Source organism: Nocardioides xinjiangensis (assembly GCF_017916455.1).
In the GTDB taxonomy this organism is placed as follows: Bacteria; Actinomycetota; Actinomycetes; order Propionibacteriales; family Nocardioidaceae; genus Nocardioides; species Nocardioides xinjiangensis.
The window spans coordinates 227,038-342,380 of the sequence record NZ_JAFMSY010000002.1; the positions used below are offsets into that span (position 1 = coordinate 227,038).

A 115,343-nucleotide genomic window follows, 5' to 3' on the forward strand; every position below is an offset into this window, starting at 1 on the left:
GCGTCGACCGCCCGCAGGCACGTGGACGAGGAGCGCCGCCGCGACGTCGCGCCCATGCAGCACCGGCAGGTCGTCGAGTCGTTCGTCGCAGCCTGCCTCACCGGCGACGTGGCGACGCTCGTCGCGCGGCTCGACCCGGACGCGGTCGCGACCAGCGACGGCGGCGGCCAGGTGAGCGCCGCGCTCCGGCCGGTCGTCGGCGCCGAGCGGGTGGCACGGTTCCTCCTGGGGGCGTTCCGGAAGTCCTCCGACCTCGAGGCGACGCTCGAGGACGCCGCCGGCGAGACGCGGCTGGTGCTGCGGCGCGACGGCGTCGTCGCCGCCGTGGCCACCTTCCGGGTCACCGGAGGCCGGGTCGCGAACGTCTGGCTGACCCTCACTCCGCGCAAGCTGGGCTCCTGGCTGGAGCCGGCCGGGGACTGACCTCACATTCGCACCCGCTGTCCGGTCGTGTGGTCATGAGCGAACCGACAGTCCCAGGACCAGCACTGAAGATCGCCGTCGCCGGTGGCACCGGCACGGTCGGACGCCACGTCGTCGAGGACGCCCGCCGGCGGGGCCACGAGGTCGTCGTGCTGTCGCGCACGAGCGGCGTCGACCTCGTCGCCGGCACCGGACTCGACGAGGCGCTGCGCGGCGTCGGCGTGGTGGTCGACGTCAGCTCGCAGGCCTCGCGGAGGAGCGAGGAGTCGCGGAGGTTCTTCGGCTCGGTCACCCGCAACCTGCTCGCAGCCGAGGAGCGCGCCGGCGCCGGCCACCACGTCGCGCTCTCGATCGTGGGCATCGACCGAGCGCCGCACGGCTACTACGCCGGCAAGGTGCTGCAGGAGGAGCTCGTCCGGAGGTCCCGCGTGCCCTGGACCATCCTGCGGGCCACGCAGTTCCACGAGTTCGCGGGCCAGGTCCACGGCGCAATCAGCGTCGGCCCCCTCGTGCTCGTGCCCCGCATGGTGTCCGAGCCCGTCGCCGCCGCGGAGGTGGCGGCCCGCCTCGTGGACCTCGCCGAGGGCGCTCCCGCTGGGCGGGTGGCGGACCTGGGCGGGCCGCGTCGCGAGCGGATGGTCGACATGGTGCGCGCCTGGGCCCGCGCGACGGGTCGCCCGGGCCGCGTCGTCGGCGTCCCGCTGCCCGGTGCCCTCGGCCGGGCGATGCGCGACGGGACGCTGGTGACCGGTCCCGGCGCCGACCACGGGTCGACGACCTTCGCCGCGTGGTTGCAGCAGGTCCGGTGAGCGCTACTGCAGGTCGCCCGACCGCCCGGTGTCGGCCTGGATCCGCGCGATGCGCTCGTCGACCCGATCGATCCGGCAGGCGTCGAGCGTGCCGTGGCGCACCCCGAGCCGGATGATCCAGTAGAGGTTCAACGCTCCGACGGCCCACTGCGGCAGCACGAACACCACGAACTCGACGAACCCCATGCGCGGAGACTTGCGGCGATCCTGCTGCTCGGGGTCACGACGCCGCGCGGACTGCCGCGCGATCACGCGTCCAGTGCCTCGACGTCGACCTCGTAGGCGCCCTGGACGATGAACTCCTTGCGCGGTGCGACGTCGGAGCCCATGAGGAGGTCGAACACCTTGCTCGCCTCGTCGACGTCGTCGATCGTCAGCTTGCGCAGCGTGCGGTGGCGCGGGTCCATGGTGGTCTCGGCCAGCTGGTCGGCGTCCATCTCGCCGAGGCCCTTGTAGCGCTGCACCGGGTCCTTCCAGCGCAGGTTCCTCTTCTTCAGCTCCGCCAGCTTCCGCTGCAGCTCGTCGTCGGAGTAGGTGTAGATGTACTTGTCCACCCCCTTCCGCGGGTTGGACAGCTCGATGCGGTGCAGCGGCGGCACCGCGGAGTAGAGGCGGCCGTCGCGCACGAGCTCGGGCATGTACTTGAAGAACAGCGTCGCCAGCAGGCACCGGATGTGGGCGCCGTCGGAGTCGGCGTCGGCCATCAGGATGATCCGGCCGTAGCGCGCCTGCTCGAGGTCGAACGTGCGCCCGGACCCGGCGCCGACCACCTGGATGATCGAGGCGCACTCGGCGTTCTTCAGCATGTCGCCGACGGTCGCCTTCTGCACGTTGAGGATCTTGCCGCGGATCGGCAGCAGCGCCTGGAACTCGCTGCTGCGGGCGGCCTTCGCGGTGCCCATCGCGGAATCGCCCTCGACGATGAACAGCTCCGTGCGCTCGGTGTCGGTGCTGCGGCAGTCGAACAGCTTCGCCGGCAGCGCCGACGACTCCAGCGCGTTCTTACGGCGCTGGTTCTCCTTGTGCTGCCGGGCCGCGAGCCGCGTCTTGGACGCCCCCGCCACCTTCTCCATCAGCAGCTTGGCCTGCGCCTTCTCGGCGCGCTTCGTCGAGGTGAGGAAGGCCTTGAGCTCGTTCGCGACCACCTTGCGCACCACGCTGCGCGCGGCGGGCGTGCCGAGGATCTCCTTGGTCTGTCCCTCGAACTGCGGCTCCGCGAGCCGCACGGTGACCACGGCGGTGAGGCCCTCGAGCACGTCGTCCTTGATGACGTCGGCGTCGGCGGCCTTGAGCACCTTGGCGGCGCGCATGGCGTCGTTGAAGGTCTTGGTCAGCGCGGCTTCGAACCCGCTGACGTGGGTGCCCCCCTTCGGGGTGGCGATGACGTTGACGAAGGAGCGGACCTCGGTGTCGTACGCGGTGTCCCACCGCACCGCGACGTCGACGCTCAGCTCGCGCTCGACCTCCTGCGGCGTCATGTGCCCCCGGTCGTCGAGCAGCGGCACGGTCTCGGTGAAGGTGTCGCTGCCCTGGAGCCGGAGGATGTCGGTGACGGGCTCGCCGTGGGAGAGGAACTCGACGAACTCGGCGATGCCGCCGTCGTGGCGGAACTTCTCCTCGACCATCTCGCCCGAGCGCCGGTCGCGGATGACCAGCTCGAGGCCCGGGACGATGTACGACGTCTGGCGGGCGCGGCCGAGCAGGCCCTCCATCTCGAACCGCGCGTCCTTGGTGAAGATCTGCCGGTCCGGCCAGAAGCGGATGCGGGTGCCCGACCTGCCCTTGGCGACGCGCTTGCCCTTGCGGGTCAGCCCGGACCGCGGCGTGAACGCGGCCGAGGGCCCGTCGCCGTCGAAGACGCCCGGCACGCCGCGCTGGAACGACAGGCCCTGCTGGGTGGGCGCGCGGTCGACGTCGATGTCCATCCGGGAGGACAGCGCGTTGACGACCGAGAGGCCGACGCCGTGCAGGCCGCCGGTGGCGACGTAGGAGCCGCCGCCGAACTTGCCGCCGGCGTGCAGCTTGGTCGCCACGACCTCGACGCCCGGGAGCCCGGTCTTGGGCTCCTTGTCGGTGGGGATGCCGCGCCCGTCGTCGTAGACCTCGACGGACCCGTCGTCGTGGAGCGTCACCTCGACCAGGTGCGCGACGCCGGCCAGGGCCTCGTCCACGCCGTTGTCGATGATCTCCCACAGGCAGTGCATGAGGCCGCGGGTGTCGGTCGAGCCGATGTACATGCCCGGCCGCTTGCGCACCGCGTCGAGGCCCTCGAGGACGAGCAGGTGTGCGGCGTTGTAGGTGTTGTCTGACGGGGCTGCCACGAGGGACAAACCTACCTGCGACACGCCGGGTCCCGACGCAGGCACGCCTGCCCCGCGGCGTGCATGCTCCGGTCTAGCGTGGGGCACCTGACAGGCAGGCACCGCTCCACGACGACACGTCCACGGTTGAGGACAACGCCGGCGGGGAGCGATGTGACGTGATTGACTGCAGGACCTCTCGAACCAGGTGGCCGGCGGGAATCTTTGTCCCACGGGCTACGTTGGGCCAGACACCGATGAACAGAAATGAGGCTGACGTGACCACTGCCACCGCACCCACCCAAGCCGTCCTCACGGCGGGTGACCGCTGCGACCGCTGCGGCGCCCAGGCCTACCTCCGTGTGGAGCTCCAGACCGGCGGCGAGCTGCTGTTCTGCGCCCACCACGCCCGCGAGCACGGCGAGAAGCTGCGCGAGATCGCGGCGACGGTCCACGACGAGACCCACAAGCTGGGCGCCCCGGCCACGCCGGCGGCGGACCGCGAGGCCTGAGCAGCACCCTTCCCCCGACCCCTACTTCCAGCACGGCCCCGGACACGCTCTCCGGGGCCGTGCTGCGTCTGCACCCCGTCTGGGAGGCTGTGCGGCGTGACTGCCACCGAGGTCCTCGTCGCGCTCGCGATCGCCGTCGGCATAGCGGGCATCATCGTCCCCGTGCTGCCGGGGACCGTGCTGGTCCTCGGCGCGATCCTGGTGTGGGCGGTGCAGGTCGGCACCCCGGCGGCGTGGACCGTCCTGGCCGTGGCGAGCGTGCTGCTCGCTGGGGGCACGGTGGTGAAGTACCTCGTCCCCGGCCGCCGCCTCAAGGCGTCGGGCGTCCCCACCCGCACGTTGGTGGTCGGGGCCCTGCTGGCGTTCGTCGGCTTCTTCGCGGTCCCCGTGGTGGGCATGTTCGTCGGGTTCGTCCTCGGTGTGTACGCCGCCGAGCGGGCCCGCATCGGCGGGGCGGGCGCCTGGCCCTCGACGGTGGCCGCGCTCAAGGCCGTCGGCGTCTCGATCCTCATCGAGCTGGTCGCCGCGTTCCTGGCCACGGTGACCTGGGTCGTGGGGGTCGCGGTCACGTAGGCGCCCGCGAGCGCCCGGTTCAGGCCCCGAGGCCGGAGGCGATCGGCAGACTCCAGCGGTGCCGCCTCGGCGCCCAGTCGAGCACCGGGTGCGAGCCGTCGGCCTGGTCGACCATCTTGACCGACACCCGCACGGACGGCACCCGGTCGAAGCAGCGGCGGCTGATGACCGCGCGGAAGACCTCCTGGCCCCACTTGGGCCGCGCCGAGTAGTCGCAGCCGACCCGGTCGTCGCTGCCGCGCCACCCGTCCGCCTCGGTCAGGACGTAGTCGGTGCCGTCGCCGAGGCCGCTGCTGAGGACGTACTCGGGGCCCCTGTCGCCGCGGTCGGTGTCGAAGAAGACCGACACCCCGGCCGCGCTCGAGCGCATCAATTCGGCGAAGCGCACCTTGACGAGCACGTTCTCCTTGCCGTGGTTGGCCTCCACGGCGTGGATGTCGGTCAGCGACGCGCGCGCGTCCGCCGGGTCGTCGATGCTGTAGAACTCGGCGTGCGCCGGAGCGGCGGCCAGCACGCACAGCGCGATCAGCGAGGCGAGCGCGGGGACGGTCAGGAGCGGGTTCCGAGTCATGACCCGAGTCTGTCACCGCGGACCCCGGTCGCGTCCACCTTCTTCCGGGGGACGGACACGACCGGGTGGCACCATGGCGCCATGTCCCTCGGAGGTCGGTGGCGGTGACACCCGTCGTACGCCGGACTCCCGCGGTGGCCGTGCTGCTCCTGCCCCTGCTCGCCGCGGCGTGCACCGCCCCCGCCGACCCGCCGGTGCCCGCGGCGCCACCGGCGCAGGAGTCCTCGACCGCGTCCCCGAACGACTCGTCGTCCGTGGAGCCGGCCCGGCCCGGGCCGCGGCCGCGGCCGCGGCCGGTGTCCATCGCGGTCGCCGGCGACGTCCACTTCGAGGGGCAGCTGGCTGCCCGTCTGCGCGACCCTGCGACGGCGCTCGCACCGGCGGCGCCCGCGCTGGCCGCCGCCGACGTGGCGATCGTCAACCTCGAGACCTCGGTCGGCACGGGCGGCCGGCCCCAGCCGGGCAAGCGGTTCGTGTTCTCCGCCGGGCCCGAGGCGTTCACCGCCCTGGCCGAGGCCGGCGTCGACGTGGCCGGCATGGCCAACAACCACGCGCTGGACCACGGGCGCGCCCGCCTGCCGTCCACCCTGCGCGCCGCGCGCCGGGCGGCCGCGGCTGATCCCGCCCTGGCCGTGGTCGGCATCGGCGCCGACGTGCAGGAGGCGTTCCGGCCGGCGCTCACCGACGTCGACGGCACGATCGTCGCCACGCTCGCTGCGTCGGTCGCCGACCAGGACCCGACCGCCGACCCGACCGGCGCCTGGGCGGCTGGGCCCGACCGCGGCGGGATCGCCGACGCGCTGGACCCGTGGCGGCTGCTGCGGGCGGTGCGTCGGGCTGACGCGGCGGCCGACGTGGTGGTGGTCAACGCCCACTGGGGCATCCAGGGGCAGCGGTGCCCGACCGGTGACCAGCGCGATCTCGCCGGGCGGCTCGTGGCCGCCGGCGCGGACGTCGTCGTCGGCAGCCACGCCCACGAGCTGCAGGGCGACGGCAGGCTCGGCCCGGGCTACGTGGCCTACGGGCTGGGGAACTTCGCGTGGTACTCCCCCGGTCCCACCGGCGTCCTGACCCTCCTGGTGCGCCCGCCGCGCGAGCGCGACGGCCGGGCGAGGGTCACCGGGTCCCACTGGTGGCCGGCAGTGATCGGCGCCGACGGGCTCGCCCATCGGGTGACGGGCGACGCCGCGGCAGCTGCCCGGGCCGAGCGCGCGGCGCTGCGCGCCTGCGCCGGCCTGCGCTGACGACCCGGCAGGATCAGCGCGGCGCCAGCCAGGCGAGCACGATCCGGCCGGTCCGCTCGAGCTGCGCGGGCGACACCACCGCCGGCACGTCGCCCGGCGAGTGGTAGCCCGCGTACGGCGTCGACCCCAGGCGCGCCCCCGGCAGCCCCGCGCGGACGAAGGACCAGTGGTCGCTGCTGCGCTGGCCGCCCTCGGCCGCCACCGGGACGGCGGCGCGCCGGGCGGCGGCGAGCAGGGCCTGCTGGACGGGGTCGGTGTCGTCCGCGGACCCCACCGGCACGCGGCCGCCGACGCCGACCCGGTCGAGGGAGACCATGCCGCGGACCGCGGCGCGCTGCTGCAGGCCGAGGAGGGCGACGTAGCGCCGGGAGCCGTAGTGGTGGTCCTCCGGGGCGCCGCGCGGCTCCTCGGCGCCGAAGGCCACGAAGACCACCGGGAGCCGGGTCCGGCGCTCGGCCGCGGCTGTCGCGACCGCCAGCAGGGTGCCGACCCCGGATGCGTTGTCCTCCGCGCCGGGCGCCTGCGGAACGGTGTCGAGGTGCGCCCCGACCACGAGGTGGGCCTCGGCGGGGTCGAAGCCCGGAGGCGTCGCCACGACGTTGACCGAGCGCCCCGCCGGCACCGGCACCCCCCACGACTCCCCCGCCGGCACGTCGACCCGCTGGCGTGCGACGTCGTAGCCGAGCCCTGCCAGCTCGTCGCCGACCCACGCGGCCGCGCGGGCGTACGCCCTGCCGGTGGCCTCGCGCGGCCCGATCCGGCCAGCGAGGTGTCGCACCGCCCGGACCGCGACGCCCGGGTCCAGGTCGTCGGGCCCGACGGGACGCTCCGCGCCGGGTGCGGAGCCGGTGGGCGACTCCGGTCCCGGGGACGGCGAGGACGGGGTGGACGACTGGTCGGGCGACGGGCTTGGCTCCGCCGCGCTCGACGTCGGGTCGGCCGGGGACCGGTCCGGGCCCGGCGCGTCGGCGTCGCGCGTGCCGCTGCAGCCCGCCAGCACGAGCAGCGCCGCACCGGCCAGCGCGGCACGACGAGGAGCGGGCATGCCGTCACCGTAGCCGTCGCGGGTCGCCGACGCGCGAGGTGAGATCGTCGACGCCGGGTGGGGCGCAGGCGCGCGACGCCGGCCCGCGCCCGGCTCAGCCGGTGCCTCAGCCGATGCCGAGCACGCTGGCCATGGTGGTCACCCCGGCCACGATGATCACGATGCCGATGACGTCGAAGACGATGCCCGAGCGCATCATCCGCGTGATCGGGACCAGTCCGGTGCCGTAGACGATCGCGTTGGGCGGCGTCGAGACCGGCAGCATGAAGCCGTAGGACGCGCCGAAGACCGCGGCGAGCGCGGGGATCGCCGGGTTGACGTCGGCCGCGAGCGCGAGCTGGATGGCGATCGGTGCCACCACCCCGACGCTGGCCGTGTTGCTCGTCGTCTCGCTGATGACCACCGCGATGACCGTGGCCAGGATGGTGATCGAGACGAGCGAGCTGACGCCCAGCAGGTCGCTCAGCCCGCTGCCCATGGTCGCGGCGAGCCCGGTCGAGCCGAGCAGGCCGCCGAGGGCGATGCCCGAGCCGAACAGCACGATCGTGCCCCAGTCGATGCGGGCGGCGTCGTTCCAGGTGATCGTGAACTGACGCCGCGGCCAGTCGATGGGCAGCAGGAACAGCAGGGCGGCGCCCAGGATCGCCACCGCCCCTTCCTGCAGGTGCGCCGCGACGGTGTCGTAGAACTCGCCCTCGCCCCCGGTGACCAGCGCGACAGCGCCGGGGAAGATCCACAGCGTCACCGTGACCGCGAAGGCGATGAGCGTGTTGCGACCGCCCGGGCCCATGGGGCCGAGCTCGCTGCGCTGCTCCCGGATGAACTCCTCGGCGCCCTCGATGCGCTTCGTCTCCGGCCTGTTGAGCCGCAGCAGCACCAGGCACAGCGCCACGAACATGAGCGCGACGACCGGGAAGGCCAGCAGCATCCACGTGAAGAACGGGATCTCCTCGCCGGTCTCCTGCGTGATGAGCTCACGACCGATGAGGTTGGGCGGGCTGCCGACCGGCGTGAGCAGCCCGCCCACGCTGGCGCCGTACGCGACCATCAGCAGCAGCGCGGTGGAGAAGCGCAGCCGGCGGACGTCGTCGGGGTCGGCGTCCTCGTCGGACTGGGCCGACACCCGGCCGGCCAGGAAGCCGATGATGCCCATGGCGATCGGCATGAGCATCGCGGCACTGGCGGTGTTGGACACGAAGGCGCTGATCGAGGCGCTGATCAGGCCGAACGCCACGACCACGCGCACGGTCGACGAGGCCACGCCGGGGATGCTGAGCACGCGGTAGGCGAAGCGCCGGTCGAGGCCGTGCTTGCGCATCGCCTCGGCCAGGACGAACCCGCCGATGAAGACGAAGATCGTCGAGTTCCCGAAGAGCGCGAAGACCTCCTCGGCCGGTGCCACGCCGAGCGCGACGCACAGCGCCATGGCCAGCATCGCGGTGATCGGGATCGGGATCGCCTCGGTCATCCACCAGACGATGACCAGGCTGAGGATGCCGGCCAGCTTCTGGGCCGGCTCGTCGAGCCCCGAGCACAGCAGGTAGACCACGACCGCGGCCACCGGCCCGGCGACCAGGCCGGAGGTGCGGCGCAGGCGCTCGAAGCGCTGCTCCGCCGGGCTCAGGGTCTCCTCGACCTCGTCGAAGGTGCGGTACGTGGCGGGGCGGGCCTGCTCGGACACCGTGCGTCTCCTCCGGTCGGCGAGGTGCCGACCCTAGCGAGACCGCTGTCGCCCCGGCCAGCCCCTCGAGCGATCCGGCAGGTGACGCGACAGCGGCGTGACCCCCGGAGGGACCACGCCGCTGTCGTCGGTCGGACGCTCAGTCCAGGTAGTCGCGCAGCACCTGCGAGCGGCTCGGGTGGCGCAGCTTGGACATCGTCTTGGACTCGATCTGGCGGATCCGCTCGCGGGTCACGCCGTAGACCTTGCCGATCTCGTCGAGGGTCTTGGGCTGGCCGTCGGTGAGGCCGAACCGCATCGACACCACGCCGGCCTCTCGCTCAGACAGGGTGTCGAGCACCGCGTGGAGCTGCTCCTGCAGCAGCGTGAACGACACGGCGTCCGCCGGGACGATCGCCTCGGAGTCCTCGATCAGGTCACCGAACTCGGAGTCGCCGTCCTCGCCGAGCGGGGTGTGCAGCGAGATCGGCTCGCGGCCGTACTTCTGGACCTCGATGACCTTCTCGGGGGTCATGTCGAGCTCCTTGGCGAGCTCCTCGGGCGTGGGCTCGCGGCCCAGGTCCTGCAGCATCTGGCGCTGCACGCGGGCCAGCTTGTTGATGACCTCGACCATGTGCACCGGGATGCGGATGGTGCGCGCCTGGTCGGCCATCGCACGCGTGATGGCCTGACGGATCCACCAGGTCGCGTAGGTCGAGAACTTGTAGCCCTTGGTGTAGTCGAACTTCTCGACCGCGCGGATCAGGCCGAGGTTGCCCTCCTGGATCAGGTCGAGGAACAGCATGCCGCGACCGGTGTAGCGCTTGGCCAGCGAGACGACGAGTCGCAGGTTCGCCTCGAGGAGGTGGTTCTTGGCCCGGCGGCCGTCCTCGGCGATCCACTCGTACTCCTCGAGCATCTTCGGGCTGAGCCGTCCGCCCTTGCCGAGCTTCTCCTCGGAGAAGAGCCCCGCCTCGATCCGCTTGGCGAGCTCGACCTCCATCTCGGCGTTGAGGAGCGGCACCTTGCCGATCTGCTTCAGGTAGTCCTTGACCGGGTCGGCCGTGGCGCCGGCCACCATGACCTGCTGCTCCGGCTCGTCGGTCTCGTCGGCTGCGGAGACCGTGAAGGCCTGCTTCTCGTCCTCCTTGATGGTGGGGTCGGCGGCGACGTCCTTCTCGAACTGGTCGTCGGGGATGTCCGGCAGGATCTTCTTGCCGTCCGGGCCGATCACCGGGGCCTCGACGTCGCCGAGGTCCACCACCGGCGCGTCCTCGGCCGGGCCGGCCGGCGCGTCCGCGGTCGGCGCGGCCGCGGTCTTCTTCGCGGCGGCCTTCTTCGCCGGCGCCTTCTTGGCCGGCGCCTCGGCACCGCCCGCCGCCTTCTTCGCCGGGGCCTTCTTCGCAGCCGACGACGTGGCGGCGCGCTTGCTCGTCGCCGCGACCGCACGCATGGTCGCGGCGTCGACCTGCACCGTGATGCCGAGGCCGCTGAGGTGCACCAGCAGGGCCTTCAGGTGCTTGGGCTCCACTCCGGCCTCGTCACTGGCCCGACGTACGTCCTCGGGGGACACGGTGCCGGCCGGGGTGGCCCCGGCGACCAAGGCGGCGATGGAGGGGTGCGACAGCACCTCCGCGGGGAGCAACTTGCGTGCGTGTGAGGACACGAACACCTCTCGTCAAACAGCTTCGGGGCGCGGCGAGGCCCGGTGACGTCAAGAGCCGCGCCGACATTCTGCCACGCCGATCCCCATGCCCCGACACCTGGCCCCGGAGCGGGTGCTCCCTGGGCGGTCGCGTCGACCCGGATCGCGGAGGCGTCAGCCGTCCGTCCGGGCCGCGGCCTTCTTCGCCTTCTTGAAGTCGCGCACCTTCTGCAGCGAGTCGGGGTCGACGACGTCGGCCACGGAGCGGTGGCCCTCGAGGGCGTAGTCGCCGACCACGGCCTCCCAGCCCTCGGGGCGTACGTCGAGCTGCTTGGCCAGCAGCGCCACGAAGATCTGCGCCTTCTGCTTGCCGAACCCCGGCAGCGCCATCACCCGCTTCAGCAGGTCCTTGCCGTCGGCGGCCTCGGTCCACAACCGCGCGGCGTCCCCGCCGTAGGTGTCCTCCACGATGCGGGCGAGCTCCTGCAGGCGCGCGGCCATCGACCCCGGGAACCGGTGGATCGCCGGTGGCGTCGAGGCCATCGCCGCGAACTCCGCGGGATCGGCCGCCGCGATGGCGTCGGGAGCGAACGTGCCGAAGCGGTCGAGCACCTTCGCCGGGCCCCGGAAGGCGTGCTCCATCGGGTACTGCTGGTCGAGCATCATCCCCACGAGCAGCGCGAAGGGTGAGTCGTCGAGGACCTTGTCAGCGGCGGGGTCGCCCGTGATGTGGAAGCCCATGGGCACATCCTGCCCGACCACGGCGGCACCGGGGCGCGCGTGCGGGCGGTGCGGCCCGACTGCTGGGCCCGACTACAGGAGCCGACTGCCGAGCCCGCCTCGTGGGGCCCGCCGGCCCGTGACCGGCTACTGGGCCTTGACCGCCAGGACCGGGCAGGGCGCGTCGAGCAGGACGCGCTGGGCGTTGCTGCCGAGGATCAGCTTGCCGACGGGCGAGCGGCGGCGCAGCCCGATGACGAGGAGCTCGGCGCCGTTGGCCTCGGCGATGCTGATGAGGTCCTCGGCCGGCTCGAACCCGCGCACCAGCTGGCGGATCTCGTGCTCGACACCGGCCTCGTCGAGCCGCGCCTGGATGCCCGCGATGTCGTCCTCGGCGGCACGTGCGGCCGGCCCGTCGAACTCCTGGCCTCCCCGGTGCGAGTTCACCACCACGAGCCTGCTGCCGCGCAGCTTCGCCTCGTTGATGCCGGCGGCGAGGGCGGCTTCGCCCTCTGGCTTGGGGACGTATCCGACGACGACGGTGCCCATGGTGTCTCCTCTCGGGGGGCCGCGGGCGCTTCGCCGCTGGCCTGCTGGCACCGTAACGGAAAGCGACCGCCTTGGGCAGCCTGTGGAGACACGCGCGGGACCCCATGGGGTGAGGCACTCTGGGGCGGTGGCCGTCCCGCCCCCGCCGCTGCCCACGCTGCAGGCGCCCGTCGACCGGCACACCCACGTGGTGCTGCGCGCGGCCGTCGTGGAGCTGGTGGCCGCCGAGCGGCGGCGCCGGTTCCCCACCGCCGTGCACGCGGGTGCGCCCGGCCGCTGCCTGCGCCACGTCGACGACCCGCCTTCGGGCGCAGGGCTGCGGGCCGACTTGGCTCTCGCCCTGCTGCGCGGCGCCGCCACGCTCACGCCTCGTCCGCTGCTGTGGCTGACCCGTCCCGGGGAGCTGAGCCCGCACGACGTGGACCTGCGCTGGGTGGGGCCGGCGGCGTGGGCCGGCCGGGCGCTCGGACTCGACGTGGGACTCGTCGTCGTCACGCGGCGGGGCTGGTTCGACCCGGTCAGCGACGTGCGCCGGGAGTGGCGGCGGCTGCGACCACCCCCGACCACCCGGTGAGGGCGAGGCGGCCCGTCGGGGTCAGTCCCAGGCGTGCACCGGCTCGTTGCTGTGCATCCGCTCGCGGTAGTCGAGCAGGGTGGCGCGCAGCGCGGCGTAGCGGTCGGCTCCCCCGCGCTCGTGCACCCTGCGCACGAACCACGCGGCGCCGCTCGTCTCCTGCAGGCAGCGCTGCTCGATGATGCCGAGGTAGCGCGCGCTCTCCTCGGAGGGCACGCCCCACGCGTCGAGCCCCGCCTGTGCCATCGGCAGCAGCCGCCGCAGGACCAGCTCGGTGGCGCGCACCTGGCCCAGCCCCGGCCAGTAGACCTGGGCGTCGACGCCCATCTGTGCGGCCACGTGGAAGTTCTCCTCCGCGGCCGAGAACGACATCTGCGACCACAGCGGCCGCTCGCTCTCGGCGAGGTAGCGGACCAGACCGAACCACAGTGCGGCGTTGGCGATGGTGTCGGCGACCGTCGGGCCGGCGGCCAGCAGCCGGTTCTCCACGCGCAGGTGCGGCATGCCGTCGGCGATGTCGTAGACCGGACGGTTCCACCGGTAGATCGTGCCGTTGTGCAGCTTGAGCTCGTGGAGGGCGGGCGTGCCGCCGGACTCGAGCACCTCGAGCGGATCCTCCTCCTCCGTCACCGGGAGCAGGGCCGGGAAGTATCGGACGTTCTCCTCGAACAGGTCGAACACCGAGGTGATCCACCGCTCGCCGAACCACACCCGCGGCCGCACGCCCTGCGCCTTCAGCTCCTCGCTGCGGGTGTCGGTGGCCTGCTCGAACAGCGGGATCCGGGTCTCGCGCCACAGCTCCTTGCCCAGCAGGTAGGGCGAGTTGGCCGAGACGGCCAGCTGGACTCCGGCGATCGCCTGGGCGGCGTTCCAGTAGGCGGCGAACTGGTCGGGCGAGGTCTGCACGTGGAACTGCGTGCTGGTGCAGGCCGCCTCGGGGACGATCGAGTCCGCGGTCGTCGTGAGCCGCTCACGCCCCGTGATGCTGATGGTGATGTCCTCGCCTCGGGCGGCGAGGATCTGCTCGGAGAGCAGCTTGTAGCGGGGGTTGGCGCTCAGCGACTCGAGGGTCATGTGCCCCTCGGCGAGGGTCGGCAGGATGCCGATCATCACCTGGTGGGCGCCGACCGCGGCGGCCTTCTCCTCCGCGTCGTTGAGCGAGCGGCGCAGGCTCTCCTCGAAGGTGGTCAGGCCGCCCTCGCGGAGCCTGGCCGGAGCGACGTTGATCTCGATGTTGAACTGGCCGAGCTCGGTCTGGAAGTCGGGGTCGGCGATGGCCTCGAGGACCTCGGCGTTCTTCAGGGCCGGGTCGCCCGCCTCGTCGATGAGGTTGAGCTCCATCTCGAGCCCGGTCATCGGGTCGTCGGTGTCGAACCGGGAGTCGCGGAGCATCCGGGCGAAGACGTCGAGGTTGCGCCGCACCTTCTCCCGGTGCCGCGTCCGGTCGGCCCGGTTGAACTCCTGCTGCTCGACCTCTTCTCCCATGCCCGCACCCTAGTCACGGCGCGGCGCCGCGAAAACCGTCCGGAGGGCTGGTCGCGCCCCTCACGCGGCCGGGTCGCCGCTGGCGAGCTGCGGCCGCAGCTCCTCCCACGTGTCGGGCGACGTCGCGGACTCGAGCAGCCGTGCCACGAGCTCGGCGAGCGAGTGGCGCGGCTCGGCCTCGTGGCAGCGGTCCACCGCGCACCAGGCCAGCGCGCCGTCGCCGACGAGCCAGGCGGCGAACGCCAGGACCGACGCCGGGCCCGCGACGTGCGAGGCGGGGAGCCGGCGCACGGCGTCGGACCAGAGGTCGACCGCCCGTCGCGCCTGCCCGCGGTCGAGCCACACCCACGCCTCGTCGCGCCGGGCGCCGGAGGGGACGGTGGCGGCGACCGCGGCCAGCTCGGCGGCGGAGAACGTGGTGCCGAGGTCGACGTGGCGCCGCACCAGCGAGGTCAGCGCGCCGGGCGGCAGCGCCGACGCCCGGTCGAGGTCGCGCTGCGTGCGGCGCACCGCCTCCGGATCGGGTGCGATCGTGGCGCGAAGCGCGTCGCGACTGGCGTGGGTGACCCGGCCGTCGTAGATCCCCTGCGCGGTGAAGGGGTGCTCGGCCAGGGTGAACGGCACACCCCGGTAGGCGGCGAGCGGAGCGCCCGGGAGCACGGCGTACCAGTGGTCGTCGTGGACCCGCAGCACCTCGCGCACGGCGATGCCGGCGCCGCCGAGCTCCGCGTGGACCGCCCAGGCCGCCTCCTCGGCGACCGTGGTGTCGTCGTCGTAGACCACGACCACGACGTCGCGGACGCCGTTGTGCCGCGCGGCACGCACCAGCGCCTCGACCGCGTCGTCGACGTCGTCGGGGTCGTCGGGCAGGTCGACGCGGGCGTGCATGCCGCCGGGCGAGCCGACGCTGAGCATGACGAGGGAGCGCGACGGGACGAAGCCCAGGGCCAGCGGCACGAAGGCCGCGATGTCGTCGGGGGTGCGCGCACGCAGCCTCGTGGTGGCCGGGCCGGCGGGACGCGGGGCGCGGGCGGGATCGGGGACGGAGGAGTGCTCGGTGGGTTCCATGCCGCCGACGGTCCCCGCGACCACCCACGCGCGACGCCCCGGCCGCGGCGGGGCTGTGGAGAACCCCCGTCGCTGGTCGTCTGTGGACGGTTGGTGGCGAGCCGCTGCGGCCGGTCGGCGGAGGCGGTGAGCGAGAATGGCCCCGTGACGCTGCACGCCGCCGCCGGAGTTTCCGGCTGATGCGCAGCACCGCCTCGATCCTGCACCTCGACCTGGACGCCTTCTTCGCCGCCGTCGAGCAGCGCGACAAGCCGTCGCTGCGCGGCAAGCCGGTCATCGTCGGCGGCACGGGCGGGCGCGGCGTGGTGTCCACGGCGTCGTACGAGGCACGCCGGTACGGCGTCGGGTCGGCGATGTCGACCCGCGAGGCACGGGCGCGGTGCCCGCACGCGGCGTTCCTGAGCGGCCGGTTCCACGCCTACCGCGACACCAGCAAGCGGGTCATGGAGGTGCTGCGCGACCTGTCCCCCCTCGTCGAGCCGCTGTCGCTCGACGAGGCCTTCGTCGACCTCGCCGCCGCCGGGCTGCCCGACCTCGAGGTGGCGACGGTCACCGCGGTGGGCGAGCGGCTGCGTGAGCGCGTGCACGAGGTGACGGGCGGCCTGACCGCGACGGTCGGCATCGCGTCGTCGAAGTTCCTCGCCAAGGTGGCCAGCGAGCTCGACAAGCCCGACGGGATGACGGTCGTCGCGCCCGGCACCGAGCTCGAGCTGCTCCGGCCCATGACCGTCCACGTCATCCCCGGCGTCGGCCCGGCGACCGCCGAGCGCCTGCGCCGCGCCGGCATCCACACCATCGCCGACCTCGAGCGCACCAGCGAGGAGGAGCTCGTGCGGCTGCTGGGGCAGGCGCACGGCCAGGGGCTGTGGCAGCTGGCGCGCGCACAGGACGCCCGACCCGTCGTGGCCGAGCGGGAGGCCAAGTCGATCAGCGTGGAGGGGACCTACGACTCCGACCTCACGGACCGCCGGCTGATGGAGGGCCTGCTCACCCGGCAGGCGCGGGAGGTCGGCACCCGCATGCGCAAGAACGGCATCTCGGGACGCACGGTGACGATCAAGGTGCGGCTGCACGACTTCACGACGCTGAGCCGGTCCAGCACGCTCTCCAGCCCGACCGACGACGGCGGCACGATCGGGCGGGTCGCGCGGTCGCTGCTGGCCGACCTCGACACGACGGGCGGCGTCCGCCTGCTCGGCGTCGGCGTCTCGGGGCTGGCCGACTGGGTGCAGGAGGACCTCTTCGGCGAGGCCGAGGAGGACGAGGAGCACGAGGTCGTGCTGCCGGAGCCGCCGCGGCGCACCTGGCCCCCGGGCGCCGACGTGGTCCACGACGAGATGGGCCCGGGGTGGGTGTGGGGCTCGGGTGCCGGCGTGGTGACCGTGCGCTTCGAGACCGCGGAGACCCCGCCCGGCCCGGTGCGCAGCTTCCGGACCGACGACCCCGCGCTGCACCGCTTCGAGCCGCCCGCGGACGACTGACCGCCGCGCCGACGGGCCGGATCAGCGCGTCCGCAGGGTGACCCGGTTCCCCGGCCGCAGCTGCGCGCACAGGTCGAGGTCGTCGTCCTCGACGAGTGCGACGACGGGATAGCCGCCCGTGGTGGGGTGGTCGGCGAGGAACACCACCGGCTGGCCCGACGGCGGCAGCTGCACGGCGCCCAGCACGATCCCCTCGCTGGGCAGCTCGCCGCCCCGGCGCTCCACCCGCGGGCCGCTGAGGCGCAGGCCCACCCGGTCGCTGTCGGGGGCGACGACGTACGCCGCCCCGTCGAGGGCGGCCCACGCGCCGCGGCCGAGCCAGTCCGCACGGGGGCCGGGCACCAGGCGGAGCACAGGCGCGCGGGGCCGCACGACCGGCGCTGGCGGCGGCTCGGGCAGCGCACCGGGCGCACCCAGGGCCAGCAGGTCGCCCGCGGACAGCCGCGGCGGACCGACCCCCGCGAGCGTGTCCGTGGAGCGGGAGCCCAGCACGGGGTCCACGTCGAGGCCGCCCGCGAAGGCGACGTAGGACCGGACCCCCGTGATGGCCCGACCGACGGTGAGCAGCGCTCCGGCGGGCACCGTGACGGGCATGCCGTGCGCGACGTGGCGGCGGTCGACCACCACGTCGCACGCCGCGCCGGTCACGGCGACGGTCACCGCCCGGCGTGGCCGCAGCACGATCCCGCCCAGAGTCGTCTCGACGACGGCGTCGTCCGGGGCCCCGCCGACGAGCCGGCGGGCCAGCGCGGCGGCACCGCGGTCCAGGGCGCCGGCGCGGGGCACCCCGAGGTGGGCCCACCCGTGGCGGCCGAGGTCCTGCAGGGTGGACAGGGGTCCGGGGTCGACGACCTCGACGCCGGGCCGCCCGCCACCGCTCACCCGGCGTCCTCGAACCGCACCCGGGTCCCCGGCGCCAGGAGGGCGGGCTGCTCCCGCGCGGCGTCCCACAGGACGGCGTGGGTGGTGCCGAGCAGGAGCCAGCCGCCGGGCGAGGCCGTCGGGTAGACGCCGCACCACGTGTCGGCGAGGCCGACCGCTCCGGCCGGCACGCGCGAGCGCGGCGACTCCAGGCGCGGGACGGCCCGGTCCGCGGGCAGGCCGCCGAGGTAGGAGAAGCCCGGCGCGAACCCGCAGAAGAGCGCGACGAACTCCACGGACGTGTGGACGGCGACGACCTCCTCCACCGAGCAGCCCCAGTGGCCGGCGACCGCCTCGAGGTCGGGCCCTGAGTACGTCACCGGCACCCGCACGAGGGGGCCGGACCTGCCGGCGGCGGCGATGGGCCGGTCCGGCAGCGCCGCCCGGACCAGCGCGGGGTCCACGCCGTCGAAGAGGACGGTGGTCGCCGCGGGGACGATGTCGTCGGCGCGCACCCCGGAGTCCCGGGCCCACGCGGCCAGCGACGCCGCGGCGGCCGCGTCCTCGACCTCCACGAGGCACGCGCGAGGGCCGACGGGGACGACCCTCACGGGACCCACCGTCCCTCCGCTCGGGCGTCCGGGGCAGGGGCCGACCAGCAGCTCCGCACGTGCAGGCCGGCGGCCTCCAGCGCGCGGCGTACGGCCCCGGCGGTGGTGACCGCGCCGGGAGAGTCGCCGTGCACGCACACCGAGTGCACCTGCGCCGCGAGCCCCACCGCTTCGCCGGGCCACCTCGTCGGGGTCGGTGACCAGCGCTCCCGGCCGGTCCCGCGGCAGCAGCCCGCCCTCCGGGGTGTAGCCGCGGTCGGGAAAGCCCTCGAGCCGGACCCCGCGGCCGCGCTCGCCTGCCAGCGAGAGCAGCAGCGAGCCCGGCATGCCCAGCACCGGCAGGTCGCCCGACCCGTCCAGCACGGCGCTCGCCTGGAGCCCGTCGACCGCGACCCGGTGGTAGAGCGCGCCGTGCGGCTTGAGGTAGGCCACTCCCCCGCCCTCCGAGGCGGCGACGGCGGACAGGACGCCGACCTGCTCCGCGACCTGCTCACGCAGCACCGCAGGCGGCACGTCGCGCGCCACGCGGCCGAAGTTCTCCCGGTCGTCGTAGGAGACCTGCGCGCCGACCGTCACCCCGCTCGCCACAGCGCCCGCGCACACCGTGCGCATCGTCTCCGGGGTGCCGGCGTGGAAGCCGCACGCCACGTTGGCGCTCGTGACGACGGCGAGCAGGCCGGCATCGTCGGTGACCTCCTCACCGAGGTCGGCGTTGAGGTCCACCGATCGGTCGCGCCCGCTCCGCATGGACCCAGTCTCCCGGGGAACCCCTGAGAAGTCCCTGAGAGTTCGGCGTTCCTGCAACTCGGCGGGGTACTGGCTCGTCATGGCAGGTGAAGGCACCAATCCGATGGGGAATCCCGCAGCGGACACAGGCGTTGGAACAGACGTGCGACAAGGGCTGGTCGCACAGGAGCAGGAGGACGACATGAGCACCGCACAGGCCAAGCGCACCACCACGACGCGTGAGATCGAGGGACGCGACAGCGTCGGTCTCTACCTGGACGAGATCGCCCGGACGCCGCTGCTCGACGCCGAGACCGAGGTGGAGCTCTCGAAGACCATCGAGGCGGGCCTGCTGGCCCAGCACCTGCTCGACACCGGACGTGTCGGGCGCCGCCAGGGCGGCGCCCCGATGAGCGCGACCGAGGCGGAGCTCGAGTGGCTCGCCGAGCAGGGACGCCTCGCCGTCGACCGCTTCATCGAGGCCAACCTGCGCCTCGTGGTCTCCATCGCCCGCAAGTACGGCCGCTCGCAGATGCCGATGCTCGACCTGATCCAGGAGGGCAACACCGGCCTGATCCGCGCGGTCGAGAAGTTCGACTACACCAAGGGCTACAAGTTCTCGACCTACGCGACCTGGTGGGTCCGTCAGGCGATCACCCGCGGCATCGCCCAGCAGGCGCGCGTCGTGCGCCTCCCGGTGCACGTCGTCGAGGAGCTCAACCAGGTGGGCAGCGCCCGCCGCACGCTCGAGCGCCAGCTCGGCCGCGACCCGGAGCCGGAGGAGATCGCCGCCGAGCTCGGCATGGAGCTCGACCGCGTGCTGGACCTCATGAGCTGGGGTCGCGACCACGTGTCGCTGGACACCCCCGTCGACGAGGACGGCGACACCTCGCTCGGTGACCTGATGGCGCAGGAGACCGCGCCGGGGCCCGACCTCAACGTCCTCGACGCCGAGGCCAGGCAGCGTCTCGACGACCTGGTCGGCATCCTCGACGAGCGCTCCGCCGACATCGTCCGGGCCCGGTACGGCCTCGCCGACGGCCGGCAGCACAAGCTCGCCGACATCGGCGCCCGGCACGGCATCTCCGCCGAGCGGGTCCGCCAGCTCGAGCGCGAGGCGCTGCAGAAGCTGCGCCGGGCCGGCGACCCGGACCTGGCTGCCTGACCCCTCAGTACGCCGCGGACTCCAGGTTCGCGCTCGCGGCCTGTGCCCGCTCGACGACGTCGGCGGGCACAGGCCGTCGTGCTGCCACCCGGGCCTGCCACTCCTGGACGGCCACGACCCGTGCGGCGGCCTCCTCGACGCGCTCGCGCGAGATGTCGCCGGACTGCAGCGCCTCGACGACGATCCGGTGGGTGGTCGCGGTGTCGACGGGCATGAGCAGCAGGTCGGCCCCCGCCTCGAGCGCCTGCAGCGCCGGCGTGGGGCGCCCGCCGACGGCGCCCATGCCGAGGGAGTCGGTGATGGTGACGCCCTCGAAGCCGAGGTCGTCGCGCAGGAGGTCGTAGACCTCGGGCGCCATGCTGGCCGGGACGCCCGGAGCGATGGCGGTGAGGTCGAGGTGGCTCAGCATCACCGCGGGAGCGGCGTGCCGGACCGCGGCCGCGAAGGGCGGCAGGTCGTGCGCCTCGATCTCCGCGAGCGAGGAGTCGACGACGGGGAGGGTGTCGTGGCTGTCGGCCGTCGCGGTGCCGTGGCCGGGGAAGTGCTTGACGGTGGAGACGATGCCGGCGTCGTCGTACCCCTTGACGGCCGCGCCGACGGCCTGGGCCGCGACCGACGGATCGGTGGAGGGCGACCGCGCGCCAATCGTGGGATCGGCGGCGCCGATGGTGACGTCGGCGACGGGCGCGAACACCCATGTGAAGCCGAGGCTGCGCAGCTCGAGGCCCGTGGTCTCCGCGGCGGCCCGGGTGACCCGTCGGCCGAGCCGCGCGTCGGCCTGGACCGCGAGGCCGGCGGACTGGAAGTGGGGGAACTCCGTGGCGATGCCTCGCAGGTGCGAGACGTAGCCGCCCTCCTGGTCGACGCCCACGACGGGCGGGAAGTCGCGACCGTCGGCGGCGGCGGCGCGCGCCACCGCGCCGGTCATCGCGAGCACCTGGGCCCGGTCCACCACGTTGTCGCCGGTGACCGAGACGCCGGCGAGGTGCAGCTCGCGCACCATCCGCGCCGGCTCCTGTGGGTCCGTGCCGTGGAAGCGGCCCACGATCACCCCTCCGGCCAGCTGCTCGGAGGTCCACGTGCTCACCAGCTCGCGGGCGTCCTCCAGCTCGCCCACGGTCGGCCCCCAGGAGGTCGGCGTGTCCGGGTCGACCTCCTCGGTCGGCTCGGACGCCCCGGGGTCGGCCGGTGACGACGAGGTCGCCGGCGACGAGGACCCCGACCCGGCGGACGGGTCGGTGGACGACGGCCGGTCGTCGGAGGCGCCGAGGCCGGCGCAGCCGCTCACGAGCAGGACCCCTGCGGCGACCGCGGCGAGACGGGGTCGGATCTGGAGCACGCCCGGAGGCTACCGGCCAGACCCCCGGGACCGGGAAACGTCAGGCGGCCCCGGCGCGCGCGGAGAGCTCGGCGTAGACCTCCTCGATGCGCCGACGCAGGTCGTCGAGGGTCCCGGCGTTGACGACGACGTGCGTCGCGATCGACAGCCGGTCCTCCCGGGAGGCCTGGGCGGCGATCCGCGCCTCGGCCTCCTCGCGCGTCCAGCCGCGGTCCTCGACCATCCGCGACACCTGCACCTCCGTCGGTGCGTCCACCACGACGACGGCGTCGAACTGCCCCGCCCGGCCCACCTCGGCCAGCAGCGGGATGTCGTGCACCACCACCGCTCCCGGGTCGGCCGCCGCCTCCAGCTCGGCGCTGCGCCGGTGGACGAGGGGATGGACGATGGACTCCAGTCGCCTGCGTGCCGCCGGGTCGGCGAAGACCAGGGCGCCCATGGCGGGCCGGTCGAGCTCGCCGTCGGGGGTCAGGAGGTCGGGACCGAACTCCTCGACCACGGCTGCGAGGCCCGGCGTGCCGCGCGCGACGACCTCCCGGGCGATCACGTCGGCGTCGACGACGACGGCGCCCAGGCCCGCGAGGATCGCGGACACCGTGCTCTTGCCCGAGGCGATGCCTCCGGTGAGTCCGACCCGGACGGTCACTGGTCCTCCTCCGCGACGACGGTCACGACGGTCGAGCGTACGACGCCGCGGGCGCTCAGGCCTGCCGGCCGGGCGCCTGCGCGACGGCCTTCTCGGCGGCGGCCAGCAGCACGCAGGTCGCCACGGCCTCCATGGCGGCGGTGACCTCGGCGACCGGCGGCATCGTGGGGGCCAGCCGGATGTTGGTGTCCTCGGGGTCGCGCTTGTAGGGGAACGACGACCCGGCCGGGGTCAGCGCGACACCGGCCGCCTTCGCGAGCTCCACGACCCGGCTCGCGGTGCCGGGGACGACGTCGAGGTTGACGAAGTAGCCGCCCGTCGGCGTGTTCCACGTCGCGACCCCCCGCCCGCCGAGCCGCTCGGTCAGCACCCGGTCGACCTCGGCGAACTTCGGCGCGATGATCTCGCGGTGCTTGACCATGTGGTCGCGCACGCCCTGGGGCGAGCCGAAGAACTCGACGTGGCGCAGGTGGTTGACCTTGTCGGGGCCGATCGACCCGTTGCCGAGGTGCCCGAGGTACCAGCCGACGTTCGCCGTCGAGGCGGCCAGGAACGCGACGCCGGCGCCGGCGTAGGTGATCTTCGACGTCGAGGCGAACATCACGGGGCGGTCCGGGTGGCCCGCGGCCGAGGCCAGCGTGAGGATGTCGGCGCTCTTGGCCTCGTCCTCGGTGAGGTGGTGCAGCGCGTAGGCGTTGTCCCAGAAGATCTTGAAGTCCGGTGCGGCCGTCGGCATCGCGGCGAGCCGCGCGGCGACGTCCTGGCTGCAGACCGCGCCCGTCGGGTTGGCGTACGTCGGCACGACCCACATCCCCTTGACCGACGGGTCGTCGGCGACGAGCGCGGCCACGGCGTCGGCGTCGGGGCCGTCGTCGTTCATCGGCACGGTCACCATCTCGATGCCGAGGCTCTCCAGCAGCGTGAAGTGCCGGTCGTAGCCCGGGACCGGGCACACGAACCGGACCTTCTCCTCCTGGCCCCACGGCCGCTCGGAGTCGACGGCACCGAACAGCACCATCCAGACCAGGCACTCGCGCATGATCGACAGGCTGGAGTTGCCGCCAGCCACCAGCTGGTCGGGCTCCACCCACAGCAGCTCTGCGAACATCTCGCGGAGGTCGGCCAGCCCCTCCAGTCCGCCGTAGTTGCGGACGTCCACGCCGCGGGAGTCCTTCGTGGTCGTCGGCAGGCGCAGCAGCGCGTCGGCGAGGTCCAGCTGCTGCGCGGACGGCTTGCCGCGCGTGAGGTCGAGCTTCAGCCCGGCCGACGTGAGGTCCTCGTAGGCCGCGCGCTGCTCCTGCAGCAGGGCGGCGAGGTCGTCGGCGGACAGGTCGGCCAGCGCAGTCGCGTTCACGCCCTGAAGGCTACCGAGGACCGGCGCCCCGGCCGCCGCCCGTCCGGTCCTCAGGCAGGGGTGCGGAAGGTGCGGCGGTACTCCTGCGGGCTGACCCCGCGCGAGCGGCCGAAGTGGTGGCGCAGCGTGGCCGCGTTGCCGAAGCCGACCTCGGCGGCCACCCAGTCGATGGAGTGGTCGGTCTGCTCCAGCAGCTCCTGGGCCGCGCGCACCCGCTCACCGAGGATCCAGCTGTAGGGCGTGGTGCCGGTCTCCTCCTTGAAGCGGCGGGCGAAGGTGCGCGCCGACATGTGCACCTGCTTCGCGAGCGTCCCGACGTCGAGCTCCTCGCCGAGGTTCGCGCTGATCCAGGCCAGCAGCGGCGCCAGCGCCTCCGACTCGCACACCGGGACGGCCCGGGCGATGAACTGCGCCTGGCCGCCGTCGCGGTGCGGCGGCACGACCATCCTGCGGGCGGTGGTCGCGGCGACCTTGGCGCCGAACTGCTGGCGCATCACGTGGAGCGCCGCGTCGAGGGCCGCCGCCGATCCGGCGCCCGTGACGATCGAGCCGTCCTGGACGTAGAGCACGTCGGGGTCCACGACCGCCTCCGGGTAGCGTGCGGCGAGCTCGGCGGCGTACCTCCAGTGGGTGGTGCAACGGCGTCCGTCCAGCAGCCCGGCCTCCCCGAGCATGAACGTCGCGGAGCAGTGCGCGAAGAGCATCGCGCCGCGCGCGTGGGCGGTGCGCAGCAGCTCCGAGACCTCCGGGGAGGTGCCGCGGTGGTCGCTCTTCGGCGCCAGGCAGATGAGGTCGGCGTCGACCGCCGCGTCGAGCCCGTGCTCGACGTGGAGGTCGAAGCCCGCGCGCGTGCGCAGCCGGCCCGGTCGCGGCGTCACGACGGTGAAGTCGAAGACGGGATTGTCGTCCTCAGGGTGGTAGGGCTCGGCCCACACCTCGCAGAGGGCGCCGAGGCCGAAGGGCTCGGGACGTTCCTGGACGACGACCGCGACCTTCTTCATGGACGACAGCGTGCACGACGCGTGGCAGTAAATCAACTCACCGTGTCATTCCTGCCACTGGTGGCAGGAAGTGTCTGAGCGAATGATTGCTGCCATGACCACCATCCTGCTCCTCCTCGTCCTCGCCGCGGGCATCGCGGTGCTGGTCGGGTACGCCCGTCACGACCGGTTCGCCGGCCCCTCCTCCGTCGTCCACCTCCGTGACGACCTCGGTCCCGTCGAGGACCGGCTGCACCTGGTCCCGCGCGCGTGACCCGACGGCAGGGCGGCGCATGCACTGCGTGCGGGCGCCGTTCTGGCGTGCACCCGACGACTTTTGCTTGACCTGAGGCAAAAGTCGGGCCTAGCGTGATCGCCGTCACAGGACCGCACGCCTGTGGTGCCCCACTCGAACTCGGCTTGTGGAAGGCCCTCTCCATGCACCAGCGGTCACGCCTGCTCCCCGTCTCCCTGCTCTCCGCGCTCACCGGCCTCGCGCTGGCGCTCGGCCTCACCGTGCCGGTCGCGGCCGCGGTGCCCGACCCGGTGCCACGACCCGCCTCCGGCTCCGCCGCCGGTGCTGCCGACGACTCCGCCGGCACGACCACGGGCACGAGCACGGGCAGGACCACGGGCGAGTCCACGGGCAGGACCACGGGCACGACTGCTGGCACGTCCGCCAGCGACTCGGCCGGCGGCGCCGCCGCGGACGCGCCCGACCTCTCGAAGTTCCAGAAGGTCGTCCTCGGGCAGGGCACCGGGCTCGGCGAGGTGATGGAGCTGACCGTCGCCCCTGACGGCCGGGTCTTCTTCATCACCCGCGCCGGCGACATCTCGATGTACGACCCGACCGACGGGAGCATCGAGATCATCATGAACAACCCGAGCCTCGGCGTGTGGAGCGGCCTCGAGGACGGCGGGCTCGGCATCACGCTGGACCCGGAGTTCGCGACCAACAACTGGATCTACGTCTACTACGCACCGCTGCCCGCCTCGCACAACGCCAACCGGCTCTCCCGCCTGACCGTCGAGACCAGCGCCAGCGGCGAGACGTTCATCGACAAGTCCTCGGAGAAGGTCGTCCTCGAGGTCGGCACCCAGCGCAACGTCTGCTGCCACTCCGCCGGGTCGCTGCAGTTCGGCGACGGCGGGGTCCTGCACCTCGCCACGGGCGACAACACCTCCTCCTCCGACAACGACGGCTACTCCCCCCACGACGAGCGCCCCGGGCGCTCCGACTACGACGCCCAGAAGTCCTCGGCCAACACCAACGACCTGCGCGGCAAGATCCTGCGCGTCATCCCCCGCAACGACGACGCTGGCGACGTCGACCCCTCCCCCGGCGACGGCATCTCCTACGACATCCCCGAGGGCAACCTGTTCGGCGAGGGCGGCGCCTACCCGACCGCCCTCCACCCCGACGCCGACCCCGCCAGGACCCGGCCCGAGATCTTCGCGATGGGACTACGCAACCCCTACCGCCTCGGCGTCGACGCCGACACCGACGTCGTCTACTGGGGTGAGGTCGGCCCGGACTCGCGCGTCAACAGCCCCAACCGCGGCCCCCGCCACTTCGAGGAGTTCAACCGCACCGACGTCGCCATGAACGGCGGCTGGCCCTACTGCGGCGGCGAGGTCGGCGACGACCTGACCAACATGGACTTCGGCGGTGCCTACGTCGACTGGGACTTCGTCGCCAACCGCTACCGCACCAACCCCGACGGCTCGCCGAAGCGCTTCCCGTGCAACGACCCCGACGAGATGGCCGACGTCAACGACTCGCCCAACAGCACCGGCCTGCGGACGCTGCCGCCGATGACCGACGCGTGGATTCCGTACTCCGACGTGGGCCCGTACAAGTACTCCGCCGTCCAGGGCTCGACCCCGACCGGCGGCCAGGTCTACCGGCAGTCGCAGAACACCGCCGCCAAGGAGACCGCGTTCCCGGCGCACTACGAGGGCTCCTACTTCATGTCGGAGATGAGCCGCGGCTGGATCAAGGAAGTCCGCATGGACGCCGCCGGCAACATCGTGGCGGTCAACGACTTCATGAGCGGCTTCGTCGCGCCCGGCGACCTCGAGTTCGGTCCCGACGGCTCGATGTACGTCCTCGAGTACGGCACCGGGTTCTTCTCCGGCTCGCCGCAGACCAAGCTCGTCCGCATCGACTACGCCATCAACGGCTCCGCCCCGGTCGCCCGGGCCGGCGCCGACGTGACGGAGGGCGACGCCCCGCTGTCGGTGGAGTTCACCAGCGCCGGCACGAGCGACCCCGACGGCGACGCCGTGACCTACGCCTGGGACCTCGACGGTGACGGCGACACCGACTCCACCGCGGCCAACCCGTCGTACACCTACGAGACCGCCGGCGACTACACCGTGCTGCTCACGGTGACCGACTCGACCGGCAAGACCGCGACCGCGCAGGTCGTGGTCAATGTCGGCAACACCGCGCCCCGGGTGCGGATCGAGCTGCCGGCCGACGGCGGCTTCTACGCCTCGGGCGACGACATCCCGTTCGTCGTCGACGTCCAGGACGCCGAGGAGACCGTCGACTGCTCCGAGGTCGTCGTCCAGGAGGGTCTGGGCCACGACATCCACGTGCACCCCAACCTGTCGGTCAACGGCTGCGCGGGCACGATCCGCACCGCCGCCTCCGCCGACCACGGACCGGACGCCAACACCTACGGCGTGCTGATCGCCACCTACCGTGACGGCGGCGCGAACGACGGCGCCAACGCGCCCCTCTCGGGCAGCGACACCGTCATCCTCCAGCCCAAGCTGCGCCAGGCCGAGCACGCGACCAACCGCCAGGGCGTGGGCTACACCGGCTACGACGACAAGTCCGGCACCCGCCCCGGCGGCGGCGGCCTGATCACGGGCATGGGCAACGGCGACTGGGTCATGTTCGACCCGATGAGCCTGGTCAACATGACCGACGTCTCCGTCCGCTACTCGGGCGGACCCCAGGCCGGCGCAGCCGTGCAGCTGCGGGCAGGCGCCGCCGACGGACCGGTCGTGGCGACCGTGCCGCTCGACGGCGGCACGCAGGGCCAGTACTTCTACAAGACGGTCAGCGCCCCCATCACCGCACGGGACGCCGACGCCGGCGGCCGCCCGCTCTTCTTCGTCTACTCGGGCGGCGGGGAGATCAACTTCGACGAGCTCAGCGTCGAGGGACAGGGCGTGGCGGGCAACACCTCCCCCGTCATCACGTCCGCCACCGCGACCCCGGGCGACGGTCTGGCGCCGCTCGACGTCGACTTCGCCGTGGAGGCGAGCGACCCCGACGGCGACGACATCACCTATGCGTGGGACTTCGGGGTCGAGGGCACCGAGGACGACACGGCCACGACTGCCACGGCGTCGTGGACCTACCCCGAGCCCGGGACGTACACCGCGACCGTCACGGTCGAGGACGAGACGGGCAAGACCACGAGCAAGGCGGTCGAGGTGATCGTCCGCCAGCCCTGCGCCGCCCCGCCGACGCCCGACGAGGGCTACGAGCTGCTCTTCGACGGCACCGACCTGTCCGCCTGGAAGCAGGCGGGCCCCGGCGGCTTCACCGTCGAGAACTGTGCCCTGACCAGCTCCGGCGGTCTCGGCCTGCTCTGGTACTCCGAGCGCACCTTCGACGACTACGTGGTCAAGCTGCAGTTCAAGCTGTCGGACGACGGCGACAACTCCGGCGTGTTCACGCGGTTCCCCGACCCGGGTGAGGACCCCTGGGTGGCGGTCGACCACGGCCACGAGATCCAGATCAAGGAGGGTCAGCCGGGCGACGAGCCGCAGAAGACCGGCTCGGTCTACAACTTCGACCGGGAGGACAGGCGCAACGCCCGGCCCCTCGGGGAGTGGAACGACTACGAGATCCGGGTGAGCGGTCAGACCTACACGATGACCCTCAACGGGCAGGTCGTGAACGAGTACACCTCCGACGGCTCGCGCGGCACCGGCGGCTACATCGGCCTGCAGAACCACGGCGACGCCGACGAGGTGAGCTTCCGCAACATCCAGGTCAAGGAGCTCGAGGTCCAGGAGCCGTTCGTCAACACCCTCACGGCCGACCCGGTGCGCGGCGGGGCGCCGCTCACGGTGGACTTCACCGCGACGGGCATCGACCGGCAGGACGACGCCATCACCTACGAGTGGGACTTCGGTGACGGGTCCGACCCGGTGACGGGCGGCGCGGAGGTCTCGCACACCTACAGCGACGGCGGCACCTTCACCGCCCGCGTGACCCCCGTGGACGCCGAGGGCAACCGAGGTCTGACCCGGGAGACCGAGGAGATCACCGTCCTGGTCGACCCGGTGGCCACCGCGACGGCGACGCCGCGCTGCGGCGTGCTGCCGCTCGAGGTCGAGTTCGACGCCTCCGCGACCGACCCGCAGGACCAGGCCGTCACCTGGAGGTGGGACTTCGGCGTCGAGGGCACGGACGACGACACCTCGACCGAGAAGTCGCCGACGTGGACCTACACCGAGGCCGGCGAGTACACCGCGACCGTCACCGCGACCGACCCCGACGGCAACACGGGCACCAGCCCGGTGCGCATCGAGGTGCTCGCCGACGGCGAGTGCCGGCCGGTGGCCGACCTGTCGGAGCTGTTCAACAACGACGGCATCTCGACCGACGCCAACCCCGGTGACGGCAACTTCGACGGCGGTGGCTGGTCCTTCGCCGCCGAGCTCCTCCCGCCGGCGGTGCAGCCGGACGGCGGGCCGGTGCGCCTCAACGGCGTGGACTACGACTTCGGCAGCCCGGCCGACGGCCAGCTGAACAACGTCGAGGCCGACGGCCAGGTCATCTCCCTGCCCACCGGCACCTACGACGAGCTCAGCATCCTCGCCACCGCCCACAACGGCGACGTGCAGGAGCAGGGCACGCTGACCTACAACGACGGGACGACCGCGCAGGTGCCCCTGCGCTTCACCGACTGGGCCGTCACGCCGAAGTTCGGCGAGGAGATCGCGATCGACATGCCGTACCGCCACAACGGCGGCGGCGACACCTCGCCACGGGTCATGATCTTCACCCAGCGGGTCGCCCTGGAGGCGGGCAAGCAGCCCGACACCCTGACCCTCCCGGTCAACCCGAAGCTGCACGTCTTCGCGGTCTCCGGCGTCCGCGCCGAGGGCCCGCCCCCGCCGTGCGAGCAGCCGCAGCGCTCCGACGAGTTCGACGACACCGAGCTCCTCGACAACTGCCACTGGACGGTGCGCCGTCCCGACGAGACGGCGTACGACGTCTCCGGCGGCGCGCTGCACCTGACGGCCCGCCCGGGTGAGTACAACGACACCAGCAACGTCATCACCCAGGATGCCCCGGACGGCGCGTGGACGGCGACGACGAAGCTCACGTGGGACCCGACGGAGGCGGGCCAGCAGGCCGGTCTCGTGGTCGCCGGCAGCGGCGGCTCCGGGTTCGCCAAGCTCACGTTCGTCGACAAGGGCGACGACAACGAGTGGATCGAGTTCCTCAAGTCCTCCAGCCCGAGCAACAACGACTTCCAGTTCTCCGGCAACTGGAACACCGGCGGCGGCAGCTTCGACGGGCCCTTCCTGCCCGACGACTTCCCCACCACGTTCTGGCTGCGGTTCACCTCGGACGGCACCGAGCTGCGCGGCTCGTACTCCACCGACGGGCAGCAGTTCGTGCAGGTGGGCGACCCCCGCACGCTCGCCGGCATCACCAACCCCCGCGTGGGCGTGATGGCGCTGAAGGGCGGGGCCCCGGGCAACCCGGTCGCGCACTTCGACTTCTTCCGCTGGTCCGGCCAGCAGCAGGGCGAGGCCCCGACCGTCTCCGCGTCCGCGGAGCCGACCTCGGGCACCGCCCCGCTCACGGTCGCCTTCAGCAGCGAGGGCACCGACCCCGAGGGCGGCGAGCTGGAGCACGCCTGGGACTTCGGGGTGGACGGCACGCAGGACGACACCGCCGCCACCGCGGACGCGTCCTGGACCTACACCGAGCCGGGCACCTACACCGCGACCGTGACGGTCACCGACCCCGACGGCCAGACCGCCGAGGACACCGTCGAGGTCGTGGTCGAGGAGCCGGCCGAGACCCGCACCTGGGTCGTCGACGCGGTGGACGAGGCGCGGGGCAACTACTGGCGCTCCGCCGACACGGGCACGTCGACCGTCACCGTCGAGGTCGGCGACACCGTGGAGTGGCAGTTCGACCAGGCCACGATGGGCCACGACCTGACCTCGCTCAACTCCGGCACCGCGTGGCAGCCCGAGCTGCAGGAGTACCGCAACCCGGGCGGCGAGCCGGTGCGCTACACCTTCACCAAGCCCGGGACCTACGAGTACTGGTGCAGCATCCACGGCGCCACCATGCGCGGCACCGTCATCGTCGAGGAGCCGGCGGCGGACAACCAGCCGCCCACGGCCGACCCGTTCGTCGACCCGCGCCAGGGCTCCGCGCCGCTCTACGTCCACTTCGAGGCGAACGCCACCGACCCGGACGGCGACGACCTGACCTACCTGTGGGACTTCGGGCAGGGTGACGGTCCGTCCGACCAGTCGACGGCCGCCCACGCGCACGTCACGTACGCCGACCCCGGCTCGTACACCGCGACCCTGACCGTCAGCGACGGCGAGGGCGGGACGTACGAGGAGGAGTTCGAGATCACCGTCACCGGTGAGGCGCCACGTGTCACCGCCACGGCGACCCCGACCAGCGGCCGGGCCCCGCTCGTGGTGGGCTTCAGCGGGACGGCGGAGGACGACCAGGGCGGAGCCATCACCTACCAGTGGGACTTCGGTGACGGCACGTCCTCGCAGGCCGGGCCGAAGCCGCTCGCGTCGCACACCTACACCGAGCCGGGCACCTACCAGGCGAGGCTGACCGCGACGGACGAGGACGGCAACACCGGCTCGGCCACGGTGCAGATCGACGTGGAGTCCCTGCCGGAGATCGAGGCCACGGCCACGCCGGCCACCGGCGAGGCCCCGCTCGAGGTGCAGCTCGACACCACGGTCGTGACCGAGGGCACGTTCTTGGCGTTCGCCCACGGCCTCCACGCCTACCCCGACGCCGCCGGCACGGCCTCCATGGTCCGCTCCCGAGGGACCACGGTGACCACGATCGACGTCACGGGCGTCAAGCCGAACGCCCCGCACATGGTGCACGTGCACGAGCGGGCCTGCGGTGACGCGAACGGTGGGCCGCACTTCCGCTTCGACGAGACCCTGCCCTACTCGGAGGAGAACGAGATCTGGCCGATGTTCACCGCGGACGCCGACGGTGCCAGCGGGGAAGTCGTGGTGACGAGCACGCAGCGTGCCGGCGCCAAGGCGAGGTCGATCGTGGTCCACGACCCCGACGACGGCTCGCAGCGGATCGCGTGCGTCGACCTGGCGCCCAGCACCGCCGGGCTGACGTACGCCTGGGACCTCGGCGACGGCACGACCGCTGAAGGCCCCAGCCCGACCCACACCTACACCGAGCCCGGGACCTACCGGGCAACGGTGACCGTGGGCAGCCAGGACGGCACCGACGAGGTCACCTCCTCGGTGGAGATCGTCGTCACCGGCGACGACCCGACCGACCCGACGGCCCCGGGAACGGGTGACACCACTCCCCCGGACACGACCGTCACCGGCGGTCCGACGGGCGCGGCGCGCGGACCGGCGGCGACGTTCACCTTCGCCTCCTCCGAGCCGGGCAGCACCTTCGAGTGCAGCCTCGACGGGAAGGCCTGGACGGCCTGCGCGTCGCCGGCGACGTTCACCAAGCTGGCGCAGGGCGAGCACGAGCTGAGGGTCCGCGCGACCGACAGGGCCCGCAACACCGACGCCAGCCCGGCCGTGCGCACGTGGACCGTCGACCGCGGCAAGCCGAAGGCACGCCTGGTGTCGGGCACGGAGCCGACGCGGGACCGTACGCCCACGGTGCGCGTGCGCATCAGCGACCGCCACGACAGGCTGCGGTCCGGCGACGTGAAGGTGCGCTTCGACGGCCGGGCCGCAGCCAGAGTGCGGGTGAGCCGGAGGGGCATGCTGGTCGCGACGTCGAAGGCGCTCGCCCCCGGCAGGCACCGCGTCCTGGTGACGGTGCGTGACGAGGCGGGCAACTCCCGCACCGTCCGCTGGTGGGTCCGCGTCCTGCGCTGATCCGAGCGCGGCCCCGCACCCGCCGGGCCGGCGGGTGCGGGGCGTCGCGGCCCTACGCCTCCCAGACGCCTCGCACCTGGTCGACCAGGTCGGCCGACTGGCGCAGGCCCGCCTCGGCTGCGACCGCGCGCTTGGACGGGTCCAGGAGGTTGCGCCCGAACGCCGCCAGCGCGTCTGCGTCCGGGGTCACCACCGACCAGGCGCGCGGGGCCACCCGTTCGAGCTGCGCGCGGATCGAGGCCTTCTTGCTGATCGCGCGCGGCAGCGGGGCCAGCACCACCACTCGCTCGGCGCCGCGCGCGACGTCGACGTTGGCCGTCGAGCGCATGCCGCCGTCCATGTAGGTCCGGCCGGCGATCTCGACGGGCGGCCACACCGTCGGCACCGCGCAGCTCGCGGCCACTGCCGCGACGAGGTCGACGCCGGACGCGGGGGTGAACACGGTGAACTCGCCGCTGGCGGTCTCCACCGCGGTCACCCGGAGGTCGCGGTCGGGCCAGTCGCGCACCGGCAGGCGCGAGCGGATGACGCCCTCGCGGTCGGCGCTGCCGGGGGCGTGCGACGCCACGGCCACGCGCCCCACCCGGGCGAGCTTCGCCCGCCCGCTGCCGGGCAGGGCGTACGGCGGCACCAGCTTGAGCGCCGCGATCCGGGACATCCGGCCACCGAGCTCGGCGTCCGCGGGCTCGAGCTGGGTGGCGTAGAGCTCCTCGAGCGGTTGGCCGTTGGTGACCTGGGCGCCGACGACCGAGCCGGCCGAGGTGCCGACCACGATGTCGGCCCCGGTCAGGTCGACGCCTGCCTGTGCGAGGCCGTGGAGGATGCCCAGCTCCCACGCGATGCCGGTGATCCCACCGCCGCCGAGGACCAGGGCCGAGGTGCCGCTTCCTGTCATGCGCCAGTTCTAGCGGACGCACCCTGACACGACGAAGGCCCGCCGGGGATCCCGGCGGGCCTTCGTGCGAGGTGGTTTCAGCGGATCAGTTGGAGCCGCCGGTCAGCTTCTCGCGGAGCGCCTGCAGCGCCTCGTCGGACGCCAGCGAGCCGCCGGTGTCGCCACCGGTCTCGGCCGCGGTGTCGCCGCCGGAGGAGTAGGACGTGGCCTCGCCGGCCTCGACCTCGGCCTGCTTGGCCTCCTCCTGCTGCTTGACGTGCGCCTCCCAGCGGGCGTGCGCCTTGGCGTACTGCTCCTCCCAGGTGGCGCGCTGCTCGTCGTAGCCCTCGAGCCACTCGCCCGTCTCGGGGTCGAAGCCCTCGGGGTAGACGTAGTTGCCCTGCTCGTCGTAGGTCGCGGTCATGCCGTAGAGGGTCGGGTCGAACTCCTCCACGTCGGCGGCCGTGGCGGTCTCGTTGGCCTGCTTGAGCGACAGCGAGATCCGGCGACGCTCGAGGTCGATGTCGATGATCTTGACCATGACGTCGTCGTTGACCTGGACGACCTGCTCGGGGATCTCGACGTGGCGCTCGGCGAGCTCGGAGATGTGCACCAGGCCCTCGATGCCTTCCTCGACGCGGACGAACGAACCGAAGGGCACCAGCTTGGTGACCTTGCCCGGGACGATCTGACCGATCTGGTGGGTACGGGCGAAGTGCTGCCACGGGTCCTCCTGGGTCGCCTTCAGCGACAGGGAGACACGCTCGCGGTCCATGTCGACGTCGAGGACCTCGACGGTGACCTCGTCGCCCACGGCGACGACCTCGGACGGGTGGTCGATGTGCTTCCAGGAGAGTTCCGAGACGTGGACGAGGCCGTCGACGCCACCGAGGTCCACGAACGCACCGAAGTTGACGATCGAGGACACGACACCCTTGCGGATCTGGCCCTTCTGCAGCTGGGTGAGGAAGCCGTGGCGGACCTCGGACTGCGTCTGCTCGAGCCAGGCGCGGCGCGACAGGACCACGTTGTTGCGGTTCTTGTCGAGCTCGATGATCTTGGCCTCGAGGGTCTGGCCGACGTAGGGCTGCAGGTCGCGGACGCGACGCATCTCCACCAGCGATGCCGGGAGGAAGCCGCGCAGGCCGATGTCGAGGATCAGGCCGCCCTTGACGACCTCGATGACGGTGCCCTCGACGACGCCGTCCTCCTCCTTGACCTGCTCGATGGTGCCCCAGGCACGCTCGTACTGAGCCCGCTTCTTGGACAGGATCAGACGGCCTTCCTTGTCCTCCTTCTGGAGGACCAGGGCCTCGACCTTGTCGCCCACGGTGACGACCTCGTTGGGGTCGACGTCGTGCTTGATCGAGAGCTCGCGCGAGGGGATGACGCCCTCGGTCTTGTAGCCGATGTCGAGGAGGACCTCGTCGCGGTCCACCTTGACGATGGTGCCGTCGACGATGTCGCCGTCGTTGAAGTACTTGATGGTCTCGTCGATAGCGGCGAGGAAGTCCTCTTCGGACCCGATGTCGTTGACGGCCACCTGCGGGGCGTCGCCAGCCACGTCGTAGTGGGCCGGAAGAGAGGAGAGCGTGCTCGTCATGTGGAAGTGAATTCCTTGGATGGGTGGAGTCGTGCGGACGCACGCAGCCGTCCGTTTCACTGGCCCTCCCCGTGACCGGTCGTGGACTGGTCACTGACGGGGGCCCGGCGAGCCCGGGTCCGCTCGGTATGGGAGCCGGGCAGACGACTGGCGCAGCTCGCTAGCCTACGCGTCCCCGGACGCCCGCGTCCAACCGGCGGCGCACGCTCGCCGCACGCTCGCCGCGCCATCGTCCCACGCTCAGCCGCCGACCGGCCAGGCGTGGAGGTCGGCGGTCCGGGCGACGGCCCGGAGGAGTCGCGCGGCGCGGTCGGCGACCGGGTTCTCGCCGGCACGAGCTGCGAGGTCCACCAGGGCCCACAGGTCGGCGGCGCGTGCGCCGTCCAGCAGCGCGGCGGGCTCACCACCGCGGAGGTCGGTCCAGGCGTCCAGCACCGCCTCGACGTACGCGGCGTGGCGCTCGAAGCGCAGCAGGTTGCCGACGTCGGTCCACGGGTGCCCGGCGTGGGCGAACTCCCAGTCGAGGACCGCCGTCACCGCGAGCGACGCCGGGTCGACGAGCAGGTTCTTGGGGTTGAGGTCGCTGTGCACGAGGCAGGCGCGGTCGACCACGTCCAGGCGCTCCTGGGCCACACGCGCCACCTCGACGAGCCCGCGACGCTCCGCCTCGGGCCAGGTCGGCAGCCGCTCCCGCACCCAGTCCACGAGACCGCCGTCGGGGAACCGGCCCACGGAGAGCTCGGCGTCCGCGAACGGGCCGCGCCGGAGCATCGGCATCCCCGCCAGGGTGGCGGCGAGCGTGCCGGTCGCCCGGCCGAGTCGGCGGAGTCCGTCCGCGTCGCCGGCGGCGGTGAGCCGGGCGACGGCGAGGTCGCCGCGCTCCCCCGGCAGCCACGACGTGACGAGGAGCCCCGGCTGCCCGGTGCCGGGGTGCGCGCGGCGCACCTCGACCACCTCCGGCACCGGCACCAGCCCCCGGACCAGGCGCACCACCGCGGCGTCCACCTCGGGCGCCTCCGGACCGCGCCGGTCGTCGGGCGGGTAGAGCCGTACGACGACCCGGTCGCCGGCCGCCTCGCCGAGGAACGTGCGACCGGAGTGGCCGCCGGGCAGCACGGTCAGGGAGGCGTCCGGGGAGGTCACGAGTCGATCGTGGCATGTCCGGCGGCGCAACCTTCGACGAACGTTTTCACCCCAACGGGTAGCGATTTGTGTCACTTGTGCGTGGCCGTGTCGTTGTTCGGGTTAGATCAGCCGTAACGGTTGCGTGGGATTCTCGTGGGTCACGCAGCATCCACATCACCAGGGGGTAGAGATGCATCCACGAACACACCGGTCAGCTGGCCGGCCGAGGAAGGCAGCGGCGGTGGCGATGGCCGTCGCGCTGCCGGCGTCGGTCCTGGCCCTGACCCAGGCGCCCGCCTCGGCGGCGCCACTTCCGGCGCCGTACTCGGCGACCGCCCACGGCGACATCGTCGACCTCGACGTCGACCTGCTCGGACTCGACCTGGCGGGGGTCCAGGTCGGGCACAGCCTGAGCACGGTCGCCAGCACCGCCACCGGCGGCAGCAGCACCGCCACCTCGGCCAACGTCGGCGGGTCGCTCGCCGACACCGGCCTCACGCTGGACGAGCAGACCGCCACGGCCCCGCCGAGCCAGGACCCGGCCGCAGAGACGCTGCTGGCGGTCCCCCTGGCACCGGCGGTCACCGTCGGCGCGGTCCAGGGCGACACGCAGGCGGCCTGGGAGGGTCCGAACGCCTGTGTCCCGGCGAACGCCGACGGGCACCGCGTGCTGTCCGACGCGCGCACCCAGCTCGCCGGCCTCACGCTCGCGTCCCTGCCGGGGGTCGGAACGCTCGCCGACGTGGAGGCGTCGGAGACGCGCACCCGGACCTTCCTCGACGACGCGGGCGCGGGTGGGTCCGACGTGGTCTCCCGCGCGACCACCACCGTCGGCGACATCAGCCTGCTCGGCGACGCGGTGACCGTCGACGTCACCAGCCCGGTCGTCCTCCAGGCGGAGTCCGACGGCACGAACGGCAGCGCCGGCTACCTGAACCCGCCGACGGTCGTCGCGACGGTCGGCGACCAGCGGATCCCGATCCCGACCAACGGCCAGCCGCAGCCGATCGACCTGCCCGTGCTGCTCGACCCGCTGGTCAACCTCTCCATCACGGCGTACCCGGCCGAGGACCTGTCCGCGGGCGCGACAGGCGCGGCGCGGGCGAGCGCCCTGCTGTCCATCGACCTGCAGGTGCTCGACGTCGGGCTCCTCGACGCCGCCGACGTCAGCCTCGACATCGCGCCGATGGCCGTCGAGGCCGTCGCTCCCGAGGGCGGTGTCGAGTGCGGCGCCGTGGACGACCAGGCGCCGGCCGCCCCGGTGATCGTGACGCCGGCCGACGGGTCCACGACGAACGACTCGACGCCGGAGTTCTCCGGCACCGCTGAGCCCGGGTCCACGGTGGTCGTGACCAGCCCGGGCGGCGCCGAGGTCTGCTCCGACGTCGCCGACGCCACCGGCGCCTGGAGCTGCACGCCCGGCCAGCCGCTCCCCGACGGCACCAACCCGTACACCGCGACCGCCGAGGACGAAGCCGGGAACGAGTCCCCGGCGACCACCACGACGTTCACGGTGGACACCTCGACCTCCGTCGACGTGCTGCTGCCGGCCGACGGATCCACGACGACGGACCCGACTCCCACCATCAGCGGGAGCGGCGAGCCCGGCGCCTCGATCGAGGTCACGCAGGGCGGTGCCACGGTCTGCACCACCACGGTCGCGCAGGACGGCACCTGGTCGTGCACGCCGGCACTGCCGCTGCTGCCGGGGGCGAACACGCTGACGGCCACCGCCGAGGACGCGGCCGGCAACACCGCGACCGACACCACGACCGTCACGATCGTGCCCAGCACCGGCGACACCTCGCCGCCGGCGGCGCCCGACATCACCTCGCCGACCCAGGGCGCGACGGTCCAGGACCCGACGCCGCTGATCACCGGCACCGGTGAGTCCGGCGCCACGGTCACGGTCAGCGAGGGCACGACCGTGCTGTGCACCGCCGTGGTGCGCGCCGACGGCACCTGGTCGTGCTCCTCGACGGTCACGCTCCCGCTCGGTCCGCACACCGTCACGGCCACGCAGACCGACCCCAGCGGCAACACCGGTCCCGCCGACTCGGTGACGTTCACCGTCGTGGCCGGCCCCGGTGACACCGACGGCGACGGGCTGCCGGACCAGCAGGAGGTCACGATCGGCACCGACCCGAACGACCCCGACACCGACAACGACGGGCTCAGTGACGGCCAGGAGGTCAACACGACCCACACCGACCCGCTCGACGCCGACTCCGACGACGACGGGCTCACCGACGGGGCGGAGGTCAACGTCCACGGCACCGACCCGAACGACCGGGACACCGACGGTGACGGGATCACCGACGGTCGCGAGGTCGCCGGGGTCCGGATCCGCGAGCGCTTCGAGGTGTGCGGGAAGAAGGCCCGCAACTCGATCGTCGTGCGGACGAACCCGCTGCGCAAGGACACCGACAAGGACGGCCTGTCCGACGGCAAGGAGGTGCGGGGCTACAAGATCAAGCAGAAGGTGAAGACCAGGAAGAAGACCTTCGTGATCGGCATGACCCGTTCCAACCCCACCAGGAAGGACACCGACCGCGACGGCCTGCAGGACAAGGTCGAGATGACCGGCAAGGCCAACAAGCGGTGGGGCAAGGACAAGACCGACCCCACCAAGTGCGACACCGACCGTGGCGGCGTCCGCGACGGCGCGGAGGTCCGGGCGAGGTCCAACCCGGCCGACTGGCGCTCGGGACCGCGTGACCCGCGGATCCGCAGCGGCCGGCTGGCCAACGGCGCCGAGACCTACGGCATCGGCTGAGCGACACGACCGGGACCGGGGTCCCGGGCAGGTGACTGCCCGGGACCCCGGTCCTTCGCCGTCCGGGCACTACGCTCCGGGACGTGGACGATCACCAGCCGCAGTCGGTCCGCGTCGAGCGCAGGGCCGTCTCGGAGCAGGAGTCACGACGGGCCAACGGCCCGGACTGGGACCGGTACGCCGACGAGTACCAGGCCACGCACGGCGCCTTCCTCGGCGACGCGGGGTTCGTCTGGGGGCCGGAGGGGCACACCGAGGACGAGCTGGGCGTGCTCGGCGACGTCGCCGGTCGTGACGTCCTCGAGGTCGGCAGCGGCGCCGGCCAGTGTTCGCGCTGGGTGCGCACCCGCGGCGGACGAGGGTTCGGCCTCGACCTCTCCCACCGCCAGCTCCAGCACTCCCGGCGGCTCGACCAGGAGACGGGCGTGCGTGTCCCGTCGGTGCGGGGCACCGCCACGGACCTCCCGTTCTCCGACGCCAGCTTCGACATCGTCTTCTGCTCCTTCGGCGCACTGCAGTTCGTCAGCGACATCGATGCCGCCCTCACCGAGGTGGCCAGGGTCCTGCGCCCGGGCGGGCGCTTCGCGTTCTCGGTCACCCACCCGACGCGGTGGATGTTCCCCGACGACCCCGGCGAGGCCGGCCTGACCGCGACCCAGTCCTACTGGGACCGCACCCCCTACGTGGAGGTCGACGACGCGACCGGAGTGGTCTCCTACGTCGAGCACCACCGCACGCTGGGTGACTGGGTGCGGCTGCTGGCCGGGCACCGGTTCACCCTCGTCGACCTCGTGGAGCCGGAGTGGCCCGAGGACAACCAGCGGGTGTGGGGCGGCTGGTCACGGGCGCGTGGGCTGCTGACACCGGGCACCGCGATCTTCGTGGCGCACCTGGCGGGCTGACCCGGCGGCCGGAGCCCCCCGGTCGGGGTAGCCTGCGCCATGCGCGCGTCCCGACCCGACCGGCACCCGCGACGCCGTGTGGTGCTGACCGCGCTCGCCGCGGTCGCTGCCGGCACCTGCGCGTGCCTGACCGCGACCCCCGTCGGGGCGGGCACCGCGTCGCCGGCCGCACCCGTCGCGGCCGCCGCCCGAGCAGCCCCCATCGCCGACCGAGACCGTGACGGGCTCAGCGACCGCAGGGAGCTCGGCGCGACCGCCGCGTCGCGCCCGTCGCTCGCCCCGCTCACCACGGCGCTCGCGCGGCGGCGCAGCCAGCCGGTCCGGCTGCTCTTCCTCGGCTCGTCCACCACCTACGGCGTCGGGGCGAGCTCGCCGGCGGCCGGCTTCGTCGACCAGGTGGTCGCGCGGCTGCAGGCGCGCTTCCCGGCGGCCCCCGCTGCGCCGTCGCCCCCGCGCGGCCTGGGCGAGAGCACCGACCGCCCGGACGAGGATCCCGGCGTCCAGGGCATCAACGGCGGCGTGGGCGGCTCGACCGCGGCCACCTACGTCACCGACGCCCACGAGTACGCCGTCCGCGTGCTGCGACCCGCCTGCGTCGTCCACCTGATCGGGTCCAACGACTCCGTCGCCGAGGTGCCGCCCGCGACCTTCGCCACGCAGGTGGAGGCGGTCGTGCGTCGCATCGACGCCGCCAGCGACCGACGGCCGTGCCACGTGCTGCTCCAGCCCGTGCGTCGCTACCAGGTCGACCTCGAGGCGTGGCGGGCCTATCGCGACGCGCTGCAGCAGCTCGCGGTCCGGCTCCCGCGGGCGACCTTCGTCGACCTCGGCAGCACCTTCGAGGCCCACGACGCCCTCGGCGCGGACCCCCACGACCTCATCGGACCGGACGCCGTCCACCTCACCGACGCCGGCCACGCGCTGCTCGCCCGCACGCTCACCGACGCCCTCGCGCTGACGCGCAGGGGACTCGGCACCGGCACCGACCCGCGGCGCGCCGACACCGACCGCGACGGCATCGCCGACGGACGCGAGGTCCGCGGCTACGTCTTGCGCCAGCGCGTGGTCGCCTGTTCCGGAGCGGTGCGCCAGCGCTTCCGGAGCGCGAGCGTCGCCTGGCTCGAAGACACCGACGGCGACGGCCTCGCCGACCGGCAGGAGGCCGGCGGCCACCGGCTCAGGGACGGTCGCGTCGTCCGGACCGACCCGTCCGACGCCGACACCGATGGGGACCGGCGCAGCGACGGCCGCGAGGCCGCGCGCCGAGGGGCGGATCCCACCACGTGCGAGTGACGGCCGGCGGGCCCGACGGCCCGCCGGCCGGGAGGCACAGTCGGAACAGCCTCAGGCGGCGTGCGACGGCGAGCGCCGGCGGAGCATGGCGAGGCCGGCCACGAGCAGCAGCAGGCCGATGACGCCACCCACGATCGGCACCCAGATGCGGATCGCCTTGAGCTGGGTGGCGAGGGCGGAGTAGGTGTCGACGTTGTCGGAGATCGTCTCGGGGTTGTAGCCGATGGTCACGTCGGTCAGGGTCGCGACCTGCTCGCCCTCGTACTCGGCGACGCTGAGCTGGTCCTCCTGGCCGCGGATGATCACGCCGGTCTCCGGCTCGATCCACAAGGTGCGGGTGTTGGAGTAGACGCGGTCGATGGTGACGTCGCCCTCCTCGTCGATGTCGAAGAAGGAGGCGGGAGCGGTGACGGTGCCGACGGTCGTCGCCGGGATCACCTGCTCGAAGCGGTACACCTCGAGCCCCTCGATGGTCTCGACCTCCTCGAACTCGATCTCGGGCGCCTCGCGCAGCGAGCCGTCCCAGAAGCGGTATGTCTTCTTCTCGGTCCGGAAGGGGAACTTGAAGTAGAGGCCCTCGAAGCCGACGGTGTCCTTCACCTCCACGCCCCGGTCGTCGGCCGTCGTGCTGGTGTAGGTGTCGCAGCACTTGACCGTCTCGCCGGTGTGCCGGTCGAAGGCGACCAGGTCGTGGGTGCCGGACCGGGGCGGGTTGTCGGCGCTGATCTCGGCGCCGGGCTCGTCGGTGTAGACCAGGGTCTCCCACACGGCGATGTCGCGGCCGAGCTCGTCGCTGGCCGCCTCCGAGGCCTCGACGTCGCCCACGACGTTGCGGGTCGAGACCAGGTCGACGGTGATCTCCTGCTGGCTGGCGATGTCGAAGATCGTGGCGCCCCGGCCCTCCGAGACCGAGACCGTGTCCTGGTCGAGCGGGACCACGGCCAGCCGGTCGTAGGCGTAGAACCGGGCCAGCAGCGCCACCCCGAGGACGAACACGCCCAAGCCCGTCAAGATGACGCCTAGCTTCTTACCCACCTGTGCTCCCTCGATGTGTTGGTGGTCACGCGACGGCGGAACGTTACCAGCCGGTCACCTCGCCGGCACCGAACTCGGCGGGACCGCCGCCCGGGCGCCACGACGCCGGTGACGGGGCCCGTCGGGAGCGGCGTGCGACACTCGCCCGCATGCTGCACCGCGACCGTCCCGGCTCCCCGGTCGCCTTCCCCGCGCTCGACTCGCTGCGGGCGGTCGCCGCGGTCGCCGTCCTCGCCACGCACGCCGCCTTCTGGGCCGGGGCGTACGCGCACCCGGTCTACGGGACGGCGCTGTCCCGGCTCGACGTGGGTGTGGCGGTGTTCTTCGTGCTCTCCGGCTTCCTGCTGTCCCGGCCGTGGATCGCCCGACACCGCGACGGGATGCCGCCGCCCTCGACGACGCACTACCTCTGGAAGCGGGCGCTGCGCCTGGTCCCGGTGTACGTCGTCACGGCCGTCGCTGCGCTGACCCTGCTGCCCGGCAACCGCGGGGCGGGCACCGGCCAGTGGGTCTCGACGCTGCTGCTCGCCGACATCTACGCCGACGACCGCCTGCCCGACGGGCTCACGCAGATGTGGAGCCTTGCGACCGAGGTGGCCTTCTACCTCGTGCTGCCGCTGCTGATGTGGCTGAGCCTCTCGCGCGGTCGCGGCGGTCGCCGCGGTGCCGACCGCCTGGGGCTCCTCGCCCTGGCGATGACGGGGACGACCGTCGTGTGGCTGATGGACCTCTCGGTGCGCTGGGACGGCGGGGGGACGATGATCCGGCTCTGGCTGCCGTCCTACCTGGTGTGGTTCGCCGCCGGCATCCTCCTGGCGTCGTACGACGTCCGCTCCCGCGCGGACTGCGCCGCCACCGACCGTGCGACGGCCGTGGTGCGCGAGCTCGGCCGCTCCCCCGGCCTGTGCTGGCTGGCCGCCGGGGCGCTGTTCGTCATCGCGGCGACCCCGCTCGCGGGACCACCCGACCTGGCGCCGACCACCCTGGGCGCGGCGCTGACGAAGAACCTGCTCTACGCGGCGATCGCCGGCTTCGTCATCCTGCCCGGGATCTTCGCGCCGGCCGACGGGCGGTTCGCGCGGGTGCTGGCCTCACCGGCGCTGCGACACGTGGGCCACCTGTCGTACGGCATCTTCTGCGTGCACCTGCTGCTGCTCGAGCTCGTCGCCGACTGGCGTGACATGCCGCTGTTCGAGGGGCGCGGCGTCGAGCTGTTCGTGCTGACCCTGGCAGCGTCGCTCGTCGTCTCCGAGGTGCTTCACCGGGTCGTGGAGCGCCCGGCCCTGCGCCTGCGCGACGTCCGGAGCGGCAGGCGCACGTCGCCCGCGACCAGCGCGCCCAGCGCCACCGCGACCAGCAGCTGGGGCAGCAGCAGCGCCCCCGCCCAGCCGTCGGCGGAGCCCAGCGGCCGCCACCAGTAGACCAGGCCCGCGACGACGACGGGCAGACCTGCCGCCCACGCCACCGACGCGCCGGTGAGCCAGCGGCGCGCCACGACCGACGCCGCCGCACCGGCGAGGCCCACGGCGAGGCCCAGCCACCCGAGGACGAGGCCGAGGGCCGCCGCCCCCGCGACGGGCACGACCCAGTCGGCCACGCGGGTGCCGCAGGGCTCCGGGACCTGCCGCGGGCGGCGCCGGCCGGGGTGGCGACCGACGAGCGCCGTGCCCAGGAGCGCGGCCAGCAGGACACCTCCGACGGCGAGCGCTGCCCGGTAGGTCAGGTCGGGGGCGTAGCGCACGTCGAGGGAGGTGACGCCCGCGGGCACGTGCCAGGCCTGCTGCCAGCCGTCGACCACCAGCGGCGCGGCCGAAGACCCGTCCGGCAGCTCGGCCCGCCAGCCGCGGTTGACGTTGTGGCGCAGGGCGACGACGGCGCCGCCCGACCCCTCGACGTCGACGGACGCCGTCACGGGTGACGGGGCGGCCACGGTCGCCGGCGACGCGGCGACGGCGTCGACCGCAGCGGGGCGCGCGAAGGTGACGGCCGTCGGCCGGAAGGCGGGCGCCGGCGCCGCCACCACGCGCGTGGCGCCCGTGTCGAGGGGCACTGTCGCCGGGCCACAGGCCCGCGCCGGCAGCGTCTCGGCGTCGAAGAGCTGGCGCGGCGAGGCCGTCACGCTGCTCGCGAGGAGGGTGCCGCCCACGCGCAGGGTCGGGCCGAAGCCGCACCCGATGTCGACGGGGATGTCGGACAGGGTGAGCGGCAGCCGCTTCGTGCCCGGGAGCCGCAGCTCGCTCACCCCGACCGGCAGGGGCTCCTGGTCGCCACCCCGGGAGCGACCGTAGGCCCGCTCCTGCCCGATGACCCGAAGCGAGACCCGGGAGGCCCGGAACGGCTCGAGGTCGGCTCGGCCGGACGCGTCGAGCCTGACGACCTGTCGCCCGCCGGGGTGCACCACCTCCAGCCGGGTCGGCCGCGACGCGGCAGCCCCGCGGTCGAGCGAGAGCCGGACCTCGCGGACCGGACGCTCCCCGATCCAGGACAGGTCGAGGGTCGGCTCGGAGTCGTCCCGGCCCGCGAGCCAGGTCGTGCCGGGGCGGCCGTCGATCGCCGCCAGCGCGGACGCCCGCGCGTCGTCGACGGCGCTCGAGGAGGCGCTGACGTTGACCAGCTGGTCCCTGAGCATCAGCCCGGTCAGCGCGTCACCCGCGAGCGGACGCACCTCCAGGGACACCCCGTAGTCCGCCCCGGTCCCGAGCCACACCGTCCGGTCGACCACTCCGCCGCCCTCGTCCGGGCGGGCACGGTCGGGGGCGCAGCGCACGTCGTCGTCCACCTCCACGCAGGCGTCGAGGGACGGTCCGGCCGACAGCAGCACGTGGTCGGGCGGCCCCCACGCGGCCGGCACCTCGGGCAGCACGAGCGTGCGGTCCAGGTCGAGCCCCTCGGCACGGACCTCGGCGACCGCCAGCTCCGTCGCGGAGCCGGCGTCGTCCGCAGCACGCACCCGCACCCACGACGTCGTGCCGTCCGGGAGGTCGACGACGACCGGCACCCCGGGCGGGGCGCCCACGGGCGCCGAGCTGCCGGCTCCGGTCTCCACGACGATCCTCGGGGCTCGGTCGGTCGCCGTCTCCCCGGTCACCACGGTGACCCGACCGACCTCCGTCGGTTCCTCCAGCTCGACCTCGACCCACGGCTTCTCACCTCCCGGCGGGCCCGACTCCCACTGCGTCCCCGGCAGGCCGTCGAAGGCCGCGTAGGGAAGCGCCTCGGGCAGGACAGGGCCGACGGTGTCGGCGTACGCGCGCGACCCGGACGCGGTGACCGACCGCGCCCCGAGGAGGCGGGCGGTGGTCTCCCACCGGCCGGCGTCGGCGGGGAGGTAGTCGCGGGCGGGCGCGCCGCGCCGACCGTCGTCCTCGGTCGCCAAGGTGGCCGAGCGCCCGTCGTGCACGCGGGCGAAGGTCGCCTCGCGGCGCCGCAGCCCGTCGGTGAGGAGCAGGGGCCCGCGCGGTGAGCGCCCTGCGCCCGGCTCGTCGGCGTCGACCGCCAGCACCGCGGGCGCGTCCCCGAGCAGGCCGACGTCGAGCAGGCCGAGGAGGTCCTCCGGACCACCCACGACGACCGGTGGGGCCTCGGCGGCGGCCGCGTCCGACGCACCCGTCACCGCGTATACCTCGACGGCCGGGTACGACGCGTGCCATCCGCCCTCGGCGACGAGCGTCGCGCCGCTGTCCGTCTCCAGGCGGGTGAGTCCGCCGACGTCCGGGCCGAAGTCGGCCACCTTGACCAGCCCGGGCGACTGCTCGATGGCCTGGTGCACGAGCACCGGGACGGGGACGTCGTCGGAGGGGCGCAGGTCGTTGCGCACCACGAGAAGCCCCACCCCGGCGCGCGCCAGGAAGGGGGCGAGCCCGTCCGACGGCTCCCCCGTCGCGAGCCGCTGCTCGACGGCGTCGAGCATGCGGATGTTGCCCGGCGGCGCCAGGGGCACCGCGTTGCGCACCGCCCACCCCGACACCCCGTAGGACTGGGCGGGCTCGTCCTCGGGCGTGCCCCAGAGGTAGGTGGCGAAGCTGGAGCCCGGCACGAGGAGGGCCGTGCCGCGGTCGGGGTCGCGGCCGCCCTCGGCCTCGAGCCAGGCGACGGCGCGCTGCCAGTAGCCCGGCACGTCCTCGAAGTCCTGCGTCGGGGAGAGCCGGCCGGCCAGGGCCGGGCTGGCCACGCCGGCGACGGCGACGCTCGCGAGGACGAGGAGCCCGACGCTCGCCGTGCGCGGCCCGTCCTCCAGCCGCGAGCGCCAGTCACGCCGGCCGGCCGCGGGCTGGACGGCCTCCGCGAGGACGCCGAGCAGGTGGGCGAGGCCGAGCACCAGGGGCAGCCGGAGCGCCGGGTCGAACTTGTGCACGTTGCGCAGCGGCGCGAGGGGATCGTCGAGGGCCGCGCGCTCCGCGTCGGCGAACCAGCCGTGGACGGCGCCGGAGTGTCCGAGCGACACCAGCACGAGTCCCGAGAGCAGCCCCAGGACCAGCACCCGGCGGTGCGGGCTGGGCAGCGACAGGCCCACGAGGCCGAGGGCCAGGAGCACGGCGCCGTTGACCGCCACGTAGCCGGTCGCGACCAGGTCGTTGCCGGCCTGCCAGGTCGCATCGACGTACGGCACCCAGTGCGACGTGCCGCGCAGCACGTCGAACGGCGTCGTCGGGAACGTCGTCACCGAGGCCGTCTCGATGAAGTCGAGGAAGGGCGGACTGTGGCCGCCGAGGAGGAACAGCGGCACCAGCCACCAGAAGGTCCCGACCCCGACGAGGACCGGCCACCAGAGGAGCAGCGCTCGCCGGCGGCGCCCGGGCGTGCGGGTCAGCAGCCAGACCGCCCCGAGCGGGAGCACGGCCGAGGTCGCCGCGGCGTTGACCCCGCCGACCGACGCGACTGCCAGTGCCGACAGTGCGGCCGCGCGGACCGGCGACCCGCGCCGCGAGCCGATCACCAGCGGCACCAGCACCCACGGTGCCAGCGCCATGGGCCACGCCTCGATGGAGATCGGGCCGAGGGTGGTGAGGATGCGCGGCGACAGGGCATAGGCGAAGCCGGCCACAAGGCGGCTGGTGGGGCTGCCGAGCCCCAGGGCACCCGACAGCTTCACGACGCCGAGGAAGGCGACGACCAGGAGCAGCGACCACCACCCGCGCTGGACGGCCCACGCCGGGACCGAGGCGAGGTCACCGAGCCAGAAGAAGGGCCCCATCGGGAACAGGTAGCCGTAGGCCTGGTTCTGCACCTGCCCGAAGCCACCCGTCGGGTCCCACATGTGCAGCGCCCGTGCGAGCATCGCACCCGGGTCGGCGACGAGGTCGAACTTCGTGTCGCTGACCAGCCTGCCGGGTCGCTGTGCGAAGGCGAGGGCGGTCAGCGCGAGGCAGCAGACGAACAGCCGGAAGCGCCACGTGACGACCGACGGCGACGTGTGGGCGGGTGGGGAGCTCATCGACGGCGCAGGACGATGACCAGGTTCCAGGTGACGACCTCGCGCAGCAGCGGCACGCGGGAGAGCCAGCGCGCGGCGGCGGGGTTGTAGCGCGGGACGACATCGAGGACCTCCGCGCCGGTCTGGGCGGCGGCCCACTCCCGCCCGGCGCGCACCGTGACCGCGAACAGCGACTCGCCGTACCTGTTCTTCGGCTCGTGCCCGTGCCGGCGCCGGTAGCGACGCCTGGCCCGGAGCCCGCCGAGGTAGTGCCACGGAGACGTCTCGTGGCCGCCCCACGGTCCGTACCAGACCGTGTAGGAGACGAACGTCAGACCGCCCGGCCGGGTCACCCGCACCATCTCGTCGGCCATCCGCCACGGGTCGTCGACGTGCTCGAGGACGTTCGACGAGTAGCAGATGTCGAAGGTGCCGTCGGCGAACGGCAGCTGCATCCCGCTGCCCAGCACGGTGCGGGGCGCGATGTCGCCGAGGCCGGAGAGCTCGCCCACGTCGGCGTCGAGGGCGAAGTAGGCCGCGCCGGCACCCTCGAACGCGGCGCGGAAGTAGCCCGGTCCCCCGCCCACGTCGAGCATCCGCGCACCGGCGAGGTCGCCGTAGTGGGACACGTGACCGACCGCGTCCTCGGCCAGCTGGCCGTAGAAGACCTCGGGCTGCGTCTGCTCGACCCGGAAGGCGCGGAAGAGGCGCACGGAACGGCGCAGCGTGGGGGCCCAGGCCGACGGAGCGGACGAGAGCTGCGGCGGCACGCGGCGAGTGTAGCCGATGGCCCGACCGGCGAGCGGCGCTTCGAGGGGGCGGCCCCCGGCTGCCGGACGAGCCGTCCGGCACCCTCGCCACGTGATCTAATCGCCCGCGTGGTAGCCAGCACCGCGGTCGAGTGGGAGGACACGCCCGCCGACGAGGCCCGCGCGCAGCGCGCGGCCGAGATCGCCAGTCTCACCGGCTTGCGCGGCCTGGCCGCGCTGATGGTCGTGCTCATCCACACCTCGGGGCGCACCGAGTACGACTGGATCGGTCTGCCGACCTTCGGGCCGGTGAGCCTCTTCGTGATCTCCGGCTTCCTCCTCTACCGGCCGTGGGCCCGCTGGGCCCTGGGCTCCGCCGAGCGCCCGGCGCTCGGTTCGTTCTTCCTCCGGCGGGCGACCCGGATCTTCCCGGCCTACTGGCTCGTGCTGGTCGTCGTCGCCGTCGTCATCCCCGGGTCCAGGCCGTCGGACGCCGCCGGCTGGTGGCGGGCGGTCACCCTGACGTGGACCTACGAGCCACAGCCGACGGGCGAGGCGATGCTGCACACGTGGAGCCTCGCGACCGAGGTGTCGTGGTACGTGGCGCTGCCGTTCCTCGCGATCGCCGCCGGTGTCGCGGCGAGGCGGCTCCCGGCGGAGCGAGCCGTCTGGCTGTGCGTCGCAGCCATCTCGCTGAGCTTCCCCATCTCGATCGCCTGGCGGCTGAGGACCGAGCAGGCCGACCTCGCTGGCCAGCTGACCTACCCCTACTGGCTCCCCTCCTTCCTCTTCTGCTTCGCAGCGGGTGCGCTCGTGGCGCTCCTCGCGGAGGCACAGCGGGCGGGCATCGTGGGGCTCGGACGGGTCGAGGCGTTCCTGGCCGACTCGTGGGCTGTCCCGGTCGTCGTGCTCGCGCTCGGGCTGCTCGCGACCTCCCCGCTGGGCGGCCCGACGGGGTTCGTCCCGGTCACGTTCGCCGAGGACCAGGTTCGGAGCTGGTCCGCGATGGCCATGGCATGGCTCCTGCTGGCGTCCGTCGTGCTGGGCCGGCGCCGCCTGCCCCTCAACCGGCTCCTGGGCACGCGCTGGTTCGCCGCCACGGGACGGTGGTCGTACGGCATCTACCTCTGGCACATCCCCGTGATCGTCGTGCTCGAGCGCGACCTCACCTTCCCCGACGGACCGGTCGGGCTGCTGTACCGACTGGCCTGGATCCTGGCCCTCTCGATCCCGCTCGGCGCCGCGACGTACGCGTGGGTGGAGCGGCCGACCATGGCCTGGTCACGTCACCCCTTGCTGCCCTGGACGCGGGACCGCCGCGAGCGGGCCCAGGGCCGGCAGACCAGCGCGAGCACCAGCGCCCACCCGGACGCGCCGAGCGCGACCGCCCACCGCAGCAGCTCGCCCGACGCATAGCGGATCGTCACCGGGCCGACCCCCTGCGGCACCTCCCACCCCTGCGCCCATCCGTCCACCGTGAGGGACGCCAGCTCGCGCCCGCTCGCGGACGCCACCCAGCCCTTGCCGGCCGGGACCGCGAGGGCCAGCGTGGAGGACGTCGTGCCGTCGACCTCGACGACCCGGAGGCGGGGGCGGACGCCGATGGTCCCCGCGGGGATCCCGGCGCCGCCGGCGTCGTCGACGCGGGAGACGGGCTCGTCCACCTCCCCGAGGGCGCCGTCGGGTCGCGCCAGCACCAGGCCGAGCGGGATCCACGAGAACGACGCCTCGACCGTGACGCGGACCTCGGCTCCGCCCAGCACCGGCCGCTCGCACAACGTCGCGGGCACGACGGCCGCCTCGACCACCTGTCGGGCCGAGGCGCGCACCGCGGTCTCGAAAGTCGTGGCGCCGACGGTCACGTCGGGGCCCGAGCCGCACGGGAGCTGCTCGACCGTGTCGGCGTCGTAGCCGACGGCGGGCGCTCCGACGACCTCGACCTCCGACACCGCCACCGGCAGGTCGCGCACCCCGCCCGTGAGCGAGTCGACCGACACCTCCCGGGCCGCGGCATCGAACGCCAGCGTGACGCCACTGGTGCGCACCGGGGGCAGGTCGACCACGCCGTCCGCGCCGATCTCGCCGGACTCCGTGCGGTCGCTGCCGTCGTAGGTGACCACGACGTGCGTCGGCAGCGTGGAGAGCCGCCGGGCGGCGGTCGTCACCCGCACGCCGCTCACCACCGCCGGGCGGTCCCACTCCAGCGTGAGGGTCGGAGCGGTGTCCTCGGGGGCAGCCCGCCACGCCGTCCCGGGGTCACCGTCCGAGGCCGCCTGAGGTCCGGCCACGAGGTCCGGGGACGCGACGCTCGACGCCGTCGCCGTGACGGCCGGTCGCGCCAGGCGCTGGGCGAGCCGGCTGGACTGCGCGCTGTCCGCAGCGCGGACCCACGCGCGGCCGGCGACCTGGCCGCTCACCACCGACCGCAGGACCCGCGCCACCGTGCCCGTGTCGGCCCCGTCGACCCCGAGCGCCCGGTTGCACACGGTCTCGCTCGTGCCGGGGTCGCGGGGTCCCCCGAACGGGAATGACGGGACGCAGGTCGCGAAGCTGGCGGGCCGGGCCGCCACGACCCAGGCCTCGGCGGGTGGTCCCTCGATCGCCAGCTGCTCCTCGACCTCGAGCCCGGGGACGGTCAGCTCGGTGACGGCGAAGCCGCTCGACCCGGACACGGCGCCGCTCACGCCGGTGGCGACCACCCGGAGCCGGGTGGTCTCACCGACGGCGGTGAGCGCCACCGTGCCGTCCTCCGGGACGTCGACCTCGCTCGACCCGCCGTCCCACTCCAGGCGCACCCGGGTGACCTGGTGCGACTCGAAGGCGCTCCGCACGACCCGCAGGAAGCCGGCCGTCACGTCGGTCGTGTCGCTGAAGGTGATCTCCCACCACTCGCCCAGCACCGCCCCGCCGCGCGACTGCCACGACGTGAAGACATTGCCGTCCACTGCTGCCGCGGGCACGGCGCCGGTGCGGCGGAGCGACGAGTCGAGGTCGGCCGCGGACGACGAGGCCAGCACCTGATCGGCTCCCGACAGCAGGCGGGAGGCGGTCGGCTCCGCGGCGGCGTCCTCCGGCACGACGGCCCGGCTGTCGTCGGCGTCCAGGACCGGACCAGACGGGTCCTCGGCGACGCGGAGGTCCACCTCCTGCCGCCGCGCGCTGTCGGACACCACGTCGACGGGCCCTGCCGCGCCGGCCCCGAGCACCCGTGTCGACCCCACCCGGAGCCCGGCGTCCGCGAGGTCGCCGACGACCCCCTCGTCACCCGCCACCACGACCGGGCCGCCGTCGCTGAGGGTGCCGTCGGCGGCGCCGTCGAGGGCCCAGACCTCCACCGACCCGACGGCATCGCGCACGCCGAGGTCGAGGACGTCGGGCGTGCCGATGTCCGCGCCGGCACCGCCCGGGCCGATCGCGGCCACCCGCGAGGCGCCCTGTCGCGCCAGCGCGTGCCGCACCAGGGCGAGCGGGCGCTCGCGGTCCGCGGCGGCGGACCGGTCGGCGCGCAGCATCACGTAGGAGACACCGAGGCGTCGGAGCGCCGTCGCGGTGCCGTCGCCGTCGTGACCGCGGGCCAGCCGGCTGAGGACGCGGTCGAGCGCCGTCGTGGCGGCCGAGCCGGAGAGCGGCAGGGTGTCCCGTGCGACCCACGGGCGACCTCGCAGCGCCTGCGCGACCGCCGGCGCGACGCGGCCGTCCGTCACGGCCGGCAGGACGAGAACCCGGCCGGGTGGTGCGGTCCGCGACCAGGCGGCCACCGCGGCCCACTGGTCGGCATCGGTGGCCGCCGGCTCGGTCTCGTCGGCCTGCACCGCGAAGACCGGCCCGGCGACCGACAGGAAGCCCAGCACGACGAGCGCGGCTGTCGCCTGCCCGCCCCGGGCGGACGGGAGCACCGCCCAGGTGCGCGGGAGCCGCGCCTGGAGCTCGTCGACGACCGGGGTCCATGCCACGAGGGCTGCCAGCGCGAGCCAGCCGCCGAGGACCGCCCACGGGGTCGGCACGGTGTCGGTGCCTCCTGCGACCCCGGCCGCGACCGGGAGCCAGGCGGGCCACCCGCCCGCGACGAGCCCCAGCAGCGCCGCGGCGAGCGCGAGCCCGACCAACGACCCGACGACGGGTGCGTCGCGCCCGACCCGGAGGCCCACGCCGGCCGCGGACACCGCGAGCGGCGCGAGGAGCAGCAGCACGGTCACGGCCGTGCTGGCCGCCGGGAGCCCCAGGGAGTCGGCGAGCCCGTCGACCGACAGGTCGGTGGGCACGATGCCGGTCACGGCGGTGGCGTACGACGCCTCCCACAGGCGGGCGAGCACCCACCACGCCGACGAGACGGCTGCCAGCACCGCCCAGCGGACGGCCTGGCGGGCGCCACCCGGCCGCCGGGAGGTCGCGACAGCCGCGACCGAGCCGGCCGCGAGGGCGGCCAGCGCCCACGCCGGCGTACCGGCGCCGGCCAGCCCGAGCCACCCCGCGGACGCCGCCGCCGCCCGCCAGCCGTCGCCGCGGCGCACCAGCGGCTCGAGGACCCAGGGAAGGAGGGCCACCACGAGGCCGTCGCCCGGCGCGTGCTGGACCGTCGTGACGAGCACGGGCGCGCAGGCGTAGAGCACGGCCCCGATCCAGGGCGTCCACGACTCGCGCGCCCCCTGGCCCGGCGCGGTGGCTCGCGCGAGGCGGATCGCGCCGACGGCGCCCAGGACCAGCACGAGGGCGCACCAGGCGGTGCGCCCACCCGCCGGCGGCACCCCCAGCACGCCGGTCAGCCACAGGAACGCTGCCACGGGGAGGTCACGCAGTCCCTGCGCGCTCGCGTCACCGAGCGTGCCCGCCACGCTCCAGCCGTCGGCCGCGCGGTTGACGGCACCGGCGGGGTCTGCTGCGATGCGCGCGTACGCCCCGGCGAGCGGCTGGGTCGCCGACACCCGCACAGCGACGACAGCCGCGAGGGCCGACACGATCAAGGTGCGGACACCGGAGACCGCCAACGCTCCTCCTCCCCCTTCTGCGGACGCCCGGCTGCGGTGCGGCCCGGTCAGGGTCGGGCGAGCACCCGACCGCACACGGCCCCCACGGTCAGTGCCGCGACGACGTCGGAGCCTACCGGCGGGACAACGACGGCGGAGGTGGACAGCGCGATCACCGCCGCGAACGCCAGGGCGCCGACGCAGGCGGCAGCGACCCTCACGTCGGAGTGGTGGCGGGTCAGCCGGCCGGCCAGCGCGCCCAGCGCCAGTGGCAGCGACAGCAGGCCGAGCACGGCCAGCGCGGGCAGCTGGGCCCACGGGCCGACCGGTCGTCCGGCGGGCGCGGCCGGCTCGACGGTCGGCGACGCGTCCCGCAGGCGTCCGGTGCCCCGCGCCAGGAGGGCGACGGCGAGCAGCAGCAGGAGCCCCACGAGCACGAGCCCACCGACGAGCGCCACGCGGAACGGCGTCTGCGGGGCGTAGTCCATGACCACGACCCCGGTCGTGCCGGCCGGCACCACGAACCCCTGCCGCCACCCGTCGAGGACCACCGGACGCAGGTCGGTGCCGTCGACCTCGGCCTCCCACCCGGGGTTGGCGCTCTCGGCGACGGCGACGACCGACTCGGCGTCGACCGACACCTCGACCTCCCGGTGCGTCGCCGACCAGCTCCGGACCGGTGGGCGTGCCCCGCCGGCCAGGTCGACGCGCGCGTCGGGGAGCAGCGCCAGGCTCGACGTCGCGAAGCCGGCGGGATTCACCACCCGGATGCGGTGCTCCCCGGCGGACAGGCGCACCCACCGCCCGCCGCACGGGACCACCGCCAGGTCGGCACCCGTGCGCACGTCCTGGAGCGTGCCGCTGATGCGGGTCTGCACCGTACGCGTGCCCACCTCGATGGTGGGCCCGAAGCCGCACGCCGTGCCGGTCGGGGTGTCGGGTCGGGGCCGGTGCTGGAGGTCCTCGATGCCGTCGACCTCCAGCTCGGAGATGCCCACTCCCTCCGGGCCGGCAGGCTCGTACGCCGTCACCCGCAGCCGGTCGGTGCGGATGGGCTCCAGCTCCCCCGCCCGGTCACCCTTGGTGGCAACGAGCTGCGGTCCACCGGTGCCGGGGCCGCCGTCGACGACCACGTGGGTCGGCAGCTCGCCGGGCTGGCCCGGTCCGCCAGTGACCCGGACGGCGGAGATCCTGCGCCGCTCGCCCCAGGACAGCTGCAGGGCGGGCGCCGGGTCGCCCGGCGCGGACGTCCAGGCGGTCTCCGACCGTCCGTCCAGTGCGCCCGCGGCCGTGACCGCCGGGTCGCCGCCGTACGTCGACGTCGCCACCACGCGCACCTGCTCCTCGGCCAGTGGCGCGTAGAGCCGGTCGAGTGCCGGCCCGTGGGTGGCGAACGCGCGACCCCTGAGGGTCCACTCGCCGCTGGAGCCGACCGTGACGGTGCGCTGGAACCCGGGGGTCTCGGTGGTCTCGCGTTGCCACCCGAGCTCGCACCCGACGAGTCGGTCGTCCCGACCGACCACGCACGCACGCCGCGGCACCTCAGCGGTCAGGAGGACGGCCGTGTCCGACGACACCTGTCCCGGGAGGACCAACGACCTCGTGATGTCGTGCCCCACGATGCGGACGTCGGAGAGCCGGACCTGTCCGCCCTCAGGGCCGGCACCCAGCACGGTGACCCGGAGCCTGGTGGCCGAGTCGTCGTCGACGGCGACCGGGGCGACCGTGCCGTCCGGCTCGACCTCGGCCACCGCCGACCGGTCGTCGGTGGACACGCGCACCGACGTCACGCGAGCCCCGGAGAAGGTGTCGAACGACAGCGAGACGTTCCCCACCCGGGTCGGCGCCTCGAACCTCGCCTCCACCCACTGTCCTTCCGGGCGGGTGAGCGGCGCCGTGCCCCAGGACGTGTAGATCGAGTGGTCGAACGCCGACCACGGGTGCTGCTCGGGGCGCACCTCGCCGAGGGCGTCGGCGTACCCGCTCGAGCTGGAGGCGACGATCGTGGCCGCACCGTCGTAGGAGGCCACCGTCCTCGAGCTCGGCATCGCGTCGTCGGCGTTGTCGTGGACCCTCCGGGAGAGGCGGTAGGGGTCCGACGGCGTCATGACGCCCGACCGGGCGTCGTGCACGCGGCCGAAGCTGCGCTCGACGCGTCGCAGCGTGTCGGTGACCACGTCCGGGCGCTCCTCGCCGGTCGCCAGCACGGCGGCGCCGTCCTGCGCGAGCAGCCCGGCGGCGCGGACGTCCGCCACGGCCTCCGGCGCCCCGTCGACGATCGTCCGCTGCTCCCAGTCCTGCACCTCGACGCGCGGCTCGGCATCGCGGGACAGCTCGAAGACCTCGATGTCGGGACCGGTCGCCCCTGTGCCGAAGGCGCCGACGAGGCGTGCGCCGGGCACGTGCTGCACGGCGGCGCTGACCAGCCGGGGGTCGGGCGCGTCGGTGACCGCGCGGTCCAGGTCGTGACGGACGACCACGTGGGTGGCGCCCACGGAGTGCAGGGCAGCAGCGAGCCGGCGCTGCGGACGGGCCTCGGTGGTGGACTGCTCGATGCTCTCCAGGACCCGCAGGGTCCCGGCGGGCGCGACGGTGGCCTGGGCCCGCGACATCCACGGCGTCGGGTCGAGGACCTGGATCGGCTCGTCGATCGTGCGACCCCAGGTCTGCACGGGCAGGCTGAGCCCGGGCAGCACGAGGGTGCGCACGGTGCCCGGCTGCTGCTGCAGGAACGCGACCGCGTCACGCCAGCTGGCGGGCAGGGCCTCGAAGCCGCGCTCGGTGCGCAGCGATCCCCCGGCCGCCGGTGCGGCCGCGGCCACCACGAGGACTCCGACCACACCGGCCGCGATGCGGCGAGCCGGGAGCGCCGGCCAGGCCGCGGTCGCCCGCCACGCCGCCGGCAGCGCCGAGCTGGCGAACGCGCCGACGCCGAGGCAGAGGGGCAGGCGCAGGACCGGGTCGAACTTGTGGATGTTGCGCAGCGGCGCGAGCGCGGAGTCGAGGGCGTCGAGCCAGGCGTCGGCCAGCACCGAACCCGCCCATCCCCCGCTGCCCGCGGTCAGCACGGCCAGGCCCGCCAGCACCGACCACGCCAGCGCGCGTCGCTCCCAGAGGTCCTTCTGCAGCAACCCGACCAGTCCGATGGCGGCCACGAGGACGGTGGTGACCATCAGGAGCCGCGACGAGGCGAGGTCGTAGCCGCCGGCCCAGCCGACCGGCCCGCCACCGGGGAAGAAGGCCACCCAGTGGCTCGTGCCGCGCAGGGAGGACAACCACCCCGTGGTGCCCGCCGTGTTGCGCGCGGACTCGATGAAGTCGAGGAAGGGAGGGGCGTAGGAGCCCAGCAGCAGCAGCGGCACCACCCACCACAGCGACCCGAGGGCCACCAGCGCACCCCACCCGGCCAGGTGCGCGAGCCGTCGGCGCGGCGAGCGGCCCGCCGCCAGCGCCAGGAGCAGGGCGGGCAGCAGGAGGCAGGCGACGACGAGGGTGGCGTTCTGCCCACCCATGAGTGGCACGGTCGCCGCGGAGAGCACGAACGCCACCCAGCCGCGCATCCGGCCGCGCAGGAAGAGCACCAGCGGGAGCACCGTCCAGGGCAGCACGGCTGCCGGCAGCGTCTCGCCGCTGAGGCCGCCGACGGTCGTCAGGACCCGCGGGGACAGCATGTACGCCAGCCCGGCCAGCACGGCTCCGGCGCTGCCGATGCCCGGCCACCGAGCCGCCAGCCGGCGCGCTCCCTCGTAGGCGAGGAGCATGACCGCCGCCGACCACAACCGCTGCCAGAGCCACATCGGCACGCCGAGCACGTCCCCGAGGAGGAAGGCCGGCCCCATCGGGAAGAGGTAGCCCGAGGCCTGGTTCTGCAGCCCGCCGAGGGCCCAGTCACCGTTCCAGAGGTCGGCGCTGCGCGTGAGGAGGTCGGCCGGGTCAACCTGGAGGTCGAGCTTGGTGTCGAAGGTGATGCGTCCCGGCTGCTGGAGGACGTTCAGCAGGACCACGGCGGCGTAGACCAGCAGGCTGGCACCCCTCGACGGGGTGAGGCGCCGACGTGACACGCTGGCGGTGGCGGTGGCGCCGGATGTCACTGCGGCTGCCTCCCATGTCGACCCAGCCCAAGCGTCGCGCAGTCTATATTCTGCGTCCGTAGTCTCGGCCAGCCCGGCCGACCGGCGCCGAGGAACCGCCCATGCCTGATCGACCGGCCCTCGAATTCGAGGCTGCCTGGGACGTGGCGTCGGCCATCCCGGGCTGGTTGACCGAGGACCAGGCGCGGCTGCTGTTCGACACGGCGCGCGACCTGCCGGCCGAGCCGCTGCTGCTCGAGATCGGCAGCCACCAGGGCAAGTCGACCGTCGTGCTGGCGGCCGCCGCGCGCGCGCACGGCGGGCGCGTGGTCGCCGTCGACCCGTTCGTCGACGGTCGGCTCTTCGGTGGGCCGTCCACCCGCGACAAGTTCGAGCGCAACGTCCGCGCGGCCGAGCTCGGCGACGTCGTGGAGCTGCTCCCCGAGTACAGCACCCGGGCGCGTCCGGGGTGGTCGCGCGACCTGGACTACCTCTACATCGACGGCAAGCACGACTACTGGACGCTGAGCGACGACCTCAAGTGGGCGCGCCACCTGCCGGACGGCGCACCGGTCCTCGTCCACGACTGCTACTCCTCGATCGGGGTCACCCTCGGGGTGCTGGCGAAGGTGCTGCCGTCCCGCCACCTGCGCTACGAGCGGCGCGCGGGCTCGCTCGCCCTCTTCCGCGTCGGCCGGCCCAGCGCCGTCGACCGCCTGCGCATCGTGCGGGAGCTCCCGTGGTGGCTGCGCAACGTCGCCGTGAAGGTGCTGCTGCGGCTGCGGCTGCGCGCGGTGGCGGCCCGGGTGTTCGGGCACGAGGGCCCCTACGACCCCTACTGATCGGTGGCGGGCGCCGGGGGCGGGCCGGGCCGGTAGATCCTGCGCTCGAGGTACTCCTCGCCGCGGTGGTGCTCGGGCTTGACCACCCGCTCGAACGGGATCCGCCGGTCCCGGCGCCGCCGTCGGGCCCGCACGGTCAGGGCCGCGGTGAGCGCCTGCGCCGCGGTGGCCTCCCAGCCTCGCTGGTGACCCGGCGACCGCATCGCCGCGGCGAAGAAGGCCGGGTCGAGCTCGCCCTCGGTCCTGATGTCGACCGACCCGGTCCAGTGGTACTGGATGACACGGTGCTCGAAGCGCCGGTTGAGCACCGCGTCGAGCTGGTCGCGGACCCCGGCGCGCTCGATGTAGGCGTCGATCTCGGCGTCGAAGAAGGGCGCCTGCTTGGCGGTCATCACCAAGGTCGGTCCGCTGGGCCCCTCGTCGAGGCGGCACCACCACACGTGGCTCGGGAAGTCGACGATCTTCGCGCTCGCGGCCTCGGGCACCTCGATGTAGCCGGCTCGCGCCACCCGGCTGAGCTCGGAGGCGACCGCCGCAGGGTCCTCGACGTGCTCGAGCACGTTGGAGCAGATGGCGTAGTCGAACGCCCCGTCGCGGAACGGCATGTCGGCGGCGTCGGCGTCGAAGAGCGGGCGGCTGACGCGGGCCGCGGCGCGGCCGGAGCGCTGCGCCGCGTGCTCGGGCCCGGTGTAGCGGTCGAGGAGCACGTCGGCGCGCCACGACGGCTTGTCGCCGCTGCCGACGTCGAGCACGAGCGCGTCGTCGTCGACCGGCACGGCGATCCGGCGCTCGTGGAAGAGCCGCAGGGCGTCCAGGCTGGGCATGGTCGAGGAGTATGGCAGGGACCCCCGTGCTCCCGGGGGCCAGGAACCGGCTCCGCGCCGGGGTCCACCGAGGACCGGACACGGACCGAACTCGTGGGTAACATCACCCCATGCAGTCGACCGCAACGGCGTCCCTCGCGGGTCGGCACGTCGTGCTGTTCAACTGGCGCGACACCCGCAACCCGGAGGGCGGCGGCTCGGAGCGCTACGTCGAGGCGATGGCGCGCGGGCTGGTCGAGCGCGGCGCGCGGGCGACGATCTTCTGCGCCGCCCACAGCCAGGCGCCGCGCGACGAGGTCGTCGACGGGGTGCGCTACGTCCGCCGCGGCGACCACCTCGGGATCTACCCGCTCGGCCTCCTGCACCTGCTGCTGCGCCGGTTCGGCAAGGTCGACCTGGTCGTCGACGTGCAGAACGGGCTGCCCTTCTTCACCCGCCTCGCCACCCGCGCACCCGTCGCGGTCCTGGTCCACCACGTCCACCGCGAGCAGTGGCCCGTCGTCTTCCCCGGACTGCTCGGCCGGGTGGGGTGGTGGGTCGAGCGGGTCCTGGCGCCGCGCCTCTACCGGCGCTCGCAGTACGTCGCGGTGTCGCGGGCGACCCGCAGCGAGCTCGTCGCCCTCGGGGTGGGGCGCGAGCGCATCGCTGTCGTCCACAACGGCACCGCACCCCCACCCGCCCTAGACGTACCGCGGAGCGCCGCGCCGCTCATCTGCGTGCTCGGCCGACTGGTCCCCCACAAGCAGGTGGAGCACGCGATCGACGCCATCGTCGCCCTGCGCTCCGACCACCCAGACGCGACCCTCGTGGTCGTCGGCAACGGCTGGTGGGAGGAGAACCTGCGCGACTACGTCGCGCAGCGCGGAGCCGACGACGCGGTGGTCTTCACCGGGCACGTCAGCGAGCAGGAGAAGCACGACATCCTGGCGAGGTCGTGGCTCATGCTGCTGCCCTCGCTCAAGGAGGGCTGGGGCATCGTCGTCGGTGAAGCCGGCAGCCACGGCGTGCCGACGATCGCCTACGCCTCCGCCGGAGGCACGCGCGAGTCGATCGCCGACGGCAGCTCCGGCCTGCTGGTCGACACGCCCGCGGAGCTCGTCGAGGCCGCACGCCGGCTCGTGGCGGACGACGCGGAGCGCAGGCGCCTCGGCAAGGGCGCCCGCGAGATGTCGCACACCTTCTCGTGGGCGCACTCGCAGGAGTCGTTCGCCCACGTGCTGTCCGACGTGCTCGCCGGCCGGCGCCTCGCGGTCGAGGACCCCGACGGCCCCTGACCAGCGCGGCTCCACCGCCGGACGCGGGCGCGCCCGGACGACGGATCGGGTGCGGGAGGCGGGCGCGCGACGACGCGCCCGGGGGGACCTACTCGGCGGCCTGCTGGTTGGTGCCGTAGTCCATGACGCTCTGCTCGGGCTGCGACGGGGCACTGCTCACCGTGCTGACGACGCCCACGGTGGTGAGCGCGGCGAGCACGAGGCCGACGACGACCGCGACGATGCCACCGATCATTCCCTGCACGAATGTCTCCCAGTTCACTAGACCGGGGAGCACGGTAGCACCTCGTCAGGTCCCCCGGTGCACTTCCCGGTGCACTCGACGCGCGGGTCGGCGACGCGTCCCGAGGCGCAGGGCCGCCGCAGCGATCGCGCCGCCGGCCAGCGCCCACGCGCCGAGCAGCACCGCCAGTGACGCGGGCCGGCCGGCAGGCCCGGCCGCGCCGGCGCCGTCGTGCCCGCGCAGCTCCCACACGGCCAGCAGGTCCCCGCGGTGCAGCACCTCGGCGTCGGGAAGCGCGGGCACCGACCCGAGCGCGGGGGCGTCCAGGCCCTCGGCGGCGAGGTCGGCCGTGGCCTCGAGGTCGACCACGACCCACGTGATCCCCTCGTCGGCGAGCGCCCGCTCCAGGTCGTCGCCGGCGAGGGTCGCCAGGTCCCGCGCGACCCTCCGCGCGCGGGGGTCCTCACCGGGGACCTCGGTGCCCGAGACGACGAGGGTGTCGCTGGCCAGGTAGTCGGCGGGCAGGTGGCGACCGACGGGGTCGAGCGTGCGTCGACCGTCGTTCCATCCCGGCCGGCGGTAGGACGTGAACGGCAGCGACAGCACGTCGCCCTCCCGGCCGGCGCGCCGGCTGTCCGCGACCGCCCGCCGGGCCGACTCGAGGTCGTCGGGGAAGCCGACTGCGTCCAGCCGCCCGGAGAGGCCCACCGCGGCGTCCGGCATGAGGGCGAGCGGGGTCAGCGCCAGGACGGTTCCCAGGACCACGGCGGGCAGGCGTGCGGGCACGGACGCGGCCAGCTGGGCGACGCCGCGTCCCCAGAGCACCGCCAGCAGCGGGGCGGCGAGGGCGAGGAACCTCGTGCCGTCGCGCACGAGTCCCGCGCCCGGGACGTGCCCGACCAGCCAGCCCACCGGGCCGGGCGCCACGGCACCGGCTATCGCGACCACGAGCCCGACGGCCGCCGGCACCAGCAGCGCCAGCCGCGCCCGGCGCCCCTCCGCGCCCGACCACGACCGGAGGCCGGCGGCGCAGACGAGGAGCACCAGGAGGAGCGAGACGACGCCCACCCAGGTCGTGCGGGAGGCCGGCACCACCTCGGCGTTCCAGATGCCGCCGAGCCCCAGCACGGCCGCCCAGGACGGCAGGATGCCCTCGCCGTGCGCGGCGAAGAGCCGCACGGCTGCGGCGTCGCTGACCGCGCCGGCACCGTGCAGCACCCCCGCCACGAGCCACGGCGCGTTGACGGCGACCACGGCGCCCACCGCCCAGCCCGTGGCGCGGGTGGCCGCGCGGCCGGCCACTGCGAGGCCCAGCACGGCGTGCAGGCCGGCGACGATGCCTCCCACCGGGCTCAGGCTCGCGAAGGCGAGCCACAGCACGAGCTGCGGCAGGCACCGCTCCCCCGCCGCCAACCGGAGGACGAGGAGATGGATCCAGGGCAGCGCCGCGTAGGTCATCAGCAGCGGCCAGTGGCCGATCCCCAGCCGCTCGGCGACGAAGGGGTTCCACAGGTAGAAGGTGGACGCGGCCACGGACGCCACCACCCCGGCCCGGGCCACGAGCCGCCAGGCCCCCGTGCCGGCGAGGACCAGCGTGCCCACCAGCACGAGCTTCTGCAGCACCATTCCGGGCACCACCTCGTCGAGCAGTGCCACGACCATGTCGGAGGGCACCGCGCGCGGCAGGCTCGAGCCGAGGCCGAGGAAGTCCCCCCGGACCGTGAGGTCCGGCACCCACACCATGTCGTAGGCCAGCACGTAGCCTCGACCGAGCGCCGGACCCAGCATCAGCACGGCCAGCGCCAGGGACCACACCGCGGGTGCCGCACGAACCACAGCGTCGCTCCGTCGCCCCACGCTGAGACACCATAGGGTGTGCCGCATGGCCACCCGAGCGCGCTACCGATCGCGCCACGTCGCCGACCAGGGGGACGGCGGGGACCGCACGAGCCCGCGCGAGGGCCGGGGACCACGAGCCGCTGTCGCGGCGCTGCTGGGCAGCAGCGGCCAGATCGCGGTCGCGATGATGCTGATGAACCTGGCGACCTACGGGTTCACCATGTCGGCGGCCCGCATCATCGGCCCCGTCCCCTACGGGGCGTTCTTCGCGCTGATGAACCTCGTCATGATCGTCAGCGTCGTCCAGCTGGGCCTCCAGGCCACGGCGGCCCGCCGGATCAGCGCCGACCCGACGCACGTGGGACAGATCGAGCGGGAGGTCCTGCGCGTCTCGATGCGCGCCTCGCTGCTGCTCGGCGGGCTGCTGCTGGTCGGCGCCCCCCTCGTCAACCACCTCCTCGGCCTCGACAGCCTGCCGACCGCGCTGCTGGCCGCGGTCGCGGCCGTGCCGATGACGATGACGGGCGCACAGGCCGGGATCCTCCAGGGCGAGCGACGCTGGCGCCAGCTGGCCATCCTCTACGTGCTCTCCGGGGTGCCGCGCCTGGTCGTCGGCCTGGCGCTGATCCTGTGGCAGCCGACCGAGTTCATGGCGTTCCTCGGCGTCACGCTCGGCTACTACGCACCCTTCCTCTACGGCCTGGCCGTGCTCCGCCACGGCCGGGAGTCCGGCGACACGCACGACCGGCACGGCTTCCTGCCCGTCATCAAGGAGGCGGTCGTCAACTCGCAGGCGCTCTTCGCGTACTTCGCCCTCACCAACATCGACATGCTCGTCGGACGCTCCGTGCTCGACTCCCACGACTCCGGCCTCTACGCCGCCGGCCTCATCGTGTCGAGGGCGGTGATGTTCCTGCCCCAGTTCGTCGTCGTCGTCGCCTTCCCGTCGATGTCCACGAGCCTCAACCCCGCCCGTGCGCTGGTCAGCAGCATGGCGCTGGTCGGGGGCCTCGGTGGCGCGTGCGTGCTCGCCACCGCCGTGCTGCCGGACCTCGTGCTGGTCTTCGCCGGCGGCCGGGAGTACGACGAGGTCAGCGGACTGCTGTGGGTCTTCGCACTCCTCGGCACGTGCATGGCGCTGCTGCAGCTGCTGGTCTACTTCGTGCTGGCCCGCCAGGGGACGCTGTCGGTCGTCCTGGTGTGGGTGGCGCTGGTCGTGCTCGTCGGCGTCGCCTCGACGATGGTCTCGAGCGTGTCCGGACTGCTCGGTGTTGTGCTCGCCGTCGAGCTGGTGCTCCTGCTCGTGCTGTCCGCGATCAGCTTCGTGAAGCTGCGGGAGCGTCCGACCGCTCAGTGAGCCGCGTCGTGCCAGCTGCGGCCCACGCCGATGGAGACGTCGAGAGGGACCGCGAGCTCGGCGGCGCCCCCCATCTCCGCGCGCACCAGCTCGGTCAGGGCGTCGGCCTCCCCGGGCGCGACCTCGAACACGAGCTCGTCGTGCACCTGCAGCAGCATCCGCGAGCGCAGGCCCCGCTCGGCCAGGGCACGCTCCACCCCGAGCATCGCCACCTTGACGAGGTCGGCCGCCGAGCCCTGGATCGGGGCGTTCAGCGCCATCCGCTCGGCGGTCTCGCGGCGCTGGCGGTTGTCGCTCGTGAGGTCGGGGAGGTAGCGGCGTCGTCCCAGGATCGTCTCGGTGAAGCCGGAGCGCCGCGCCTCGTCGACGATGCCGCCGAGGTAGTCGCGCACGCCACCGAAGGTCTCGAAGTACTCGTCCATCAGCGCCCGCGCCTCGGACGTGTCGATGCGCAGCTGCTGCGACAGCCCGAACGCGGACAGGCCGTAGGCGAGGCCGTAGTTCATCGCCTTGATCTTGGCGCGCTGCTCGGGGTTCACGGCGGACGCCTCGACGTCGAACACCCGGGCGGCGGTGGTCGAGTGGAAGTCCTGGCCGGAGCGGAACGCCTCGATCAGCAGGGCGTCCTCGGAGAGGTGCGCCATGATCCGCATCTCCACCTGGCTGTAGTCGGCGGTCATCAGGGACTCACCGCCCTCCCCGACGACGAAGGCCTCACGGATCCGGCGTCCGGCCTCGGTGCGGATCGGGATGTTCTGGAGGTTGGGGTCGGTGCTGGAGAGCCGCCCCGTCGCGGCGATGATCTGGTTGTAGGTTGTGTGGATGCGACCGTCGGAGGCGACGGTCTTGAGCAGCCCCTCGACCGTCTGCCGCAGCCGGATCACGTCGCGGTGGCGCAGCAGGTGCTGCAGGAAGGGGTGCTCGGTCTTCTCGTAGAGCGCCTGCAGCGCGTCGGCGTCGGTGGTGTAGCCGGTCTTCGTGCGCTTGGTCTTCGGCATGTCGAGCTCGTCGAAGAGCACCGTCTGGAGCTGCTTGGGCGAGCCGAGGTTGATCTCCTTGCCGATGACGTCGTAGGCGTCGTTGGCCGCGGCCCGCACCTGGTCGCCGAACTCGGACTCGAGGCCCTCGAGGTAGTCGACGTCGACGGCGATGCCCACCTGCTCCATGCGCACGAGGGTGCCGATGAGCGGCAGCTCCACCTCGCGCAGCAGACGCGTGCCGCCGTGCTCCTCGACGGCGTCGTCCAGGGCGTCGGCGAGGTCGAGGACGGCCCGGGCGGTGAGCATCGCGGTGTCGCTCGCGGCCGTGTCGTCCATCGCGTCGAAGCTGAGCTGCTCGGTGTCGGGGGTGTCCTGCCGCAGCTCGCGCTTGAGGTAGCGCAGGGTGAGGTCGGCCAGGTCGTAGGAGCGCTGGTCGGGCTGGACGAGGTACGCCGCGAGTGCGGTGTCGACCTCGAGCCCGCCCAGCTCCCACCCGCGGGCCGCCAGGGCGAGGCTGGGGCCGTTGGCGTCGTGGACCGCCTTGGGACGGGTGGGGTCGGCCAGCCACGCCGCGACGGCCGCGTCGTCCTCCGGCCCGATCCCCGCGACGTCGATCCAGGCGGCCTGCCCGTCGCGGGTCGCCACCGCGACGGAGTGCACGTCTCCGGTGCCGGCACGCCACGTGCCCTGCACGGCGACGCCGACGCGCCGGCCGGCCGGCGCGTGCTCCGCGAGCCACGCCTCGGCCTCGCCCGCCGCCAGCCGACGGCCGTCGAGCTCGAAGCCGGACTCGGCCTCCGCGGCGTCGGCCGGGTCGGGGTCGATGGTGTCGAGCAGACGGGTGCGCAGCTCCCCGCGGAACTCCAGCTCGTCGAGCAGCTCCAAGCCGGCGGTGCGGTCCCACGGCTGGCGGACCAGCCCGGCGGGCCGCACCGGGAGGGTCAGGTCGCGCACGAGCGCGTTGAGCCGCCGGTTGCGGATGACGTCGCCGAGGTGCGCACGCAGCGCCTCGCCCTTCTTGCCGGTGATCTCGTCGGCGCGGGCGATGACGTTGTCGAGGCCGTCGAACTGGTTGATCCACTTCGCGGCGTAGCCCTGGCCGACGCCCGGCACGCCGGGCAGGTTGTCGGAGGTCTCCCCCACGATCGCCGCGAGCTCGGGGTAGCGGTGCGGGGGGACGCCGTACTTCTCCTGCACCGCGGCTGGCGTCAGCCGGGCCAGCTCGCTGACGCCGCGCATCGTGTAGAGAACGGTGGAGTCGTCGGTGACCAGCTGGATGGAGTCGCGGTCGCCGGTCATGATGAGGACCTCCATGCCCTCGGCGAGCGCCTGCGTGGCCAGCGTGGCGATGATGTCGTCGGCCTCGTAGCCCTCCATCGACAGGTGCTGGATGCGCAGCGCGTCGAGCACGCGCCGGATCAGGGGCAGCTGGCTGCCGAACTCGTCGGGCGTCTTGTTGCGCTTGGCCTTGTAGTCGCCGTACTCCTCGAGGCGGAAGGTCTGGCGCGACTTGTCGAACGCGACCGCCACGTGGGTGGGCGTCTCGTCGCGCAGCACGTTGACCAGCATGGAGGTGAAGCCGTAGACGGCATTGGTGTGCTGCCCGGAGGCCGTCGCGAAGTTCTCCACCGGGAGGGCGAAGAACGCCCGGTAGGCCAGGGAGTGGCCGTCCAGCAGCAGGAGGCGGGGGCGCGTCGTCTCGCTCGTCTCGGGCACCCGCCGACTCTAGCCGCCGACGCCGACAGCGAGGACCGCCAGGCCCGGCCCTGCCGACCGGTGCGGCTGGGAGAGGATGGGGCCCATGAGCCAGACACCTGCGACCACCCCCGACCCGGCCCCGGACCGTGCCCCGCAGCCGGCGTCGCTCGCCGACCTGACCGTGGAGGAGCTCCTCGCCTTCCTCCCCGAGGGAAACGGACGGCTCAACGACAAGATGGGCGTCGAGCTGGTCGAGGTGTCCGCCGAGCGGGTGGTGGCGACCATGCCGGTCGAGGGCAACACCCAGCCGTTCGGCCTCCTGCACGGCGGCGCCTCGGTCGTGCTGGCCGAGACCCTCGGCTCGATCGGGTCGGCGGTCCACGCCTACCCCGCGAGGATCGCCGTGGGCGTGGACATCAACGCCACCCACCACCGCTCGGCCACGTCCGGCCTGGTCACCGGTGTGGCCACGGCCATCCACCTGGGACGCTCGTCGACGTCCTACGACATCGCCATCAGCGACGAGCGCGGCCGGCGCGTGTGCACCGCCCGCATCACCTGCGCGCTGCTCGAGGCTCCCACCGGCTGACCCGCGTCGGACGGTGCCGGACGCGGGCGGTCAGCCCGGGACGCGCTCGCGCCGGATCCGCCTCGCGGCCAGCACCCGGTCGATGCGCTGGCGGCTCGAGGCGGCCGGGGTGGCCTGGCGCGACTGCGGCAGGCGGGCGCGGACGGCGCTCGTCGTGGCGGCCCGCAGCGTCGCTTGCGGCGCGAACGACAGGCGTGCCATGAAGCGGTTGGCGTCGCGAGCCTCGGCGGCCGCGGCGGTCTGGACGTGGGTGATCCCGTGCTGCTCGGCGAAGCGGCAGGCCGCCTCCATCAGCGCGCTGCCGACGCCCTTGCGGCGGAAGTGCGAGAAGACGTGGGGGGAGACGGCGAGCACCGCCGGCTCGAGGTTGAGCGGGGTGAACGTCGTCGCCTCGAGGTAGACCGCGCCGGCGACCTCGCCGTCGACCTCGGCCACCGCCACGCACTGGTCCGGGCGCTCGGCCGCCGTCTCGACGATGCGGGCCACGTCGGCCAGCTGCTCGTCGCGCGGTCCGCGCCGCAGGATGTCGCCCCACAGCTCACGCAGCGACGCGACGTCAGCAGGCTCTGCCTTGCGCACGGTCACCGGCGTCCGGCTCATCGACCCACCCATCTCCTCAAGCGAATCCCCGTGGCCCCCCTGCCGTGCCTTCCCGGCACCACGTGCGAGCGAGGGTACGCCCACCAGCCGCTGCCGGCCACGCCGAGGTGCCCCCGGGCGGTCGGACACCGAATCGAGACCAAACTTTGCCCGACCGCACCCGCCTCGCACCCGCGCGGGTGCACTACCCTCGCGGCCATGGCATCTCGCACTCTTCCGCGCCCGGCTCGCGGCATCGTCCGGAGCTCCGTCGCTCTCGTCTCCACCCTGGCCCTTGCCACGGTCCTCACCGCGTGCGGCTCCGACGACGGCGGCGGCTCGGGCGCTGACGACGGCGGATCGAGCGGCGGCTCCGGCGTCACGACCATCGCCAGCGGCACCCTGACGGTGTGCTCCGACGTCCCCTACCCGCCCTTCGAGGACTTCGACGAGAGCTCGGAGTCCGGCTTCAAGGGCTTCGACATCGACATCGTGCAGGCCATCGCCGACGGGCTCGAGCTCGAGCTCGCCGTGAAGGACTCCTCCTTCGACGCCCTCCAGAGCGGGCAGGCCCTCAACGCCAACCAGTGCGACCTGGCTGCCAGCGCGATGACGATCACCGACGAGCGCAAGGCCGCCCTCGACTTCTCCGACGGCTACTACGACTCCGAGCAGTCGCTGCTCGTGCCCGAGGGGTCCGACATCACCTCGATCGAGGACCTCGACGGCGTCAAGGTCGGTGTCCAGCAGGGGACGACCGGGAAGGCCTACGCGGAGGAGAACGCCTCCGGCGCCGACATCGTCTCGTTCCCGAGCGACGCGGAGATGTTCCAGGCGATCAAGGCCGGACAGGTCGACGCGCTGCTCCAGGACCTCCCGGTCAACCTGGACCACCAGAAGGCCGGCGGCTTCACCGTGGTGGAGACCTACTCCACCGACGAGCAGTACGGACTGGCCATGAAGAAGGGCAACACCGCCCTGGTCGAGGCCGTCAACGAGCAGCTCGCCGAGATGCGCGAGGACGGCACCTACGACGAGATCTACAACACCTACTTCTCGACCGAGTGAGCGCAGCCCACACTTCATGGCTATGAAGCGCACCACGAAGCGCCGCCTCGTCCAGGGGGTCCTGTACGCAGTCCTTCTGGGCGTCGCGGTCGCTCTGGCCCTCGTCGCCGACTGGCCGGCGATCAAGGCGAACTTCTTCAAGTCCGAGGGCTTCGTCCCCCCGGGCGCCTGGGGCGAGCTGATCACGGTCGGCGTCAAGAACACCCTGATCTACACGGTGATCGCGTTCGCCGGCGGCCTGCTCCTCGCGCTGCTGCTGGCGCTGATGAAGCTCTCCCCCGTCGGGCCGTACCGGTGGCTCGCCACGGCGTACATCGAGTTCTTCCGTGGGCTCCCCGCCCTGCTGGTCATGCTGTTCATGGCGTTCGGCATCACCATCGCCTTCCAGTGGACGCCGCCCGGGGGCTCGGTCGGCGCCGGCATCGTGGCCCTCATCCTGGTCGGGTCCGCCTACATGGCCGAGACGCTGCGCGCCGGCATCCAGGCGGTCCCGAAGGGCCAGACCGAGGCCGCGCGCTCGCTCGGCATGAGCGGTGGCCGCACGACGGTGACCGTCGTCCTCCCGCAGGCGTTCCGCATCGTCATCCCGCCGCTGACCAACGAGTTCGTGCTGCTCATCAAGGACACGTCGCTGCTCTTCGTGATCGGCTTCGCCGCCGACCAGCGTGAGCTCACCACGCTCGCCAGGGACTTCCTCGCCAGCGGTCCCACGGCCGGCACGTCGACGAGCCTGGTGCAGGCTGCGATCCTCTACCTCGTCATCACGCTCCCGCTCACCCAGCTGGTCGGCTGGCTGGAGAAGCGGCAAAGGAGGTCACGATGACCGCCACCACCCGTCCCGACGCCGCGACCGCCGCGATCGAGGTCCGGGGGCTGCACAAGTCCTTCGGCTCCAACGAGGTGCTCAAGGGCATCGACTTCCACGTCGACAACGGCGAGGTCGTCTGCGTGATCGGCCCCTCGGGCTCGGGCAAGTCCACGCTGCTGCGCTGCGTGAACCGCCTCGAGGAGCCCGACAGCGGACAGATCCTGGTCGAGGGCGTCGACATCATCGACCCGGAGACCGACCTCGACGCCGTGCGCTCGCGCATCGGCATCGTCTTCCAGCAGTTCAACCTGTTCCCCCACATGAACGTGCTGCGCAACCTGACGGTCGCGCAGGAGAAGGTGAGGAAGCGGTCCCGGAAGGAAGCCGTCGAGGTCGCCCGGGCGAACCTCGAGAAGGTCGGGCTCGCCGGACGCGAGAACGCCTACCCCGCCCACCTCTCCGGCGGCCAGCAGCAGCGCGTGGCCATCGCCCGCGCCCTGTCGATGGACCCCGACATGATGCTCTTCGACGAGCCGACGTCGGCGCTCGACCCCGAGCTCGTCGGCGACGTGCTCGAGGTCATGAAGACGCTCGCCTCCGAGGGCATGACCATGATGGTCGTGACCCACGAGATGGGCTTCGCCCGCGAGGTCGGCGACAAGCTGGTCTTCATGGACGGCGGCGTCATCGTCGAGGAGGGCGACCCGCGCGAGGTCCTCGCCGCGCCCCAGCACGAGCGCACCCGGGCCTTCTTGTCGAAGGTCCTGTAGCAGCCCGACGCTGCACCCCGACGCAGCACCGGACGCAGCACGACGAAGGGCCCAGCCGGAGATCGGCTGGGCCCTTCGTCACGTCCGCGCTGCGGCGTCGGTCTCAGACGTCGCCGCCGAGGTAGGCGGCCTTGACGGAGTCGTCGCCCGCGAGCTCGCTGCCCCTGCCCGAGCGGACGATCTCCCCGGTCTCGAGGATGTGCGCGTTGTCCGCCGCCTTGAGCGCCTGTGCGGCGTTCTGCTCCACGAGCAGCACGGTGGTGCCCTGCTCGTTGATCTCCTTGATGATCGAGAAGATCTGGGCGATGAGCTTGGGCGCGAGGCCCATCGACGGCTCGTCGAGCAGGATCAGCCGCGGGCGCGCCATGAGGGCGCGGCCGATGGCCAGCATCTGCTGCTCGCCGCCCGACATGGTGCCGGCCGACTGGTTGATCCGCTCGGCCAGGCGCGGGAACAGGGCCAGGACGCGGTCCATGTCGTCCTTGTACGCCTTGCTCTTGCGGTCGTTGCGCACGAAGGCGCCCATGTCGAGGTTCTCCCGCACGGTCATGCCCACGAAGCAGCGGCGTCCCTCCGGCGACTGGCTGATGCCCAGCTTGACCCGGTCGTAGGGCGCGGCGTTGGTGATGTCCTTGCCCTCGAACCTCACCGCGCCGGCCCGCACCTTGCGCAGGCCCGAGATGGTCTTCATCGTCGTCGTCTTGCCGGCGCCGTTGGCGCCGATCAGCGTCGTGACGCTGCCCTCCGGCACGTCGAAGCTGATGTCACGGATGGCCTCGATGTGCCCGTAGTTGACACACAGGCCCTCGACCTCAAGAAGCATCTTCTTCCTCCACTCCGAGGTAGGCCGCGATCACGGCGGGGTTGTCGCGGATCTCCGCCGGGCTGCCCTCGGCGATGAGCTTGCCGAACTCCAGCACGACGATACGGTCCGTCACGCCCATCACGAGGCGCATGTCGTGCTCGATGAGGAGCACCGTGTAGCCCTGGTCGCGCACCTTGCGGATGAGGTCCATCAGGACCCGCTTCTCCTCCGGGTTGAACCCGGCCGCCGGCTCGTCGAGGCAGATCAGCTTCGGGTTCGTCGCCATGGCACGGGCGATCTCGAGCCGGCGCTGGTCACCGTAGGAGAGGTTGGCCGCCAGCTCGTCGGCGTGGCGCTGGATGCCCATGAAGCGCAGCAGCTCCATGGCCCGGTCGTGGCCCTCGGCCTCCTCGCGGCGGTGCTTCGGGAGCCGGAAGAGGGCGCTGAAGATGCCCGTGCTGTGCCGCGCGTCGGCGCCGACCAGCACGTTCTCCAGGGCCGTCATGGTCGGGAACAGGCGGATGTTCTGGAACGTCCGCGCGATGCCCGCCTGGGTGATCTGGAACCTCTTCTTGCCGACGAGCGACTCCCCGCGGAAGCGGATCGAGCCCGACGTCGGCCGGTAGACGCCCGTGATGGCGTTGAAGCACGTCGTCTTGCCGGCGCCGTTCGGGCCGATCAGGCCGAGGATCTCGCCCTCGGCGATGTGGAAGCTCACGTCGTCCAGGGCCGTGAGGCCCCCGAACTTCAGGGTGAGGTTCTCGACCTCGAGCACCTTCGTGTGGTCAGGCACGGGCTGCCGCCTCTCCGTCGTGTCCGTCGTGGGCGCCCTCGAGCTCGTCGAGCTCCTGCTCGAGCTGCTTGGCCCGCACGGTGCGTCGTGGGGGGAACAGTCCCTCGGGACGCAGGATCGCCAGCGCGACGAGCGCGAGGCCGAAGACCAGGACGCGGAAGTCGTCGAACTCGCGGAAGCGCTGGGGCAGGTAGGCGACCAGCACGGCGCCGACCAGCACGCCCCAGCGGTTGCCCTGGCCACCGATGACGACCGCGGCGAGGAACAGGATCGAGAAGAGCAGCAGGAACGACTGCGGGTTGATGAAGCTCTGGCGGCTCGCGTAGAGCCCGCCGGCCAGGCCGCCGACGAAGGCGCCGGTCGCGAACGCGAGGAGCTTGAAGCGGAAGGTCGGCACGCCCATGAGCTCGGCGGCGTCCTCGTCCTCCCGGGTGGCCTCCCACGCGCGACCGACCCGGCTGTCCTTGATGAGCTTGTCGGCGATCAGCACGAGGATGACGACCGTGAGCCCCATCCAGTAGTAGGGGATCTGGTCGAGCACGCCGAACTCGATGAACGTCGTGGAGTCGTTGAAGTCGACCAGCGGCACGCCCGTGTCCCAGTTCAGGTGCGGGATCTCGAACAGCTCCAGGCTCGGAGGACGGGCGATGTTGGAGATGCCCTTGGACGTGCCCAGCCACTCGGTGTTCACGGCCACGAGCCGGATGATCTCGCCGAAGCCGAGCGTCACGATGGCGAGGTAGTCGCCACGCACGCGCAGGGTGGGCGTTCCGAGGATGATGCCGCCCAGCAGGGTGGCGAGCATGCCGACCGGCAGCGCGAGGAGCAGCGGCCAGTTGGCGTGGAACGACGTCAGGATCGCCACGGTGTAGGCGCCGATGGCGTAGAAGCCGACGTAGCCCAGGTCGAGCAGGCCGGCGTAGCCGACCACGATGTTGAGGCCCAGGGCCACCAGGCCGTACATCGTGACCACGAACAGGACGCCGCCGAAGTCGACGCCGGGCGTGGAGATGAACGGAGGCTCCAGCAGCGGGAGGGCGTACGCCAGCAGCGCCAGGACGATCCAGCCGAGGAACTTCACCGGCTTGGGCAGCCCGGTGACACGAGCGCGGAAGCCGCCGGCCTTGCTTGTCTTGTTGCTCATGCGCGTGCCTTTCCGAGCGACTCACCCAGCAGTCCGGTGGGCCTGAAGAGCAGGATGACGACCAGCAGCACGAACGCCACGACGTGGCGCCACTCGGTGCCGATCAGCGCCGCACCCCAGTTCTCGGCGACCCCGAGCAGCAGGCCACCCAGCAGGGCGCCGCGCAGGTTGCCGATGCCGCCGAGCACGGCGGCGGCGAACGCCTTGACGCCCAGCAGGAAGCCGACGTCGAACTTGGTGACCTCGATCTTGAGCATGTAGAGGAACGCCGCGACGCCGGCCATCAGGCCGCCGATGAGGAACGTCATCTGGATGGTGCGGGTGGGGTTGACGCCCATGAGGGCGGCCGTCTCCTGGTCCTGGGCGGTCGCGCGGATGCCGCGACCCAGCTTCGAACGACGGACGAACTGGTCCACGACGACCATCATCAGCAGGGCGGCGCCGATGACCAGGAGGTCCACGGTCTTGACCGGGATGCCGAAGATGTCGACGTTGGGCATGTTGACGACCCCGGACATGCTCGCGTTGATGCGAGCGCCGCTCACGTAGCGGTCGAGGGTGTCGTCGAGGCCGAACCAGCCGGTGACGCGGTCGCGCAGACCCATCAGCTCGGCCAGCACGAACGACGCGCCGATCGCCGAGATCAGCGCGATGAGCCGCGGGGCGTTCCGCTTGATCAGGGGCCGGTAGGCGACGCGCTCGAGGAGCAGCGCCACAAGCGCCGAGGTCAGCATCGACATGACCAGCGCGAGGAGCAGGATGCCCACCAGCTGCATGCCGCTGGCGCCGCCGGAGCCGGTGAGGGCCCACACCGTCCACAGGGTGGCGAAGGTGCCGTACATGAACACCTCGGAGTGGGCGAAGTTGATGAGCTGCAGCACGCCGTAGACCATCGTGTAGCCCAGCGCGATCAGGGCGTAGATCGCACCGAAGGCGAGTCCGGTGATGGTCAGCTGCGGCAGGTTGTTGAAGAAGAAGTCGAAGTCCACCAGGCCTCCTGGCCCTCATCGTGGCACCGCTGCGGTCGGGAAGTCCCCCGACCGCAGCGGTGCGTCACTGCGTGAATGGTGCCTGAAGGTCAGCTGATCTCGCCCTCGGGAACGATCTCGCCGCCCTCGACCTTGTAGGAGTAGACGTGGACCTCGCTGGGCTCGCCCTTCTCGTCGAAGGAGACCTGCTTGGTCACACCGGCCTCGTCGTAGTTGTTGACGAACTCGAGCATCTCCTCGCGGTTGTCGATGCCCTCGGCGATGCCGTCCAGGAAGACGTTGGCAGCGTCGTAGGCCTCGGCCGCGTAGGTGCCGGCCGCCTCGCCGAACGCCTCCTCGTAGGCGGAGGCGAACTCGGCCACCGCGGGGTCGGTGTTCGGGATGCAGGGGCAGGTCAGGACCGAGCCCTCGGCGTCCTTGCCGGCGTCGAGGAAGGCGGGGTCCTTCACGCCGTCGGCGGCGACGAAGGTGCCGTCGAAGCCGGCGTCCTTGAGCTGGCTGACGAGGATGGTCGCCTCGGCGTAGTAGCCACCGAAGAACACGGTGTCGGCCTTGGAGGCGGTGACGCGCTGCGCGGTGGCGGAGAAGTCGGTGTCGCCGGCCTGGATGGTGTCGGTGCCGACGACCACGTCACCGAGGCCGCCCTCGACCTCCTGCGCCAGCCCGGCGCCGTACTCGGACGCGTCGTCGATGACGAACGTGGCCTTGGACGACAGGGTGTCGGAGATGTAGGTCGCGGCGGCCGGCCCCTGCGTGGCGTCGTTGCCCAGGACACGGTGGAAGGTGTCCCAGCCGTTGTCGGCCAGCGTCGGGTTGGTCGCCGACGGCGAGATGGTCGGCAGGCCGGCCTCGGCGAAGATCGGGCCGGCCGCGGCGGACTCACCGGAGAACGCGGGACCCACGATGCCGATGAGGGCCTCGTCGCCGGCGGCCTCGGTGGCCAGGGCGGGCGCCTCGTCGGGGCTGCCCTGCGAGTCGAACTTCAGCATCTCGATCTGGCACTCCGCGTCGGCGTTGTACTCGTCGAGGGCCAGCTGGGCACCCTGGATGATGGGGGCACCGAGGCCTGCCGCGGGGCCCGTCTCGGGGCCGAAGAACGCGATCGTGACGTCGCAGGCCGCGCCGTCGCCGCCACCGCTGCCGGAGGCGTCGCCGCCGCCGTCCTCGGTCGTGCCACACGCGGTCAGCACCAAACCGGCGACCGCCGCGACGGCGACGGCCTGCCAGGACTTGGATGAGCGGATCATGGATCCCTCCGTAGTTCTAAGTGGGCTGTCCACCTCGGCAGCCTCGTGGCGGGAACCTAACATCCACGGTGTGGCCCAGAACACGATTGCGCGAACGGAGGCCCGTCCCGTTGCCGTTTCGTGACCAACTGGTCTGCACCGCGGGCCACAGCGGCCGGTGACGCGCCCGCGGCGCGGACCCGCGGGGGGACCAGCCGCCCGTCGAGCCGCCCGTCACGCCGCTCCCCCAGCCGGCCGTCGAGCCGGCCGCGGGCCCGGATCTCAGGCGCCCGGCCGACCCTCGCCGCCCAGCCCGGCGACGCCGTGCTCGACGACCCCGTCGGCGACCTGCTTCATCGACAGCCGGAGGTCCATGGCGGTCTTCTGGATCCACCGGAACGCCTCGCCCTCGCTGAGCCCGAGCTGCTCCTGCAGCACGCCCTTGGCGCGGTCGACCGACTTGCGGGTGGCCAGCGACTCCTGGAGGTCGTCCACCTCGCGCTCGAGCACCCTGATCTCGGCGAACCGGCTGACCGCCATCTCGATGGCGGGCACGAGGTCGCCGCGCTGGAACGGCTTGACGAGGTAGGCCATCGCGCCGGCATCGCGGGCCCGGGCGACGAGGTCGCGCTGGGAGAAGGCGGTGAGGATCACGACCGGTGCGATGCGCTCGCCCGCGATCGTCTCCGCGGCGGCGATGCCGTCGAGCACCGGCATCTTCACGTCGAGGATCACCAAGTCGGGCCGCAGCTCGCGCGCGAGCTCGATCGCCCGCCGGCCGTCGCCGGCCTGGCCGACCACCTCGTAGCCCTCCTCGCCGAGCATCTCGGCGAGGTCCATCCGGATGAGGGCCTCGTCCTCGGCGATCACCACGCGGCGTACGCCGTCCGCGGCGGGACCGGTCCCACCGGGTGCGGCGTCGGGGTGTGCGACATCGGGGTGTGCGGCGTCGGGCTGCGTCACGACGGAAAGGCTAGTTCCGATACGGTGTGCCCACCTAGCCGGGTTGGCGGAATGGCAGACGCGGTGGTCTCAAACACCACTGCCCGCGAGGGCGTGTGGGTTCGACTCCCACACCCGGCACCGTGCTGTGCGCCGGGCGTGCCGGAGCACCGCGCCATCGGCTGCCGTCCGGTGCTCAGCGCGAGCGGCGGTAGGCGGGGGCGACCCCGTTGATGGCGTCGCCCATCCGGTGGATCCGCAGCGCGTTGGTGGAGCCGGGGATGCCGGGCGGGCTGCCGGCGATGATGACGACGACGTCGCCCTCCGTGACCCGGCCGATCGCCAGCAGGGACTCGTCGACCTGGCGCACCATCTCGTCGGTGTGCTCGACCTCGGCACCCTGGAAGGTCTCCACGCCCCAGGTGAGGGCCAGCTGGGAGCGGGTGCGGGCCTCCGGGGTGAAGGCCAGGACCGGGATCGGGCCGCGGTAGCGCGAGAGCCGCTTGGCGGAGTCGCCGCTGGTCGTGAAGGCGACGACGTACTTGGCGTGCACGCGCTCGGCGACCTCGGCCGCCGCCTTGGCGATGATGCCGCCGCGGGTGTGCGGCTGCCACTCGACCGCGGCCATGTGGCCGAGCCCGTGCTCCTCGGTCGACTCGACGATGCGCGCCATGGTCTCCACGGCGACGACGGGGTACTCCCCCACGCTGGTCTCGCCCGAGAGCATCACCGCGTCGGCGCCGTCGAGGACGGCGTTGGCCACGTCGCTCGCCTCCGCGCGCGTGGGCGCCGGCGAGCTGATCATGGACTCCAGCATCTGGGTCGCCACGATGACCGGCTTGGCGTTGCGGCGCGCCTTGTCGATGATGCGCTTCTGGTGGATCGGCACGTCCTCGAGCGGGCACTCCACGCCGAGGTCGCCGCGGGCGACCATGATGCCGTCGAAGGCGTCGACGATCTCGTCGATGTTGTCGAGGGCCTGCGGCTTCTCGATCTTGGCGATGACCGGGACGTGGATGCCCTCCTGCCGCATCACCGCGCGCACGTCCTCGGCGTCGCGGGCGTTGCGGACGAAGCTGAGCGCGATGAAGTCCACGCCGAGGCGCAGCGCCCAGCGGAGGTCCTCGGTGTCCTTCTCCGACAGCGCGGGCACCGACACCGCGACGCCGGGCAGGTTGATGCCCTTGTTGTTCGAGACCTTGCCGGCGACGACGACCTCGGTCACCACGTCGGTGTCGTCGACCGACGTCACCCGCAGGCGGACCTTGCCGTCGTCGATCAGCAGCGGGTCACCCGGCTGCACGTCGCCCGGCAGGCCCTTGTAGGTCGTGCCGCACACCTCGGCGTTGCCGACGACGTCGCGGGTGGTGATCGTGAAGGTCGCTCCGCGCTTGAGCTTCACCGGACCGTCGGCGAAGGTCTCCAGGCGTATCTTGGGACCCTGCAGGTCGGCGAAGATGCCGATGGCGTGGCCCGACTCGTCGGAGGCCTGCCGCACGAGGCGGTAGACGGCCTCGTGGTCGGCGTACGCGCCGTGGCTCATGTTGAGCCGGGCGACGTCCATGCCCGCCTCGACGAGTGAGCGGATCCCCTCGGGAGTGTTCACCGCGGGGCCCATGGTGCAGACGATCTTGGCTCTACGCACGGCTCCACCCTAGCGGATATTGGATCGTTCCAACGACCTCCTCCCCCGCCGAGCGGTGCGTGAGGCAGGTTCTGCCGAGCGGAAACCTGCCCCACGCACCGACCCGGCCCGGACGAGGTGGCCGCGCCGCCCCCGGTGCGCCCTCAGACCGTGAGCGGGCGCTCGTGCGGCTTGATCGGCGCCGGCAGCGTGGAGGAGCCGGTGAGATACGCGTCGACCGAGGCGGCCGCGCTGCGGCCCTCGGCGATCGCCCACACGATGAGCGACTGCCCGCGACCGACGTCGCCGGCGACGAAGACACCCGGCACGGACGAGGCGTACGACTCGTCGCGCCGGACGTTGCCGCGCTCGTCGAGCTCCACCTCGAGCTGCTCGAGCAGCCCGGCCCTCTCCGGGCCCACGAAGCCCATCGCCAGGAGCACCAGCTGGGCCGGGATCTCGCGCTCGGTGCCCGCGACGGGCTGGAACCTCGAGTCGACCTCGACGAGCCGCAGGGCGGCGACGTTGCCGTCGTCGTCGCCGAGGAACTCCTGGGTCGAGACGGCGTACACGCGGTCCCCGCCCTCCTCGTGCGCCGAGGAGACCCGGAAGAGCATGGGGTACGTCGGCCACGGCTGTCCCGACGGGCGGTCGCCACCGGGCTGCGGCATGATCTCCAGCTGTGTGACCGAGCGGGCGCCCTGTCGGATCGACGTGCCGAGGCAGTCCGCGCCGGTGTCGCCGCCACCGATGATGACGACGTCCTTGCCCGACGCGACCAGCTGGTCGGCGACCTCCTCGCCGACGGCGACCCGGTTGGCCTGCGGCAGGAACTCCATCGCCTGGTGGATGCCGCCGAGCTCGCGGCCCGGTACCGGCAGGTCCCGCGCCTGCGTGGCGCCCATCGCCAGGACGACGGCGTCGTAGCGGGCGAGCAGCTGCGGGCCGGTGAGGTCCCCGCCGACGTCGACGCCGGCCCGGAAGACGGTGCCCTCGCGACGCATCTGGTCCAGCCGACGGTCGAGGTGCTTCTTCTCCATCTTGAACTCGGGGATGCCGTAGCGCAGCAGGCCGCCGATCCTGTCGGCGCGCTCGTAGACCGCGACCGTGTGGCCGGCACGGGTGAGCTGCTGGGCCGCGGCGAGACCGGCCGGACCGGAGCCGACGACCGCGACGGTCTTGCCCGAGAGCCACTCCGGCGGCTCCGGCCGGACGTAGCCCGAGCCCCAGGCCCGGTCGATGATGGAGACCTCGACGTTCTTGATGGTCACCGGGTCCTGGTTGATCCCCAGCACGCAGGCCGTCTCGCACGGCGCCGGGCACAGCCGCCCGGTGAACTCCGGGAAGTTGTTGGTCGCGTGGAGCCGGTCCATCGCGCCGTCCCAGTCGTCGCGCCAGACCAGGTCGTTCCACTCCGGGATGAGGTTGCCCAGCGGGCAGCCCTGGTGGCAGAACGGGATGCCGCAGTCCATGCAGCGGCCGGCCTGGGTGTTGATGATCGGCAGCAGGGCGCGCCCGATGCCGTCGGGGTAGACCTCGTTCCAGTCCCGCACGCGCTCGGCGACCTCGCGCCGCGAGGCCACCTCACGGCCGTGCTTCAGGAATCCCTTCGGGTCAGCCACGGTGCCCACCTTCCATCTGGGTGTGACGAGTGCGGTCAGCCATGGAGCACCTCCATGATGCGAGCGGCGGCCTGGTCCTCGTCGAGGCCCTCCTCGAGGGCCTCCTCGCGCGCCTCGAGGACGCGCTTGAAGTCCCGGGGCATGACCTCGGTGAACCGGGCGAGCGAGGCGTCCCAGTCGGCGAGCAGCGCCGCGGCGACGGCCGAGCCGGTCTCCTCCGCGTGCTGCTCCACGAGCGTCCTGAGCTCGTCGGCGGCCTTGCCGGCGACGGGCGCGAGCTCGACCAGCTCGGGGTTGACCCGACGCTCGTCGAGGTCGAGCACGAACGCGTACCCGCCGGACATGCCGGCCGCGAAGTTGCGCCCCGTCGGTCCGAGCACCACGACGACGCCGCCGGTCATGTACTCGCAGCCGTGGTCGCCGACCCCCTCCACGACGGCGCTCGCGCCGGAGTTGCGCACGCAGAACCGCTCGCCCACCCGGCCGCTCAGGAAGATCTGTCCGGACGTGGCGCCGTAGCCGATCGTGTTGCCGGCGATGATCTGCTCGGAGGACTCGAAACGCGCCGCCCGGTCGGGGCGCACCACCAGCCGGCCGCCGGAGAGGCCCTTGCCAACGTAGTCGTTGGCGTCGCCCTCCAGCCGCAGCGTCATCCCGCGCGGGACGAAGGCGCCGAACGACTGCCCCGCGGAGCCGGTGAAGGTGATGTCGATCGTGCCGTCGGGCAGCCCGTCGCCGCGGTAGCGCTTGGTGACCTCGTGGCCGAGCATCGTGCCGACGGTGCGGTTGACGTTGCGGATGGCCACCTGGGCGCGCACCGGCTCGCCGGACTCCAGCGCCGGCGCGGCGATCGCGATGAGCTCGTTGTCGAGCGCCTTGTCGAGCCCGTGGTCCTGCGCCTTGGTGCTGCGCAGGTCCTGGTCCTCGAACTGGCCGAACTCCCCGTGCGCGGACGCCTGGTGCAGGATCGGCGTGAGGTCGAGGCCGGCGGCCTTCCAGTGGTCGACCGCCCCGGCCACGTCGAGCGTGCCGACCTGGCCGATGGCCTCGTCGAGGCTGCGGAAGCCGAGGTGGGCGAGCAGCTCGCGGACCTCCTGGGCGATGAACTCGAAGAAGTTCACGACGTAGTCGGCCTTGCCGCTGTAGCGCTGGCGCAGCACCGGGTTCTGCGTCGCGACGCCCACCGGGCAGGTGTCGAGGTGGCAGACCCGCATCATGATGCAGCCGCTCACGACCAGCGGGGCGGTGGCGAAGCCGTACTCCTCGGCGCCGAGCAGCGCAGCGACGACGACGTCGCGGCCGGTCTTGAGCTGGCCGTCGGCCTGCACCACGATCCGGTCGCGCAGCCCGTTGAGCAGCAGCGTCTGCTGCGTCTCGGCGAGGCCGAGCTCCCACGGACCACCGGCGTGCTTGAGCGAGGTCAGCGGCGAGGCGCCGGTGCCCCCGTCGTGGCCGGAGACCAGCACGACGTCGGCGTGCGCCTTGGACACGCCCGCCGCGACCGTGCCGATGCCGACCTCGGAGACGAGCTTGACGTGCACGCGCGCGGCCGGGTTGGCGTTCTTGAGGTCGTGGATCAGCTGCGCCAGGTCCTCGATCGAGTAGATGTCGTGGTGCGGCGGCGGACTGATGAGGCCGACGCCCGGCGTGGAGTGCCGGGTCTTGGCCACCCACGGGTAGACCTTGTGGCCGGGCAGCTGGCCGCCCTCGCCGGGCTTGGCGCCCTGGGCCATCTTGATCTGGATGTCGTCGGCGTTGGTGAGGTACTCCGACGTCACGCCGAAGCGCCCGGAGGCGACCTGCTTGATCGCCGAGCGTCGCTCGGGGTCGTACAGCCGGTCGGGGTCCTCACCGCCCTCGCCGGTGTTGGACTTGCCGCCCAGCCGGTTCATCGCGACGGCCAGGGTCTCGTGCGCCTCCTGGCTGATCGAGCCGTAGGACATCGCCCCGGTGGAGAAGCGCTTCACGATCGCCGAGACCGGCTCCACCTCCTCGATGTCGACGGGCTCGCGGACGCCCTCCTTGAACCTGAACAGCCCGCGCAGCGTCATCAGCCGCTCGGACTGCTCGTCCACCCGGTTCGTGTACTGCTTGAAGATGTCGTAGCTGCCGCTGCGCGTCGAGTGCTGGAGGCGGAACACCGTCTCGGGGTCGAACAGGTGCGGCTCCGCATCGCCCTTCACGCTGCGGCGCCACTGGTACTCGCCGCCGGTGGCGAGCTCGCGGTGCGCCGGCGAGATGCCGCCGCGGGGGTACGCCGTCGCGTGCCGCCGGGCGACCTCCTCGGCGATCGTGGCCAGCTCGATGCCGCCGAGCTTGGAGGTCGTGCCGGTGAAGTAGCGGTCGATGACGGCCTGCGAGAGCCCGACGGACTCGAAGATCTTCGCGCCGGTGTAGGAGGCGACGGTGGAGACGCCCATCTTGGACATCACCTTCAGCACGCCCTTGCCGAGCGCCTTGATGAGGTTGGCGACGGCCTGCTCGGGGTCGACCTTGACGTAGTACGCCTCGCGGGCGAGGTCCTCGACCGACTCCATGGCCAGGTAGGGGTTCACCGCGGCCGCGCCGTAGCCGACGAGGAGCGCCACGTGGTGCACCTCGCGGACGTCGCCCGCCTCGACGAGGAGCCCGACCTGCGTGCGGGTCTTCTCGCGGACCAGGTGGTGGTGGACCGCGCCGGTGAGCAGCAGCGACGGGATCGGCGCCAGCTCGGCGGTCGAGTGCCGGTCGGAGAGCACGATGATGCGGGCGCCGTCGGCGATCGCCGCGGACACCTCCGCGCACAGCTCGTCGAGCCGCGCCTCCAGCGCCGCTCCCCCGCCCTCGACGTCGTACAGCCCGCGCACGACGTGCACCTGGAAACCGGGCATGTCGCCGTTGCGGTTGATGTGGCGGATCTTGGCCAGGTCGTCGTTGGAGAAGACCGGGAACGGGAGCACGATCTGCCGGCACGAGGCGGGGCTGGGCTCGAGCAGGTTGGCCTCGGGTCCGATCGAGCCGCTGAGCGAGGTCACGAGCTCCTCGCGGATCGCGTCGAGCGGCGGGTTCGTCACCTGGGCGAACAGCTGGGCGAAGTAGTCGAACAGCAGTCGCGGCTTGTCGCTCAGCGCCGCGATCGGCGTGTCGGTGCCCATGGAGCCGAGCGCCTCGCCGCCGGTGTTGGCCATCGGGCTCAGCAGGACGCGCAGCTCCTCTTGGGTGTAGCCGAAGACCTGCTGGCGCCGAGTCACCGACGCGTGCGTGTGGACGACGTGCTCGACCTCGTCGAGGTCGTCGAGGTGGATCAGCCCGGCGTGCAGCCACTCGTCGTAGGGCTGCTCGGACGCGAGCTGGCTCTTGATCTCCTCGTCCTCGATGATCCGGTGCTCCTCGGTGTCGACGAGGAACATGCGGCCCGGCTGCAGCCGGCCCTTGCGGACCACCGTGGCGGGATCGAGGTCGAGGACGCCGACCTCGGAGGCCAGCACGACCAGGCCGTCGTCGGTGACCCAGTAGCGCGAGGGGCGCAGGCCGTTGCGGTCCAGGACGGCGCCCACCTGCGTGCCGTCGGTGAAGACCACGCACGCCGGGCCGTCCCACGGCTCCATCAGCATGGAGTGGAACTCGTAGAACGCACGGCGCTGCGCGTCCATCTCGCGGTGGTTCTCCCAGGCCTCCGGGATCATCATCAGCACGGCGTGCGGCAGCGAGCGGCCGGCGAGGTGCAGCAGCTCGAGCACCTCGTCGAAGGACGCCGAGTCCGACGCCCCCGGGGTGCAGATCGGGAACAGGCGCTCGAGGTCGCCGGGGATGAGATCGCTCTCGAGCAGCGCCTCGCGGGCCCGCATCCAGTTGCGGTTGCCCATCACCGTGTTGATCTCGCCGTTGTGGGCGATGAAGCGGAACGGGTGTGCCAGCGGCCAGCTCGGGAACGTGTTGGTCGAGAACCGCGAGTGCACCACCGCCATGGCGGACGCGACGCGCTCGTCGGTGAGGTCGGGGAAGACCCGGTCGAGCTGGTCGGTGGTGAGCATGCCCTTGTAGGCGAGGGTCCGCGAGGACAGCGAGGGGAAGTAGACGTCGGTCTCCGACTCCGCCCTCTTGCGCAGGCAGAACGCCAGGCGCTCCAGCCCCATGCCGCTGATCCGCGACCCCTTGCCGGCGACGAACACCTGCGCGAAGGTCGGCATCACGCTCCGGGCGGTCGCGCCGAGGGTCGAGTCGTCGACCGGGAGGTCGCGCCAGCCCAGGACGCTCAGCCCCTCCTCGTCGGCGATCTCCTCGATGCGCTGCCGGGTCTTGGCGACCGCGTCGGCGTCACCGGGCAGGAACGCGGTGCCGACGGCGTACGCACGTGACGGGGGCAGCTCGAACCCCAGGTCGCGGGTGACCTCGCGCAGGAACGCGTCCGGCACCTGGAGCAGGATCCCGGCGCCGTCGCCGGAGTTGACCTCGGCGCCGGCGGCGCCGCGGTGGTCGAGGTTGCGAAGCGCGGTGAGCGCCTTGACCACGATGTCGTGGCTGGCCTCACCGGTGAGGGTCGCGACCATGGCGACGCCACAGGCGTCCTTCTCGTGCCGGGGGTCGTAGAGACCCTGGCTCGGCGGGAATGCGTGCATGGAGGCATTCTCCCGTCGTCGTCCTGCCTCTCCCGGGGCGTGCGCGGGTGGGGCTGGGGGTGGGCGTTTCCGCTGGGGACGACGTTGGCCCGAGCGAGGGAGAATCTATCACCGGCGATCGGCGCCGGTGCGCGACGTTTCAGGCCGTGGGATCGGCGGTGCTGCGCGGCGCGGGCTCGTCGCCGGACCCGGCCTGCTCGTCGGGCTCCGGCTCGCGGGTGCGCACCGCCTCCTCGCGGCCGGGGTGCCGCCTGGCCGACCACACGAAGTACGCCGCGGCGAGCGTGAAGAGGACCAGGGAGGTCCACACGTTGAGCCGCAGCCCCAGCACGTCGTCCATCTGCACGTCGTCGATGCGCAGGTTCTCGATCCACGCCCGGCCCGAGGTGTAGAGCATGACGTAGAGGGCGACCACCCGGCCGTGGCCGAGACGGAAGCGCCGGTCGAGCCAGACGAGCAGGCCGAAGGCCGCGAGGTTCCAGAGGCACTCGTAGAGGAAGGCGGGGTGGTACGTCGCGACCTCGAGGTACTGCGCGGGCCGGTGCGCGACGTCGATCTCCAGCGCCCACGGCAGGTCGGTCGGACGACCGTAGAGCTCCTGGTTGAACCAGTTGCCCCAGCGGCCGACCGCCTGGGCGACCAGCACGCCCGGCGCCATCGCGTCGAGGAGCGAAAGCAGCTTGATGTCGCTGGAGCGGGCGCCGAGCCACACGCCCACGGCGCCGAGCGCGATCGCGCCCCAGATGCCGAGGCCGCCGCGCCAGACGTACAGCGCGGTGATGGGGTTCTCGCCGTCACCGAAGTAGAGCTCCCAGTCGGTGATCACGTGGTAGAGCCGTCCGCCGACGAGGCCGAACGGCACCGCCCAGATCGCCAGGTCGCTGACCTCCCCGGGCCGGCCGCCGCGAGCGACCCAGCGGCGCTCGCCGATCCAGATCGCGAGCACGATGCCGAGGATGATGGACAGCGCGTAGCCGCGGATCGGCACCGGTCCGAGGTGCCACACGCCCTCGGCGGGGCTGGGGATGGACAGCAGCGTCACCATCGGCGACTGGAGGCTCGGCATGGGCAGCATCATCCCTCGTCGAGCAGCATCGTGACGTCGCGGGCGAGCTGCGCCTGCGAGACGTCGGAGCCCCAGTAGGTCTCGACGTCGTCGTCGGCGCTGACGCCGAAGACCTGGGTGCCGTGGTCGACCTCGTAGGTGTCGGGAAGGTCCTGCGGGTCGAGCTCGCGGCCCGCCGCGTCGAAGTAGCCGATCGCGACCTTCATGCTCGCCGCGACCTCCACGATGTCGGCGCGGTCGCCGGTGAGGCCCGTGATCGCGGGGTCGAACGCCGCGACGTAGTCGGCGACCACCTGTTCGGTGTCGCGGGCGGGGTCGGTGGTCACGAAGACCACCTCGAGCCGCTCGCGCTGCTCGTCGTCGAGGCGCGCGAGCATGCCGGCGAGGGTGGCCATCACCTGCCCGCAGATGTCGGGGCAGTGGGTGTAGCCGAAGAACACCAGCGTGAGGTCCTCGTCGGTGTCCTCGGTGAGGCTGTAGGCCTCGCCGTCGGTGTCGACGAGCGGGGTCGAGGCGACCTCGAAGGGTGGGTCGAGGCGGGTGCCGGTGAGCTCCGCCGAGGCCGTCTGCGCGCGCCCGCCGCACGCGGCGAGCAGACCGAGCAGGGCGACCAGGACGAGGGCCCGCGCCCTACGCCCGCGCACGGCGCACACCCTCCGCGAGATCGGTCGTCAGCTCGCGCAGGGCCGCGAGGCCGGCCGCCCGGTCGCCGGCGTGGTCGAGCAGGCAGCGCACGAACGCCGACCCCACGATCACGCCGTCGGCGTACGCCGCCACGTCGGCCGCCTGGTCGCCGTTGCTCACCCCGATGCCCACGGCCACCGGCACGTCGCCGCACGCACGCACCCGGCCCACCAGCGGGCCGGCGAGGTCGGACGTCGCGTCGCGCGCGCCCGTGACGCCCATGACGGCGGCCGCGTAGACGAAGCCCCTGCTGGCCGCGGCCGTCATCGCGATCCGCTCGTCGGTCGAGCTCGGCGCGACGAGGAAGACCTTGTCGAGGTCGTGGGCGTCAGCCGCGGCGATCCACTCCGACCCGTGGTCGGGGGTGATGTCGGGGGTGATGAGGCCCGCTCCCCCGGCCGCGGCCAGGTCGGTGGCCCAGCGCTCGACGCCGTAGCGCTCGATCGGGTTCCAGTAGGTCATCACGAGCGTGGGGACGCCCATGGCCGCCACCGCCTCCACGACGCGGAGCACGTCGGCGGTGCGGACGCCGCCGTCGAGGGCGGCCTGCGCCGCGGCCTGGATGGTGGGTCCGTCCATCACCGGGTCGCTGTAGGGCAGGCCGATCTCGATGGCGTCGCAACCGGCCTCGACCATCGTCGCGAACGCCTCGATCGAGCCCTCGACGCTGGGGTAGCCGGCGGGAAGGTAGCCGATGAGGGCCGCCCGGTCCTCGGCGCGCGCCTTCTCGAAGGCGGTGGAGGTCGAGGTCGTCGACGTCACTGCGGAGCCTCCATCTCGACCCGCTCCTCGATCTGCTCGAGGTCGGCCTCGGGCCCGCGCTCGGCGTCGCCGAGACCGAACCACTCGATGGCCGTGCCCATGTCCTTGTCGCCCCGGCCGCTGAGGTTGACGATGATCGTCGCGTCCGGGCCCTTCTCCTCGCCGAGCCTCCTGGCGAGCTCGACGGCGCCGGCCACGGCGTGCGCGGACTCGATGGCGGGGATGATCCCCTCGGTGCGGCTCAGCAGCGCCATGGCCTCCATCGCTTGGGCGTCGGTGACCGGCGTGTACGTCGCCCGACCGGCCGCGGACAGCAACGAGTGCTGCGGTCCCACGCCGGGGTAGTCGAGCCCCGCCGAGATCGAGTGCGACTCGACGGTCTGGCCGTCCTCGTCCTGCAGCACGTAGGTGCGGGCGCCGTGGAGGACGCCGGGCTCGCCGGCGTGGATCGTCGCCGCGTGGCGGCCGGTGTGCACGCCGTCGCCGCCGGGCTCGAAGCCGTGGATCTCCACGCCCTCGTCCTCGAGGAACGCCGTGAACAGGCCGATGGCGTTGGAGCCGCCCCCGACGCAGGCTGCGACCGCGTCGGGCAGCACGCCGTACTGCTCGAGGCACTGTGCGCGCGCCTCGTCGCCGATGCCGCGGCAGAAGTCGCGGACCATGCTCGGGAACGGGTGCGGGCCGGCGGCGGTGCCGAAGAGGTAGGCGGTGTGGTCGACGCTGGCGACCCAGTCGCGCAGTGCCTCGTTGATGGCGTCCTTGAGCGTCGCGCTGCCCGACTCGACCGGCACGACGGTCGCGCCGAGCAGCTGCATCCGGGCGACGTTGAGGGCCTGGCGCCGCGTGTCGACGGCACCCATGTAGACGGTGCAGTCGAGGTCGAACCACGCGGCGGCGGTGGCGCTCGCGACGCCGTGCTGGCCCGCGCCCGTCTCCGCGATGACCCGCGTTTTGCCCATGCGCCGCGTGAGCAGGGCCTGGCCGAGCACGTTGCGGATCTTGTGGGCGCCGGTGTGGTTGAGGTCCTCGCGCTTGAGCAGCACGCGTGCGCCGACGGTCTCGGAGAGCCGCTCGGCGTGGTAGAGCCGGCTCGGCGTGCCGGCGTAGTCGCGCAGCACCTGCTCGAAGTCGGCGACGAACGCCTCGTCGGCCATGGCGTCGTGCCACGCCTCGGTCAGCTCGTCGAGGGCGGCGACCAGCGCCTCGGGCATGAAGCGCCCGCCCCACGTCTCGCCGAAGTAGCCGCGCTCGTCGGCCTCGTAGCGCATCGGCCCGATGGGCACGCTCAGGCCCTCACTCATCGCGCTGTCACTCCTGTCATCGCTCGTACGGCGGCCTCGGGGTCGCCGTCCTTGACCAGCGCCTCACCGACCAGCACGACGCCCGCTCCCTCGGAGACGAAGCGCTCGACGTCGGCGACGCCGGTGATGCCGCTCTCGGCGACCCGGACGACGTCGTCCGGGATCTGCGGGGCGAGGCGGCCGAAGACGTCGGGATCGACGTCGAGGGTCTTGAGGTTGCGGCTGTTGACGCCGACCAGTGCGGGGGCCAGCGCCAGCGCGCGCTCGGTCTCGGCCTCGTCGTGGACCTCGACGAGCACGGTGAGTCCGAGCTCGCGCGCCTCGTCGTGGAGGCGACGCAGGGTGTCGTCGTCGAGCGCCGCGACGATCAGCAGCGCGAGGTCGGCGCCGGCGGCGCGGGCCTCGACGAGCTGGTAGGTCTCGACGATGAAGTCCTTGCGGAGGATCGGCGCGTCGACGGCGGCGCGGACCGCGCGGAGGTCGTCGAGGCTGCCGCCGAACCGCCGCTGCTCGGTCAGGACCGAGATCGCCGCCGCGCCACCGCGGGCGTACGCCGTCGCGAGCACCGCAGGGTCGGGGATGTCCGCGAGGTCGCCCTTGCTCGGGCTCCGCCGCTTGACCTCGGCGATGACGCTCGAGCCGGCCGCGTGGAAGTGCGGCATCGGGTCGCGTGGCGCGGGCGCGTCGGCGAGCCGGGCGCGGAGGTCGCCGATCGGGACCGCCGCCTCCCGGCGCGCGAGGTCCTCGCGCACCCCGGCGACGATGTCGTCGAGCACGGAAGCGGTCGCAGGCATGGGCTCAGCCTCTCATCCGGGGCCCAGCAGGCCGGGGGCCGGTGCCCAGTGGCCGGACGGGAGACCGCGCTGGCCGGGCCGCCGGTCGGCCGCCGGTCGGCCGCCGGTCGGCCGCTGGTCGGCCGGGGCTCGGACGTGGTGCGGACGCGCTGCGGATCAGTGGTCGGAGGAGTTGAACCCGAGCTTGTTGAGCACCAGGAACAACGGGAGCGCGGCGACGGCGATGATGATGCCGATCCACAGCAGGGTCTCCTGCGCCGGCACCTGCAGCAGGGCGACGCTGCCCACGACGAATCCGAGCATCGCGACCGCCACGGCGGTCCAAGCAGCGGGGGTGTTGCCGTGGCCTGCAGCCATCGTCGGTGCTCCTTCGTCGGGTCAGCGGGTGCGGGATGAAGTCTAGGCGGTCGGCTAGGCCGTCGGGTCGCGGCCCTCGTCGAGGGCCTTCCAGATGTCGATGTTCTCCGTCGGCTGCCGGGGGACGGCCGCGTCGTCCCGGGCGCTGGTGGGCGCGTCGTAGCGCGTGCCCATCTCCGGCCACGACCGGACCAGGCGCACGGCCAGCGCCGTGGAGACCAGCAGCAGGACAGCCGCGGCCGCGGCCAGCCAGAACCATCCGGTGAGCGAGGTGCTCTCCAGCTCGGCGCCGGTGCGGGTGCGCACCTGCTCGCGGAGGTGGTCCGGGAGGCTGGACGGCGCCCAGACGACGGTGGCGGCGTAGCCGAGCGCCACCACCACGGCCAGCCAGGTGACGGCCCGCCGGAAGCGGCCCCGGGTCACGAGCACCACTCCGACGCAGGCCAGCGCGACCAGGCCGAGGGCCGTGCCCAGCGGGGACGAGGCGACCTCGCCCCACGTCGTCGTCGCCATGCCGGGCGCGGAGTCCGCGCCCTCGCCGGTGACCCACGGCTTGCCGGCGGCGTAGGCGGCCAGCCCGCCGGCCACCAGCTCGAGCGCGACGACCGGCCCGAAGGTCCGGCGCGGGTGACGGGCCGGCTCAGCCATCGACCCGGAGGAGCAGGTCGGCGTCGAAGCAGGTGTGGTCACCGGTGTGGCAGGCGGCGCCCACCTGGTCGACGACGAAGAGCAGGGTGTCGCCGTCGCAGTCCAGCCGGACCTCCTTCACCCACTGCACGTGCCCGGACGTGTCGCCCTTGACCCAGTACTCCCCGCGCGAGCGCGACCAGTAGGTCGCCCGGCCGGTGTCGATGGTCCGCGCGAGCGCCTCGTCGTCGACCCACGCCAGCATGAGGACCTCGCGGGAGTCGTGCTGCTGCACGACGACGGGGACCAGCCCGTCCGCGGTGTGCCGCAGCCGCGCGGCGACCGCCGGGTCCAGGGAGGAGGACGAGGAGGAAGGGGTGCTCACGGGTCCATCGTCTCAGCCTCGCGGGCGGCCCACGTCTCCGCGCACCGCCGGGTGACGTGTCCCGGCGCCGGGAGCTCGCGGTCGTCCCACCGCGAGACGGCCTGGACGTCGCGCGTCGTGGAGACCAGGAACACCTCGCTGGCGCCGGCACGGACCTCGACGAGCGGCGCGTCGACCTCCCGCGCGCCGCACCACTCGATCACCAGGTCGCGGGTGATGCCGGCGAGGCAGCCCGCCGCCAGGGTGGGTGTGCGCAGCTCGCCGTCGACGACGTAGAAGACGTTGGAGCCGGTGCCCTCGCACAGGTCGCCCGCGGTGTTGGCGAAGACGGCCTCGGTGGCGCCGCGCTCCTTGGCGTGTGCCAGGGCGATCACGTTCTCGGCGTACGACGTCGTCTTCAACCCGGCGGTCGCGCCGTGCTCGTTGCGGGTCCACGGGACCGTGGCGACGGTCGTGCTGCTCGCCGCGGCGTCGATCGCGCTGTAGGCCACGACCAGCGTCGCCGGTCCCCCACCGCGACCCGAGCCCATCGGGGCGGGACCGGCGGTCCACGTGATCCGGAGCCGTCCCACGGGGTCGTCGGCCGCCTCGCCCCCGAGCACCGCCTCGACCCCCCGGCGCACGTCGTCGAGGTCGGGCGCGGGCAGCCCGAGGCCCGCCGCGCTCCGCTGGAGCCGGGCCAAGTGGCGGGTGAGCGCGAAGGGGCGCCCGTGCAGCGTCTTCACCGCCTCGAACACCCCGTCGCCCACGGTGAACCCGTGGTCGGTGACGGCGATGGCCCCGTCGGTCGGATCGGTCAGCAGGTCACCGTTGAGCCACGCGCGCATGCCGTGCACCCTATGCGTCCCCGCTGCCTGGAGGCGGGCACCCCGGACACGCTGGAGGGGGGCCGATTTGGGCGCCGGTCGAGCCATGTACTACTGTTCCACTCGCGCTCAGGCCGGGAAACCGGAACGGGTCGCAAGCGGACGTAGCTCAGTTGGTAGAGCGCAACCTTGCCAAGGTTGAGGTCGCGAGTTCGAGCCTCGTCGTCCGCTCGGAGAGGTCTCCCCCGACACGTGGGCCTCCACGGTGGGTTGGCCGAGAGGCGAGGCAACGGACTGCAAATCCGTCTACACGGGTTCAAATCCCGTACCCACCTCGCAGGAACAACTCAACACGGGCGATTGGCGCAGCGGTAGCGCGCTTCCTTGACACGGAAGAGGTCACTGGTTCAAACCCAGTATCGCCCACCACGCAGTCAGACCCCGTCCTCCTCGAGGGCGGGGTCTTCTGCTGCCCCCGGCATGATGGCGCGGCCGTAGTAGCCCCGGACGGGCGGGAGATCGCAGACCGGTCCCGGAGTCGGGTCCCCCACGACCCCGGGCGGCTCAGAACTCGTAGCCGAACTCGCTGATCGTCCGGCGGAACCGCTGAGCCACGATCTCGACGTCGCCCGGTCCGTAGAGCTCGCGGTAGTGCGGGCCGCTCCCCTGCTTCGCGTGGGGCAGGTCGAGGTTGACGCCGAGCCGTGCGGAGATGTCGGCGACGGCGTCGGGCAGGTCCTCGTAGCGGTAGACGCGGTCGACCGCGACGCGGCCGCCGACCCGGTAGAGCCGCTCGTTGAGGGCGAGCCGGTCCAGGCGCCGCGGCGTGCGCACGAACTCGCCGAAGGTCTTGGTGAAGGTCGGCTTGCGGGCGCTGTAGCGGTAGGACGAGGCGACGACGTCGAAGGGGTTCCGCTCCACCGCGAAGGTGAAGTACGCGTCCCACGTCGGGCGCCCGACGACCTGGATGATGCGCCGCGCCCCCATGTGGGCGTACGAGCTGGGGTCGGTGTCGTCGTTCTGCGGTCCCACTCCCCCGGCGGCTGCGCGCAGCTCCTCGTCCTCGGGGCTGATGCGGGTGACGATGTCGTCGGGACCGCAGTGGCGCGACAGCGCGATCTCGAGGCTGGTGCCGGCCGTCTTGCGGGTCTTGACGAAGACGAACCGGTGGCGGTGGGAGGCGATCACCGGCTCAGACGTCCTCGTCGGCCGAGTCCTCGCCGTGGGTGCCGGGGCGGGGCGCCCACGGCAGCTCCTTCGCCGGGCGTACGACGATGAGGCGGTCGCCGCGGGCGAGGAGCGAGACGACCGGGTCGAAGTAGCGGTAGACCTTCTCGTCGCGCACGACCGCGATGACCTGGTCGGGGAGCCGCTGCGGCTGCTTGCCCACCTCGTTGACGAGCAGGTCGCGCTCCGCGACCTCGAGGCCCTCGCCGTAGGTCATCAGGTCCTCCATGACCGACCCGAGCATCGGCGACATCGACGACAGGCCCAGGAGGCGGCCGACGGCGTCGGAGGAGGTGATGACCGAGTTGGCGCCCGACTGGCGCATCAGGGGGACGTTCTCCTGCTCGCGCACCGAGGCCACGATCCAGGCGTCCGGGTTGAGCTGGCGCACCGTGAGCGTCACCAGCACGTTGGAGTCGTCGCGGTCGGTGGTGATGATGACGTGGGTCGCCTTCTCCACGCCCGCCTGCCGCAGCACCCCACGTCGGGTGGCGTCGCCGGCGATGCCGACGAGCTGGTCGCGGTTGGCCTCCTCCATCGCCACCGGGCCGGGGTCGACCACGACGATCGACTCGCGGTCGTAGCCGTTGTTGACGAGCGTCTCGATGGCGCTGCGGCCCTTGGTGCCGTAGCCGACGACGACGACGTGCTGGTCCATCTTCTTCCTCCACCGGGCGACCCGGAACATCTCACGTCCCTGCGAGGCGAGGACCTCCAGGGTGGTGCCGATCAGCAGGACGAGGAAGGCGATGCGGGCCGGCGTGATCACGAACGCGTTCACCAGGCGGGCCTGGTCCGACACCGGGGCGATGTCGCCGTAGCCGGTCGTGCTGAGCGTGACGGTCGTGTAGTAGATCGCGTCGATCCAGCTGATCGTGTTCGTGGGGTCGTTGCCGTCGCGGTAGCCGTCGCGGTCGAGGTAGACCAGCAGGACGGTGCCGACGAGGATCGACATCGCCGCAAGCAGGCGCCGACCCAGCTCCCACCACGGCGAGCGGCGCACCTCCGGCAGGGAGACCCGCCCCACGCTGGGATGAGAGGTGTCGGCGCGCACGGTCAGGAGTCTCGCACGCTGATCCGCTCGCGCAGCCGCTGCACCAGCTCCAGCCGGGCGCGCGTCGTGCTCTTCTGCGGGAAGACGGTGTCGAAGGCGGCGTTGACCGCGGCGCCGATGAGCACGGCGAGGGCGAGCAGGTAGAGCCAGAGCAGGACGGCGATCGGGGCGGCCAGCGGCCCGTAGATCGAGCGCGACTCGGCCGCGGTGACCGTCAGCACCCAGCGCAGGACGTACGACCCGGCGATCCAGCAGAACAGCGCGAAGCAGGCGCCGGGCAGGTTGAAGCGCCAGCTCGTCCGCACCGGCACCGACACGTGGTAGAGCGTGGCGAGGAAGCAGATGCAGACCGCCAGGACCACCGGCCAGTAGAGGCTGTTGACGAAGTCGAGCCGGTGCGGCACGACCCGGTTGACCAGGGTCGGCCCGGCCACCACGAGGGGGATGCTCACTGCGCCGGTCACCATCGCGAGCGCGTACAGCACGAAGGAGAGCGCACGGGTGGCGACGATCCCCCGGTGTCCGCCGAGGCCGTGCATGATCGTGATGGTGTCGACGAAGACGTTGAGGGCGCGCGAGCCCGACCAGAGCGCGAGGACGAAGCCGATGGAGATGACGTCGTAGCGACCGCCGTCGAGGACGGTGTCGATCGTCGGCCGGATGATGCCGTTGACGGCCCTCTCGGTCAGCGCCTGGCGCGAGATGTCGAGGACGGCGTTGCGGACGTCCTCCACCTGCGTGTCGGTGAAGCGCTCGCTGACGAAGCCCACCGCGCCGGCCAGGGCGAAGATGAGCGGCGGCACGGAGAGCACGGCGAAGAACGCCGCCTCGGCCGCCAGCCCGGTCACCCGGTGCCGCAGGCACGACCCGACCGTGGTGACCACGATCCGCCACAGCTGCTCACGGCGGCGGAGCAGCAGCGCCTCGACCGGGCGCGGGGCAGGGGTGTCCTCGCGCGCCTCGACCATGCGGCCACGCTATCGAGCCGGAGCGTCGATCCGCCGGACGCGTGCCAGGGTTTCGCCGGGCACGACGTGGGTAGCGTCACGCCATGAGCCGACACCCGCTCCGCGCCTCCCGCACCCCCGTCGTGGCCGCCGTGGCGATGCTTAGCACGAGCGTGCTGACCGTCTCCCTGCTCGCCGCGCCGACCCAGGCCGCGCCCCGCAAGACCCGCGTGTCGGCGGCGCTCAGCGCCACCGTCGCCCCCGGCGGGGCGCCCGTGGCCATCTCGGGCCAGGTCAGGGACAAGGGCCGCACCAAGCGCACCGTCGTGCTCGAGCAGAGGGTCGCCTCGGGCTGGCGCACGGTCGCGAGGACGAGGTCCGACAGGTCCGGCGCGTACGCGATGACCGTGCCGACGCACTGGTTCTACTCCTCGAAGCTCCGCACCCGCGTGGTGAGGACCCGCAAGCACCGCGGCGACACCTCGCGCGCGCACCGGCTCACCGTGATCCCGGCCTACGTGCCGCTCGGCTCCCCCACCTCCTGGGCGAGCCTGCGCAGGGAGGGCGACCGCTGGGACCCCTGCCGGACCGTGACCTACGGCATCAACTCCTCGCGCGCGACCCCCGACGCCGCCACGGTCGCGGCGGGCATCCACAACACCATCGCCCTCGTGTCGCAGGCCACCGGCGTCACCTTCCGGTTCACCGGCGAGACCTCCGCCGCGCCCTTCGACAGGAGGTTTCGCCGCAAGGACCCGATGCTGGTCTTCGCCTTCACCACCGACGCGGAGACCCCGCTCGCCTCGGCCCGGCGTACGCCGCGCGCGGCGGGTCTGACCGCACCGTCTGGGCCCGCGACGCCCGCGGCATGCGGATGCTGCGCATCCGCGACGGCGGCGTGCTCTACGACCTCGACGACACGGCGACGATGACGGCCGCGCAGTTCCAGCAGCTCACGCTGCACGAGATGGGCCACGCGATGGGGCTCGGCCACGTGCCCGCCACCGACCAGTACATGACCCCGGGCCCCGAGTTCTACGACCTGCCGTTGTCCTACCAGGCCGGCGACCTGCAGGGCTTCGCCGAGGTCGGCCTCCAGGCGGGCTGCGTCCGCCCGCTCCGCGCCGGCCGCAAGACGGCGCTCGAGCGCGTCGCGGTCCCGGACGGCGTCACCGAGCACTGAGCCCGGCCGTCCGCGACGGCCGAGGTCCTACGGTGGGGCCATGACCGAGGCCCTCGCCGACCCCCGCGCCGCCACCCGCCAGTCGTTGCGGACGATCGTCGAGCGCGCCACCCCGGTCGGCTGAGGGCGCACTGGTCCAGACGGGCCGTCCGATCTCGGACGTTCGGTCAAGGATCCCCCAACACCGGGGGCGGCGGGCAGGGGCGCGCGTAGGGTCGGCCGGAGCCTGAGGGGGTCCGCCATGTCGAGCCAGTCGAGCACGTTGTTCACCGTCGGCACGCTGCTGCGCCACGCCAAGGACGCCGGCTCGCCGGTGCGGGTCCTGGTGTCCGGCACCTGGCTCGAGGGGGTCGTCGTCGGCTCCGACGGGCTCGGCGTCATCCTCGACGACGGGGCCGGGAACCAGGTGCTGGTGCGCCTGGACGCCGTGCTCGCGGTCAGCGTCTCGAGGGACGCGATCGACGGCGGGCGCGACGAGCCGCCGGCGGACGCCGCCCGGCCGCACTGGCACGCGCCGCGCCAGCCGATCGAGGCGGGCCCGGTCGGCTCCTCACGCTAGGGCCGCCGAGACCACCTCCCGGGCCTCCTCCTGCACCTCGGCGAGGTGCTCCGGGCCGCGGAACGACTCCGCGTAGATCTTGTAGACGTCCTCCGTGCCGCTGGGACGCGCGGCGAACCACGCCGACTCGGTGACGACCTTCAGACCGCCGATCTTCGCGCCGTTGCCCGGCGCCTCGGTGAGCTTGCCGGTGATCTGCTCGCCGGCCAGCGACGTCGCACCGACGTCGTCGGGCGACAGCGCCGCGAGCTTGGCCTTCTGCTCGCGGTCCGCGGGCGCGTCGATGCGGGCGTAGGCCGGGTCCCCGTGCTGCGCGACCAGGGCGGCGTAGTGCTCGCTCGGCGTCCTCCCGGTCGCGCCCAGGATCTCGCTGGCGAGCAGCGCCAGCAGGATCCCGTCCTTGTCGGTGGTCCACGTCGAGCCGTCGCGGCGCAGGAACGACGCACCGGCCGACTCCTCCCCGCCGAACCCGAACGAGCCGTCCATGAGACCGGGGACGAACCACTTGAAGCCCACCGGCACCTCGACCAGCGGCCTGCCGATCGCCTCGGCCACCCGGTCGATCATCGAGCTCGACACCAGGGTCTTGCCGATCCGGGTCGCCTCCGGCCAGTGCGGGCGCGCGCCCCCGAACAGGTGCGCGATGGCGACGGCGAGGAAGTGGTTCGGGTTCATCAGGCCGGCGTCGGGCGTCACGATGCCGTGCCGGTCGGCGTCGGCGTCGTTGCCCGTCGCGACGGCGTACTCGTCCTTGCGCCCGACCAGCGACGCCATGGCGTGGGGCGAGGAGCAGTCCATGCGGATCCTGCCGTCCCAGTCGAGGGTCATGAAGCGCCACGTCGGGTCGACCAGCGGGTTGACCACCGACAGGTCGAGCCGGTGCCGCTCGGCGATCTCGCCCCAGTAGGCCACGCTGGCACCGCCCAGGGGATCGGCGCCGATGCGCAGTCCGGCGTCGCGGATCGCGTCGAGGTCGAGCACGGACGGGAGGTCGTCGACGTAGGTGCCGAGGAAGTCGTAGCTGCCGGCCGCGGCGCGTGCCCGCGCGAACGCCACCCGCCGCACCCCCTCGATGTTGCCGCGGATCAGCTCGTTGGCGCGGGCCGCGATGACGCTCGTGGCGTCGGAGTCGGCCGGCCCGCCGTGCGGCGGGTTGTACTTGAAGCCGCCGTCCTGCGGCGGGTTGTGCGACGGGGTGACCACGATGCCGTCGGCGAGCCCGCCGCCCGTGGTGCGTCCCTGGTTGGCGCGCAGGATCGCGTGGCTCACCGCCGGGGTCGGGGTGAAGCCGTCACGGTCGTCGACGAGGACCGTCACGTCGTTGGCGACCAGCACCTCCAGCGCCGTCGCCCACGCGGGCTCCGACAGCGCGTGGGTGTCGCGACCCATGAAGAGCGGGCCGTCGTAGCCCTGCTCCCGCCGGTAGTCGCAGATCGCCTGCGTCGTCGCCGCGATGTGCACCTCGTTGAAGGACGTGGTGAGCGAGGAGCCACGGTGGCCGCTGGTGCCGAAGGCCACCTGCTGGGCGACGTCGTCGGGGTCCGGCTCGAGGTCGAAGTAGGCCGTCACGAGGTGGGACACGTCCACCAGGTCCTCGGGGCGGGCGGGCTGTCCGGCTCTCTCGTGGGTGGCCATGGCCCCATCTTGGTGGGTCGGGAGGCCGGCGGTCGAGGGACCTGCCGCCGTGCTGTCGATTCCGGCAGGGTGGGCCCGTCAAAGGGGTGAGGCCGCAGCCCTGCGGCCCGCGACAGGAGGCATGGGATGACCGAGTACGTCGTACTGCTGCTGGGCGACGCGGAGAGGTGGTGGGACCTCTCCGAGGAGGAGCGCGCCGCCGGCTACGAGGCCCACGAGACGTTCACCGCACGGCTCGTCGAGCGTGGCCACCGCGTCACCGGCGGCGCCGAGCTGCACCGCGCGTCGCAGGCGCGCACCATCGCGCCGAACGCCACCACCGTCACCGACGGCCCGTGGGCCGAGACCCGCGAGCAGGTGGGCGGCTTCTACCTCGTGGAGACCGACGACCTCGACGACCTCTTGGACTGCTGCCTGGTCCTGGCCGCCACGGGCGACGCCGTCGAGGTGCGCCGGTGCGTGACCGCCGAGGAGCGCGCGTCGTGAGGTACCTGGTGCTGCTCGTCGGCGACGGCGAGGTGAAGCCCTGGTCGGAGCACACCGAGGAGGAGCAGGAGGCGGCGATGGGCCGGTTCGCGGCGTTCGACGCCGCCTGCAGCGAGCGGGAGGGCGTGGAGCTGCTCGCCGGCGAGGCGCTCGGCGACCCGCGCGACGCGACGGTGATGCGGACGAGGGCGGGCACCGTGGAGCTCTCCGACGGGCCCTACGCCGAGGCCATCGAGGGCATGGGCGGGTTCTACCTGGTCGAGGCCCCCGACCTCGACGTCCTCGTGGAGCTGCTGCGGGTGCTCCCGCCCTACGACATCCAGATCCATCCCACCGTCGAGGTGACGTGACCGCCGCCGAGCCCCCGGAGGACGCCCTCGCCCGGGTCGTGCACCAGGAGTGGGGGCGCCTCGTGGCGCTGCTGCTGGCGCGGTTCCGGCGGCTCGACCTCGTCGAGGACGCCCTCGCCGACGCCGTCGAGGCGGCCAGCCGCACCTGGCCCGCCGACGGCGTCCCGGACAACCCGGCGGGGTGGCTGATGACCGCCGCCCGGCGGCGGGTCGTCGACCGGCTCCGCACCGAGGAGGTCGCCCGGCGCAGGCTGCCGTTGCTGGCCACCGACGTCGAACGCACCCAGGAGGGCGCCCGCGCGATGGCCGACGGCGGCACCCTCGTCGAGGACGACGTCCTCCGGCTGGTGCTCATGTGCGCCCACCCCGCCCTCGCCCGCGAGGCCGCGAGCGCGCTCTCGCTGCGGCTCGTCCTCGGTGTGCCGACGGCCGACATCGCGCGGCTGTTCCTGGTGCCCGAGCCGACGATGGCCGCGCGCATCACCCGGGCGAAGAAGCGGATCGTCGGTGCCGGCATCCCGTTCGCCGTCCCCGACGCCTCCGCGCTGCCCGAGCGGCTCGACGTGGTGGCGCAGACCGCCTACCTGGCCTTCACCGCCGGCTACTCCCCCGGCGCCGGTCCCGACCTGCTCCGCGCCGAGCTCTCGGGCGAGGCGATCCGCCTGGTGCGCGTCGTGCTGGCCCTGCGTCCCGACGAGCCGGCGCTGGTCGCGCTGCTGGCGCTGGTGCTGCTGCAGCACTCCCGACGCGACGCCCGCGCGCACGCCGGCCGGCTGGTGCTGCTCGCCGACCAGGACCGCACCCGGTGGCGCCACGACGAGATCGCCGAGGCGATGCGGCTGCTGGCCACACCGAGCCTGACCGGCCCGCTGACGCCGCTCGCCGCGTCGTACCTGCTGCAGGCGCGGATCGCCGCCGAGCACGCCACCGCCCCGACGGCGGAGGCCACCCGCTGGGACCGTGTCGTCGAGCTGTACGACCTGCTGCTGCGCGTGGCGCCCTCCCCGGCGGCGCGGCTGGCCCGAGCCGTCGCCGTCGCCGAGCACCGCGGAGCGGCCGCCGGCCTCGCCGCGCTCGAGGGGCTGGAGATGGCCGACAGCCACCGGCCCGCGGCGGTGCGTGCCGAGCTGCTGTCGCGCGCCGGCGACACCGACGCGGCGCGCGCGGCGTACGACCAGGCCATCGCCGCGTGCCGCAACGAGGTCGAGCGGGAGTTCCTGGTGGGCCGGCGCGAGGGGCTGTGAGCTCAGTCCTCCGGGACGGCCTGCTGCTTGGCGAGCACGGTGAGCCCCTCGTCGACGACGAAGCCGCGAGCGCGGTCGGCCTCCTGGTCCACGCCGATGCGGGCGCCCGGCGGAACCTTGACGCCCTTGTCGATGATGGCGTTGCGGACGATCGCCCCCTCGCCGACGTGGACGCCGTCCATGAGGACCGAGTCCGACACCTCGGCGCCGTCCTTGACCCACACCGCGGGCGAGAGCACGGAGCGGTTCACCGCGCCGCCGCTGACCACGACGCCCGGGGACAGGATCGAGTTGAACGTCGAGACGCCGGCGCCGCTCGCGCCCTCCACGAGCTTGGCCGGCGGGTGCGGCCCGTAGCTGGTGTAGATCGGCCAGGCGGTGTTGTAGAGGTTGAACACGGGCAGCGGTGAGACCAGGTCCATCTGGGCGGCGTAGTAGGACCGCATCGTCCCGACGTCGCGCCAGTAGCCCCGGTCGCGGTCGGTGGCACCCGGGACCTCGTTGTCCTTGTAGTCGTAGACGGCCGACTCGGCCTTGTCCACGAACCACGGCACGATGTCGCCGCCCATGTCGTGCTTGGACTGCTCCGCCTCCGCGTCGCGGGTGACGGCGTCGCGGAGCGCGTCGGCGTCGAAGACGTAGTTGCCCATGCTCGCCAGCACCTCCTCCGGCGCGTCCGGGAGGCCCACCGGGTCGGTCGGCTTCTCGAGGAAGGCACGGATCCGGCGCGGGCTCGCGGGGTCGACGTCGATCACGCCGAACTGGTCGGCGAGGCTGATCGGTTGCCGGATCGCGGCCACCGTGCACCCGGCGCCGGACTCCACGTGGGCGGCGACCATCTGGGCGAAGTCCATCCGGTAGACGTGGTCGGCGCCGACGACCACCACGATGTCCGGCTGCTCGTCGGTGAGCAGGTTGAGGGACTGGTAGATCGCGTCCGCGCTGCCGAGGTACCACCGCTTGCCCACGCGCTGCTGGGCCGGCACGGGCGTGACGTAGTTGCCCAGCAGGTTCGACATCCGCCACGTCGTGGTGACGTGCCGGTCCAGGCTGTGCGACTTGTACTGCGTCAGCACGACGACCTTGAGGTAGCCGGAGTTGACGACGTTGGACAGCGCGAAGTCGATGAGCCGGTAGATGCCCCCGAAGGGCACGGCGGGCTTGGCGCGGTCGGCGGTGAGCGGCATCAGGCGCTTGCCCTCACCGCCGGCCAGGACGACGGCGAGGACCTTCTTGCGACGCGGCGTGACTGCCATGCGACGAAACTAGCCGTCCGCGGAGGCCCGGTCGACCTTCCATCAGGTGGGGAGAGGACTAGGTTCGGGTCATGCGCATCGACGTCCTCAGCAAGGAGTACCCCCCGGAGATCTACGGCGGGGCCGGCGTGCACGTGGCCGAGCTGGTCCGCGCGCTGCGCGTCCTGCGCGACGTGGACGCCCGCGTGCGCTGCTTCGGGGCCCCGCGCTCCGAGCCCGGCACCACGGCGTACGCCGAGCCGGAGTCGCTGGCCGGGGCCAACCCGGCCATCCGCACGCTCGGCGTGGACCTGGCGATGGTCGACGACTGCGCCGGCGCCGACGTGGTGCACTCGCACACCTGGTACGCCAACACGGCCGGCCACCTCGCCGGGCTGATGCACGGCGTCCCGCACGTCGTCAGCGCCCACTCGCTGGAGCCGATGCGGCCGTGGAAGGCCGAGCAGCTCGGCGGCGGCTACGCGGTGTCGAGCTGGGCGGAGCGCACGGCGTACGAGGGCGCCGCCGGGATCATCGCGGTCAGCGCCGCGATGCGCGACGACGTGCTGCGCAGCTATCCGTCCGTCGACCCCGCGAGGGTGCACGTCGTGCACAACGGCATCGACACCGCGGAGTGGTCGCCGGTGGAGGACCCCGACCGGCTGCGCGAGCTCGGCGTGGACCCCGACCGGCCGAGCGTGGTCTTCGTCGGCCGGATCACCCGCCAGAAGGGGCTGCCGCTCTTCCTCCGTGCCGCGGCCGCCCTGCCGCCGGAGGTCCAGCTGGTGCTGTGCGCGGGCGCACCCGACACCCCCGAGATCGAGGCCGAGGTGCGCGGCCTCGTCGACGACCTCGCCACCACGCGTTCCGGCGTCGTCTGGATCCCCGAGATGCTTCCCCGGGCCGACGTGATGACGCTGCTGACCGGCGCGACCGTCTTCGCCTGCCCGTCGATCTACGAGCCGCTGGGCATCGTGAACCTCGAGGCGATGGCCTGCGAGACCGCGGTGGTCGCCACCGCGACCGGTGGCATCCCCGAGGTCGTCGTCCACGGTGAGACCGGCTGGCTGGTCCCGATCGAGCAGGCCTCCGACGGCACCGGCACCCCCCTCGACCCCGACCGCTACGTCGCCGACCTCGCCGGCGCGCTGATCGAGGCCGTCAGCGACCCCGACCGGGCGCGGGCCTTCGGCGCGGCGGGCCGCCGCCGGGCCGAGGAGTCCTTCAGCTGGGGCTCGATCGCCGCGCGGACCCTGGACCTGTACCGCTCGCTGGCGTAGGGCGGACGGGGCCGGGGCCCGCGCCGGAGCGCCGGCCCGCTTTCTCGCGCGGCCCGGGTCCAGCGTCATACGAACCAGCACCTATACGTCCGCCTTCGTATGACGCACCGGGCGCCGCCCGCGTGGCCCGAGCCCAGCGTCATACGAACCAGCACCTATACGTCCGCCTTCGTATGACGCACCGGGCGCCGCCCGCGCCGCCCGGCCCCAGCGTCATACGAACCAGCACCTATACGTCCGCCTTCGTATGACGCACCGGGCGCCGCCCGAGCCGCCCGCGCCGCACGAGTGTCGCCGGCCCCGCGGTCAGCCCAGGACGAGGCCCGGGTAGAGCGGGTGCTTGTCGAGCAGCTCCGCGGACCGCTTGACGACGCGGTCGGCGACGCCGTCGGCGAGGACGTACGACGCCTTGCTGGGGCCGCCGGCCTTGGTGGTGCCGGCCTCGGTGTTGCTGAGCACGTCGACGATGAGCTCGGCGACGGTGTCGAACTCGTCGTGGCCGAACCCGCGGGTGGTCAGGGCCGGGGTGCCGAGGCGGACGCCGGAGGTGTACCAGGCGCCGTTGGGGTCGGCCGGGACCGAGTTGCGGTTGGTGACAACACCGGCCTCGAGCAGTGCCGACTCCGCCTGGCGGCCGGTGAGGCCGAACGAGGAGACGTCGAGCAGCACGATGTGGTTGTCGGTGCCGCCCGTGACCAGCGTGGCGCCGCGGGTCAGGAAGCCCTCCGCGAGCGAGTGGGCGTTGTCGGCGATGCGCTGCGCGTAGTCCTGGAACTCGGTGGTGCGCGCCTCCGCGAAGGCGACGGCCTTGGCGGCCATCACGTGCGACAGCGGGCCGCCGAGCACCATGGGGCAGCCCCGGTCGACGTCGGCGGCGAACTCCTCCTGGGCCAGCACCATGCCGCCGCGCGGACCGCGGAGGGACTTGTGCGTGGTGGTGGTGGTGATGTGGGCGTGGGGCACCGGGTCCTCGTCGCCGGTGAAGACCTTGCCCGCCACCAGGCCGGCGAAGTGCGCCATGTCGACCATCAGCACGGCGCCCACCTCGTCGGCGATCTCGCGCATCTTCGCGAAGTTCACCCGCCGGGGGTAGGCGGAGTAGCCGGCGACCAGCACGAGCGGCTTGAACTCGCGCGCCTTGGCGGCCACCGCGTCGTAGTCGAGCAGGCCGGTCTCCGGGTCGGTGCCGTACTGCTGCTGGTGGAACATCTTCCCGCTGATGTTGGGACGGAAGCCGTGGGTGAGGTGCCCGCCGGCGTCGAGCGACATCCCGAGCAGCCGCTGGTTGCCGAACTCGTGGCGCAGGGTCTCCCAGTCGGCCTCGGTGAGCTCGTTGACGTTCTTGGCCTGCAGCTTCTCCAGGTAGGGCGTCTCGACCCGGTTGGCCAGGATCGACCAGAAGGCGACGAGGTTGGCGTCGATGCCCGAGTGCGGCTGCACGTAAGCGTACGGCGCTCCGAACAGCTCGCGCGCGTGCTCGGCCGCCAGCGACTCGACGGTGTCGACGTTCTGGCAGCCGGCGTAGAAGCGGTGACCGACGGTGCCCTCGGCGTACTTGTCGCTTAACCAGGTGCCCATCGTCATCAGGACCGCCGGCGAGGCGTAGTTCTCCGAGGCGATCAGCTTGAGCGACGCGCGCTGGTCGGCGAGCTCCTGCCGGGTCGCCTCGGCGATGCGGGGCTCGACCGAGGCGATGACCTCGAGGGCCTGCGAGTACGCACTGCTGATCAGGGAGTCCGTCATGGGTGACAGCCTAGAGGCCGTCGGCGCGGACGAGGAGCACCCCGGCACGGGCATGAGGAGTGTGACCTGGACCGCATTCCGGCCGTCTGCACCGCGACACCGCCACCCGCCGTCTCAGCATGTGGCGTGCCATCTCGTATGGCGGGATTTCGGCTTGTGGAACCGGTGTCCACGCCCTGAGACTTCTTGACATGGTCAACGCCTCCACCCATGCGCACCTCGTGGTCCGACGTCACGTCGACCTCATGCGCGTGGGCAGCGCGACCTGTTGGCATCGCTGACGCCGCCCCCAGAACGTCCCTCCCGCGCTCAACGTCGCGCGCGGCACTTCATCAGCGAACAGGACTCTCCTGACCATGCCCGACCTCCGGTTCAAGCCCCAGGCCGCCCAGCACACCGAGATCCCGCGCCCGAAGCGCGCCGAGGGTCAGTGGGCGCTCGGCTACACCGAGCCGCTCAACAAGAACGAGCAGTCCAAGAAGGACGACGACCCGCTCAACGTCCGGGACCGCATCCTCTACACCTACTCGCGCCGCGGCTTCGACTCGATCGACCCGGCCGACCTGCGTGGCCGCTTCCGCTGGATGGGGCTCTACACGCAGCGGGCTCCCGGCTTCGACGGCGGCAAGACCGCGCAGCTCGAGGAGGAGGAGCTCGACGACCGGTTCTTCATGATGCGCGTGCGCACCGACGGCGCGATCCTGGACGGCGCGGCCCTGCGTGCCCTGGGTGAGCTGTCGACCGCGTACGCCCGCAACACCGCGGACATCACCGACCGCAACAACATCCAGTACCACTGGATCGAGATCGAGAGCGTCCCGGCGATCTGGGAGCGGCTGGAGTCCGTCGGCCTCACCACGCTGGAGGCGTGCGGCGACAGCCCGCGGCCCTTCCTCGGCTCTCCCGTCGCCGGCATCGCCAAGGACGAGATCATCGACGGCTCCGAGGCGCTCGCCGAGATCAAGCGGCGCATCCTCGGCAACCCCGAGTACTCCAACCTGCCGCGCAAGTTCAAGACCGCGCTGACCGGCCACCCCAGCCACGACGTCGCGCCCGAGGTCAACGACGTGGCCTTCGTCGGCACCGTCCACCCCGAGCACGGCCCCGGCTTCGACCTCTGGGTCGGCGGCGGCCTCTCGACCAACCCGATGCTCGCGCACAAGCTGGGCGTCTGGATCCCGGTCGACGAGGTGCCCGACGCCTGGGAGGGCGTGGCCGGCATCTTCCGCGACTACGGCTACCGGCGGCTGCGCTCCAAGGCCCGCCTCAAGTTCCTCCTCGCCGACTGGGGCAAGGAGAAGTTCCGCGAGGTCCTCGAGAACGAGTACCTCCACCGCGCGCTCGTCGACAACCCCTCCCCCGAGTCGCCGGTCGTGCCCGGTGACCACATCGGCATCCACGAGCAGAAGGACGGCCGCTTCTACGTCGGCGCCGCCCCCGTCGTGGGTCGCATCGACGGCACCACGCTGTCCGCGCTCGGTGACCTCGTCGAGCGCTACGGCGCCCGCGGCGCCCGGCTGACGGCGTACCAGAAGCTCGTCGTCATCGGCGTCGCCGCGGAGGACGCCGAGGCGTTCGCCGACGACCTCGAGACGATCGGGCTGACGGCGCGCCCCAGCAACTGGCGCCGCTCGACCATGGCGTGCACCGGCATCGAGTTCTGCAAGCTCGCCATCGTCGACACCAAGGAGCGGGCGCGCCGCCTGGTGACGGAGCTGGAGAAGCGGTTCCCCGACCTCGACACCGACATCACGGTCAACGTCAACGGCTGCCCCAACGCCTGCGCCCGCACCCAGGTCGCCGACATCGGCCTCAAGGGCCAGCTCGTCATGGACGCCGACGGCCGGCAGGTCGAGGGCTTCCAGGTCCACCTCGGCGGGTCCCTGGGCCTGAACCCGGCGATGGGCCGCAAGCTGCGCGCCCACAAGGTGACCAGCGCGGGCCTCGACGACTACGTCACCCGCGTGGTGGCCGCCTACCTCGAGGACCGCACCGACGGCGAGCGCTTCGCCGCCTGGGTGGCGCGGGCCGACGAGGTGCTGCTGCGCGGCGAGCCGCAGCCGGTGGGCGTCTGATGTCCGAGCGCGCCCATGTCTGAGAGAGCACAGCCCTTCCACTGCCCCTACTGCGGGGACGAGAACCTGTTCCCCCGTGAGGGCACAGGCGCGTGGGAGTGCCGCTCGTGCCTGCGGGCGTTCACCGTGCAGATGACCGGCATGATCCGGCCGGGCGGAGGCGCGGCATGAGCCTGTCCACCGCCGCCGCCCGCGACTTCAAGGGCACGCACACCGAGGGACGTACGCCGGAGGAGCTGCGCGAGCTGGTCTCCCACGTCGGCGCCGAGCTCGAGCTCGCCCCGGCCGAGGTGATCATCGAGTGGGCCGTGGCCACGTTCGGCGACCGGTTCGCGGTGACGTCGTCGATGGGCGACGCGGTCCTCGCGCACCTGGCCTCGACGGTGGCGCCCGGCATCGACGTCGTGTTCCTCGACACCGGCTACCACTTCGTCGAGACCATCGGCACCCGCGACGCCGTCGAGGCGACGCTGCCGGTCAACCTACGCACGGTGCGACCTGCGCAGAGCGTGGCGGAGCAGGACGCCGAGCACGGCGCGGAGCTGTTCCGCACCGACCCCGACCTGTGCTGCGCCCTGCGCAAGGTCAAGCCGCTCAACGACGCCCTGGCCGACTACGACGCCTGGGCGACCGGGCTGCGCCGGGCGGAGACGCACAACCGGGTCATCGCGCCGGTCATCGGCTGGGACGCCCGGAAGGGCAAGGTCAAGGTCTCGCCGCTGGCCCGATGGAGCGACGAGCAGGTCGAGCAGTACATCGCCGAGAACGGCGTCCTCGTGAACCCCCTCGTCCACGACGGCTACCCGAGCATCGGGTGCTGGCCGTGCACCCGCCGGGTGGCCCCGGGCGACGACCCGCGCAGCGGGCGCTGGGCCGGCACGAGCAAGACCGAGTGCGGGATCCACGCATGACGCCCCGAACCTCACCGCAGATCGCACGACAGACCAGCGACAACGTCGTCGCACCCACCCAGCACCACCGCACCACACACGATCGGAGGCACCCCTGATGGCTGCTCCTGCTCTGGTTGCCCTGGCCCACGGAAGCCGGGACCCGCGTTCGGCCGCGACGATCAAGGCGCTCGTCGCCGAGGTCAAGGCGATGCGCCCCGACCTCCGCATCGAGACGGCGTTCCTCGACCTCTCCAAGCCGACCTTCGACACGGTCGTCGACCGGCTCGTGAAGGCCGGCTTCGACGAGATCGTCGTCGTGCCCCTCCTGCTCACCGAGGCCTACCACGCCAAGGTCGACGTCCCGGAGGCCATCGCCGCGGCCATGGCCCGCCACGAGGGCGTCCGCATCCAGGCGAGCCGGATCCTCGGCATGGAGTCCGCGTTCCTCGAGGTGCTCGACGTCCGCCTGCGCGACGCGCTCCGGGCGGCGCGCGTGCGCGAGCTCGACGCCCTCGTGCTCGCTGCAGCCGGCTCCTCCGACCCGCTCGCCAACCAGGCCGTCGCCCGCATCGCCCGCACCTGGGGCGCTCGTCACCGGTTGCCGGTCACCGCGGCCTTCGCCTCCGCGGCCCCGCCGGCCGCGGGCGAGGCGGTCCGGGCGTTCCGCGCCGAGGGCAAGCGCCACATCGCCGTGGCGTCGTTCTTCCTCGCCCCGGGACGACTCCCCGACCGGGCCGCCGAGCTCGCTGTCGAGGCCGGAGCCGTCGCGGTCTCCGACCCGCTGGGTGCCCACCCGGCTGTCGCCCGCGCGATCCTGGCCCGCTACGCCGTCGGCGCCGTCGAGCTGGTGCCCGTCTGAGCCGAGCCGCGTCCGCCGGGGTGGGTGCTCGCCCGGGCGGCTCCGCCTCGTACGTCAGTCGAGGTGCTTGAGGGCCTCACGGCGGGAGAGACCGCTGAGGCGGTCCGCGTGGGTGCGCACGAACGTGCGGACCCACGCCGGGTCGGTGCGAGCGTGCTGCCGCAGGGCCCAGCCGAGCGCCTTGCGGATGAAGAAGTCCGTGCCGTACGCCGTGTCGTCGAGGTTCGCGACCAGCACCCTCGCGAGCAGGGCCGTGTCGGTCCGCTCGCCGTGCCGCAGCTGCGCGAGCACGGCCGTACGCCGGACCCACAGGCTGTCGCGGTCGACCGACCACGCATCGACGACCCGCGTCGCCTCCCCGCGGTGGTCGAGCAGCACCCGCCCCACGGGGTGGACCGCGATCTCGTCGACGACGTCCCACCACGCCCCGGAGCGGACGAGCCGCTCGAGCAGCGGCAGCACGTCGGGGTCCAGCCACTGCCGGTAGGCACGGTGACGCACCAGCGCGATCGCGGCGTACCACTCCTCGCGATGGGTGGCGTCCTCCCACAGCTCGAGGACGGCGGCCTCCCACTGTGCCCGGTCGACGAAGCGGTGCTCGACGAGCAGCGGCCCCAGCAGCGCCTCGAGGGCGGGCGAGCCGAGGCCGACGAACGGGCAGCGCGGACTTCATGTACGCCTGCTGCCGCGCGGCCCGCTCCGGGTCGCCCGACCGCGCCAGGGCCGCGCGGACCGCGGGGACGTACGTCATCGAGCGTGCTCCGCCCGGCTCAGCGGACGTTCATCCGACGAGGCGCTCGCGCAGGTGCTCGAGCTGCCGCGCCGGGTCGCCGGTGACGCCGCCGTGGACGGGGCCCGGCTGCAGGACCGTGCTCCGCGGCGCCTTGAGGAAGCCGAACCGCTGCCCCAGGGGCTGTCGGGCCGCCTCCCCACCGCGGTCGTCGCCCCGGCACACCCAGTCGACGAACGTGAGCGCGTCGCAGACCTGGTCGACGTCGATGCCGGCGTCGAGTGCCCGAAGCCGGTGGCCGTCGACGCTCCACGACGCGTCGAGGAAGTCCGCGGACTGGCAGTGCAGCACCACGCCGACGTTGAGGAACTCCTCGCGGTCCGGCCGCGGGACGCAGCGGAGGACGACGTACTGGTAGGCCAGCCGCGGCGCGCTCATCGCGCCACCTCCGGGAGCCACTGGCGGGTGCCGAGCCGGGCGGTGAGGAACTCGACGTAGGCGGCCCGCAGCGCCTGCGGCGTCTCCGCGCCCGGCACCGGCTCCAGCCAGACGTCGGGCACCTGCGCGAGGACCTCGGTGAAGACGTCGCGGTCGAGGCGCGCCGAGATCTCCTCGTCGAGCTCGCGTGCGCGGCTCGCGCAGGTCTCGAAGACGTGGCCGCCGGCGTCCCACGGCTGCGCGGCGAACCGGGCGGGGTCCGTGACGCCGGAGCGCCAGCCGTGGTGGAAGTAGAGCGAGGCTCCGTGGTCGATGACCCAGAGGTCGCCGTGCCAGAGCAGCAGGTTGGGGTTGCGCCACGAGCGGTCGACGTTGGCGGTGAAGGCGTCGAGCCACAGCACCGTGGCGCCCTCGTCGTCGGCCGCGCTGACCTGCCCGTCGACACCGAACGAGCCGGGCAGGAAGTCGATCCCCAGGTTGAGTCCGACGCTGGCGTTGAGCAGGTCCTGCACCTCCTCGTCGGCCTCGTAGCGCGCGAGCTCGGGGTCGAGGTCGAGCACCACCAGGCGCGGGGTGCGCAGGCCGAGGCGGGTCGCGAGCCCGCTGGCCACCACCTCGGCGACGAGCACCTTCGCGCCCTGGCCGGCGCCGCGGAACTTGCAGACGTAGGTGCCCAGGTCGTCGCCCTCGACGACGCCCGGCAGGCTGCCGCCCTCGCGCAGCGGAGTGACGTACCTCGTGACGTGGACGGTCGGGAGTGGGTCCGGAGGACCGGCGACGGTCACTGGACCGAGTCCTCCTCGGCGAGCCGCTGCTGCTCGGCCGCCACGTCGAAGTCAGCCGTGGGCCACTGCAGGTCTAGGCCGCGCAGCGTGTCGAGCAGGAGCTGACCGACCGCGAGGTTGCGGTACCACTTCTTGTCCGACGGCACGACGTACCACGGGGCGGCGTCGGTGTGGGTGCGGTGCAGCGCGACCTCGTAGGCCTCGCGGTAGGCAGGCCAGCGCGCGCGCTCGTCGAGGTCTCCGGGGTTGTACTTCCAGTGCTTCTCGGGGTTGGCCAACCGTTCGGCGAGCCGCTCCTTCTGCTCGTCGGGGCTGATGTGGAGCATGCACTTGATGATCGAGACCCCCTGGTCGACCAGGCGGGCCTCGAAGTCGTTGATCGCGCCGTAGCGGCGCTCGACCTCGCCGGGGTCGGCGAAGCCGCGGACGCGGGCGATGAGGACGTCCTCGTAGTGCGAGCGGTCGAAGACACCGACGTAGCCGGCGTCCGGCAGGCCCCTCTCGATCCGCCAGAGGAAGTCGTGGGCCCGCTCCTCCTCGGTCGGCGCCTTGAAGCTCGTGATCCGGACGCCCTGCGGGTCGACCAGGCCGATGGTGTGCCGCAGCACGCCGCCCTTGCCGCTGGTATCCATGCCCTGGAGCACGAGCAGGACCCGACGCTGCGACCCGGCGGTGCGCTCGGCCCACAGGCGTTCCTGGAGGTCCGACAGCTCGGGCTGCATGGCGGCGAGCGCGGCCTTGCCGTCGGCCCTCTTCCCGTCGAAGCCGGGCGCTGCGTCGGTGTCGATGGCGGTCAGGTCGACCGTTCCGCCCGGCAGGCGCAGGGCGTCGGCGATCGCGGAGGTCGTCATGGGGTCATCATGGCCCACCGGCTCGGTGCGCCGTCGGGTGCCGGTCCGCTCAGTGCGCCAGCGCCTCGGGATCCACGACGGGCGGGAGCACGGACCAGGGGAAGTCGATCCAGCGCTCGGTCAGCCGCCAGGCGTAGGTCGGCTTGATGACCGACTGCGGCTTCTCGTAGATCACGACCGTGCGCGCCTCGGCGACGTGGCCGCCGCAGAACTGGTGCACCAGCTCGAGGGTCCGCCCGGTGTCCGCGACGTCGTCGGTGATCAGCACCTTGAGCCCGGACAGGTCGACCGCAGCCGGGGTCGGCGGCAGCATGATCGGCACGTCCAGCCGCTCGTCGACGCCGGTGTAGAACTCGACGTTGACCACGGAGATGTTCTTGACCGCCAGGGCGTAGCCCAGGCCCATGCCCAGGGCCAGTCCACCGCGGGCGATCGCCAGGATGATGTCGGGACGGTAGCCGGAGTCCGCGACCTGCTGCGCCAGCTCGCGGGTTGCCGTGCCGAACAGCTCGTAGGACAGGACCTCGCGCTCGTCGCTCACGGGACCATCACACCACTGGTGGCGCGGCGCGTCGATGTCGACCGTCACGTGGTGGTGTCGGGTCGCGGGCCCGCCCCCGCCCCCGGCCCGGTCCCGTCCCCGGCCCCGGCCCCAGCCCCAGCCCGGCCAGCGTCATACGAACGAGCACCGATAGGTCCGCCTTCGTATGACGCACGCGGCGCCGCCCGACCCGCGCCCGACCCGCCACGCGCGCCAGCCCCAGCGTCATACGAACCGGCACCCATACGTCTGCCTTCGTATGACGTACCGGACAGCGTCATACGAACCAGCACCTATAGCTCCGCCTTCGTATGACGCACGCGGCGCCGCCCGCCCCGCGCCCGACCTGCCCGGCCCCAGCGTCATACGAACCAGCACCTATAGGTCCGCCTTCGTATGACGCACTGGGCGCCGCACGCCCCGCGCCCGACCCGCCACGCGCGCCGAACCCCAGCGTCATACGAACCGGCACCCATACGTCTGCCTTCGTATGACGCACCGGGCGCCGCCCGACCCACCCGGCGCCAGCGTCATACGAACCAGCACCTATAGGTCCGCCTTCGTATGACGCACCGGGCGCCCGCCCGAAGATGACCCAAAGGAGGGCCACGGCGCGGTGGAGGCCGCTCAGTCGTCCAGGGGGCCGAGGTCGTCGACCTCGTCGCCACTGTCGCGCAGCGCCTCGCGCACGACCGAGTACGCCAGCCCGGCGGGGTAGCCCTTGCGGGCGAGCAGCCCGGCGAGGCGTCGCGTCGCGACCTGGGGATCGAGCCCCCGCATCGACCGGAGCTTCTTGTCGACCAGGGCCCGAGCGGCCGCGCGCTGGTCGGCGTCGCCGATCTGCTCGAGTGCGGCCGAGGTGGCGTCGTCGTCGACGCCCTTGCGACGCAGCTCCTGGGCCAGCGCCCGGGGCGCAAGCCCTCGGCTGCGGTGCCGGCTCTCCACCCACTGCCGGGCGAACGCGGCGTCGTCGATCAGGCCGACCTCGGTGAACCGGTCGAGGAGGTCCTTGGCCAGCCGGTCGGGCACGTTCTTCCTGGCCAGCTTGTCGGCGAGCTCCTTGCGCGAGCGCGCCTGCCCGGTGAGCGCATCGAGCAGGATCCTGCGTGCCACGGCTTCGGGGTCGGCTTCGACCTCGGCGGCGGCCGCCTCCGCCCGGGCGGTCCTGGCCGCCTCACGCTCCTCCCAGGTCCGGGTGCGACGTCGACCGCCACGCCCTTCACGGCCCTCGGTGCGACCGGTGCGCTCCTCGGAGCCGCGTGCAGCGGTCGACCGCCCGGCAGGGCGGCGCGGCGCGGCCGGCGTGGATGGGGTCTCCCCCACCCACGCCTGCACGCCGAGCCCGACGTCACCGGCCCACTCAGGGGCGGGGCGGCGCTCAGAAGTCATTGACCCCGATGGGCTCGTCGCTCAGCTCGTCGGCCGGCTTGTCGACGGCAGGGATCACGCCGAGCTTCTCCAGGATGAGCTTCTCGATCTCGTTGGCGAGGTCGGGGTTGTCCCGCAGGAAGTTGCGGGAGTTCTCCTTGCCCTGGCCGAGCTGGTCGCCCTCGTAGGTGTACCAGGCGCCGGCCTTGCGGATGATGCCCGCCTCCACGCCGACGTCGATCAGGCCACCCTCGCGGCTGATGCCCTTGCCGTACATGATGTCGAACTCGGCCTGCTTGAACGGCGGGGCCACCTTGTTCTTGACGACTTTCACGCGGGTGCGGTTGCCGACCATGTCGGTGCCGTCCTTGAGCGTCTCGATGCGGCGCACGTCGAGGCGCACCGAGGAGTAGAACTTCAGCGCCCGACCACCGGTCGTGGTCTCCGGCGAGCCGAACATCACGCCGATCTTCTCGCGCAGCTGGTTGATGAAGATCGCGGTCGTGCCGGAGTTGTTGAGGGCACCGGTCATCTTGCGCAGCGCCTGGCTCATCAGGCGGGCCTGGAGACCGACGTGGCTGTCGCCCATCTCGCCCTCGATCTCGGCGCGGGGCACCAGGGCCGCCACGGAGTCGATGACGATCAGCGAGAGCGCGCCGGAGCGGATCAGCATGTCGGCGATCTCGAGCGCCTGCTCACCCGAGTCGGGCTGGGAGACCAGGAGGGCGTCGGTGTCGACGCCGAGGGCCTTGGCGTAGTCGGGGTCGAGCGCGTGCTCGGCGTCGATGAAGGCGACGATGCCGCCGGCCGCCTGGGCGTTGGCCACCGCGTGGAGGGCGACCGTGGTCTTTCCGGAGGACTCCGGACCGTAGACCTCCACGACGCGACCGCGCGGGAGACCGCCGAGGCCGAGGGCCACGTCGAGGGCGATCGACCCGGTGGGGATCACCTCGAGCGGGGCACGCGTCTCGTCGCCCAGTCGCATGACCGAGCCCTTGCCGAACTGCTTCTCCACCTGTGCGAGCGCGGCGTCGAGGGCCTTCTCGCGGTCTGCACCAGCCATTGCTGTGTCCCGTCTTGTCGTCGTGTGATGTGAGGTACGTCTGCGACGCTAGGGCGAGCCACCGACAGTCCCTGATCAGGACGGTCGACCGCTGTGGACAACCTCGCCCCTCGTCGTACCTGTGGACGAACAGTATCCCGAACAGGTGTTCGACACACGGTCCGCGTGCGGCGTGTCGCCGACGATCAGGCGCGGTCGCGGGTCAGCCGCCCGGCGACCACGACGGTCGCGGCGAGCAGTGCGGCGAACAGGGCGAGCGCCGGGTAGCCGAGCCACCCGACGACGACGCCGGCGAGGGCGCCTCCGCCGGCGGCGGTGAGGGACATCGCCATGTCGGAGGTGCCCTGCACGTCGGTGCGCGCCTCGACGGGCGTGAGGTCCGCGACCACCGTGGATGCCGCCACGGTGGCGCAGGACCACCCGACGCCGAGCAGGAAGAGCCCGGCGGTGATCTGCCAGGACGAGCCCTCCGGCGACAGCCCGCACAGCGCGAGGGACACCAGCAGCACTCCTCCCCCCGTGACCAGGACGACCGGACGGCCGAAACGGTCGGCCGCCCACCCCACCAGCGGCGAGAACGCGAACATGCCGAGCACGTGGACGGAGATCACGAAGCCGATGACCTCGAGGTGCGCACCGCCGTGCTCCATGTGCAGCGGCGTCATGATCATCACGGTCACCATGGCGGCGTGCGCGCACGCCATGGCCGCCACGGCCGCACCGACGGCGGGCACGTCCCGCACGACCGCGACGAACCGCACCCACGACCGGCCGTCGCGGTCCGGCGCCGCGGCCGTCTCGACCCCGGCCGTGCGCTGCGCGAGCAGCAGCGGGTCGGGGCGCAGCCGCACGCCCACCCAGCCGGCCGCCAGCACGAGCACGACGGCACCGATCGCGAAGCCGCCGGTGAGCTCGGGGACGGCGAGGGCCCCGGCCACCGCGCCGCCGACGCCCGTGAGGTTCGGTCCGGCGACAGCTCCGATGGTCGTCGCCCAGACCACGACCGACAGCGCCCGCGCCCGGTGCTCCTCCGTGGCGAGGTCGGTCGCGGCGTAGCGCGACCCGTTGTTGACCGCGGTGGTCGCGCCCAGCAGCACGGCGCCCACGAGCAGCACGAGCATCGAGTCGACGACGCCCGCCACCACCGCCAGCGCGGCGCCTGCCGCACCGGCGAGGTAGCCGGCGACCAGCCCGACGCGACGGCCGTGCCGACGCATCACCCGGGCGAGCGCGTACGCCGCGCCGGCGGTGCCCAGCACCTGGGAGGTCTGCGCGAGCCCGGCCATCGTCTCGCTGCCGGAGATGTCGCGCGCCAGCAGCGACGCGGTGGCGACGCCGATGGTGACGCCGACGGCACCGACGGCCTGCGACACGACGAGCGTGCGGACCGTGTGCCGCTGGACGGCCGCGAGGTCGAGCTCCGGCTCGAGGCGGCTGCTCACCGCTCGCTGTCCGGCAGCTCGAGCTGCCGGCGCACGGCTGCCCAGACCTGCTTCGGCGGGACGCCGGCGTCGAGCGCCTCCTGGGTGGTGCGACCGTCGAGGTCGCGCACCACGGTCAGCTCGGCCCAGGTGCGGGAGTAGTCCCGGCCCAGGACCTCGTCGAGCCGCGCCCAGAACTCGGTGTGCCTCATGCTCCTACCGAACCACGCGCCGCCGACAGCTCCAACCGCGCCCTCGGCGCCGTCCCGGTCACCGCGCGCCCACGTCGTGCAGGTGGTGCACGACGTCGTGCAGGTGGTAGCTGCCCAGGCTCTCGATGGTGAACTCGTCGCCGTTCGAGCGCGTGCCGCGGCGCTGCGCGGTGACCTCGGTGAGGCCGGCGTAGAGGTCGGCCGCGGTGCCCGCGGCGGCGACCAGCCCGGCAGCGACCCGGTCCGGGTCCTGGTGGGCGTAGTCGCTCTCGACGGCGGTGGCGTCCTGGTCCCAGTTGGCGAAGGTCGGACCGTCCTCGTCGAGCATCAGCCGTACCCGCTGCGTGAACAGCTCGTGCACGTCGCGCACGTGGGCGCCGTACTCGAGCGGCGACCACACGTCGGCGGCCGGTCGCCGCGCGACGTCGCTGCGGGCGAGCACCTGCGCCCACGCCTCAGCGGTGGAGCGCAGGAGTCCCGGCAGGTCGCCCCGCCCCTGCGCGGCAGGGTCGAAGCCGC

At 73.1% G+C, this 115,343-nt stretch carries 93 protein-coding genes, 4 tRNA genes and 4 pseudogenes (2 of these 101 only partly in view); 37 read left to right on the top strand and 64 right to left on the bottom strand.

Going from position 1 to position 115,343, the window contains the following annotated elements:
• Positions 1–423: the 3' portion of an RNA polymerase sigma factor SigJ gene (gene sigJ / locus J3P38_RS12045; RefSeq protein ID WP_210503810.1), read on the top strand. 495 nt of this gene lie to the left of the window's left edge; only the last 423 of its 918 coding nucleotides appear in the window; its start codon lies beyond the left edge, outside the window; its stop codon occupies positions 421–423.
• A 35-nt stretch (positions 424–458) separates the two neighbouring features.
• Positions 459–1,232 (top strand): SDR family oxidoreductase, encoded by a 774-nt coding sequence (locus J3P38_RS12050; RefSeq protein WP_246856051.1) that lies wholly within the window; start codon positions 459–461, stop codon positions 1,230–1,232.
• A gap of 3 nt (positions 1,233–1,235) precedes the next feature.
• Here J3P38_RS12050 and J3P38_RS12055 read toward each other — a convergent pair whose 3' ends face one another.
• Both J3P38_RS12055 and J3P38_RS12060 read right to left on the bottom strand, forming a co-directional pair.
• Positions 1,236–1,418 (bottom strand): hypothetical protein, encoded by a 183-nt coding sequence (locus J3P38_RS12055; protein WP_210503811.1) that lies wholly within the window; start codon positions 1,416–1,418, stop codon positions 1,236–1,238.
• A 62-nt stretch (positions 1,419–1,480) separates the two neighbouring features.
• Entirely contained in the window at positions 1,481–3,553 is a 2,073-nt protein-coding gene (locus J3P38_RS12060; RefSeq protein WP_307807883.1) for a DNA gyrase/topoisomerase IV subunit B, read from the bottom strand.
• A gap of 236 nt (positions 3,554–3,789) precedes the next feature.
• Between J3P38_RS12060 and J3P38_RS12065 the strand changes: the two genes are divergently transcribed.
• Both J3P38_RS12065 and J3P38_RS12070 read left to right on the top strand, forming a co-directional pair.
• Complete coding sequence (locus tag J3P38_RS12065; RefSeq protein WP_210441066.1) at positions 3,790–4,044, top strand: DUF7455 domain-containing protein; 255 nt, start codon at positions 3,790–3,792, stop codon at positions 4,042–4,044.
• Between the two features lie 96 nt (positions 4,045–4,140).
• Positions 4,141–4,617 carry a DUF456 domain-containing protein gene (locus J3P38_RS12070; RefSeq protein ID WP_210503813.1) on the top strand — a complete coding sequence of 159 codons (477 nt, stop codon included), beginning with the start codon at positions 4,141–4,143 and terminating at the stop codon, positions 4,615–4,617.
• Between the two features lie 19 nt (positions 4,618–4,636).
• On the opposite strand, the gene J3P38_RS12075 is transcribed toward J3P38_RS12070, so the two are convergent.
• Positions 4,637–5,188, bottom strand: coding sequence for a hypothetical protein (locus J3P38_RS12075; protein ID WP_210503814.1), 552 nt, complete (start codon positions 5,186–5,188; stop codon positions 4,637–4,639).
• A 134-nt stretch (positions 5,189–5,322) separates the two neighbouring features.
• Here J3P38_RS12075 and J3P38_RS12080 point away from each other — a divergent pair, with 134 nt between their 5' ends.
• Positions 5,323–6,432: a CapA family protein gene (locus J3P38_RS12080; RefSeq protein ID WP_210503815.1), complete on the top strand. Its 1,110-nt coding sequence runs from the start codon at positions 5,323–5,325 to the stop codon at positions 6,430–6,432.
• A 13-nt stretch (positions 6,433–6,445) separates the two neighbouring features.
• On the opposite strand, the gene J3P38_RS12085 is transcribed toward J3P38_RS12080, so the two are convergent.
• The 5 genes from J3P38_RS12085 to J3P38_RS12105 form a co-directional block, all read right to left on the bottom strand.
• Complete coding sequence (locus J3P38_RS12085; protein ID WP_210503816.1) at positions 6,446–7,477, bottom strand: M28 family metallopeptidase; 1,032 nt, start codon at positions 7,475–7,477, stop codon at positions 6,446–6,448.
• Positions 7,478–7,583: 106 nt separating this feature from the next.
• Positions 7,584–9,158 carry an SLC13 family permease gene (locus J3P38_RS12090; RefSeq protein ID WP_210503817.1) on the bottom strand — a complete coding sequence of 525 codons (1,575 nt, stop codon included), beginning with the start codon at positions 9,156–9,158 and terminating at the stop codon, positions 7,584–7,586.
• Positions 9,159–9,297: 139 nt separating this feature from the next.
• Entirely contained in the window at positions 9,298–10,809 is a 1,512-nt protein-coding gene (locus tag J3P38_RS12095; RefSeq protein ID WP_307807884.1) for an RNA polymerase sigma factor, read from the bottom strand.
• A gap of 147 nt (positions 10,810–10,956) precedes the next feature.
• Positions 10,957–11,523, bottom strand: a complete 567-nt coding sequence (locus J3P38_RS12100) for an HhH-GPD-type base excision DNA repair protein (protein WP_210503818.1) — start codon at positions 11,521–11,523, stop codon at positions 10,957–10,959.
• 126 nt (positions 11,524–11,649) lie between these two features.
• The gene (locus J3P38_RS12105; protein ID WP_210441081.1) at positions 11,650–12,051 is read right to left on the bottom strand and encodes a universal stress protein; all 402 of its coding nucleotides are present in this window, start codon (positions 12,049–12,051) and stop codon (positions 11,650–11,652) included.
• A 127-nt stretch (positions 12,052–12,178) separates the two neighbouring features.
• Here J3P38_RS12105 and J3P38_RS12110 point away from each other — a divergent pair, with 127 nt between their 5' ends.
• Entirely contained in the window at positions 12,179–12,625 is a 447-nt protein-coding gene (locus tag J3P38_RS12110; RefSeq protein ID WP_307807885.1) for a hypothetical protein, read from the top strand.
• A 21-nt stretch (positions 12,626–12,646) separates the two neighbouring features.
• Here the strand turns inward: J3P38_RS12110 and J3P38_RS12115 are convergent, their stop codons facing one another.
• Positions 12,647–14,110 (bottom strand): glutamate-cysteine ligase family protein, encoded by a 1,464-nt coding sequence (locus J3P38_RS12115; RefSeq protein ID WP_210503819.1) that lies wholly within the window; start codon positions 14,108–14,110, stop codon positions 12,647–12,649.
• A gap of 60 nt (positions 14,111–14,170) precedes the next feature.
• Complete coding sequence (locus tag J3P38_RS12120) at positions 14,171–15,178, bottom strand: DUF4192 domain-containing protein (protein WP_210503820.1); 1,008 nt, start codon at positions 15,176–15,178, stop codon at positions 14,171–14,173.
• Positions 15,179–15,357: 179 nt separating this feature from the next.
• On the opposite strand from J3P38_RS12120, the gene J3P38_RS12125 reads away from it, so the two are divergent.
• Positions 15,358–16,659 carry a DNA polymerase IV gene (locus tag J3P38_RS12125; RefSeq protein ID WP_210441087.1) on the top strand — a complete coding sequence of 434 codons (1,302 nt, stop codon included), beginning with the start codon at positions 15,358–15,360 and terminating at the stop codon, positions 16,657–16,659.
• 21 nt (positions 16,660–16,680) lie between these two features.
• Here the strand turns inward: J3P38_RS12125 and J3P38_RS12130 are convergent, their stop codons facing one another.
• From J3P38_RS12130 to J3P38_RS18530, 3 genes and pseudogenes are all read right to left on the bottom strand, one after another.
• Positions 16,681–17,541: a 5-oxoprolinase subunit C family protein gene (locus J3P38_RS12130; RefSeq protein ID WP_210503821.1), complete on the bottom strand. Its 861-nt coding sequence runs from the start codon at positions 17,539–17,541 to the stop codon at positions 16,681–16,683.
• Positions 17,538–18,140: a 5-oxoprolinase subunit B family protein gene (locus J3P38_RS18525; protein WP_374222614.1), complete on the bottom strand. Its 603-nt coding sequence runs from the start codon at positions 18,138–18,140 to the stop codon at positions 17,538–17,540. The genes J3P38_RS12130 and J3P38_RS18525 overlap by 4 nt, the downstream gene beginning before the upstream one ends.
• Positions 18,128–18,878: pseudogene (locus J3P38_RS18530) on the bottom strand (LamB/YcsF family protein). The gene J3P38_RS18525 and the pseudogene J3P38_RS18530 overlap by 13 nt, the downstream one beginning before the upstream one ends.
• Before the next feature lie 181 nt (positions 18,879–19,059).
• Here J3P38_RS18530 and J3P38_RS12145 point away from each other — a divergent pair.
• On the top strand, positions 19,060–20,022 hold the full coding sequence (locus J3P38_RS12145; protein WP_210441096.1) for a sigma-70 family RNA polymerase sigma factor: 963 nt from the start codon (positions 19,060–19,062) through the stop codon (positions 20,020–20,022).
• A gap of 4 nt (positions 20,023–20,026) precedes the next feature.
• Here the strand turns inward: J3P38_RS12145 and J3P38_RS12150 are convergent, their stop codons facing one another.
• Genes J3P38_RS12150 through J3P38_RS12165 form a run of 4 tightly spaced genes read right to left on the bottom strand, consistent with a single transcriptional unit; the run spans position 20,027 to position 24,362 of the window.
• A complete protein-coding gene (locus J3P38_RS12150) occupies positions 20,027–21,361 on the bottom strand; it encodes a glycoside hydrolase family 3 N-terminal domain-containing protein (RefSeq protein ID WP_210503823.1) in 1,335 nt (444 codons plus the stop codon).
• A gap of 40 nt (positions 21,362–21,401) precedes the next feature.
• Positions 21,402–22,007, bottom strand: coding sequence for a dephospho-CoA kinase (gene coaE, locus J3P38_RS12155; RefSeq protein WP_210503824.1), 606 nt, complete (start codon positions 22,005–22,007; stop codon positions 21,402–21,404).
• Positions 22,008–22,062: 55 nt separating this feature from the next.
• Positions 22,063–23,361, bottom strand: coding sequence for an aminotransferase class I/II-fold pyridoxal phosphate-dependent enzyme (locus tag J3P38_RS12160; RefSeq protein ID WP_210503825.1), 1,299 nt, complete (start codon positions 23,359–23,361; stop codon positions 22,063–22,065).
• Between the two features lie 50 nt (positions 23,362–23,411).
• Positions 23,412–24,362 (bottom strand): GlxA family transcriptional regulator, encoded by a 951-nt coding sequence (locus J3P38_RS12165; RefSeq protein WP_210503826.1) that lies wholly within the window; start codon positions 24,360–24,362, stop codon positions 23,412–23,414.
• Between the two features lie 94 nt (positions 24,363–24,456).
• Here J3P38_RS12165 and J3P38_RS12170 point away from each other — a divergent pair, with 94 nt between their 5' ends.
• The gene (locus J3P38_RS12170) at positions 24,457–24,615 is read left to right on the top strand and encodes a hypothetical protein (protein ID WP_210503827.1); all 159 of its coding nucleotides are present in this window, start codon (positions 24,457–24,459) and stop codon (positions 24,613–24,615) included.
• A 164-nt stretch (positions 24,616–24,779) separates the two neighbouring features.
• The gene (locus tag J3P38_RS17770; protein ID WP_246856052.1) at positions 24,780–32,465 is read left to right on the top strand and encodes a PKD domain-containing protein; all 7,686 of its coding nucleotides are present in this window, start codon (positions 24,780–24,782) and stop codon (positions 32,463–32,465) included.
• 52 nt (positions 32,466–32,517) lie between these two features.
• Here the strand turns inward: J3P38_RS17770 and J3P38_RS12215 are convergent, their stop codons facing one another.
• From J3P38_RS12215 to J3P38_RS12225, 3 genes are all read right to left on the bottom strand, one after another.
• Complete coding sequence (locus tag J3P38_RS12215; RefSeq protein WP_210503828.1) at positions 32,518–33,360, bottom strand: patatin-like phospholipase family protein; 843 nt, start codon at positions 33,358–33,360, stop codon at positions 32,518–32,520.
• A gap of 85 nt (positions 33,361–33,445) precedes the next feature.
• A complete protein-coding gene (gene rpsA, locus J3P38_RS12220; protein ID WP_210441112.1) occupies positions 33,446–34,942 on the bottom strand; it encodes a 30S ribosomal protein S1 in 1,497 nt (498 codons plus the stop codon).
• 240 nt (positions 34,943–35,182) lie between these two features.
• Positions 35,183–36,085 carry a phosphotransferase family protein gene (locus tag J3P38_RS12225; RefSeq protein WP_210503829.1) on the bottom strand — a complete coding sequence of 301 codons (903 nt, stop codon included), beginning with the start codon at positions 36,083–36,085 and terminating at the stop codon, positions 35,183–35,185.
• 229 nt (positions 36,086–36,314) lie between these two features.
• On the opposite strand from J3P38_RS12225, the gene J3P38_RS12230 reads away from it, so the two are divergent.
• The 3 genes from J3P38_RS12230 (at position 36,315) to J3P38_RS12240 (ending at position 41,038) form a co-directional block, all read left to right on the top strand.
• On the top strand, positions 36,315–38,843 hold the full coding sequence (locus J3P38_RS12230) for an Ig-like domain-containing protein (RefSeq protein WP_246856136.1): 2,529 nt from the start codon (positions 36,315–36,317) through the stop codon (positions 38,841–38,843).
• Between the two features lie 83 nt (positions 38,844–38,926).
• Complete coding sequence (locus J3P38_RS12235) at positions 38,927–39,745, top strand: class I SAM-dependent methyltransferase (protein WP_210441118.1); 819 nt, start codon at positions 38,927–38,929, stop codon at positions 39,743–39,745.
• A 39-nt stretch (positions 39,746–39,784) separates the two neighbouring features.
• Positions 39,785–41,038 (top strand): SGNH/GDSL hydrolase family protein, encoded by a 1,254-nt coding sequence (locus tag J3P38_RS12240; RefSeq protein WP_210503831.1) that lies wholly within the window; start codon positions 39,785–39,787, stop codon positions 41,036–41,038.
• Positions 41,039–41,089: 51 nt separating this feature from the next.
• Here the strand turns inward: J3P38_RS12240 and J3P38_RS12245 are convergent, their stop codons facing one another.
• A complete protein-coding gene (locus J3P38_RS12245; RefSeq protein ID WP_210503832.1) occupies positions 41,090–42,073 on the bottom strand; it encodes a DUF3068 domain-containing protein in 984 nt (327 codons plus the stop codon).
• Positions 42,074–42,222: 149 nt separating this feature from the next.
• Between J3P38_RS12245 and J3P38_RS17775 the strand changes: the two genes are divergently transcribed.
• Positions 42,223–43,494, top strand: a complete 1,272-nt coding sequence (locus J3P38_RS17775) for an acyltransferase family protein (protein ID WP_246856053.1) — start codon at positions 42,223–42,225, stop codon at positions 43,492–43,494.
• Positions 43,495–44,288: 794 nt separating this feature from the next.
• Here the strand turns inward: J3P38_RS17775 and J3P38_RS18540 are convergent.
• Positions 44,289–47,507: pseudogene (locus J3P38_RS18540) on the bottom strand (alpha-(1->3)-arabinofuranosyltransferase domain-containing protein); the annotation flags it as partial.
• Complete coding sequence (locus tag J3P38_RS12255) at positions 47,504–48,256, bottom strand: class I SAM-dependent methyltransferase (protein ID WP_210503834.1); 753 nt, start codon at positions 48,254–48,256, stop codon at positions 47,504–47,506. The pseudogene J3P38_RS18540 and the gene J3P38_RS12255, both read right to left, overlap by 4 nt.
• A 108-nt stretch (positions 48,257–48,364) precedes the next feature.
• Here J3P38_RS12255 and J3P38_RS17785 point away from each other — a divergent pair, with 108 nt between their 5' ends.
• On the top strand, positions 48,365–49,651 hold the full coding sequence (locus J3P38_RS17785; RefSeq protein WP_307807887.1) for an acyltransferase family protein: 1,287 nt from the start codon (positions 48,365–48,367) through the stop codon (positions 49,649–49,651).
• 515 nt (positions 49,652–50,166) lie between these two features.
• On the opposite strand, the pseudogene J3P38_RS18545 reads toward J3P38_RS17785, so the two are convergent.
• Both J3P38_RS18545 and J3P38_RS12265 read right to left on the bottom strand, forming a co-directional pair.
• A pseudogene (locus J3P38_RS18545) lies at positions 50,167–53,295 on the bottom strand (alpha-(1->3)-arabinofuranosyltransferase domain-containing protein); the annotation flags it as partial.
• The gene (locus tag J3P38_RS12265; RefSeq protein ID WP_210503836.1) at positions 53,268–57,290 is read right to left on the bottom strand and encodes an alpha-(1->3)-arabinofuranosyltransferase domain-containing protein; all 4,023 of its coding nucleotides are present in this window, start codon (positions 57,288–57,290) and stop codon (positions 53,268–53,270) included. The gene J3P38_RS12265 and the pseudogene J3P38_RS18545, both read right to left, overlap by 28 nt.
• Positions 57,291–57,391: 101 nt before the next feature.
• On the opposite strand from J3P38_RS12265, the gene J3P38_RS12270 reads away from it, so the two are divergent.
• Positions 57,392–58,111 carry a class I SAM-dependent methyltransferase gene (locus tag J3P38_RS12270; protein WP_210503837.1) on the top strand — a complete coding sequence of 240 codons (720 nt, stop codon included), beginning with the start codon at positions 57,392–57,394 and terminating at the stop codon, positions 58,109–58,111.
• On the opposite strand, the gene J3P38_RS12275 is transcribed toward J3P38_RS12270, so the two are convergent.
• Positions 58,105–58,935: a class I SAM-dependent methyltransferase gene (locus J3P38_RS12275; RefSeq protein WP_210503838.1), complete on the bottom strand. Its 831-nt coding sequence runs from the start codon at positions 58,933–58,935 to the stop codon at positions 58,105–58,107. The genes J3P38_RS12270 and J3P38_RS12275 overlap by 7 nt on opposite strands.
• 110 nt (positions 58,936–59,045) lie before the next feature.
• On the opposite strand from J3P38_RS12275, the gene J3P38_RS12280 reads away from it, so the two are divergent.
• A complete protein-coding gene (locus J3P38_RS12280; protein WP_210503839.1) occupies positions 59,046–60,209 on the top strand; it encodes a glycosyltransferase family 4 protein in 1,164 nt (387 codons plus the stop codon).
• An 88-nt stretch (positions 60,210–60,297) separates the two neighbouring features.
• Here J3P38_RS12280 and J3P38_RS12285 read toward each other — a convergent pair whose 3' ends face one another.
• On the bottom strand, positions 60,298–60,453 hold the full coding sequence (locus tag J3P38_RS12285) for a hypothetical protein (protein WP_210503840.1): 156 nt from the start codon (positions 60,451–60,453) through the stop codon (positions 60,298–60,300).
• Between the two features lie 45 nt (positions 60,454–60,498).
• On the bottom strand, positions 60,499–62,289 hold the full coding sequence (locus J3P38_RS12290) for a hypothetical protein (protein ID WP_210503841.1): 1,791 nt from the start codon (positions 62,287–62,289) through the stop codon (positions 60,499–60,501).
• A gap of 25 nt (positions 62,290–62,314) precedes the next feature.
• On the opposite strand from J3P38_RS12290, the gene J3P38_RS12295 reads away from it, so the two are divergent.
• Positions 62,315–63,628 (top strand): lipopolysaccharide biosynthesis protein, encoded by a 1,314-nt coding sequence (locus J3P38_RS12295; RefSeq protein ID WP_210503842.1) that lies wholly within the window; start codon positions 62,315–62,317, stop codon positions 63,626–63,628.
• Here J3P38_RS12295 and polA read toward each other — a convergent pair.
• Positions 63,622–66,324, bottom strand: coding sequence for a DNA polymerase I (gene polA / locus J3P38_RS12300; protein WP_210503843.1), 2,703 nt, complete (start codon positions 66,322–66,324; stop codon positions 63,622–63,624). The genes J3P38_RS12295 and polA overlap by 7 nt on opposite strands.
• A gap of 85 nt (positions 66,325–66,409) precedes the next feature.
• Here polA and J3P38_RS12305 point away from each other — a divergent pair, with 85 nt between their 5' ends.
• Entirely contained in the window at positions 66,410–66,895 is a 486-nt protein-coding gene (locus J3P38_RS12305) for a hotdog fold thioesterase (protein ID WP_210441128.1), read from the top strand.
• Between the two features lie 30 nt (positions 66,896–66,925).
• On the opposite strand, the gene J3P38_RS12310 is transcribed toward J3P38_RS12305, so the two are convergent.
• Positions 66,926–67,495, bottom strand: coding sequence for a GNAT family N-acetyltransferase (locus tag J3P38_RS12310; RefSeq protein WP_210503844.1), 570 nt, complete (start codon positions 67,493–67,495; stop codon positions 66,926–66,928).
• 198 nt (positions 67,496–67,693) lie between these two features.
• Here J3P38_RS12310 and J3P38_RS12315 point away from each other — a divergent pair, with 198 nt between their 5' ends.
• From J3P38_RS12315 to J3P38_RS12325, 3 genes are read left to right on the top strand one after another with little or no spacing between them, the layout of a single operon-like run.
• Entirely contained in the window at positions 67,694–68,542 is an 849-nt protein-coding gene (locus tag J3P38_RS12315) for a basic amino acid ABC transporter substrate-binding protein (protein ID WP_210503845.1), read from the top strand.
• A gap of 22 nt (positions 68,543–68,564) precedes the next feature.
• Positions 68,565–69,365: an amino acid ABC transporter permease gene (locus J3P38_RS12320; protein WP_246851235.1), complete on the top strand. Its 801-nt coding sequence runs from the start codon at positions 68,565–68,567 to the stop codon at positions 69,363–69,365.
• Positions 69,362–70,120: an amino acid ABC transporter ATP-binding protein gene (locus J3P38_RS12325; protein ID WP_210441137.1), complete on the top strand. Its 759-nt coding sequence runs from the start codon at positions 69,362–69,364 to the stop codon at positions 70,118–70,120. The genes J3P38_RS12320 and J3P38_RS12325 overlap by 4 nt, the downstream gene beginning before the upstream one ends.
• A 103-nt stretch (positions 70,121–70,223) precedes the next feature.
• Here J3P38_RS12325 and J3P38_RS12330 read toward each other — a convergent pair whose 3' ends face one another.
• The 6 genes from J3P38_RS12330 to J3P38_RS12355 form a co-directional block, all read right to left on the bottom strand.
• On the bottom strand, positions 70,224–70,943 hold the full coding sequence (locus J3P38_RS12330) for an ABC transporter ATP-binding protein (RefSeq protein ID WP_210441139.1): 720 nt from the start codon (positions 70,941–70,943) through the stop codon (positions 70,224–70,226).
• Entirely contained in the window at positions 70,933–71,718 is a 786-nt protein-coding gene (locus tag J3P38_RS12335; RefSeq protein ID WP_307807889.1) for an ABC transporter ATP-binding protein, read from the bottom strand. Before J3P38_RS12335 ends, J3P38_RS12330 begins: the two co-directional genes overlap by 11 nt.
• Positions 71,711–72,862 carry a branched-chain amino acid ABC transporter permease gene (locus J3P38_RS12340; protein ID WP_210503846.1) on the bottom strand — a complete coding sequence of 384 codons (1,152 nt, stop codon included), beginning with the start codon at positions 72,860–72,862 and terminating at the stop codon, positions 71,711–71,713. The genes J3P38_RS12335 and J3P38_RS12340 overlap by 8 nt, the downstream gene beginning before the upstream one ends.
• Complete coding sequence (locus J3P38_RS12345; protein WP_307807890.1) at positions 72,859–73,851, bottom strand: branched-chain amino acid ABC transporter permease; 993 nt, start codon at positions 73,849–73,851, stop codon at positions 72,859–72,861. The genes J3P38_RS12340 and J3P38_RS12345 overlap by 4 nt, the downstream gene beginning before the upstream one ends.
• A gap of 89 nt (positions 73,852–73,940) precedes the next feature.
• Entirely contained in the window at positions 73,941–75,098 is a 1,158-nt protein-coding gene (locus J3P38_RS12350; protein WP_210441143.1) for a branched-chain amino acid ABC transporter substrate-binding protein, read from the bottom strand.
• 261 nt (positions 75,099–75,359) lie between these two features.
• On the bottom strand, positions 75,360–75,950 hold the full coding sequence (locus J3P38_RS12355) for an ANTAR domain-containing response regulator (RefSeq protein ID WP_307807908.1): 591 nt from the start codon (positions 75,948–75,950) through the stop codon (positions 75,360–75,362).
• A gap of 127 nt (positions 75,951–76,077) precedes the next feature.
• Between J3P38_RS12355 and J3P38_RS12360 the strand changes: the two genes are divergently transcribed.
• A tRNA-Leu gene (locus J3P38_RS12360) sits at positions 76,078–76,160 on the top strand.
• Positions 76,161–76,215: 55 nt separating this feature from the next.
• Here the strand turns inward: J3P38_RS12360 and pyk are convergent.
• The 12 genes from pyk to J3P38_RS12420 all read right to left on the bottom strand — a co-directional run bounded on the left by pyk (position 76,216) and on the right by J3P38_RS12420 (position 90,666).
• Positions 76,216–77,664 (bottom strand): pyruvate kinase, encoded by a 1,449-nt coding sequence (pyk, locus tag J3P38_RS12365; RefSeq protein WP_210441145.1) that lies wholly within the window; start codon positions 77,662–77,664, stop codon positions 76,216–76,218.
• A 143-nt stretch (positions 77,665–77,807) separates the two neighbouring features.
• The gene (locus J3P38_RS12370; RefSeq protein ID WP_210503847.1) at positions 77,808–79,265 is read right to left on the bottom strand and encodes a glutamate synthase subunit beta; all 1,458 of its coding nucleotides are present in this window, start codon (positions 79,263–79,265) and stop codon (positions 77,808–77,810) included.
• Positions 79,266–79,300: 35 nt separating this feature from the next.
• Entirely contained in the window at positions 79,301–83,863 is a 4,563-nt protein-coding gene (gltB, locus tag J3P38_RS12375; RefSeq protein ID WP_210503848.1) for a glutamate synthase large subunit, read from the bottom strand.
• 139 nt (positions 83,864–84,002) lie between these two features.
• The gene (lgt, locus tag J3P38_RS12380; RefSeq protein ID WP_210503849.1) at positions 84,003–84,929 is read right to left on the bottom strand and encodes a prolipoprotein diacylglyceryl transferase; all 927 of its coding nucleotides are present in this window, start codon (positions 84,927–84,929) and stop codon (positions 84,003–84,005) included.
• A gap of 8 nt (positions 84,930–84,937) precedes the next feature.
• Positions 84,938–85,573, bottom strand: a complete 636-nt coding sequence (locus J3P38_RS12385; RefSeq protein ID WP_210503850.1) for an SCO family protein — start codon at positions 85,571–85,573, stop codon at positions 84,938–84,940.
• Entirely contained in the window at positions 85,560–86,375 is an 816-nt protein-coding gene (gene trpA, locus J3P38_RS12390) for a tryptophan synthase subunit alpha (RefSeq protein WP_210503851.1), read from the bottom strand. The genes J3P38_RS12385 and trpA overlap by 14 nt, the downstream gene beginning before the upstream one ends.
• Positions 86,372–87,676: a tryptophan synthase subunit beta gene (trpB, locus tag J3P38_RS12395; RefSeq protein ID WP_307807892.1), complete on the bottom strand. Its 1,305-nt coding sequence runs from the start codon at positions 87,674–87,676 to the stop codon at positions 86,372–86,374. Before trpB ends, trpA begins: the two co-directional genes overlap by 4 nt.
• Positions 87,673–88,470: an indole-3-glycerol phosphate synthase TrpC gene (gene trpC, locus J3P38_RS12400; protein WP_210503852.1), complete on the bottom strand. Its 798-nt coding sequence runs from the start codon at positions 88,468–88,470 to the stop codon at positions 87,673–87,675. The genes trpB and trpC overlap by 4 nt, the downstream gene beginning before the upstream one ends.
• 156 nt (positions 88,471–88,626) lie before the next feature.
• Complete coding sequence (locus J3P38_RS12405; RefSeq protein WP_210441161.1) at positions 88,627–88,827, bottom strand: HGxxPAAW family protein; 201 nt, start codon at positions 88,825–88,827, stop codon at positions 88,627–88,629.
• A gap of 54 nt (positions 88,828–88,881) precedes the next feature.
• Entirely contained in the window at positions 88,882–89,475 is a 594-nt protein-coding gene (locus J3P38_RS12410) for a Trp biosynthesis-associated membrane protein (RefSeq protein ID WP_210503853.1), read from the bottom strand.
• Positions 89,468–89,839 carry a phosphoribosyl-AMP cyclohydrolase gene (hisI, locus tag J3P38_RS12415; RefSeq protein ID WP_210503854.1) on the bottom strand — a complete coding sequence of 124 codons (372 nt, stop codon included), beginning with the start codon at positions 89,837–89,839 and terminating at the stop codon, positions 89,468–89,470. Before hisI ends, J3P38_RS12410 begins: the two co-directional genes overlap by 8 nt.
• Positions 89,836–90,666 carry an aminotransferase class IV gene (locus J3P38_RS12420; RefSeq protein ID WP_210503855.1) on the bottom strand — a complete coding sequence of 277 codons (831 nt, stop codon included), beginning with the start codon at positions 90,664–90,666 and terminating at the stop codon, positions 89,836–89,838. The genes hisI and J3P38_RS12420 overlap by 4 nt, the downstream gene beginning before the upstream one ends.
• Before the next feature lie 137 nt (positions 90,667–90,803).
• Between J3P38_RS12420 and J3P38_RS12425 the strand changes: the two genes are divergently transcribed.
• From J3P38_RS12425 to J3P38_RS12435, 3 genes are all read left to right on the top strand, one after another.
• A tRNA-Gly gene (locus tag J3P38_RS12425) sits at positions 90,804–90,876 on the top strand.
• A 33-nt stretch (positions 90,877–90,909) separates the two neighbouring features.
• A tRNA-Cys gene (locus J3P38_RS12430) sits at positions 90,910–90,980 on the top strand.
• 19 nt (positions 90,981–90,999) lie between these two features.
• A tRNA-Val gene (locus J3P38_RS12435) sits at positions 91,000–91,074 on the top strand.
• Positions 91,075–91,209: 135 nt separating this feature from the next.
• Here J3P38_RS12435 and J3P38_RS12440 read toward each other — a convergent pair.
• From J3P38_RS12440 to J3P38_RS12450, 3 genes are read right to left on the bottom strand one after another with little or no spacing between them, the layout of a single operon-like run.
• A complete protein-coding gene (locus J3P38_RS12440; RefSeq protein ID WP_210503856.1) occupies positions 91,210–91,833 on the bottom strand; it encodes a hypothetical protein in 624 nt (207 codons plus the stop codon).
• A gap of 4 nt (positions 91,834–91,837) precedes the next feature.
• Complete coding sequence (locus tag J3P38_RS12445) at positions 91,838–92,926, bottom strand: potassium channel family protein (RefSeq protein WP_307807893.1); 1,089 nt, start codon at positions 92,924–92,926, stop codon at positions 91,838–91,840.
• Between the two features lie 2 nt (positions 92,927–92,928).
• Positions 92,929–93,894, bottom strand: coding sequence for a YihY/virulence factor BrkB family protein (locus J3P38_RS12450; protein ID WP_210503857.1), 966 nt, complete (start codon positions 93,892–93,894; stop codon positions 92,929–92,931).
• Between the two features lie 83 nt (positions 93,895–93,977).
• Between J3P38_RS12450 and J3P38_RS12455 the strand changes: the two genes are divergently transcribed.
• The 3 genes from J3P38_RS12455 to J3P38_RS12465 all read left to right on the top strand — a co-directional run bounded on the left by J3P38_RS12455 (position 93,978) and on the right by J3P38_RS12465 (position 95,615).
• Complete coding sequence (locus J3P38_RS12455; RefSeq protein ID WP_210503858.1) at positions 93,978–94,805, top strand: hypothetical protein; 828 nt, start codon at positions 93,978–93,980, stop codon at positions 94,803–94,805.
• Positions 94,742–95,056 (top strand): matrixin family metalloprotease, encoded by a 315-nt coding sequence (locus tag J3P38_RS12460; protein WP_210503859.1) that lies wholly within the window; start codon positions 94,742–94,744, stop codon positions 95,054–95,056. Before J3P38_RS12455 ends, J3P38_RS12460 begins: the two co-directional genes overlap by 64 nt.
• A 241-nt stretch (positions 95,057–95,297) precedes the next feature.
• On the top strand, positions 95,298–95,615 hold the full coding sequence (locus J3P38_RS12465) for a hypothetical protein (protein WP_210441175.1): 318 nt from the start codon (positions 95,298–95,300) through the stop codon (positions 95,613–95,615).
• On the opposite strand, the gene pgm is transcribed toward J3P38_RS12465, so the two are convergent.
• Positions 95,607–97,250: a phosphoglucomutase (alpha-D-glucose-1,6-bisphosphate-dependent) gene (gene pgm / locus J3P38_RS12470; protein WP_210503860.1), complete on the bottom strand. Its 1,644-nt coding sequence runs from the start codon at positions 97,248–97,250 to the stop codon at positions 95,607–95,609. The genes J3P38_RS12465 and pgm overlap by 9 nt on opposite strands.
• Before the next feature lie 126 nt (positions 97,251–97,376).
• Between pgm and J3P38_RS12475 the strand changes: the two genes are divergently transcribed.
• Genes J3P38_RS12475 through J3P38_RS12485 form a run of 3 tightly spaced genes read left to right on the top strand, consistent with a single transcriptional unit; the run spans position 97,377 to position 99,330 of the window.
• A complete protein-coding gene (locus tag J3P38_RS12475) occupies positions 97,377–97,736 on the top strand; it encodes a YciI family protein (protein ID WP_210503861.1) in 360 nt (119 codons plus the stop codon).
• The gene (locus J3P38_RS12480) at positions 97,733–98,086 is read left to right on the top strand and encodes a YciI family protein (protein ID WP_210503862.1); all 354 of its coding nucleotides are present in this window, start codon (positions 97,733–97,735) and stop codon (positions 98,084–98,086) included. Before J3P38_RS12475 ends, J3P38_RS12480 begins: the two co-directional genes overlap by 4 nt.
• The gene (locus J3P38_RS12485; protein WP_210503863.1) at positions 98,083–99,330 is read left to right on the top strand and encodes an RNA polymerase sigma factor; all 1,248 of its coding nucleotides are present in this window, start codon (positions 98,083–98,085) and stop codon (positions 99,328–99,330) included. The genes J3P38_RS12480 and J3P38_RS12485 overlap by 4 nt, the downstream gene beginning before the upstream one ends.
• 2 nt (positions 99,331–99,332) lie before the next feature.
• Here the strand turns inward: J3P38_RS12485 and glgC are convergent, their stop codons facing one another.
• Positions 99,333–100,586, bottom strand: a complete 1,254-nt coding sequence (glgC, locus tag J3P38_RS12490) for a glucose-1-phosphate adenylyltransferase (protein ID WP_210503864.1) — start codon at positions 100,584–100,586, stop codon at positions 99,333–99,335.
• Between the two features lie 71 nt (positions 100,587–100,657).
• Between glgC and glgA the strand changes: the two genes are divergently transcribed.
• The gene (gene glgA, locus J3P38_RS12495; RefSeq protein ID WP_210503865.1) at positions 100,658–101,845 is read left to right on the top strand and encodes a glycogen synthase; all 1,188 of its coding nucleotides are present in this window, start codon (positions 100,658–100,660) and stop codon (positions 101,843–101,845) included.
• A 306-nt stretch (positions 101,846–102,151) separates the two neighbouring features.
• Here glgA and J3P38_RS12500 read toward each other — a convergent pair whose 3' ends face one another.
• The gene (locus J3P38_RS12500; protein WP_210503866.1) at positions 102,152–103,588 is read right to left on the bottom strand and encodes a glycine hydroxymethyltransferase; all 1,437 of its coding nucleotides are present in this window, start codon (positions 103,586–103,588) and stop codon (positions 102,152–102,154) included.
• Between the two features lie 356 nt (positions 103,589–103,944).
• Here J3P38_RS12500 and J3P38_RS12505 point away from each other — a divergent pair, with 356 nt between their 5' ends.
• The 4 genes from J3P38_RS12505 to J3P38_RS12520 all read left to right on the top strand — a co-directional run bounded on the left by J3P38_RS12505 (position 103,945) and on the right by J3P38_RS12520 (position 107,415).
• On the top strand, positions 103,945–105,663 hold the full coding sequence (locus J3P38_RS12505) for a nitrite/sulfite reductase (RefSeq protein WP_210503867.1): 1,719 nt from the start codon (positions 103,945–103,947) through the stop codon (positions 105,661–105,663).
• Positions 105,664–105,678: 15 nt separating this feature from the next.
• Positions 105,679–105,834 (top strand): eL43 family ribosomal protein, encoded by a 156-nt coding sequence (locus J3P38_RS12510; RefSeq protein ID WP_210503868.1) that lies wholly within the window; start codon positions 105,679–105,681, stop codon positions 105,832–105,834.
• Positions 105,831–106,574, top strand: a complete 744-nt coding sequence (locus J3P38_RS12515; RefSeq protein ID WP_210441193.1) for a phosphoadenylyl-sulfate reductase — start codon at positions 105,831–105,833, stop codon at positions 106,572–106,574. Before J3P38_RS12510 ends, J3P38_RS12515 begins: the two co-directional genes overlap by 4 nt.
• A 97-nt stretch (positions 106,575–106,671) precedes the next feature.
• On the top strand, positions 106,672–107,415 hold the full coding sequence (locus J3P38_RS12520) for a sirohydrochlorin chelatase (RefSeq protein ID WP_210503869.1): 744 nt from the start codon (positions 106,672–106,674) through the stop codon (positions 107,413–107,415).
• Between the two features lie 54 nt (positions 107,416–107,469).
• Here the strand turns inward: J3P38_RS12520 and J3P38_RS12525 are convergent.
• The 10 genes and pseudogenes from J3P38_RS12525 to J3P38_RS12570 all read right to left on the bottom strand — a co-directional run.
• Positions 107,470–108,060, bottom strand: a pseudogene (locus J3P38_RS12525) (DNA alkylation repair protein); the annotation flags it as partial.
• Between the two features lie 136 nt (positions 108,061–108,196).
• The gene (locus tag J3P38_RS12530; RefSeq protein ID WP_210503870.1) at positions 108,197–108,583 is read right to left on the bottom strand and encodes a DUF3037 domain-containing protein; all 387 of its coding nucleotides are present in this window, start codon (positions 108,581–108,583) and stop codon (positions 108,197–108,199) included.
• The gene (locus tag J3P38_RS12535; protein WP_210503871.1) at positions 108,580–109,368 is read right to left on the bottom strand and encodes a HipA family kinase; all 789 of its coding nucleotides are present in this window, start codon (positions 109,366–109,368) and stop codon (positions 108,580–108,582) included. The genes J3P38_RS12530 and J3P38_RS12535 overlap by 4 nt, the downstream gene beginning before the upstream one ends.
• Positions 109,365–110,219 carry a polyphosphate kinase 2 family protein gene (locus J3P38_RS12540; RefSeq protein WP_210503872.1) on the bottom strand — a complete coding sequence of 285 codons (855 nt, stop codon included), beginning with the start codon at positions 110,217–110,219 and terminating at the stop codon, positions 109,365–109,367. The genes J3P38_RS12535 and J3P38_RS12540 overlap by 4 nt, the downstream gene beginning before the upstream one ends.
• Before the next feature lie 49 nt (positions 110,220–110,268).
• The gene (locus tag J3P38_RS12545; protein ID WP_210441205.1) at positions 110,269–110,760 is read right to left on the bottom strand and encodes a phosphoribosyltransferase; all 492 of its coding nucleotides are present in this window, start codon (positions 110,758–110,760) and stop codon (positions 110,269–110,271) included.
• Positions 110,761–111,387: 627 nt separating this feature from the next.
• Complete coding sequence (locus J3P38_RS17790) at positions 111,388–111,873, bottom strand: regulatory protein RecX (protein ID WP_307807894.1); 486 nt, start codon at positions 111,871–111,873, stop codon at positions 111,388–111,390.
• Positions 111,874–112,138: 265 nt separating this feature from the next.
• Positions 112,139–113,191, bottom strand: a complete 1,053-nt coding sequence (gene recA / locus J3P38_RS12555; protein WP_210441209.1) for a recombinase RecA — start codon at positions 113,189–113,191, stop codon at positions 112,139–112,141.
• Positions 113,192–113,376: 185 nt separating this feature from the next.
• Positions 113,377–114,633, bottom strand: a complete 1,257-nt coding sequence (locus tag J3P38_RS12560; protein WP_210441211.1) for an MFS transporter — start codon at positions 114,631–114,633, stop codon at positions 113,377–113,379.
• Positions 114,630–114,824, bottom strand: coding sequence for a DUF3046 domain-containing protein (locus tag J3P38_RS12565; RefSeq protein WP_210441213.1), 195 nt, complete (start codon positions 114,822–114,824; stop codon positions 114,630–114,632). The genes J3P38_RS12560 and J3P38_RS12565 overlap by 4 nt, the downstream gene beginning before the upstream one ends.
• A 58-nt stretch (positions 114,825–114,882) precedes the next feature.
• On the bottom strand, positions 114,883–115,343 hold the 3' portion of the coding sequence (locus J3P38_RS12570) for a DinB family protein (RefSeq protein ID WP_210503874.1). It continues 61 nt past the right edge of the window; only the last 461 of its 522 coding nucleotides appear in the window; the start codon falls outside the window, past its right edge; it ends in the stop codon at positions 114,883–114,885.

What these genes read in the sequence shown, in the direction of transcription:
- J3P38_RS12050 (WP_246856051.1), top strand. Translation starts at nt 459, where the DNA reads ATGAGCGAACCGACAGTCCCAGGACCAGCACTGAAGATCGCCGTCGCC.
- J3P38_RS12055 (WP_210503811.1), bottom strand. Translation starts at nt 1,418, where the DNA reads ATGGGGTTCGTCGAGTTCGTGGTGTTCGTGCTGCCGCAGTGGGCCGTC.
- J3P38_RS12065 (WP_210441066.1), top strand. Translation starts at nt 3,790, where the DNA reads ATGAACAGAAATGAGGCTGACGTGACCACTGCCACCGCACCCACCCAA.
- J3P38_RS12075 (WP_210503814.1), bottom strand. Translation starts at nt 5,188, where the DNA reads ATGACTCGGAACCCGCTCCTGACCGTCCCCGCGCTCGCCTCGCTGATC.
- J3P38_RS12085 (WP_210503816.1), bottom strand. Translation starts at nt 7,477, where the DNA reads ATGCCCGCTCCTCGTCGTGCCGCGCTGGCCGGTGCGGCGCTGCTCGTG.
- J3P38_RS12100 (WP_210503818.1), bottom strand. Translation starts at nt 11,523, where the DNA reads ATGGGCTTCCACATCACGGGCGACCCCGCCGCTGACAAGGTCCTCGAC.
- J3P38_RS12105 (WP_210441081.1), bottom strand. Translation starts at nt 12,051, where the DNA reads ATGGGCACCGTCGTCGTCGGATACGTCCCCAAGCCAGAGGGCGAAGCC.
- J3P38_RS12115 (WP_210503819.1), bottom strand. Translation starts at nt 14,110, where the DNA reads ATGGGAGAAGAGGTCGAGCAGCAGGAGTTCAACCGGGCCGACCGGACG.
- J3P38_RS12120 (WP_210503820.1), bottom strand. Translation starts at nt 15,178, where the DNA reads ATGGAACCCACCGAGCACTCCTCCGTCCCCGATCCCGCCCGCGCCCCG.
- J3P38_RS12125 (WP_210441087.1), top strand. Translation starts at nt 15,358, where the DNA reads ATGCGCAGCACCGCCTCGATCCTGCACCTCGACCTGGACGCCTTCTTC.
- J3P38_RS12145 (WP_210441096.1), top strand. Translation starts at nt 19,060, where the DNA reads ATGAGCACCGCACAGGCCAAGCGCACCACCACGACGCGTGAGATCGAG.
- J3P38_RS12165 (WP_210503826.1), bottom strand. Translation starts at nt 24,362, where the DNA reads ATGAAGAAGGTCGCGGTCGTCGTCCAGGAACGTCCCGAGCCCTTCGGC.
- J3P38_RS12170 (WP_210503827.1), top strand. Translation starts at nt 24,457, where the DNA reads ATGACCACCATCCTGCTCCTCCTCGTCCTCGCCGCGGGCATCGCGGTG.
- J3P38_RS17770 (WP_246856052.1), top strand. Translation starts at nt 24,780, where the DNA reads ATGCACCAGCGGTCACGCCTGCTCCCCGTCTCCCTGCTCTCCGCGCTC.
- J3P38_RS12215 (WP_210503828.1), bottom strand. Translation starts at nt 33,360, where the DNA reads ATGACAGGAAGCGGCACCTCGGCCCTGGTCCTCGGCGGCGGTGGGATC.
- rpsA (WP_210441112.1), bottom strand. Translation starts at nt 34,942, where the DNA reads ATGACGAGCACGCTCTCCTCTCTTCCGGCCCACTACGACGTGGCTGGC.
- J3P38_RS12230 (WP_246856136.1), top strand. Translation starts at nt 36,315, where the DNA reads ATGGCCGTCGCGCTGCCGGCGTCGGTCCTGGCCCTGACCCAGGCGCCC.
- J3P38_RS12240 (WP_210503831.1), top strand. Translation starts at nt 39,785, where the DNA reads ATGCGCGCGTCCCGACCCGACCGGCACCCGCGACGCCGTGTGGTGCTG.
- J3P38_RS17775 (WP_246856053.1), top strand. Translation starts at nt 42,223, where the DNA reads ATGCTGCACCGCGACCGTCCCGGCTCCCCGGTCGCCTTCCCCGCGCTC.
- J3P38_RS12270 (WP_210503837.1), top strand. Translation starts at nt 57,392, where the DNA reads ATGCCTGATCGACCGGCCCTCGAATTCGAGGCTGCCTGGGACGTGGCG.
- J3P38_RS12275 (WP_210503838.1), bottom strand. Translation starts at nt 58,935, where the DNA reads ATGCCCAGCCTGGACGCCCTGCGGCTCTTCCACGAGCGCCGGATCGCC.
- J3P38_RS12280 (WP_210503839.1), top strand. Translation starts at nt 59,046, where the DNA reads ATGCAGTCGACCGCAACGGCGTCCCTCGCGGGTCGGCACGTCGTGCTG.
- J3P38_RS12295 (WP_210503842.1), top strand. Translation starts at nt 62,315, where the DNA reads ATGGCCACCCGAGCGCGCTACCGATCGCGCCACGTCGCCGACCAGGGG.
- J3P38_RS12305 (WP_210441128.1), top strand. Translation starts at nt 66,410, where the DNA reads ATGAGCCAGACACCTGCGACCACCCCCGACCCGGCCCCGGACCGTGCC.
- J3P38_RS12310 (WP_210503844.1), bottom strand. Translation starts at nt 67,495, where the DNA reads ATGAGCCGGACGCCGGTGACCGTGCGCAAGGCAGAGCCTGCTGACGTC.
- J3P38_RS12315 (WP_210503845.1), top strand. Translation starts at nt 67,694, where the DNA reads ATGGCATCTCGCACTCTTCCGCGCCCGGCTCGCGGCATCGTCCGGAGC.
- J3P38_RS12320 (WP_246851235.1), top strand. Translation starts at nt 68,565, where the DNA reads ATGAAGCGCACCACGAAGCGCCGCCTCGTCCAGGGGGTCCTGTACGCA.
- J3P38_RS12325 (WP_210441137.1), top strand. Translation starts at nt 69,362, where the DNA reads ATGACCGCCACCACCCGTCCCGACGCCGCGACCGCCGCGATCGAGGTC.
- J3P38_RS12330 (WP_210441139.1), bottom strand. Translation starts at nt 70,943, where the DNA reads ATGCTTCTTGAGGTCGAGGGCCTGTGTGTCAACTACGGGCACATCGAG.
- J3P38_RS12340 (WP_210503846.1), bottom strand. Translation starts at nt 72,862, where the DNA reads ATGAGCAACAAGACAAGCAAGGCCGGCGGCTTCCGCGCTCGTGTCACC.
- J3P38_RS12350 (WP_210441143.1), bottom strand. Translation starts at nt 75,098, where the DNA reads ATGATCCGCTCATCCAAGTCCTGGCAGGCCGTCGCCGTCGCGGCGGTC.
- gltB (WP_210503848.1), bottom strand. Translation starts at nt 83,863, where the DNA reads ATGCACGCATTCCCGCCGAGCCAGGGTCTCTACGACCCCCGGCACGAG.
- lgt (WP_210503849.1), bottom strand. Translation starts at nt 84,929, where the DNA reads ATGCCGAGCCTCCAGTCGCCGATGGTGACGCTGCTGTCCATCCCCAGC.
- trpB (WP_307807892.1), bottom strand. Translation starts at nt 87,676, where the DNA reads ATGAGTGAGGGCCTGAGCGTGCCCATCGGGCCGATGCGCTACGAGGCC.
- trpC (WP_210503852.1), bottom strand. Translation starts at nt 88,470, where the DNA reads ATGCCTGCGACCGCTTCCGTGCTCGACGACATCGTCGCCGGGGTGCGC.
- J3P38_RS12405 (WP_210441161.1), bottom strand. Translation starts at nt 88,827, where the DNA reads ATGGCTGCAGGCCACGGCAACACCCCCGCTGCTTGGACCGCCGTGGCG.
- J3P38_RS12410 (WP_210503853.1), bottom strand. Translation starts at nt 89,475, where the DNA reads ATGGCTGAGCCGGCCCGTCACCCGCGCCGGACCTTCGGGCCGGTCGTC.
- J3P38_RS12420 (WP_210503855.1), bottom strand. Translation starts at nt 90,666, where the DNA reads ATGCGCGCGTGGCTCAACGGTGACCTGCTGACCGATCCGACCGACGGG.
- J3P38_RS12450 (WP_210503857.1), bottom strand. Translation starts at nt 93,894, where the DNA reads ATGGTCGAGGCGCGCGAGGACACCCCTGCCCCGCGCCCGGTCGAGGCG.
- J3P38_RS12455 (WP_210503858.1), top strand. Translation starts at nt 93,978, where the DNA reads ATGAGCCGACACCCGCTCCGCGCCTCCCGCACCCCCGTCGTGGCCGCC.
- J3P38_RS12460 (WP_210503859.1), top strand. Translation starts at nt 94,742, where the DNA reads ATGCGGATGCTGCGCATCCGCGACGGCGGCGTGCTCTACGACCTCGAC.
- J3P38_RS12465 (WP_210441175.1), top strand. Translation starts at nt 95,298, where the DNA reads ATGTCGAGCCAGTCGAGCACGTTGTTCACCGTCGGCACGCTGCTGCGC.
- pgm (WP_210503860.1), bottom strand. Translation starts at nt 97,250, where the DNA reads ATGGCCACCCACGAGAGAGCCGGACAGCCCGCCCGCCCCGAGGACCTG.
- J3P38_RS12475 (WP_210503861.1), top strand. Translation starts at nt 97,377, where the DNA reads ATGACCGAGTACGTCGTACTGCTGCTGGGCGACGCGGAGAGGTGGTGG.
- glgC (WP_210503864.1), bottom strand. Translation starts at nt 100,586, where the DNA reads ATGGCAGTCACGCCGCGTCGCAAGAAGGTCCTCGCCGTCGTCCTGGCC.
- glgA (WP_210503865.1), top strand. Translation starts at nt 100,658, where the DNA reads ATGCGCATCGACGTCCTCAGCAAGGAGTACCCCCCGGAGATCTACGGC.
- J3P38_RS12500 (WP_210503866.1), bottom strand. Translation starts at nt 103,588, where the DNA reads ATGACGGACTCCCTGATCAGCAGTGCGTACTCGCAGGCCCTCGAGGTC.
- J3P38_RS12505 (WP_210503867.1), top strand. Translation starts at nt 103,945, where the DNA reads ATGCCCGACCTCCGGTTCAAGCCCCAGGCCGCCCAGCACACCGAGATC.
- J3P38_RS12510 (WP_210503868.1), top strand. Translation starts at nt 105,679, where the DNA reads ATGTCTGAGAGAGCACAGCCCTTCCACTGCCCCTACTGCGGGGACGAG.
- J3P38_RS12515 (WP_210441193.1), top strand. Translation starts at nt 105,831, where the DNA reads ATGAGCCTGTCCACCGCCGCCGCCCGCGACTTCAAGGGCACGCACACC.
- J3P38_RS12520 (WP_210503869.1), top strand. Translation starts at nt 106,672, where the DNA reads ATGGCTGCTCCTGCTCTGGTTGCCCTGGCCCACGGAAGCCGGGACCCG.
- J3P38_RS12530 (WP_210503870.1), bottom strand. Translation starts at nt 108,583, where the DNA reads ATGAGCGCGCCGCGGCTGGCCTACCAGTACGTCGTCCTCCGCTGCGTC.
- J3P38_RS12540 (WP_210503872.1), bottom strand. Translation starts at nt 110,219, where the DNA reads ATGACGACCTCCGCGATCGCCGACGCCCTGCGCCTGCCGGGCGGAACG.
- recA (WP_210441209.1), bottom strand. Translation starts at nt 113,191, where the DNA reads ATGGCTGGTGCAGACCGCGAGAAGGCCCTCGACGCCGCGCTCGCACAG.
- J3P38_RS12565 (WP_210441213.1), bottom strand. Translation starts at nt 114,824, where the DNA reads ATGAGGCACACCGAGTTCTGGGCGCGGCTCGACGAGGTCCTGGGCCGG.